Consider the following 115,343-nt stretch of genomic DNA (forward strand, 5'->3'; position numbering starts at 1 on the left):
ACCTGCTGCCAGAGCCGCCGAAAACCTTTGAAGAGATCGCCGGCATCGACGATAAACTCAAAAAAGATGGTAAGCGTGCCATCATGTGGGCCTATAACACCCCGTACTTCAGCTATCCGCTGGTGGCTGCCAATGGTGGCTACGCCTTCAAGAAAACCGCTACCGGTTATGACGTCAAAGATACTGGCGTGAACAATGCGGGTGCCAAGATGGGCGTGGGCTACATCTCCGAGATGATCAAGTCCGGTCACCTGGAAAAAGGCATCGACTACGGTGTGATGGACGCCAAGTTCAACAAGGGCGAAGTGGCCATGATGATCAACGGTCCCTGGGCCTGGAGCAACCTGGACAAGAGCGGCATCAAGTACGGCGTTGCGCCGCTGCCGACCCTGAACGGCAAGCCGGCCAAAGCCTTCGTTGGCGTACTGGGTGCCACCATCAACGCCGCCAGCCCGAACAAGGATCTGGCCATCGAGTTCCTGGAAAACTACCTGCTGACTGATGCCGGTCTGTCATCAGTTAACGCCGACAAACCGCTGGGTGCCGTTGCCCTGAAATCCTTCCAGAAGACGCTGGAATCCGATTCGCGCATCAAAGCGACCATGCTGAGTGTTCAAGCTGGTGAAGTCATGCCCTCTGTACCGGAAATGACCCGTTTCTGGGGTGGATTCGAATCAGCACTGACCAATATTACCTCCGGTCGTCAGAGTGTTGATGATGCTCTTGCTGCTGCCGCCAAGCGTGTTGCTCAGTAACTGAGTATGACCTCCGGGAGGCCAATCTGGCCTCCCTCTCTCAAATCTCTCTTGGCGTTATAAAGGTTAATTGGCATGGAAGTAGTACCTTCTATTGAGTCATATGCCGGTCCGAAGGATAAGCACAGCTGGCTTAAGTGGACCATAGCGGCCTTGGTTGCCATCCTCAACGGCTACGCAGCCGTGATGATGTACGCCAGTGGCGAGTGGGTATTCGCGCTGCTGGATCTGATGGTGGTTTCCGTCGGTCTGTATGTCTTCATGAACAAGAAGACCTATGCCCATCGCTACATCTTTCCGGGTGTTGCGGGCATGGTTGTGTTTATCATCTTCCCTCTTGCCTACACCATTGGCATCGCTTTCACCAACTATTCGGGGTCAAACCTTCTCTCCGTGGAGCAGGCGCGGGACTACCATCTGAAGAAAACCTACAAGGTGGCGGGCGGTGAATTCGATTTTACCCTGCTGGGTGGCGACAATGGCCAGTTTCAGCTGCTGCTGACACAGGATGATCAATCCTTTATCAGTCAACCCGTTATTTTGTGAACAATAAGGATCGTGAGCAGGCTGTTCGCGAAGGGAAGGTTCAAACCACGTCGCAAGTGGTTGAATTGCAACCGCTGGTTGGTGATGTGGAGCGCAAGGCGGCACCAGTTAGGGCGATCGTAGAGCATCGTGTGCATTTAAGTTCGCTGGATTTGGTTATGCCGGAGGGGGACACTCATCTTACTTTGAGTGGTTTGCGCAAATTTGCCGCCCAGAAGCCGCATTACACTCGCTTGGTTGAGGGTATCAAACTTCAGTCTGGGGTGGTGATCAAAGACAGTAACCTGCTGCGTGATACCCAGAATGGCGAGCTGATGCTGCCCAACGGCGAGACCGGCTTCTATCAATACATCGACGAACAGGGTCAGTTTGTCGGCAAGGGGATTGCTCCGGGCTTTGTGGTCAGTGTCGGTTGGAAGAACTTCGTGAGGATCATGACTGATCCGGGTATCCAGGGGCCATTCCTGCAGATCTTTATCTGGACCGTTATTTTTGCTACCTGTGCCGTTGTTTTTACGTTGGCTATCGGCATGGTGCTGGCCTGTCTGGTGCAGTGGGAAGCGCTAAAGGGGCGCGGTTTCTATCGGGTCATGCTGATCCTGCCCTATGCCATCCCGGCGTTTATCTCCATCTTGGTGTTCAAGGGGTTGTTCAACCAGAACTTCGGTGAGATCAACATGTTCCTGGAAGCGGCGTTTGGCATCAAGCCGGACTGGTATACCAACCCCTTCCTGGCCAAGGTGATGATCCTGATTGTCAACACCTGGCTCGGCTACCCCTACATGATGATCCTCTGCATGGGCTTGCTCAAAGCCATTCCGGAAGATCTCTATGAAGCGTCCGCCATGGACGGTGCTGGCCCGGTGCAGAACTTCTTCAAGATCACCGTGCCGCTGCTGATGAAGCCGCTGACACCGCTGTTGATTGCCTCGTTTGCCTTCAACTTTAATAACTTCGTGCTTATCCAGATGTTGACCAACGGTGCGCCCGACATCATCGGTGCCAGCACCCCGGCCGGTACCACCGACTTGCTGGTGAGTTATACCTACCGGATTGCGTTCCAAGGTGGGGGGGGGCAAGACTTTGGCTTGGCTAGTGCCATCGCCACCGCCATCTTCCTCATCGTGGGTGCGCTGGCGCTGCTCAACCTGAAATTGTCCAAAGCCGACAAGCAGCTGTAAGGAGGCTTCAACATGGCAATCGTACAACCCAAATCAGTCAAATACCGGGTGTGGGCCACCCACCTGGTCATGTGGGGTTTCCTGGCGTTGATCATCTTCCCGTTGATCATGGTTATCGCCATCTCGTTCCGTAACGGTAACTTCGCGGTAGGGGAGATCATCCCCTCCAACCCGACCCTGGATCACTGGAAGCTGGCGCTGGGCATGTCCATCACCAACGCCGACGGCAGCATCACGCCGCCGCCGTTCCCGGTGCTGACCTGGTTGTGGAACTCCATCAAGATCGCCGGCATCACTGCCCTGATGATCGTGACGCTCTCCACCACCTGTGCTTACGCCTTTGCCCGCCTGCGTTTTCGTGGCAAGTCCACCATCCTGCAGGGTATGCTGATTTTCCAGATGTTCCCGGCAGTGCTGGCACTGGTAGCCATCTACGCGCTCTTTAACAAGATTGGTGACTACATCCCTTGGCTGGGTCTCAACACCCACGGTGGCCTGATCCTGGCGTACATGGGGGGGATCGCCCTCCACGTCTGGACCATCAAGGGCTACTTCGAGACCATCGACTCCTCCCTGGAGGAGGCGGCGGCCATCGACGGTGCGACCCCGTGGCAGGCATTCCGTCTGATCCTGTTGCCCCTGTCGGTGCCCATCCTGGCGGTAGTGTTTATTCTGGCCTTTATCGGTTCCATTACCGAGGTGCCCATGGCCTCCATCCTGCTGCAGGATGTGAACAATCTGACCCTGGCGGTCGGGGCCCAGCAGTACCTCTATCCGCAGAACTATCTGTGGGGTGATTTCGCGGCGGCCGCAGTGCTTTCCGGTTTCCCCATCACCGTGGTCTTCCTGTTGGCACAGCGCTGGTTGGTTGGCGGTCTGACTGCTGGTGGTGTGAAAGGTTAAGTTTATGGCCGGGGGATCTGACTCCCCCGCTATCACGATTTGCAAAGATTCAAGAGCGGAGCTCGTCATGGCTGAAGTAGTACTCAACAACGTTCGCAAAAATTACGATCCGGCTGTTCACAAGGACACCCTGCGCAACATCAACCTCTCCATCAAGGAAGGGGAGTTCATTGTCTTCGTCGGCCCGTCAGGCTGCGGTAAATCCACCCTGCTGCGGATGATCGCGGGTCTGGAAGACATCACCAGCGGTGAGCTGACCATCGGCGGTCGCTACATGAACGACGTGCCGCCGGTAGAGCGCAACGTCGGCATGGTGTTCCAGTCCTACGCCCTCTATCCCCACATGAACATCTACGAGAACATGGCCTTTGGTCTGAAGCTCAAGAAAATGGACAAGGAGAACATCCACAAGCGGGTGATGCGCGCCGCCGAGATCCTGGGTCTTGAGCCGCTGCTGGACAGAAAGCCCAAGGCGCTCTCCGGTGGTCAGCGTCAGCGGGTCGCCATCGGTCGCTCCATCGTGCAGCAGCCGCAGGTGTTCCTGTTTGACGAACCGCTCTCCAACCTGGATGCCGCGCTGCGGGTCAAGATGCGGATCGAGATCGCCAAGCTTCACAAAGAGCTTAACTCCACCATCATCTACGTGACCCACGATCAGGTGGAAGCGATGACTCTGGCCGACAAGATTGTTGTGCTGAGCCCGCTCAAGGCCGAAGCTGCCACCAACCTGGAACAGTTCGGTTCACCGCTGGATCTCTACCACAACCCGGACAACAAGTTCGTGGCGGGCTTTATTGGCTCTCCCAAGATGAACTTTCTGGCGGGCGAGTTGCTGGAGATTGGCGAGCAGGAGTGCCTGGTCAAGCTGACCTCTGGCGATACCGTACGGGCTCGGGTCGATGCCCGCAGTGGCGCTGTGGGTGACAAGGTTGAGCTCGGTATTCGCCCCGAGCATCTGATGCCGCTGGATCACCCCCATGCTCACAGCAAGGTGAGTGGGATCGTGCAGGTGGCCGAGCACCTGGGTGCCGAGTCCTTCGTTTATATGGATGTGGACGGTCACGACTTTACCGTCAAGGCTACCTCGGATGTGGATGTGGCGACCGGTCAAACCTACAGCGTGGGTATCCCGGCCGAAGCCTGCTACCTGTTCGATGCCAAGGAGCAGGCGTTCCCCCGTACCGCCAAATATATCCGTACCTGATTTTTTGTTGTGCCGGTTTTCCTTTCTTAATAATCAATGCCTTTTTGCCGGTCGTCAGACCGGCTTTTTATTGCCTGCGATTTGAACACGCAGATAGGCAAGGTAACCCGGTTCAAGCCTCGAGTTCGGCGGTAATATCGGGCACAAAGGTCTGGCTGGCCAGCGGCGGGCGTTCATACCCTTCGGTCTTGATGGGGGGGAGCTTGATAGGCTCGTAGTGGATCGCCTCGTAGGGTACCTTGCTCAGCAGATGTGCAATGCAGTTGAGGCGGGCACGGCGCTTGTCGTCCGCCTCTACCACGAACCAGGGGCAATCCTCGGTGTCGGTGTAGGTGAACATGTCATCCTTGGCGCGGGAGTACTCCACCCAGCGCGAGCGGGACTGCAAATCCATCGGGCTGAACTTCCAGCGCTTGATGGGGGTGTTGATCCGCTCTTTAAAGCGCTTCTCCTGCTCCTCGTCACTGACCGAGAACCAGTATTTGATCAAGGTGATGCCGGAGCGGATCAGCATCCGCTCAAACTCGGGGCAGGCGCGCAGAAACTCGCGATACTCGGCGTCGCTGCAAAATCCCATCACCCGCTCGACTCCGGCCCGGTTGTACCAGGAACGGTCAAACAGCACCATCTCGCCAGCGGCGGGCAGGTGGGCCACATAACGCTGAAAGTACCACTGGGAGCGCTCTCGATCGGAGGGGGCGGGCAGCGCCGTGACCCGGCAGACCCGGGGGTTGAGCGGTTCGGTGATCGCCTTGATGACGCCCCCTTTACCGGCGGCGTCCCGTCCCTCGAACAGTACCACTACCTTTAACCCCTCCTGCTTGACCCACTCCTGCAGCTTGACCAGCTCCTCCTGCAGATGGGCAAGGTGGTGCTCGTAGCACTTCTTGTCCAGACGCGGCCGCTTCTTGCTCTTCTCCTTCGCCATGGGTTTCTCCTTTTGGCATCCTTTCATGGGTGACTTCTTTGAGTCACTGTCAGCTTGCACCAGGGAGGCGTCACCTGCCAAGGGGGACGTGATACACTGCCCGCCCATCGCTGGCAACAGGAGATAACATGAAGCATTTTATGGAGATAGCGGGCCGCCGGATGGCCTATCTGGACGAAGGGCAAGGGCCGGTACTGCTGTTTGGCCACAGCTATCTGTGGGACAGCGCCATGTGGGCGCCGCAAATCGAGGCGCTCAAGGGCAGCTATCGCTGCATCGTCCCCGAGCTGTGGGGCCACGGTGATTCCGACCTGCTCCCCGAAGGTGGCTGCACCCTGGCGACGCTGGCGCGGGATCACCTGGCGCTGCTCGATGCCCTTGGGGTTGACGAGTTCGTGTTGGTGGGCCTATCCATCGGCGGCATGTGGGGTGTTGAGCTGGCGCGCATGGTGCCAAACCGCCTTAAGGGTCTGGTGCTGATGGACAGTTTTGTCGGCCTGGAACCGCAGATCACCTGCGAGCGCTACCTCGGCATGCTGGCGATGATCGAGCAGCTCGGCACCGTGCCGGCGCCCATCATCGAACAGGTGGCGCCGATCTTCTTTGCCAGCCAGCCTGATGAGGTGCTGATGAGTGGTTTCAAGGCGCGTCTGGCCGCTTGGCCAAACGAGAAGATTGCCGCCATGGTGGCGGTGGGCCGCAGCTTTGTGACCCGCGAAGATCGTATCGAGTGGCTGGAGGAGATCACCACTCCCGCGCTGGTGATGACCGGCTGCGAGGACAAGGCCCGTCCGGTGCTGGAGGGCTATCTGATGGCCGAGGTGCTGGGTTGCCCGTTCAGGGAGATCCCGATGGCTGGCCACATCTCGTCGCTGGAAAATCCGGCCTTCGTCAATCAGCAGCTGATCGATTTTCTGGCGGAGCTGTAAGCCTGAATTGGCAGCCTGAGCAGGCTGTACTACCAGCCTGATGATGGTCGTGAAAAAGGGAGCCAAGGGCTCCCTTTTGTTTGGTCGTGTCTCACGGTTCAAGACTCATAACCGTTACCAGATATAGCCCAGTGCAAAACCCGCATAAAGTTCGCCATCGTGCTGGACGATGGGGCTGTTTTTGATGTCCCGATCATACCATTCGTAGTTCATGGCAAACATGCCAATCCAGTTGGGGCTGAAGCGGTAACTGGTGATGAGGGCCGCCATCGGGGATAGGGTGGTACCGGTATCCCAGGCGGGCCGCTGGGCGGTTGCCTCGCTCTCGGAGATGCCGCCAAAGTAGTAGTTGGCCATCTTGTCGCTGCGCAGCATCAGCCCCATCCCCGGCATGACCAGCAGGTTGTCGCGCAGGATGGGGAAGTCGGCCCACAGCAGCAGCTCCTGTCCCTTGCTGCGGCCGGTGACATCGCTGTTGGCCCGCACGGTCAGCAGGGCATAGGGGGTGATGATGTTGCCACCGATCCCGCCTTCCAGCTGCCATTTTCGCTGCTCCATACCACTGAAAGCGGGCGAGTCCTCGGGATCCAGATTGCCAAAACGGACCCGGCCATAGCCGTACAGGGCGATCTTCTCATCCTTGTGGAAATAGTAGCGGGCCCGATCTCCCAGAAACATAAAGTCGTCGCCGAAGTAGATAAAGCCCGGGATGGCGTAGAGGGCGTTGTCCTGCGCTTCATAACGGGCCTGTCCCCCGATGAGCGCCGCACCGGCGACAAAGCCCTGTGGCACCGGACTGGTGGGACTGTCGCTGGTGAGCAGATCCATGGCGCCAAGATCGATATCGGCACGCGCTGGCATGGCGGCAGCGAGGAGCAGGGCCGTCAGCCCTGCCGCTCTAATTTGACGAAAAAAGGTCATGGACACTCCGTTGTCACGATTGCAGGGGAAGCAGGTTATTTTGCGGCACTGGGCATCTCTTCACGTTTTGGCCAGGCATTGATCACCGCCTTGACCAGGGTGGCGAGGGGAATGGCGAAGAAGACTCCCCAGAATCCCCACAAGCCGCCGAAGACCAGCACGGCGATGATGATGGCCACCGGGTGGAGGTTGACTGCCTCCGAGAAAAGCACAGGTACCAGCAAGTTGCCATCGAGAGCCTGAATGACCAGATAGGCCACCATCAGCCAGGCGAACTCGGGGGTGAGCCCCCACTGGAACAGGGCGACCATGGCGACCGGTACGGTCACCACGGCAGCGCCGATATAAGGGATCAGCACCGAGAAGCCGACCGCGACCGCCAGCAGCACCGAGTAGCGCAATCCCATCAGGGCGAAGGGGACATAGGTGGCGATGCCGACGATGAGGATCTCGATCACCTTGCCGCGGATGTAGTTGATGATCTGGTTGTTCATCTCCACCCACACCCGGTTGACCAGGGTGCGGTTGCGCGGCAGGAAGCGGCGCAGGCTGCCCATCAGTACCCGCTTGTCTTTGAGCATAAAGAAGACCATCAGCGGCACCAGAATGAGGTAGATCATGATGGCGACCACGTTGACCAGCGAGCTGAGGGAGGCGCTTACCAGATGCTCGCCGCCACTGAGGATGCGCTGGCGAATATTGTCGATGACGGTCTCCACCAGACTGACGTCGATGAGCTCGGGGTATTTGTCAGGCAGGGTGCGCACATAATCCTGAGCGTGGGTCAGCATGGCCGGCGCCTCTTTGGCCAGATTGATCCCCTGACTGACCAGCGTCGGGATAAGACCCAGCAAGGAGGCGACTGCTACCGCAATAAAGAGGATCAGAATGACGCTGGTGGCCAGGGTGCGCGACAGCCCCGCTTTTTGCAGCCGGGCGACCGGCCATTCCAGCAGATAGGCCATTACCAGCGCCACCAGCAGGGGGGCCAGCAGATCGCCAAACAGCCAGATGATGGTGAAGCAGAACACCAGCAACAGAAAAAGGGTAACGGCATCGGGATCGGAAAAACGGGTCTGATACCAGCGCTTCAATACTTCTAACATGACGGCATCCTTACATCACTGGGGCTCAAGATGGTTGTTTCGCCCCGACAACCAACTGCAAAGAGAGGGTATTGTCCGGTTGTTGCTGCATCTCGACATGGTGGCCCTGACGGTGCAGATAGGCCGGAATATCCTGCCGGGAGCCCGCATCGGCCAGCCGAATGGTGACGGTTTGACCGCTTTTGGCCCCCCTTAACCAGAGCTTGAGCCGGATCAGCGGCTCGGGGCAACGCCAGGGGGTCAGGTCGAGAATTTCCATGGGGGCTCCATCAGGCAGGTGGCCGCTATTATGGCCGTGATAAGAGCGTGAAACAACGCTTGTAGCCCTTGATGGGCAAGGGTATTCTGCCGAAGCCCTTTCTGATGGAGATAGAGATAACGTGGCACGTTTTTCCCCCCTGATGGCATCGCTTCCCCTGCTGGCTTCCCTGATGGGCGCCACGTTTCATGCCGAGGCCAACAATCAGCTTCCCGACATCGGCACGGCCGGGGTTGCTGCCCTGCCCATCGAGCAGGAAGTGCGTTACGGCAACGCTTTTATGCGCTTTGCCCGTGCGGGTCTGCCGATCATCGATGATCCGGTGCTGAGCCAGTACATTGACGATCTGGGTCAGCGATTGTTGACCAACGCCGATGGGGTACGTTTCCCGTTTACCTTCTTCCTCATCAATGATCCCAGCATCAACGCGGCCGCCTTCCTCGGCGGGCGAGTCAAGGTGCACACCGGCCTCTTCCTCTACGCCGACAGCGAGAGCGAGCTGGCCTCGGTACTGGCCCACGAAATCACCCACGTGACCCAGCGCCATATCGCCCGTTATATGGAAGCGCAGGCGAGCAGCTCGGCGGTGACCCTGGCCGGTCTGGTGGGCTCCATCGCGCTGGCGGTGATCAACCCGACTGCCGGTATCGCTGCGTTGCAGACTACGCTGGGCCTCTCCATGCAGTCGGCCATCAACTACACCCGCGACAACGAATATGAAGCGGATCGCATCGGCATGAAGACCCTCTATGATGCCGGTTTCGATCCCATGGGGATGGCCAACTTCTTCCAGAAACTGGCTGCCGAATACCGTTACGCCAGCAAGCCGCCGGAAATGCTGCTCACTCACCCGCTGCCGGAGACCCGGATCAGCGAGGCCCGCGCTCGGGCGGGCAGCTATGGCCGCCGCGACTTGCCGCCCAGCCTCGACTTCTGGCTGGCCAAGGTGCGGATTCAGGTGCGTTTTGGTACCGATACCCCGCAGGGGCTGCTGAGCTACTTCGATAGCCGGATCCAGAAGGGGGATTATCCGCTCAAGGATGCCGCCATCTATGGCAAGGCGCTGGCGCTGATCCAGCTCAAGCGCACAGACGAGGCTGATACCCTGATGCAGGAGCTGGCGGCCCGTCATCCGGAAGATCTCTTTATCGTCGATGCCCAGACCGACATCGATCTGGCCAAGGGGCGCAGTGCCCAGGCCATTGCGCGCCTCGAGAAGTTCCGCAGCCGGATGCCGGATAACGAAGTGGTGGTGGTCAACCTCGGCAACGCCTACCTCGAGAGCGGCAACTATAAGAAGTCCATCGCCATCCTCGACCCCTATGCCCGTGCCCATGAGGAGAACAATCTGGCCTGGAACCTGCTGGCCGATGCCTATCGCAAGGCGGGCAGAATGACCGAGCTGCATATGGCGCGGGCCGAAATGCTCGCACTGCGCGGGGATTATCAGGCGGCCATCGACGAGCTGATCGTGGCGCGCGGTACCACCAGCGACCGGATGACCTTGGCTCGTCTGGAGGCGCGCATCACCGAACTGGAACGCGCCAAGAAGGATCTCGACAGCCTCAAGGGCTAACGACAGCTGGCATTGGCCAATCCAACAAGGGCGCACCACGGTGCGCCCTTGTTGTTTATGGCGGTGGCGTTGATGTGGGGGACGGTGATAGCAGCGATGGGCTAGTGACTCATGCCGCTGGCGGTCGCCTTGAGCATCTCGATCTGCTGCTGGTCGAGCTCGCCGACCAGCGTCTGCTTGAGCTTGCCCTCATTATCGAGCAGGTAGCTGGTAGGCAGGCCGCTTGGGCGAGGGAAGGGGAGCCTGGCATCTTCATTGGCAATAAGGAGCGGCACCTTGATGTGGTACTGCGCGGCCAGCTTGCCCAGCTCTGCCGGGGTGGTCGGGTCGTAGTTGATGGCCACCACTGTGATCTGGCCCTCCGCTGCCAGCCGGTTGAGGTGCGGCATCTCCCGCAGGCAGGGGGCGCACCAGGGGGCGAAGTAGTTGACCAGCAGCGGCTTGCCGGCAAAGTGGCGCAGGCTGACCGACTGCCCTGTTGCATCGGTAAATTCGGGGGCGGGTGTGCAGGCGCCCAGCAGGCCCGCCACAATCAGCCAACAAATTCGTTTCAATTCCTTTCCACTGCCGCTTACCCTGACCATCACTTTCCCCTACAATAGCGCCGTTTCTAGTCCCATCTTGCGATTAATCAGGGAGTTACCATGAGCGAGACCCAAATCTACCACAATCCGCGCTGCTCCAAGAGTCGCGAAACCCTGGCCCTGCTGGAACAGCACGGGATCGCCCCTGATGTGGTGCTCTATCTGGAGCAGGCCCCGAGCGAAGATGAGATCCGCAACCTGCTCTCTCTGCTTGGTTTTAACGATCCCCGCCAGCTGATGCGCACCAAGGAGGATCTCTACAAGGAGCTGGGATTGGCCGATGTCAGCGGTGATGGCCTCATCCGCGCCATGCACCAGCATCCCAAGCTGATCGAGCGCCCCATCGTCATCAAGAATGGTCAGGCCCGTATTGGTCGCCCGCCGGAGCAGGTGCTGGAGATCCTCAGTGAGCACCCGCTTCGCACGTTGGCTGACTCTGGTCGGCTTCTTCGGCCTGCTGGGCTGGGTCATCCTCTGGCATCTGTGGCTGTCGCCCCATCCGGACCTCAACCCCTGGCTGCTGCCGGTGATCTGGACGGTGCCGCTGCTCTTCCCTCTCAAGGGAATAGTGCAGGGCAACCCCTACACCCACGCCTGGGGCAACTTCGTGTTGATGCCCTATTTCCTGCACGCCCTCACCCTGATCACCACGGATGAGGGGGAGCGGTGGCTGGCGGTGGTGGAGCTGGTCTTCACCACTCTCGCCTTTGTCGGCACCATCTATTACGCCCGACTGCGTGGTCGGGAGCTGGGCTTAAGCATTCGCAAAAAGAAAGACGAAGCCAACTGATGACAAACGCCCCGCAAGGGGCGTTTTTTATGGGGAAGCAGCTCTATCCAGAGGGGTCACAGTGCCCCTTGGGCTGTCCGATATTGGGCCAGTTGCTGCTGGCTAAAGTCCATCAGCGCGGGATAGAAGCGCAGAAATCCCGCCTCGCATGTTTGCCACTGCGACTCATCGAGGGTCAGCAGCGCCTCTCCCAGTTGTACCGGGCGGCGCAGTCGGCGACCTATGCCATTTAGCGCTTGCCCCAGCCCCTCCCTGTGGCGGTAGGAGGCGATCCAGTTCTGCTCGGCCATCCGTTTGAGGGGGAGTGGCAGTCCGTCCGGCAGGCGTGGGTGATCCGCCAATAGCTGCTCATAACTGCGTTGCAGGAAGCGGGGCAGGGGCTCGGTGCTGAACAGTCCCCAGTGCAGGCTCAGCCAGTGGTCGTAGATCATATCCACCACTATGGCGCCAAAGCGGCGCCAGGGGGCCTCGAAACAGGCGACGGCCGCCTTGTGCTCGGGGTGGCTGTCGGTGAAAGCGTCAATTTTGCGGTGCAGCCAGATCCCCTCATCGAAGTGGGCGGCAAGCCCCGTGGGCAGCGTGCCTTTGACGAAATCGCCGAGCAGATTGCCGGTGAGGGAGCTTCCGGTGTGGGCAGCCAGATGGAGATGGGCCAGAAAATTCATCGGTCGCTGTGTGTCTGTTATGGGATGGCAAGGTGCTTCGAGCCTAACGGATCCCGCCTGCCTTGACCATGATCGGGATTTTGCTACTGCCTGGCGGCTGCCTCTTGCCGGGCAAAATTCGGGCGTGCTAAGGTGATTGCCATCTTTGTCACAGGACGCGACAAACCACCATGATGCGCAAAGCCAGAGGCTTTTTTCTGGCCTTCTACTTCAAGCCTTTCTATCTCTCCGAGTGGTTCGACGAATAGATCGAACCCCTGGAGCAGTTCACTGACGCCCGCTCGGGCGTGATCTCGCTCATCCAGATTTTGCCGTTTTTGGTCATCGCATGCATTCGCCTGCGGTGCCTTGTCCGCGCTTGTGCGCTTTTTATGTAATGGAGTACACATGATGAAGATCAGACTGACCCTCTCAGCCCTGTTTGTTGCCAGCCTGCTGGCTACCCCCGCCATGGCCAAGGAGTGGAAAACCGTGCGCTTCGGGGTGGAGGGGGCCTACCCGCCCTTCTCCTGGACCGATGCGTCGGGCGAGATCAAGGGGTTTGATATCGATCTCGCCAACGCCCTGTGTCAGCAGATGGCGGTCAAGTGCGAGCTGGTGGCGCAGGATTGGGACGGCATGATCCCGGCCCTGCTGTCGCGCAAATACGACGCCATCATTGCCGCCATGTCGATCACCGACGAGCGGCGCCAGAAGGTCGATTTCACCGAGAAATATGCCCATATTCCCAATCGCTTTGTGGCGGCCAAGGGGACCGAGCTGACGCTGACCCCGGAAGGCATGGCGGGCAAGCGCATCGGGGTGCAGCGTGCCACCACCCACGACAAGTACCTGACCGACAATTTTGGCTCGAATGTCACCATAGTCCGCTACGGCAATGCCGATGAGGCCTATCTCGATCTGAAAGCGGGTCGGGTGCTGGCCCTGCTGGCAGATGCCTCTGCCATTGAGCAGGGACTGCTTGGCAAAGAGGGGGGCGACAAGTTCGACTATGTGGGGCCCGCCCTGACCGATCGCCAGTGGTTTGGTGATGGTATGGGGATCGCCGTGCGCAAGAGCGATAAGGAGCTCAAGGGCAAGCTGGACGAGGCGATCAAGGCCCTGCGTGCCAACGGCACCTATCAGCAGATCAACCAGAAGTACTTCAAGTACGATATATATGGTGGTTGACGGGGGGAGGGCGCTTGCTCCCTCTCTTTTCATTGGGCAAGCGACAATCGTGCAAGGAGGATCGCCATGTTGACCCTGATCGAGGGAGCCGAGATCTTCAGCCCCTCCCACCTTGGCCAGCAGGATCTGCTGGTGGCTGATGGTCGTATCGCCTGGATGGGCAAGGGGTTGACGGTGCCCACAAACTGGCCGCTGCATCGGGTCGATGGTCGTGGCCGCTATCTGGTACCCGGGCTGGTGGATCCGCTGGCCCATATCACCGGCGGCGGCGGGGAGGGGGGCTTTGCTTTTCGCACCCCGGAACTGGCTGCGGGCGAGGCGCTCAAGGCAGGTGTCACTACCCTGGTGGCGGCGCTTGGCACCGACAGCCTGACCCGCACTCCCGCGCAGGTGCTCGGCAAGGTGCGCGAGTTTCGCGCCGCCGGGGTGAGCGCCTTTATGTATACCGGCTCCTACCATCTGCCGGTCAAGACCCTGACCGGCACGGTGGAGTCGGACATCATCCTGATCCCCGAGGTATTGGGGGTGGGGGAGGTGGCCATCAGCGACCACAGATCCAGTGCGCCGACCCACGATGAGCTGGCCAGGCTTGCCAGCGAGGCGCGGGTGGCCGGGCTGCTTGCGGGCAAGAGCGGGGTCAGCTTCTTCCATGTCGGGGATGGCAAGGGGGCATTGGCGCCCCTGCGGGCCCTGCGCGATGAGACTGACATTCCGCTGCGCCAGCTCTATCCCACCCACTGCAACCGCAACCCCTGGCTCTTTGCCGAGGCCATCGAGTGGGGCAAGGCGGGAGGTTGGGTCGACCTCACCACCTCGAGCTTTCCCGATCTGCTGGAAGATGGCGAGCGGCTTGCCGCCGATGCACTCCTCGAGCTGCTGGCCGCCAACGTGTCTGCCGAGCGCATCACCTTCAGCTCGGATGCCAACGCCAGCCTGCCGCGCTTTGATGGCGAAGGGCGGCTAATCGAGATGCGCTGCGGCCAGATTGCCAGCCTGTGGCAGCAGTGCGCGCGCGCGACCCGGCTCGGTGTCTCGCTGGAGAGGGCATTGGCCGTGGTGACGAGCAATCCGGCGCAGGCGCTGGGGCTTGGCAGCAAAGGGCGTATCGGGGTCGGGCAGGATGCGGATCTGCTGCTGGTGCACGACCGGACGTTTGCTATCGAACGGGTGATGAGTGGCGGCTTGTGGCGCGAATAAGGCTGCGGGCAATATCGCAGCCAGTGCGAGAGCGTGGTTGTTCCAAACAGCAAAAGCCCGACAACAAGGTCGGGCTTTTTGATGCAATGTGGGAATAAGGCTTAGATAGCCAGAAACCCGAGGATCAGGATGGGGCCGAGCAGGCTCAGGATAAAGCCGGAGACAATGGCCACCGGCACCACCTGAATGCCCCCTGATTTCTGGATGACCGGCAGGGTGAAGTCCAGCGCCGTGGCGCCGCCGTAACCGATGGCCGCCGAGGGGTGGCGTCGCATCAGGACCGGGATGATCAGAATGGCGATAAGCTCACGCCCAAGATCGTTGATAAAGGCAGCAGAACCGAGCACCGGCCCCAGTTTGTCGGCCACCAGAATGCCGGAGAGCGAATACCAGCCGAAGCTCGAGCTCATCGCCAGACCATGGGTAAAGGGCATGCCCAGCAACTGGGCCGCCAGCAGGCTGCCCAGCCAGCTGCTGAGGATGACGGTGGCGGCTATCTTCATCCCCCAGGGGTTGAGCAGGATCTGGCGCAGCCGCATGCCGGAGTTGCGCATCTGCACCCCGATGAGAAACAGCAGCAGCATCAGGGCCCACTCGCTCCACTTGTCGATGGGCAGTGCGCGCAGATCCACCAGTAGACCCAGCAGCACACCGCCGAGCACCACAAAGCAGAGCTGCAGGGATTCCCACAACAGGTGCAACTTGCCCGGCATCTTGGCATCGCTCGCCTCGTGGGTCGGCGGCGTGCGCTTGTCGAGCCACCAGAGGGCCAGCAGGTTGCAGACCGTGATCGCGGTCAGCATCACCCCGGCGACCTTGAAGATCACCGCCAGATTGCTGCCCAGGTTCTCCACATAGGCAAGCCCGAGCCCCATCAGAAACAAAATGAGGTAGACCATCTTGCCCAGACTCTGGTTGACCAGCTTGATCAGCCGGGCAGAGGAGAGGGGAACCAGATAGCCGATTGCCAGTGGCAACAGGATCAGCAACACATTGAGCAGCATCGAGGCCTCGATCACAAAAACTGATAAAAACACCACCTTATCATTACTTATTGGCTCTGTGTCACATATCTCTCGCTTTCATGGCCAAAAACAGCCCTTTTGGGGGCGGATTGTTACTTTTTTGCCACAACCTCTCTGTCCAATAAGGTTCTGTGCGAGCCCGAGTGCACCAATGAAATCAAGTCGATCCGATCGGGGGGCCGATATTTCGCTCGGCGAGGGGATGCATAAAGCCATTTTGGTGCCGGTTTGGCACACATCACGCTTTTCTCTTGCCACTGATATGATTGGGGTATAAAAAGGCGTTATCGGAATAGCCATTGAAACGGCTGTTTATGCAAACAAAGTGCTGAAAAATACGCAAAGATCGAATAAAAATAGAGCGAATCCCCTGAAGACCCTCGTTCTGTATTGTTTTTTCACTATCCGGGTGATATTTTCGCTGAAGGTTGCCATCGGTTAACTTTTTGTTAAATGGACGATGGTTGAGTCACGCCCCCTGCGGCGTCTAGGGACAGACAAGGTTGTAATGGATGAGCGACGTTGCCGCACTGGAAGTACGTGATCTGCACAAATATTTTGGCACCCACGAAGTGCTCAAGGGCATCGACATGACCGCCCACAAGGGGGATGTGATCTCCCTTATCGGCTCCTCCGGCTCGGGGAAGTCGACCTTTCTTCGCTGTATCAATCTGCTCGAAACCCCCTCATCCGGCACCGTCTCGCTCCATGGCGAGTTGATCCGGATGAAAACCAGCCGCGCCGGCGAGCGGTTGCCCGAGGATATGCGTCAGGTGGAGCGGATCCGCAGCCGGCTGGCCATGGTGTTTCAAAGTTTCAATCTCTGGTCACACATGACCATCATGCAGAACATCATCGAAGTGCCGATCCAGGTGCTCAAGGTGCCTCGCGCCGAAGCACTGGCCAAGGCAGAGCAACTGCTCAACCGGGTTGGACTCTGGGAGCGGCGTGACTACTATCCCGGCCACCTCTCCGGTGGTCAGCAGCAGCGGGCCGCTATTGCCCGTGCGCTGGCGGTAGAGCCCGAGGTGATGCTGTTCGATGAACCCACCTCGGCGCTGGATCCCGAGCTGGTGGGGGAGGTGCTCGGCCTGATGCGCGAGCTGGCCGAAGAGGGGCGCACCATGCTGGTGGTGACCCACGAGATGTCGTTTGCCCGGGATGTATCGAACAAGGTGATGTTTCTGCATCAGGGGCGGGTGGAAGAGGAGGGCAACCCCAAGGAGATTTTCGCCCATCCCAAATCCGAGCGGTTCAAGCAATTCATCTCCTCCATCTACTGATGGCGGGATGCCTGGTTACCCAATCAACTGTTTTATCAAGGAGAGATACATGAACAAGCTGATGCTGGCGACAGCCGTAGTTACTGCCCTCGCGTCCGGTAGCCTGATGGCCAAGGAGTGGAAAGAGGTCCGGATCGGGGTTGAGGGTGCCTATCCCCCCTTCTCCTGGACCGAGCCCAGTGGCGAGGTGAAAGGCTTTGATATCGACATCGCCAACGCCCTGTGCGAAGAGATGAAAGTGAAGTGCACCCTGGTCAAGCAGGACTGGGACGGCATCATTCCGGCGCTGTTGTCGCGCAAGTTTGACGCCATCATCGCCACCATGGACATCACAGAAGAGCGCAAGAAGAAGGTGGACTTCACCCAGAAGTACCAGCACATTCCGGCCCGCTTCGCCGCCAAGAAGGGCACTGACGTGCAGCTCGACAAAGCCTTTATGGAAGGCAAGTCCGTCGCGGTGCAGCGTGCAACCTCCATGGATACCTATATTACCGACAACTTCCCCAATGCCACCATCAAGCGTTACGGCACCGCCGATGAAGCCTATCTCGATCTGAAATCCGGTCGTGTGGACTATGTGCTGGCCGACTCTGCCGCCATCACCGACGGTCTGCTGAAGAAAGAGGGCGGTGATGCCTTCGAATTCGTCGGCCCGAAACTGACCGATCCCAAGTGGTTTGGCGAGGGTGCCGGTATTGCGGTGCGCAAGGCTGACAAGGATCTGAAAGAGAAATTCAACGCCGCCATTCTGGCGCTGCGTGCCAACGGCAAGTACAAGGAAATCAACGACAAGTACTTCGAGTTCGACGTTTACGGAGAGTAAAACAAAGAGATGTTTACGGCGAGTAAGTCCAAAGACGTCTACGGCAAGTAACGACAGGTTGATCCCGTCAGTAGTCATCGGGCCCGTCACCTCCCTGAGGGAGTTTACGGGCCCGCATTGATTGCAATGGAGCTGCACATATTTCATTCGGACTGCTATGGAGCCTTCTGGTTAGCAGGTGCGTGAAGATTCAGTGGCGATGGAGCTGCATATGTTTGATTTGAAAGGATACGAAGCCTCGCTGCTGGAGGGCGCCTGGGTCACCCTGGAAGTGGCGCTGGCCTCCCTGCTGCTGGCGTTGCTGCTGGGGATGCTGGGGGCGCTGGCCAAACTCTCTCCCTACAAGTGGGCCCGGGCCATCGCCACCGGCTACACCACCATCATTCGCGGCATCCCCGATCTGGTGCTGATGATGCTGCTCTTCTTTGGCGGCCAGGTGCTGATCAACGGCATCTGCACCTGGGTCAACGAGACTTACAACAGCTGGTTACTGGAGAGCAATCCCAATCAGGAGTGGGTCTCCCTGCTCCCGGACTATATCGACATCAGCCCCTTTGTGGCCGGTGTCGCGACCATCGGTTTTATCTTCGGCGCCTACATGACCGAGACCTTTCGCGGCGCCATTCTTGCGGTGGACAAAGGTGAGCTGGAGGCCGCACGAGCTTTTGGCATGCGGGCAACCCAGGTGTTTGTGCGGATCCTCTTCCCCCAGATGATGCGCCACGCTCTGCCCGGGTTTGGCAACAACTGGCTGGTGCTGCTGAAAACCACCGCGCTGGTCTCCATCATCGGCCTTGATGACATGGTGCGCAAAGCCTCGCTGGCGGCGGGCTCAACCCAGCAACCCTTCACCTTCTACATGGCGGTGGCGCTGATCTTCCTGATCTTCACCGCAGTCTCCACCTCGGCGCTCAAGTGGGCCGAGCGTCACTATGCCATCAAGACGAGGTAAGCCATGGATTTCTCAATCATTCTCAAAGAGTGGCCCACCTACTGGGAGGGGCTCTATACCACCGTCTGGCTGGTGGCCCTCTCTCTGATCCTTGGGTTGATGCTGGCGGTGCCCATGGGCATCCTGCGTAATAGCCGCAACTGGCTGATCAAGGGGCCGATCTGGGCCTATATCTACTTCTTTCGCGGTACCCCGCTGCTGGTGCAGCTCTTTATCATCTACTACGGCGCCGCCCAGTGGGAGTGGCTGAAGAACAGTGCCGCCTGGTCGCTCTTCTCCGAAGCCTGGTTCTGTGCGCTGCTGGCTTTCACCCTCAATACCGCCGCCTATACCGCCGAGATCGTGCGCGGGGCGGTGCACAATATGCCGCGCGGCCAGATTGAGGCAGCCAACGCCTTTGGCATGACCCGCTGGCAGACTCTGACCCGGATCATTTTGCCCAACTCGTTTCGTCGGGCACTGCCGGCTTACAGCAACGAGGTGATCTTCATGCTGCAAGGCTCAGCGGTGGCGGGCATCATCACCATCGTCGATCTGACCGGCGCGGCGCGGATCATCAACTCTCGCTACTACAGTCCGTTCGAGGCCTTTTTGACCGCAGGGCTGCTCTATATGCTGCTCACCTTTGTCATCGTCTGGCTGTTCAAGAAGTGGGAAGCGCGCTGGCACGCCCACCTGCGCCCGCGCAATGTGTAAGGTGTGATCTGCCAAGATGAGCGAAAATGGCCCCGCCTGTTGCAGGCGGGGCCATTGTTTATCTTTATCCTCCGCCCGTCCGGTTTGCCAAATGGCGGACGAGCAGGGAGAATGCAGCACTCCCGAGCGCCGCCAGCCGTTGGCTGCGTGCCTTATCCCCCAGTTCCCGAGGTTTTATGTACCGGATATTGTTTGAGCATCCCGCTTTCCTGGTTATCGACAAGCAGCCCGGCATCGGCATGCACGACGAGAAGGGGGACGGTGAGTCGGTCAATCCGGGGCTGGTCAATCGCGTGAAGGCCGATACCGGGCTCACCCTCTATCCGGTACACCGGCTCGACAAGATGACCTCCGGTCTGGTGCTGCTGGCCCGCACCACGGAGGCGAATCGTGAGCTGAGCATGGCTTTTGCGGCCCGTGAGGTGAGCAAGCAGTATCTGGCGCTCTCCGATCGTAAACCGAAGAAGAAGCAGGGTTGGGTGAAGGGGGATATGCAAAAGGGGCGCGGTGGCAGCTGGATGCTGGCTCGCACGCTGGAAAACCCCGCCATCAGCTGGTTTGATTCGGTGTCGGTGCGCGAGGGGCTGCGGCTCTATCGCATCAAGCCCCAGACCGGCAAAACCCACCAGATCCGGGTTGCCCTCAAAAGTATCGGCGCCCCCATTCTCGGGGATGAGCGCTATGGCGGCACGCCAGCCGATCGCGGCTATCTGCACGCCTGGCGACTGAGTTTTACCCTGGCGGGCGAGCCGTTCGACTTTGTCTGTCCGCCCGATGTGGGGAGTGAATTTGTCACTCCCGAGCTCATGGCCGCCATCGCAGCCCTTGCGCCCTGATGCTGATGCGCCCAGCACCTGACACCATGATCCATTCAGCGAAAGAGCGTGATCCTGACGGACGTGCACCGCGCTGGATCCTGGCCGACTTTGACGACACCCTGGCCCCCGGCGACAGCCACGCTGGTCTGCTGCGCTATATCCTGCGCCGCCGGATCTGGCCGCTGCTGCTGTTGCCAGTGATTGCGCTGGGTGGGTTGGTCTATTTGTTACCAAGTCAGCTGCTACCCAGCCAGCGGTGGCGCGGTATCTCCCTTATCTGGTGGGCCATCACGTTGGGGCTTTCCCCTTTGGGCTGGCGCAAGCTGGTGCGCGCCTATTGCCGCACCAGGCCGGGGCTGTATCGTCAGGCTCGCGAATTGCTGCAAAGCGAGGGCGCGCGCTGCTGGGTGATCTCCGCCAGCCCCTGCGCACTGGTGCGAGCCCAGCTCTATCAGCAACTGCCCGGCCAGTTGCCCCACCGGATCATTGGCTCGCAGATGCGCTACCGTTTTGGCGGTCTGATGCCGTGCTTCTATTGCCACGGTCAGCACAAGCTGCTGCCGGAGATCTGCGCCCTCGAAGCCGAGCTGGCGCTTAGCGACAGTCTGCACGATCTGCCGCTGCTGGGGTTGGGGAAAGAGGCGTGGCTGATCAATCCGACGCCCACGCGACTGCAAAAAGCTCGGGGGCTGTTGCCTCATCTCATTCCACTGCGCTGGCAGTTGTAAGGCAAAGCTGACACCCTTGCCGTCCGCAATGAGCGTTGTGGCAAGGGGACTCACTGTTTGTCACACTTCATTTACATCTTTTGCTGCCAGTTGCGAAAAACTATCTGCAACTCGCCTCTTCTCTTCCTGCTACGCCCTGCTTCTAATGAAACAAGTTGTTAACACTTGCCGCGCCGCTGGGTGCTGCAATCCGTTTTAACCGAATCAAGAGCAAGGAGCGCCCGATGAATGCCACCTCTTCCGCCACCCATACCATCAATCCGTTAGGCACAGACGGTTTCGAGTTTGTCGAGTACACAGCCCCCGATGCCAAGGGGATTGCCGCCCTCAAGAGCCTGTTCGTTTCGCTCGGGTTTGCCGAGGTCGCCAAGCACAAACACAAGCAGTGCTGGCTCTACCGGCAGGGGGATATCAACTTTGTGGTCAATGCTGAGCCTCACTCCCAGGCGGAGCAGTTTGCCAGCCTGCACGGGCCGAGCGTTTGCGGCATGGCATTTCGGGTGAGCGATGCGGGCAAAGCCCAGCAGTACGCCATCGCCAAGGGGGCCAAGCCCTTTGTCGGCAAGATTGGCCCGATGGAGCTCAATATTCCCGCCATCTACGGTATCGGCGAGAGCACGCTCTCCTTTGTCGACCGCTACGGCGACAAAGGCTCCATCTATGACGTGGATTTTGTCTTCTACCCCGACTGGCAGGCCCGGATGGCGGAGGTGGATGCCGGTCTTATGGAGATCGATCACCTGACCCATAACGTGCATCGCGGCAATATGGATGTCTGGTCCAACTTCTATGAGCGGATCGGCAACTTCCGCGAAATTCGCTACTTCGATATCGAGGGCAAGCTGACCGGGCTGCACTCTCGCGCCATGACTGCTCCCTGCGGCAAGATCCGCATCCCCATCAACGAGTCGGCGGATGACAAGTCCCAGATCGAGGAGTACCTGCGCCAGTACAAGGGGGAGGGGATCCAGCACATCGCCATGGCCTCCAGCGATATCTACCAGACCATCCGCACCCTGCGCAGCCGCGGTACCGGTTTTATGCCGACGCCGGATACCTACTACGAGAAGGTGAACAGCCGGGTCGAGGGGCACCAGGAGGATCTGGCGGCCCTCAAAGAGCTGCGCATCCTCATCGACGGCTCCCCCACCAAGGATGGCATCCTGTTGCAGATCTTCACCGATACCGTGATAGGCCCGGTCTTCTTCGAGATCATCCAGCGCAAGGGCAACGAAGGGTTTGGCGAGGGCAATTTCAAGGCGCTGTTTGAATCGATCGAGCTGGACCAGATCCGCCGTGGCGTGCTGGATGGCGGCGAGGATGAGAAGGGGGCCCGTAAAGAGGGAGCGAGCAATGCGTAACTGGATTAACTTTCCCCACCGGGAGGGAACCCACTCCCGACAGGCCCATGCCGACCTGCCGGAACAGGCCATCTATGAGCGCGAGCTGGGGCGTAGCGGCTTTTTCGGCCCCGCCACCCACATGCACCACAAGCATGCCCCCACCGACTGGAGCAGTTGGGAGGGGCCGCTGCGGCCACGGCTGTTTGACCTCAATGCCCTGCAGGAGGAGGTGAGTTCCCTCTCCCCCTGGGTGGCCCCCGACATTCTCAGCAACCCCCACTGCCGCTATCGCATCTGGCGGCTCTCCGAGGCGATGCCGTTTCTGGTGCGCAACGCCGACGGTGACGAGCTGCTCTTTATCCACGAGGGGGGCGGTGAGTTCTTCTGCGACTACGGCCACCTGACTCTTCGCGATGGCGACTACGTGGTGATCCCCCGTGGCACCATGTGGCGCATCGAACCCAGCGCACCCATGTTCATCCTGATGATCGAGGCGACCAACGACAGCTATCAGCTGCCGGACAAGGGGCTGGTGGGCAATCACGCCATCTTCGACCCGGCGGCGCTGGATGTACCCGCCATCAACGAGCGCTTTTTGGCCCAGCAGGATGAAAATCCCTGGTCGCTGCAGGTCAAGCGTCACGATCAGGTGTCGGTTATCACTTGGCCGTTCAACCCGCTGGATGCACAAGGGTGGCACGGGGATTTGTGCGTGGTGCGCCTCAACTGGCGGGATATCCGCCCGCTGATGAGCCACCGCTACCATCTGCCGCCGTCAGCTCATTCGACCTTTGTGGCGAGCCGCTTCGTGATTTGTACCTTCGTGCCGCGCCCCATCGAGAGCGATCCCGGCGCCCTCAAGGTGCCCTTCTATCACAGCAATGACGATTATGACGAGGTGCTCTTTTACCACGCCGGGGACTTCTTCAGCCGGGACAATATCGAGCGGGGCATGGTCACCTTCCATCCCGCCGGTTTCACCCACGGCCCCCATCCCAAGGCGTTTGCGGTAGGGCAGGCCTATGCCAAGAAGTTCACCGACGAGGTGGCGGTCATGCTCGATACCCGCGATGCGCTGAACGTTGGCAGTCTGTGCGAAGGGATCGAGAACACCCGGTATGTCTCCAGCTGGCAGCGCCCGGACGCTGCTGCCGGTAAATAAGGAATCGCTTATGAAATTGGCAACATTGAACAATGGCAAGCGCGATGGCGCTTTGGTGGTGGTGAGCCGGGATCTGACCCGGGCGGTACGGGTGAGCGAGATTGCCCCGACGTTGCAGACCGCCCTCGACGAGTGGGCCGAGGTTGCCCCCAGGCTGGAGGCTGTCTATCAGCAGCTTAACGAGGGCCGTGTGGCCGAGGCGTTCCCCTTTGACGAAGCGTCTTGCCTCTCTCCGCTGCCGCGCGCCTATCAGTGGGCCGATGGCAGCGCCTACGTCAACCATGTGGAGCTGGTGCGCAAGGCACGCGGTGCCGAGATGCCGGAAAGCTTCTGGCACGATCCGCTGATGTATCAGGGAGGCTCCGACAGCTTTTTGGCTCCCCGCGGGCCGATTGTCATGGGTTCGGAAGAGTGGGGGATCGATTTCGAGTCGGAGGTCGCCATCATCACCGACGATGTGCCGATGGGGGTGAGCGCACAGGGGGCCGCCAGTCACGTCAAGCTGCTGATGCTGGTCAACGACGTGAGCCTGCGCAACCTCATTCCGGGGGAGCTGGCCAAGGGATTTGGCTTCTTCCAGTCCAAACCGTCCAGCGCCTTCTCACCGGTGGCCATCACCCCGGACGAGCTCGGCGATGACTGGCGTGATGGCAAAGTGCATCTGCCGCTTCTGACCCACCTCAACGGTGCCCTGTTTGGTGCGCCCGAAGCCGGGGTGGACATGACCTTCAACTTCTTCGAGCTGATTGCCCATGCCGCCAAGACCCGCCCCCTTGGTGCGGGCTGCATCATCGGCTCCGGCACCGTCTCCAACTACGATCGCAGCGCCGGTTCATCCTGCATCGCCGAGCGCCGCATGCTGGAAATTCTTGATTGTGATCAAGCTATAACCCCCTATTTGCAGTTTGGTGATAGAGTGTCGATCGCGATGGAAGATCGCTCTGGCCAAAACCTGTTTGGCACCATCTCTCAACAGGTGGTGCCAGCGAGCGGTCAGGGAGGTTGATGGCCAGCGCCGGTTGGCGGCAAGGATATTCGGGATATGTCCGGATCACGACGAGCCCTCAACCGGTGCCGGATACACAAGGAGGCAGGTGGCGAGCACCTGCCGGGCTTCGGGCCCAGATAAGATGCAGGGACAGATTATGTTGCAGTTGTTTGGCTATTGGCGTTCGTCGGCAAGTTTTCGGGTGCGGATCGTGTTGCAGCTCAAGGGGCTCGCCTACGAGCAGCACCCCATCAATTTGCGGCAAGGCGAGCAGAGCGAGAAGGCCTATCGCCGGATCAACCCGCAAGGGCTGGTGCCGTTTCTGGTGGATGGCGATGTGCAGATCGGTCAGTCGGTCGCCATCATGGAGTACCTTGACGAGACCTATCCAGCCTACTCCCTGATGCCCTCTTCCCCCGACGCGCGGGCCCGAGTGCGCCAGATCGTCAACATGATCGCCTGCGATATCCACCCGCTCAACAATCTGCGGGTGCTCAACTATCTGGAAGAGCACTTCAGGGCTAACAACGAGCAGGAGGCTTGCTGGTATCGCCACTGGATTGACGAGACCTTCACCGCCCTCGAACAGCTGTTGATGACCACCGCCGGTGTCTACTGCGTCGGCAACGAAGTCACCCTGGCCGACTGCATGCTGGTGCCCCAAGTCTACAACGCCCGCCGCTACGACATGACCCTGGACGATTACCCCACCATCCGTCGCATCGTCGCCAACTGCGAACAGTTGCAAGCCTTTATCAAGGCCGCCCCCGCAAACCAGCCGGACGCGCAGTGACCTACTGACTTGAATCGCGGGATGGCATCAACACGCCATCCCGCGCGTTATATCTCCTCATCTCTTTATTTCCCTTCTGTATGCGCCTTGCGTGCCTCGTGTTGACGGCTGAATGTCGCCAAGGATCCTGCACTTGTCACACTTATCAATATTTTGCATCGATTGAGTCTTTGTTGTTGGTGTTTTGGGCTGCCAGTCACACTTAAGTCAGTTGATTGGGCCTAGTATCGCCACGCCAGCGGAACAGCGGAAAGCAGAAATGCGCACAGGTCGCCTATCAGGGGGCCTTGGCTACCTCCCTGGTTTCCACGGTTTATCCGCACTGCTCTTTTTCGTGTTTACGGTTTGATGGCCCGCACTGTCCGGCCCGTGTCACCGCGCAGATCCCTTGTGACAGCGGCAGGTTGACTGGCGTGCCACCGCTTATTTGCAACCACTCTGTGCAACAAGGAGATCTCATGCATTCCTTCAAAAAGTGCGTCGTCGCACTCTCCATCAACCTTGCTCTCTTCTCGTCGGCGTTCGCCTGTACCACCTTGCTGGTCGGCAGCGAGGCCAGCGCCGATGGCTCCATGATGGTGGCCCGCAGCGCCGACAGCGATGCCCTGAAAGCCCAGCATTTCGTGATCCATCCGGCCAAGCAGGGGCAGAGCGGTATGCACAGCTCCAAGGCCCACAACGGCGCCAATGATTTCAGCTATCCCTTGCCGAAAAACTCCCTGCGCTATACCACGGTACCGAACTGGAAGACCCAGCTGCACGGCGCCACCGGGTTCAACGAGAAGGGAGTCGGGGTGAGCGGCACCGAGTCCATTTTTGCCTCACCCGAAGCGCTCGCCTTTGACCCCTATGTGGAAGATAAGGGGATCACCGAGGATGACATTCCCGATGTGTTGCTCTCCCGGTCCACGTCGGCCCGCGAGGCGATCACGTTACTTGGCAACATCATCGAGACCATAGGCGCGGGAGAGGGATTTGGCGTCGCCGTGGTGGATGATAACGAGCTCTGGTATCTGGAGACCGCCACCGGCCACCACTGGATGGCGCAGCGTCTGCCGAAAAATCACTATTTTGCCACCAGCAATCAGGGCCGCCTGCAGCAGTACGATCCGGCCAGTGCCGACATGATGGGCTCGAAAAATCTGATTGAATTTGCCACCGAGAAGGGGCTCTACCATCCGCAAAAGGATGGGGCGTTCAACTTCTCGAAAGCCTATACCCGCGATGACGAGCGGGATCGCACCTATAACGATCCGCGGGTCTGGACCATCCAGCAGATGTTCAACCCCTCGCTCAAGCAGGCGGTGGATGCCGGTCGCCAGTTCCCGGTCACCCTCTCCCCCGAGAAGAAGATGACGCTGGAGGAGGTCAAGGCGGTGCTGCGCAATCACTATGACGGCACCGAGCACGATCCCTACAGCAAGGGGTTGAACGGTCAGGAGCCGTGGCGCCCTGTCAGTGTGTTTCGCACCTACGAGTCCCACGTGATGCAGGTACGCCCCTGGATGCCGCGCGAGGTGGGGGAGGTGACCTATCTGGGCCTCGGCATGGCGGATCTGACCGCCTTCGTTCCCTACTACAGCGGTCTGGAAGCCTATCCGGCCCACTATGCCATGGGCAGTGACAAGGCCGACAGCGACTCCATCTACTGGAAATATCGCAAGCTGCAGACCCTGGTGATGACCGATTACCCCAAATTGGCACCCATAGTAAAGCAGGCTTACCAGAGCTGGGAGGCGAAGATCGCCAAAGAGCAGAAAGAGATGGAAGCCAGCTATCTGAAAACGGTCAAAACCGACAAGGCCGTCGCCAACAGCATGCTCAACGGTTTCAATCTGCGGGTGATGCAGGAGGCCGAAACGCTGACCGACGATCTGACCAACCAGATCTTCACTGTGCGCACCCAGGATATTCAGGCCGATATCTTCTTCGCCAACAAGGCGAAAAAGGACTGATTGCACCCCCATGATGTGGTGGTACGGCAGAGCATGTCGTAATCCAATTCCTCAGTATGGTGATCTTCTCACTGTCACCCCGGTTATAAGAGGACTACATAACGAAAAGCCTTCACGGAAGTGAAGGCTATTTTGCAGAGAGTGTTCAGATGGTCACGACGAAGCCTATCTGGCTAAAAACGGTACTCGATATGGAGGGTATGGCTGTCGAGCCCCGGGTTCTTGTCATACATATAGGCATTGGACATGTGCTCATACTGATAACCGATCAGCCAATTCTTGGTGATGGCGTAACCGAGACCGATACCCAGGGCGAACTGGAAGGGGCCGCCGTAATTCTTGTAGCCGTGGCCGCGAGTGCCAAATTGATACTGATCGAGCCAGACCATTTCGCCGGGGAGCCAGGTTACCCAGTTACCCCATTGGCATGCGATACGGGCGCCGCCCCCCAGTCTGGCGGTCTCTTCATCTTCTACCTGGAGCGTCCCGGCACGTAGCCCCAGTCCAAATTGACAGCCTGAGTCTCCCCAGCGCCAGAACATATGGTGGAACTTGGCATCGGCGATTTTAATGTCGAGCTTTTCCTTGCTGAAGGCCTTGCCAAGCTGCAGTACCACGACATTGTCATTTGCCATTGCAGACGGACTGGCCAGCAGTGCTGTCAGCAGGCCGATCCTTGATAGAGTGTTAGCGTCCATGCCCCCTCCTGTCTTATTGCTACCTGTTTCACTGCTGATTCAATCGAACACATATCAGGCATAGACAACGGGCAAGAGTCTTGTCAATTTGTGATAGAAAACTAAAAAAAAACATGTTGGCTAATTAATGGTCTATCACGAGCTTTCCATTCGGCTGAACTTTAGATGCTGCGCCCGCTTTGTTCGTTACTTGAACAGTCTGGTTTCGTGAGGAGATGAAGTCGGATCAATGCGTTTAATTTTATTAAACCAGTGATTTGATTACTTGATATATCTGGAAGGCATCTATAAGTGTTACTATGTTTGCAATAGAGTTTCCTTACATCATCTAGCTTCGCTTGGCAATAGGTGTAGTTCTCAAAAATAGATAAAGTCACGTAGCGATAACATATATAAGAACTCTCTAAATTGTATGTTTTCTCACCATCAATTCTTGAGTAATTCAATCCAAGCTATCACCCATGGTTTGATGATTTTAAATCAATTTAAAAACAATAAGTTACTTGATGCATCATGTAAAATGGTGTCTGGGGGCAGGATTTATTGAGTGTTGACTCAATCGTGACTGGTTGATAGTATGCGCCGAAAATAAATACAAGCATGATTTGCGTCACATAATGACGCTTAATGCACGGGTTGGATATTTACTACGCAATCAATATTGCTGTTTTTTAAACCGGCAATGTCCGCTATTGCTCCCCCGTTTTTGTTTTTCTCATTCAATTTGCCTGCTTTTTGTCCGGGAAGGTGTCATTGCCGTGCGGTAGCTATGTCTATTCACTTTAGTGGCAATTGTCGTGCGGTAGCCATGCATATTTTCATGTAAACCATGGGTTCGTTGATTGCTCTTTGCTTTTCTTCGCGCTCGTTGCCGCAAGTTAAGCCAAGCCTCCCGTACACAGGCATCGTATGCGGCAAATTCGACTTGCCAATCAGAGCGTCATCTCGGTCTAACTGAGCGAAATGCGATTGCCTCTCTTGTTTCATTTCCTCAAAAGCTCGCTTCCGCCAAGCATTTACGGAACACTATTGCGCATCTCGCAATACGAACTAATGGAAAATCTTGATACATGAACAATGTCACTCCGTTCCTGGCGGTCATCTTCGCCATTCAGCTCGGTGGCTGCGCATATCAACCTAAGCAGGTCGAGGCATCTCGTCCCTTGGTTAACCCGGTTGATATGAATGCACAGCCAGTTATGCCAAGCGCTGTACAACAGGCGCTCAATACGCTGCCTCAGGGCTCGGCGTTCACCCATCACGACACCACGTTTACGCTCGGGAAGCGTTATGTCTCGGCGCTTGGGCGTGAGTGTGTCGAGCTGATTTACAGTCAGCAGCAAGGGCACCAGCAACGCAGTGCAGCTTGCAAGAGTGCGGAGCAGTGGTACCAGGTTCCTCAATTGGATCAGGCATCTTTGGGCAATCTGTTTGCCAGGTAACAACGCGAAAGGGTTAGGTTTTGAAGATTAAAAGTAGCCGTTTGAGTTTGATGTTGTGGTTGATCACTGCATCTTTCCCCGTACTCTCTGCCAGTGCCCCCAATCTGGCCCAATCAGATGGTCAGACATTTGGCTATCAACTGGCAAACAACAAAGGGTTGCATTCTGCACAAGGTGGCCAAGCCAATACCGATTCGACCACCGGCACCTTTGCCCAACAGAACCGGCAAGGAATGTTGTTGCCAGGGGAAGCTGATGTACGCAAATTGTTGCCGCAAGCAGAAGCTGGATTGCCTCCTCCTTACGGTGCCAACCTGTTTGCCGGTGGCTATGAAACCGAGCGCAGTGATGGCTTGAATGACAATTACCTGATTGCCGCTGGCGACAAACTCAATATCTGGATTTGGGGAGCAGTCAATTTTTCCAATGTGGTGACGGTGGATAATCAGGGTAATATCTTCATCCCTGATGTGGGCCCCATCAATGTCAAGAATGTGCCGGCCAGTCAGGTTAACGGGCTGGTAACCAGCCGCATTGGTGATGTATTCACCAACAATGTCAATGTTTACGTCAATTTGCTTACCACGACCCCTGTTAGTGTTTATGTCACCGGCCCAGTCATCCGTCCTGGTCAATATGCCGGTCAATCGTCAGACAGCGTGCTCTATTTCCTCAAACGAGCTGGCGGGATTGACTCCGAGCGGGGCAGCTACCGCCAGATCAAGGTGTTGCGTCAGAATCGGGTGATCCAGCAGGTAGACCTCTATGAATTTATGCGCCAGGGCAAAATGCCCAAGCTCTCTTTTAAAGATCAGGATGTCATCCTGGTAGAGCCACAGGGCCCGATGATCAATGTGGCGGGCAAGGTTCGTAATCCATTTCGATTTGAATTGACCCAGCGCAACACCCTGGGGGCGGAACTCATCAACTATGCGTTGCCGTTGGCCAAAGTAAGTCACGTTGGTGTGATTGGCGATCGTGCCAATGGCCCCTTCTCTGTCTATCTGCCATATAAAGACTTTGCCAACATCCAGCTCAAAGATGGCGACAAGGTGCTGTTCAACGATGATATGCATGCTCAGGTTTATGATGTGCAGGTCTCTGGCAGTTACATGGGCCCCTCTTACTTCACCGTGCGCAAACAGACCAAGTTGCACGACTTGCTTGACCACATTCCGATTGATCCGCAACTTGCTGATTACCAGTCCATCTATCTGATGCGAAAAAGTGTGGCCGCGCGGCAAAAAGAGATGCTGGATGAGTCGCTCAATCGACTCGAGCGCAGCGTCTTTACTGCGCCTGCCAGCTCGGATGGGGAAGCGGCGATCCGTGCCAAAGAGGCAGAACTGGTGATGCGCTTTGTCGAAAAGGCCAGAAAAATCGAGCCACTTGGCAAGGTGGTGGTCGCAGACAAGGGGATTGTTGCGAACATTCAGTTGGAACAGGGTGACCAGATTGTCATACCGAACAGAACTGACCTGATTCAGGTCGGTGGGGAAGTCTTGATGCCACAGGCTGTGGTCTATAACGCCAATGCGACTCTCGATGACTATGTGGCCTGGGCGGGCGGATTCACCGAGCGTGCGAATGACCAGCGGATAGCCGTGGTTCATGCCAACGGATTGGTGGAGTTTAAAGATAAGGGGAGTGTCCAGCCCGGTGATCAGATCCTGGTGTTGCCCAAGGTTGACAGCAAAACCATGCAATCGGTCAAGGATATTACCCAAATCATCTATCAGATCGCCGTGGCTGCTAACGTAGCAATTAACTAAGCCGCTTCTTGCTGTAAAAAAGCAGGCTCGCCAATAGGCGAGTCTGCTATGGGTAAAGCGAACTAATGAATAAACCGATTCTTAATCAAACTCCGCGTACATCCCTGCAGGTGTTGCGAGATGTTGTCTTTGGCCTGCTTATTCGTGAGCTTAAAACCCGCTTTGGCAGATACAGGCTGGGTTATGCCTGGGCTCTGCTGGATCCGCTGCTAATGATTGTTTTTTTTAGCCTGATTTTCGGCCTGCGTGGCCATAGTGGATTTGGTGGGGCACCGGCACCGTTATTTATCGCGACTGGATATCTGCCCTTTATTGTTTTTAAAAATGTGGTGAGTAAGTTGCAAACGGCAGTCAGTGGCAACATGGGGCTATTCTGTTATCGCCAGGTAACTCCCTTCACAACGTTTATTGCCAGGTTTATGCTGGAAACTATGGTCGGTATGATGGTTGGAGCAATTTTTATACTTGGGCTGCTTTGGTCTGGTTTTGATGCTATACCCGCCGATCCGCTACAGGTGCTGTTTATCTATATATTGCTGATGATGTTTTCCTTCTCTCTGGGAATCCTTTTCTGTGTCATAGGTCATTCATTTCAAGAAGCTAATAAATTCCTGCGTTTAGTAATGATGCCTTTGATGTTTATTTCTTGTGTTATGCATCCTCTAATTGCAATTCCAAGTCAGTATCAGCATTGGTTTTTATGGAATCCGCTGGTGCATGCCCTCGAGCTTATTCGCAGTGGCTGGATCGCAGGCTATAGCAGCCCCAATGTCAGCTCGAGTTATCTGGCGGCCATCACCCTGATACTGCTCACCTTCGCCATGAGTTGTTATCGGTTAAGCCATCGCCGCTTGATTGCCAGTTAAAGTGAAACCAGATGATCGTTCTTGATTCAGTTACCAAGTATTACCCGACCAGATTTGGTCGTAATTATGTGCTGCGCGATGTCTCGCTCACCCTGCCTCGGGATCGCAATATCGGCATTCTGGGGGTCAACGGGGCGGGAAAATCGACCCTGTTACGGCTGCTCGGGGGTATGGATATGCCCAACCGAGGCAAGGTGAGCCGGCATTGCCGGGTCTCCTGGCCTCTGGCTTTGAGTGGGGGCTTTCAGGGCAGCATGACGGGTCGTGAAAATACCCGTTTTGTTTGCCGCATTCACGGGGTGCGCGAAACCCAAGCCGTAGAGGAGTGGGTCAAGGAGTTCTCGGAAATAGGGCAACATTTTGAACTGCCGATCAAAACCTATTCCAGCGGAATGAAATCAAGGTTTAATTTTTCTGTTAGCATGGCCTTTGACTTCGATATCTATCTGACCGACGAAATCACCTCGGTGGGGGATGCCCGATTTAAACAGAAGTGCATCGATGTCTTTAACCAAAAACGTGCAACGGCCAGTCTGATTATGGTGTCGCACGATATGAAAAACCTGCGTCAGCAGTGTGATATGGGGATATTATTGCGCAATGGCCAGCTGGAAGTGTTCGACAATATCGACGATGCGATCTGTATTTATCAAAATCTATAATAAGCACAATTAAACATGACACAACCTATCAGAATAGAAAAGCCATCACGCTTCGTGCGGAAGATTCGCAAGCTGGCAAAGAGCCGAAGCGTTTCTTCATTGATTCCAGCGGTTATAAGATCGTCCACAGATCTTGGCAACAGAGTCTGAAACTGGGCAGTTTTTTGTGGGTTGTAGCCTGCTTTACCATGGCATCGATCTATTTTGGCGGGATTGCTTCAGACCGTTATGTCAGCCGTAGCGAAATCATTATCAAACAGGCCGACCAGATCAAAATGCTGCCCGATGCCCTGTCTATGCTGGGGCTGGGTGGTAGCAATCATCAGGACATATTACTGGTACAAGAGTACCTGCGCTCCTGGGATCTGCTGGCCAAGCTGGATCGCGAATTGGCGCTTAAAGCGCACTACCAAAGCCATGATGCCGACTTCTTCTCCCGTCTATCGGGGGAGGCGACCCGCGAAGAGTTTCTTGAATATTACCGTGATCACCTGAACTTGCGTCTTGATGAACTCTCCGGGGTATTAACTATCGAACTGCAGGCTTTTGAGCCCATATATGGCCAGCAGGTAGTGAGCATGATGCTGAAAGAGGCGGAAGGCTTTATCAACAAGCTGGGCCATCAGGTTGCCATGGATCAGCTCGCGTTTGTCGAGCAAGAGGTTAACCGTTCCCATCAACGCTTGCAGGCAGAGAAAGCCAAGGTACTGGCGTTTCAAAATAGCCATCAGCTAATCAGCCCGGAATCGACCAGCACTGCACGCCTTGGTGTGGTCAGTGAAATTGAAGCCGAGCTGGTGCGCCAGCAGGCAGAACTGAAGCAATTGCGCAGTTATATGAAAGAGAGCGCACCAGGGGTGGTATCGGTGCAAAGTCGTGTTGATGCGTTAAGCAAGCAACTGAAACAGGAAAAGGCGAAATTGACCACCAATGATGCCGGTGCTGGCACTCAGGTGGCACCTGAGGCAATGAACGAAATCACTGCCCAATATATGGATCTGAAAACCCAGGCCACTCTGGCTGCTGATCTCTACAAGACGGGCCTTATCAGTCTGGAGCAAGCCCGCGTTGAGGCATATCGCAAGCTGAAACATCTGCTGGTCGTGACGAAGCCAACCTTGGCGGAAGAAGCCGAATACCCATGCCGCTTGTATAACCTGGTCACAATTGGTGTTCTGCTTTGCCTCTTCTATGGCCTGATTGTTATGGGGCTGGCGACCTTGCGTGAACACCAGGATTGATAAGGTGATGCAAGATAGGTCAGAACTGTATTCTTGGCAGATGAGAATATCATCTGCCAAAGAGATAACGTTGAGGAATGAGGTCTGCCTGTCAGAATATAGCCAAGCGACGACTTTATAATAACTTATTGGTTTTTGATAAAAACCAGCATGCTGTTCATATTCCACGCTATATAGAAAATAGGTGGTTATGATTTTTACTGGATTATATATGTGGATCAATCTCTTTGGGCAATAATAAACGACCATGTATTGCTTTAGTTGCCGACCAGTTTACTACATTCAGTTTGGCTCCAGACGCAGATTTAATTCAAATAACACCGATAGATTGGCAATGGAAGTTAAGATTTTACAAACCTGACTTTTTATTTGTCGAATCAGCCTGGCGTGGTTATAAGGATAGCTGGAAAGGGAAAATAGCCAGTTATGCCCATAGTTCGCCCAATAAACCAGAGCTGCGGAGGTTGCTGGAATTCTGCCACAAGCGGAAAATCACAACAATTTTCTGGAACAAAGAGGATCCGTTTCATTTCGAACGCTTTGCTGATGCGGCCGCGTTGTTTGATGTAGTCTACACCACGGATTCCGGCTCACTGGAGCGCTATCATGCGCTCCCCCATCAGCGTTTTCAGCATGTAGGTGTGCTGATGTTTGCTGCCCAGCCACGCTGGTATCAACCTGCAGAGAATGGGGGGCGGGGTCAGGAGGTCGCATTTCTGGGGGGCTATTATGGTAACGAACTGGCTGAGCGAAGCAGGGTTCAGGAGGATATTCTTCTGGCATTGCGAGATAAGAATCTGATTATTTTTGACCGGTTTTGGCAGAAGGGAAATGGCTGCAGCTATCCTGAGCAACTACAACCTTACTGTAAACCTGCGATCACTCAAAAATCAGTTGCCAAGGCATATCAGCAATATCAAGTATATTTGAACTTCAATACGATTAGTCAATCTTCAACAATGTTATCCCGTCGGGTGTTTGAATTGGCCGCTGCTGGCTGCCCTATTATCAGCACCCCTTCGATCGCCATGGATAACATTTTTGGCAAGAGCATTGTCGCAGTGCAGGATGGTGCTGCGGCGCGCGAATGGTGTGAACAATTACAAAAAAATGTTCAACTAAGAGACGAATTGGGCCAAAACGCGATGGAAATAGTGCTGGCCCAACACACCTGGCAACACAGGCTGACACAGCTCAACAGTGAACTCAGTCTTTATTAGTTAGTATCGGGAAAAATAAAACCAATTAGCTCACACGGGAGTGATAATTATGCCAATTAAGGCGCAGCGAGTATTAATTGTTTTTGGTACCAGACCGGAAGCCATCAAGATGGCCCCTATCGTCAAGGCTTTCCAGGCCAATCGCAAGGTTGACGTCAGGGTCTGCGTGACCGGGCAACACCGGGAGATGCTGGATCAGGTTCTCAACCTGTTCGAGATTGAGCCGGAATATGATCTCAACATCATGAAGCCGGGCCAGGATCTGACAGATGTCACGACCGCCATCTTGCAGGGGCTCAAACCCGTTTTTGCCGAGTTCAAACCGGACCGCATTCTGGTGCACGGTGACACGGCTACGTCGTTTGCGGCGACACTGGCTGCCTACTACCACCGTATCGCGGTTGGCCATGTTGAAGCAGGGCTACGCACCGGCAACATCTACTCTCCCTGGCCGGAAGAGGGGATGCGTCGTTTGACTGGTGGCATCGCCGATCAACACTACACCCCGACGATCAGCTCGCTGAAAAACCTCATCATGGAGAACATCGCTCCGGAGACCATCTTCGTCACCGGTAACTCGGTGATCGACGCCTTGATTGAGGTTTCCCAACGCATTGATAAAAACCTTGGCATGAAGGCTGAACTGGCCGCGCGCTTCCCTTTCCTCGACAAGAGCAAGAAGCTGATCCTGGTCACCGGCCATCGCCGCGAAAATCACGGCGATGGCTTTGAGCGGATCTGCAAGGCGCTCTCCGTGCTGGCCCAGCGGGATGATGTGCAAATCGTTTATCCGGTGCACCTCAACCCCAATGTACAAGAGCCGGTCAACCGCAACCTCAAGGGGCTCGACAATGTGCATCTGATCGAGCCGCAAGATTACCTGCCGTTCGTCTATCTGATGAAGCAGAGCTACCTGATCCTGACCGATTCGGGCGGTATTCAGGAAGAGGCGCCCACCCTGGGCAAACCTGTGCTGTGCATGCGAGATACCACAGAGCGCCCGGCTGCCGTCAAGGCAGGCACAGTTCGTCTGGTGGGGACCTGTGACGAGACGATCGTTGCAGAAACCGTTCGCCTGCTGGATGACGAGCTGGCCTACCAGGTGATGAGCCATGCCAACAACCCCTATGGGGATGGCAGAACCAGCCAACGCATCGTCGAGGCCGTCATTGGCCTGAGCGGTGCCCTCGGCCAGCAGATCGACAGCAGCCTGCAAGTGGCCTGATTTACAGATTACATACCTGTCCTTGGGGGCATATTTGCCCCCTGTTTTACTTTTGAGAGCACAAATAATGAAATTCGAAACCATCTCCGTCGTTGGTCTGGGTTATATCGGTTTGCCAACAGCAGCAGTCATCGCCAGTAACGGCATTCGGGTTATCGGTGTCGATGTCAACCAGCATGCGGTAGACACCATCAATCAGGGCAAGATCCATATTGTTGAGCCGGGCCTGGAAGATCTGGTCAAGCAGGCGGTGCAGGATGGCCACCTGAGCGCACACACCAGCCCGCAGAAGGCGGATGCCTTCCTGATTGCTGTGCCGACCCCGTTCAAGGGTGAAGATCACGAACCGGATCTGAAATATATCGAGAGTGCTTCCCGTGCCCTGGCGCCTATGCTGGAGAAAGGCAATCTGGTGGTGCTGGAGTCCACTTCTCCGGTGGGGGCCACCGAACAGATGGCCAAATGGTTGGCTGAAGAGCGCAGCGATCTGACCTTCCCGCACACGGTGGCAGAAGGCCAGACCCCTGACATCTTTGTTGCCCACTGCCCGGAGCGTGTGTTGCCCGGTCAGGTGATCCGCGAGCTGGTGGAGAACGATCGCATCATCGGTGGCATGGATAAGGCCAGTACCGAAGCCGCCACTCAGGTCTACAAGATGTTCGTCAAGAAGGGTGAATGCATCGCCACCGAAGCGCGCACCGCCGAGATGAGCAAGCTGACCGAGAACGCCTTCCGTGATGTCAATATCGCCTTTGCCAATGAATTGTCGCTGATCTGCGACCAGCAGGGCATCAATGTGTGGGAGCTGATCTCCCTTGCCAACCGTCACCCGCGCGTCAATATCCTGCAACCGGGTTGTGGCGTGGGTGGCCACTGCATCGCGGTCGACCCCTGGTTTATCGTCAACCAGAATCCTGACACTGCCAAAATCATCCACCAGGCTCGCCTGGTCAACGACTACAAGCCGCACTATGTGGTGGAGCAGGTAGAAAAGGCGGTTGCCGGTCTGAGCAACCCGAAAATTGCCTGTCTGGGTCTGGCCTTCAAACCGGATATCGACGATCTGCGTGAGAGCCCGGCGCTGGATATCACCAAGACCCTGGCCAACAACCCGGCCTATCAAATTCTGGCGGTGGAACCCAATATTGAAGCGCTGCCGGCTACGCTGGAAAATCGTAATAACGTCAAACTGCTTTCTGTTTCTGATGCAATTCAGCAAGCTGACGTAGTTGCTATTCTGGTCAAGCATAAGCAGTTTATTGGCCTGCAAGACTCTGATGCTAAATCAGGTACACTGTTGAATTTCGTTAACGCATAACTAAACTCAAATACGCATTGGCCATGGGAATTACCCATGGCCATTTTGATAACTTGACACCCTACGGTTACTCTTCTTATGAAAGAATTTCAAACAACAGAAGTAGATTCCATTCTCCATATACCCACATCACAAGAAGAGCCCGTCATTTATAAATTAAAAATAAATGATTCTCTATATCTTTCTGGTTTATACAGAGTTAACAAAGAAACAGACAAATTAGTTGTATTTTTTAATGGCGCAATAAATGGAGATCTTACGGATAGACCTAACTTTATGAGATGGAGTTGGGCTTATGAAAATAATCTTTCGTTTGTCTGCTTTGATGACCCAATTGTATCTTGCACTCAGTCAACCAACCTTGGTTGGTATATAGGTTCATCAGAATGTGACATACAAGAATATATTTATATGATTACAAATCACCTAGTGAAATCATTATGTATTGAACCAAACAGGGTCATATTCTATGGTTCATCTGGCGGAGGATTTGCAGCCTTAATGGCTGCGATCAGACTTCGAGGCTCTGTTGCTGTTGTTAACAATCCACAAACCAACATATTTAAATACTATAAGTCTGCTGCGAATAGATTAACAGATAACTTCTTTAAAAATGAGAAGATATCATCTGACTCTGATATCTATCATAGATTCTCCGTCTTGCATGCTATTAAGAAATATGATTATATCCCGGCTGTTTTATATGTTCAAAATATACAAGATAGATTTCATTTAGAACGGCATCTTATCCCATTTCAAACTTCAACACTTCAAATCTTATCTTCTGTTGGGGATTACCCAAATAAAATATACTTTCACTTTTTTAATGACAATAGAGGTCATAGCGTTTTTTCAGATAAAAAAGAATTTATTAGTGAAATTAACCAAGCTGTAACTCTTTCTAAGGCTACAAAGGTTTATCCATCTTTATTCAATTTGAAAAAATCTAATTATTTAAATGAGAATATAATTTGGTATGAATTACAAGATAATACTATAAGTGTTGATGTATCCTTTGAGTTGAACTTTGAACCATCACCAGATAACTCAAGACCTGCAATTTTCCTCGTTGATACTGACAAAATAGGCTTTCATGAGCTAAAAAAACATGGTTATAGTTATTCAAAGTCTCTGAAATGTGCATTCAAATACATTGACAATCTACATCCTGGTAAAAAAATTACCATAGAAGTTCATAAAGAGCTAGCAGCAAAGCGAATTGGTTTAAGAAAATGGAAGTGTGTTGGTGAACTACACTTCAAAAATCTAGAAGTAAAAAATAGAAATGATTAAACAATATAATAATATAACTATTGACGATATAGAATTAGTTAATCAACAGTCTTATATGGATTTCCTAAAAAATGGATTTAAACCACGTAAAGACTTACCTTACTATAATATAACTCAGCCCATTGATTGGAATATAGATCCGTTCTCTGATAGTAATTGGAAATTTCAGCTACACTCATGGAGAAATCTAGACCCTGCAATTATAGAGTATAAAAAGAATCACGATAAATCTATACTTACATTTATCTTGGATACAATGAAGTCGTGGTTTCATTTTTCAATAGAAAACAAACATTCATTTTTATGGTATGACATGGCAGTTGGATTAAGAGCTCAGAAGTTAGCGCTTTTATCCAATGAATTAATGACGCTTAGTCAAAATAGCTTCGCTGACAAAGAGTGGATATTTAAATTAATATTATCTCATTTAGATGAGTTAATAGATAGCGAGAATTTTTCATTAAATAATCACGGCATTTTCCAAGCGCACGGGTTAATGGCGTTAGCAAAGGCTTTTGATTTTTCATCAACAAGATCTAATAAAGATATTTCAGAAATAGCCTTGAAAAGAATGTCTCAACTGTGGAGTAATCAGTTTTACCCTGAAGGTATCCATAGCGAGAACTCACCTGAGTATCATATTTTTGCACATAGAAAATTTTCCAAGTTAGCGGCAACCAATTGGTATACCTCAATACGACTCGATGATGCATTACTTTCAGCCAAACGAAATTTCTTTTGGCTTTGTAGGCCTAATAGTCAAATATGGCCTATAGGTGATTCAGGTATTTCCACACTAAAAATACCTGAGGATATATCAGAGCATGAGCTATTATTTTCTCCTGAACATAATGATGCCAATTTCAAATTCTTTGAGCAAAGCGGTTACTTTATTTCAAAAAGCAGAGATAAGGCGTTTGGGCTGTTCATTTCTACCGCTAGAAAAAATAAAGTGCATATGCACAATGATGATTTAAATTTTGAATGGTATGACCACGGTCGCCCCATAATAGTTGATTCAGGAAAATATGGTTATACTGGCTGTAAATATAGAAGATATTACCTCTCCCAGTATGCACACAATATAATTTTGATCAATGGAGAATCAATCAATGGTGGCCTATATGAATCTTGTCTACGTCGTGTAGGTAAAATGACTTATGGCACTCTAGTTGAATTGTCACATAAGTCTATTGATCATAGTATTCACAATACTAGAATTATTCTAACAAAGAAAAGCCATTTTTTAATTGTTATTGACAGAATAAATTCATCATCCCAAGTAACCGTAGAACAAACGTTCCATATACATCCTAACTTCTCTTTAGAGAATGAAACTGAGAGTAATTTTGACTATAGCTTTATAGACATTAAAGATAACTTAAAAATAAATGTGCGAACACTGACAAACAATGCTGAAAACAATAAATCTATCCTTTGGGGTGATACAAAAAATGGATTCTCCTTTGTGTCCGAAAGCTACCGAGAACAGAAACCATCATATCTTATTAAAAATTCAGTTTCAGTTAAGGAAACAGTGATTGCAACACTATTCACCACAGATAGTAAATATAATATAGAAGTAGTGAATAATGTAATTTACATAAACAATGGAAGTACTTTAATTGACAGGATTGATGTGAATATATGAACGGGATTAGCATGAATAGTTTAATAAAAAAAATTAATGTTTTTGCAAAAAAAACACAAAAAAAATCTATCTTTCTCTGTAATAAAAATGAAAGCATAGCACGCATATGGATCCATTTTAATATCGGCAATGGAGTCTCTTCTGCAGTACTCTCTAGACTGTTTTTTCAGCGGTTTAAAGATATATATCCAGTGTTATCTATTGAGCAAGCAGATAACGCTGTTAAGTATTTTTTCGACCCATCATTCAATAACGTCTATGCAAACAGATTAGAAAGAATAGGGCGCTTTGATGATGCAAACGAAATCAAAAAGCAAATATCTGATCTTGAACTGGTAAAGCCACACATTAAAAATGTTGATTCAGTATTTAAAGTACTGAGTAGTAAAGGGGATAGTGAGTTAGCTGAAAAATGGGTCACGTATTTATTGAAGGAAAACTCATCACTTCAAAATGAGATTGGAAGAAAATATTTTATATACTTTAAAGATATTGATGTTCACCGCAGTCTTGTATTAAGTAAATATTACCTCCTCCAGAATCCAACTGACGAGAAATTTGCTGCCGTTTATCTTAAAAGAGCAGAGAGCATATTTTCTGAGAGTGAATATTTAAATTTGATAAATAAACTAAATAAGTTGCATTCATGTAGTTTGTATAGTGACCGACTAGAACAACTTATTATTAAAAGAAACATAGACGAACTCTTGAGAAGTACCACATCTGAAAATGCATTAACAGATGTGCTCTCCTTAGAACAAAATGAAAAAATAAGGCTGACCTTAACAAAAGCAATATTTGATAAATCATCAGACAATAAACTTAAAGAAATATGTGCTGACTATTTATTTCAAAATGAAGACAAGCTTGAAAATACTTGGATAAGAAAACTCTCAGATTACCATTTATCAAGGGGTTCAATAACAAAAGCTTTAAAACTAGTTGATGAAAAGAAAAATGAAAATTTGATGAGGAAATTCTCTTCAATTTCATCTTTCTATAAGTTGTTTACTGATGGTTATAAATACATGCCAGTGGATAACGACCCCATTCACATACCTCGTAGTAATAAAGCTTTATATCTTCTCCATAATAGACTTCCATATAACTCTGGTGGATATGCGACGCGATCTCATGGTTTACTTACATCAATAAAACAGTGGTGGGATATATCAGGCGTTTCTCGTCTTGGTTATCCACAAGATAGAAGTGGCTTTGAGGATGTTGCTTATACTGAGTTTCATGATATCGATGGAGTTCGCTATCACTGTCTCCAAGCAGATAATAACGCATTTGGGCAAATCCCTATTATTAACTATATTGATGAATATAGCGAAGCGTTATATCAACTTAGCTTGAATGAAAAACCAGCGATAATTCATGGTGCATCAAACTATATGAATGGTTTGGCTGCTAACAATGTTGCTAAACGACTTGGCATAAAAAGCGTTTACGAAGTTCGTGGTCTATGGGAAATTACTAGAATATCTAGAGACCCAGATTGGAAAGATACTGAATACTACAATATGATGTCGCAGCTTGAAGCTCAAGCCGCTAATGATGCTGATGCTGTATTTACTCTTACCAATGCACTTAAGAATGAGTTAATAAATCGTGGAGTAGCAGCAGAAAAAATTCACCTTTTACCAAATGGTGTTGATTCATCCCGCTTTATACCAAAAATAAGAAACAATAAACTTGCACGAAATCTCGGTATTGAAGATAAAGTAGTAATTGGTTTCCTGGGTTCAGTAGTTCAATATGAAGGTGTTGAGTATATTATCCAAGCTGCATCAATTCTAAAAAAACAAGGCCTAAATAATTTTGTGGTTCTTATTGTCGGTGATGGGGCCGTATTGGATAACGTTAAAGCAATCACATCTGAATTACACATGGACGAGCATGTGAAGTTTACAGGTAGGGTACCACATGACGAAATTGAAGATTACTATTCTATCGTAGATATCTGTCCACTGCCTCGAAAGGGTCTACCTGTTTGTGAGATGGTTTCACCACTCAAACCCTTTGAAGCCATGGCAATGGGTAAGGTTGTTGTCTCCTCAGATGTCGCAGCATTGGCAGAGATTATCGATGATGGAGTTACTGGGTTACTTCATAAGAAAGATGATCCAGAGGACCTGGCTAATAAAATCAGACTCTTAATTGAGGATCATAATCTTCGTGATCGTTTAGGAAAATCTGCTCGAGAGTGGGTTGTCGCTGAGCGCGATTGGAAAGTTATCGCAAAGCGCGTAGATACAGTTTATCGCAACTTACTTGGCCAATGATTGTGTCGCTGATTCGAAAAAAAGCAGGGCTGCTCATCAGATGGGCAGCCAAAAAAAATATTCCGGGTACTACTGCACTACTCATTAAGCTATATCCCCAGCATATTTATCATTTATCATACTATTTTCTGACTAAAAAAAATGACGTTTTCAAAGCATATAATGCCGTAACAAAATGGGTCCCCAAAACAGATAAGGAAACAAACTACAAAGAACGAATACAAGAAATAGCATTCATCATTTCATCAAATAGCTCCTCTTTATGTAATATTGCAAGCACTAATACTGACAGTAAATTGCATACGTTTAATCATAAAGTTATGTTCTGCTTGCATAATTCAGCACCTTACGATCAAGCTGGCTACTGGCATCGAACATCTGCTATTTTTTCATCACTCACACCTGCTGGTGTGGAACTGTCCGCTGTGACACGACCAGGGTACCCATGGGATCTGATTAAGCATCGACAGGAGCCACGGATTTTGCACGATGAGCAAGGTGGAGTGACCCTATACCGGTTAAATGATGATGAACACCAATATCGTCAAGTAAGTGATAGCCGCTATGTTCAGCACTACGCCGCGCAGGTTGCAGAACTTGTAAGAAGATTAGATATAAATGTTATTCATGGACATTCCAACTACTTAAATGGATTGGCAGCTACGCAAGCGGCCAAAATTCTTGGAGTTAAAAGTGTCTATGAGGCTAGAGGTTTATGGCATTATACACGACTGTCTAAAGAGCCGGGTTATCAGCATACCGACATGTTTAAATATGATGATACGATGGAAAGAATGGCCATGCATCAGGCTGATGCTGTTGTCACGCTTTCTTCTGCTATGAAATCACTGATCGTATCCTGGGGTATCCCTGATAGCAAAGTATGGATTATCCCCAACGCTGTTGACACAGAGTCATTCCATCCATTACCAAGAGAATACTCTCGCCGTAGAAAATTCGTATCTGACAAGACTTTTTTAATTGGTTTTATTGGCTCAATAACTGTCTATGAGGGACTCGAAGACCTTATTCATGCCTGCGTACAGTTAAATGAGAATGGCTTGGATATTCATCTCGTTATTATAGGCTCTGGTCCATATGAGCATGAAATACGAACATTGGCTGCTCAGCACTCTTGCATCAGCTATCATGACCGTGTGCCACATAGCGAGGTCAAAGATTGGTATTCTACGTTTGACATGTGTGCATACCCAAGAAAATCTGATATTGTCTGTCAATATGTTCCTCCTATGAAAGTGCTAGAGGCCATGGCAATGGGTATACCTGTACTGGTCTCTAGTTTAGAACCGCTTATTGAACTCGTAGATAATGGGAAAATAGGTACCATCTGTAAAGCAAGTGACCTATCATCCCTTACCAAGAAAATTGAATATATGTATTACAATCAGGATAATATTCAGATGTTGGCCAAAAAAGGGATTGATTGGATTAAAGAAAATAGGACATGGCATCGAAATGCCGATTTATATAAAAAAATGTATCAAAGCTTATATGAAACCAATACAATCTGATGGCTCATATCTCCACTATCATTCCTTATTCGACAAGGTCGCGTGACCTGGATTCAAGACTAATAGAAAATTCTGCTATTTCTGGTATGTGCTTATTGGGAGAGGTCATTATTAGTGATCAGAGTGCCCATAGTGTAGTCAAATCAATGGGAATGCCATCCAATACGCACTGTATATATACACCACTTCATTTAGATAAACCATTTGCTCCTGGTATAGCACGCAATTATGCCATTTCAGCAGCAAATTTTGATTTCATTTTTTTTCTTGACCTCGATCTTCTCTGCTCTCCAACCTTATTCGCCGATTTACCTCAGCGGGTAACCAGACTATTTGAAACTGGTGATAATGCCTTTGAAATGTACCCCTGCCTTTATCTGACCAAGGAGGAGACTAAGCGCTTTGATGGGGATTTTCAGGGCTGCCTGGAGTCTTTTTTGCGGGGAGAAAATCACAGGGTGGAGGGAATCGCCCTGGCCAGCAGTTGTTTGCTGATGAATCGCGAGTGGTTTTTGCAGTTGGGGGGCTTTGACGAGCAGTTTGTCGGCCATGGCGGCGAAGATCTCGAACTGATTGACCGGCTCACCCGTCATTACCCCATCGGGCCGAGACCGGATGACTATGCCCTCAATATCAAGGCACAGCATCCGGGGGATTATCAGGGGTTTCGCCGCTATTTCAGCTATTATGCGCTGCCCCATCTGTTTGCCGGTCGGTTTCTGGTTCACCAGTGGCATCCGCGCCCCCTGACTCACCCTTACCACAAACGTCGGGCTAACAATGATCAGCTGCTTGAGCAGATGCTGGCTCGCAGTGAAGCAGAGCGAGGCCCGTTGAAAGGGCCCGTGGTGCCCTGTAACGACCTTGGCGGGGAGCTGCCGGATTTTCGCGAGTGGATGATCCGTTTGCAGGAGGAGGCGGGCTATCCGGTGAGCGAATATCCGGGGCTGTTGCGCTGGCAAGAGGGGGTGCAGCGCAAGCGGCCACTGTGGCGCAAGCTGCGCAAGCTCTACCTCAACCCTCGGGCCTTTTTCAGAGATATGTTTAAGCCCACATCTCGCTGAACTTTTTATCTGAGCAATTTGCATGACTCTATGGACACAATCCAGCGGCATACTGGCCCGCAGCACTCAAATCAGCGCCTGTCTGGGACAACCCTTGGCGCGCTTTGCTTCCCCTGATGCCGTACAGCCGGGGGATGTGCTGGTCGGCTGGGGCCAGAAGGCTAATACCCACCAGATCAAGGAGCAGGCCAAGACCCTGAGTTTGCCCTATTGGCAGCTGGAAGACGGCTTTATCGGTTATATCGGCCATCCCGCCAGGGGGGGCAAGGCGGTCTCGCTGATCGCCGATCCGGTGGGGATCTATTACGATGCCCGCCAGCCCAGCCAGCTTGAGCAATTGATTGCCACCCCGTGCGAGCCACAGATGTTGGCACGGGCCGAACGATTGATCGGTGAGCTGGTACGCCTCGGGGTCACCAAATACAACTGTTATGCCACTGCCCCCGGTCAGTCGATTGCCAGCGGCAGCGTGACCGCCCTCTCTGCTGTCGGGGACTATGGCGGCTTGCCATCAGGGCTTGCCACACGTCTGCAGCAGAGCGCCAAACCCAGGGTCCTACTGGTCGATCAGGTGACGGGGGATCTCTCCATTCCGGGGGCGCTGGCCAGTGAAGCTGATTTTGTGGCGATGGTGGAGGCGGCGCGCCGCAATCATCCCGATGCGCGCCTGCTGCTGCGCACCCATCCCGATACTCGCCTTGGCAAGAAGCGCGGGGTGTTGGCCCGTCTGAAACTGGATGATGTGGAGATTGTGGCCGATCACTGCCATCCCCATGCGCTGCTCAATGTGGTGGATGCGGTCTATACGGTGTCATCCCAGCTTGGTTTTGAGGGCCTTTTGCTTGGCAAGCCGGTCTATTGCTTCGGTATGCCGTTTTATGCGGGTTGGGGGCTGACCCATGACAGCAAGCAGTGTGAACGGCGCAACGTAAAAGTGTCGCTCGCCCAGCTGGTCGCGGCAGCCTTGATCCGCTATCCCCGCTATCTCGACCCTGTGCTGGGCCAGCGTTGCGAGGTCGAGGAGGTGATCGCCATTATTGCGAATCAGCGCCGCCCCGCGCCGCGCTGGCGCAGGCTTTATCTGGTCGGTTTCTCGCTGTGGAAGCGGGCATTTATGCAGGCGTTTTGCCAGCATTTGGCCGATGAGTTGCGCTTTGTGCGCAAGCCACCCAAGCGGTTGACCGGTGACGAGCAGATATTGGTGTGGGGTAGCCGCCACCCCGATCTCGCCTCTGCAATCCGGGTCGAGGATGGTTTTATTCGCTCGAGGGGGCTGGGCTCCAATCTCTGTCGTCCCTCCTCCTTGTCACTGGACCCGGTCGGGATCTATTTCGACAGTCGCACTCCCAGCGGGCTGGAACAGTTGCTCAACTATCAGGAGTTGACAGAGGCGGAGGTCAAGCGCGGGGATGCGCTGCTCGCCTTGCTACGGGAACACAGGGTCAGCAAATACAATGTGGGCGAGCCGCAGCACTACACCAGGCCCGATGATGGCCGTGAGCTGGTGCTGGTGGTGGGTCAGGTGGATGGCGATGCCTCCATCCTGACCGGGAGCCCCCATATTCGCAGCAACGAGCAGTTGCTGTGGGCGGTGCGAGCGGCCAAACCCGACGCTCATATTCTCTACAAACCACACCCTGATGTGGTGGCGGGCAATCGTGGTGGGGCGATTTCTGCGGCCTGTCTGGCGGAGTGTGTCGATAGCCAGGTGCTGGATATTGGGCTCACCAGCCTCTATCCCCATGTGGATGAGCTGCATACCATGACCTCGCTCAGTGGCTTCGAGGCGCTGGTGCAGGGGGTCAAGGTGACGACCTGGGGCCAACCCTTCTACAGTGGCTGGGGGTTGACCACGGATGCCAATCCGCCTGCTCGTCGTCAACGTAGTCTGCCGCTGGCGGCGCTGGTCTATCTGACGCTGGTTGCCTATCCGCTCTATCTCGATTGGCAGACCGGGCTCTGGATAAGTCCGGAGCAGTTGATCCACCAACTGGCGAAGCAGGGACACTCATCGGCCCAAAAAGCGAGCCGCTGGCAACGCTGGCAGCTCAAGCTCGGTTACTTGTTCCAGACGCTCATGCAGCGCCCCTCTCTCTCCCCGTTTTTGAGATAAGTCGTCAATGAAGATTTTGTTACTGCAAGGCCCGCTTGGCCCTTTCTTTCAGACCCTGAGTCGCCAGTTGACCGAGGCGGGACATCAGGTGGTGAAGATCCATTTCAATGGCGGGGATGAGTGCTGGCCCTGTGCCGGAAAAAATCTGCGTTTTCGCGGGAAACCGGAGAGCTGGAACGCCTTTTTCCGCCGGGTGCTCAAGCAGCAGGGTATCGATACGGTGATCTGTTACGGGGACTGCCGTTATTACCATCTGGAGGCTGGCCGTATCTGCAAGTTGAAGCGAGTGCCATTCTGGGCGATGGAGGAGGGCTATCTCAGACCCGATTTCGTCACGCTGGAGCAGGGTGGGGTCAATGCCTTCAGCCCCTGGTATGAGCGGCGCGATCAACTTGCCCAACTGGATTGGCCTGTGCCTTATGACAGCTCGCTCAAGGTGGGCAAGACCTTTGCGGTACGCGCCTGGTATGCCAGTCGCTACCACATCAACAAGTCGCTGTTCCGTTGGCGTTATCCCCACTTTGTGAATCACCGTCCCTGGAGTCTGGTGCAGGAGGCGATGGGGTGGGTCTGTGGCGCCATGGTGAAATACGGCAACTTGCGCCAGGATCGCGCCCTGCTCAAGGCGTTGCCGCAGCACGCCGGGCGGATCTTCTTTGTGCCACTGCAAGTGACCGAGGATTTTCAGATCCGGGAGCACTCTGACCTGAGCGGGGTGGAGGAGATGGTTGCGCAGGTGATCAACTCCTTTGCGGAGCATGCCAAACCCGAAGATGTGTTGCTGTTCAAGCACCACCCCATGGATCGGGGCTATGTCAGTTATCGTGCCCAGATAAACAGACTCATTGCGGTGCTTGGCCTTGAGGGGAGGGTCTTTTACGGTTATGAACTGCCGCTGCCAACCCTGTATCCCTTGCTCAAAGGGGTGATCACCATCAACAGCACGGTCGGTCTCTCTGCTCTGCTCCATGATGTACCCACCTTCTGCATGGGGCGGGCACTCTATGATATTGACGGTCTGACCACCAAAGGTTCGCTGGCCTCCTTCTGGCACTCGCAGAGCCCGGTATGTGCCGAGACATTCAAACGGGTGCGCCACTCCTTGCTCCATCTGACCCAGCTCAATGCCAGTTTTTACCGTCATCTGAAAATGAGTGCGCTGGCGGTCATGGAAAAAATGAAGCTTTCAGCGCCGAATATGCGTGATGAGCTTGTATCGCCGGAACGCCGTATGAGGGTGAATAATACCATGTGCCTTACATTACCCTGGCTGGCCACTCTCGATGGTATTAGCGACCCGTTTACATCTATCGGTTCAACCGCTCTGATGTTACTCGTTTGATGTCTGCCTATTTTTGATTTAGTGTGTTAGTGAGAGGTAAATAAAACCAGGAAGGTTAACATGAACATTCACGGTTGCTTGTTATCCATTGGACTCTTGGGGCTGCCGACTTTTTCCATGGCAGCTGAACATGATCTTTCACTTATTATTCACGGGGCATCAATACACAGTGATTGTTCGCAGGGAACAGGAAAAAAAAGCAAAACCTGTGACTTTAATGGTTTTAACCCGGGGCTGGGATTGGCGTGGGTGTTCTTGGGTGACAACGACACGGGAAAACTTGCGCTGCGCGGCGGGTTTTATCGAGATTCTCTAGAAAATACAGCTGGTTATGCGGGTTTCTCTTATCGGAAAGAGTGGTATCTCACCGAACATGTTTTTGCTGGGGTAGGGGCGCAGGCTGGTTATCTCAACGGTTCGGGTATTGATGGTTTTGCCGCTTTGCCGATAGTGATACTGGGTTACAAGTCAGTTGCATTGGAAGTCGGTTATGCACCCAAGGTTGATTGGGTACCTGGGGGAGACCATGTCGCGGTCACCACCTTCTCATTGCGATGGACGCTGTAATATTAGCGAAATATGATCGCCATTACGCATTGTACTTTGTCATTTTGCCACGTTTTTTTAATACACATTTGTGGTGGATATAATCTGGCAAGCTGTGTGAAATATATTTCAGGCCAGATTTTGACTTGTGAGTAATAAAATGGTGCCCCATTTTATCTGAGCAACAATTATTGTGGATTTATTTCAAGATGAGCTAAGTGGCATATTCATTTATCAATATTGATTGCATCTGGAACATTTAAAAATAAAAAGCCCTTCACCATGGTGAAGGGCTTTTTGCTATCTGGCGTTAGCCGATGGGGTTGCCCCGCTCTGGCTTAGTAGCCCTGCTGGTGCACGTCCATCACGGCGCGGCCTGACGGGTCGGCCATCTCCTTGAACTTGGCATCCCACTCCAGCGCGGTGGGGGTGGAGCAGGCGACCGACTTGCCGTAGGGCACGGTGCGGGCGGCGGCTTCTAGGGGGAAGTGCTCGTCGAAGATGGCGCGGTAGAAGTAGGCCTCCTTGGTGAGCGGGGTGTTGATGGGGAAGCGGAATGCAGCCGCCTCGAACATCTGATCCGTCACTTCCTGTTCCACCATGGCTTTCAGGCTGTCGATCCACGAATAACCCACTCCGTCGGAGAACTGCTCCTTCTGACGCCATGCCACTTCGTGGGGCAGCAGATCCTCGAACGCTTCGCGCAGGATGTGCTTCTCGATCTTGCCCTTGCCACACATCTTGTCGGCGGGCTGCAGGCGCATCGCCACGTCCATGAACTCCTTGTCGAGGAAGGGCACGCGACCCTCCACACCCCAGGCTGCCATCGACTTGTTGGCGCGCAGGCAGTCATAGAGGTGCAAAGAGGCGAGCTTGCGCACGTTCTCTTCGTGGAACTCGCGGGCGTTGGGCGCCTTGTGGAAGTAGAGGTAGCCACCGAACAGCTCGTCGGAGCCTTCGCCGGAGAGCACCATCTTGATCCCCATCGCCTTGATGTAGCGGGCCATCAGATACATCGGCGTGGAGGCGCGAATGGTGGTGACGTCATAGGTCTCGAGGTGATAGATGACATCGCGCAGGGCATCCAGACCCTCCTGCACGGTGAAGTGGATCTGGTGATGGATGGTGCCGAGGTGATCAGCCACCTTGCGGGCGGCGGCGAGATCCGGCGACCCTTCCAGACCGACGGCGAAGGAGTGCAGTTGCGGCCACCAGGCTTCGCTCTTGCCATCGTCCTCGATGCGGCGCGCCGCATAGAGCTTTGTGATAGCGGAGATGACGGAGGAGTCCAGTCCGCCGGAGAGCAGCACGCCATAAGGCACGTCGCACATCAGCTGGCGTTTGACCGCCGCTTCCAGCGCGGCTTTCAGCTCGGCCTTGTCGCTGACATTGTGCTCGACCGCGCTGTATTCCATCCAGTCTCGCTTGTACCACTGTTTGAGCTCGCCATCCTTGCTCCACAGGTAGTGTCCCGGCGGGAAGGTTTCGACGCTCTTGCAGACCGGCACCAGTGCTTTCATCTCGGAGGCGACATAGAAGTTGCCGTGCTCGTCGCGGCCTGTATAGAGGGGGATGATCCCCATGTGGTCGCGACCAATCAGGTAGGCATCCTGTTCGGCGTCATAAAGGATGAAGGCAAAGATGCCGTTGAGATCGTCGAGAAATGCCGGGCCCTTCTCCTTGTAGAGAGCCAGCAGCACTTCACAGTCGGATTTGGTCTGGAACTGGAAGTCGACCTTGAGGGTTTTCTCCAGCTCTTTGTGGTTGTAAATTTCGCCGTTGACCGCCAGCACATGGGTGCGTTCGGGGTTGTAGAGCGGCTGGGCGCCATTACCCGGGTCGACGATGGCCAGACGCTCGTGCACCAGAATGGCTTTGTCGGAGCTGTAGACGCCGGACCAGTCAGGCCCGCGGTGACGAAGTCGCTTGGACATCTCCAGCGCCGATTTGCGCAGGGCGACTGCATCGGACTTGATATCCAGAATGCCGAAAATTGAACACATTGGCGGTAATCCTCTTGATTTTTATATGAGCCCCCCACGTTTGGGCTCGAAATTCCATTTACATTCCTCGTCAGACACAATGCCTAGCGGAAAAACCTTTTGCAAGCGGGAAAACCGCAGAAAATCATGCCGTAAGCGTCAAGCGGATTAACAGAATAATGGCTGCGGCAACGGGGCAGTGTGACGTGAACGTCAAGCCGAGGCGGGTTCGAAGATCACATAGACCTTGCGACAGGGGGTAAGGGTCTCCCACTCGCCGACAAAGCCGGCCGGAATCACGAATTGATCGCCGGGTTTGAGGGCCAGCTGGCCACCCTGACTGTCGTGGATCACCACATCCCCCTCCAGCAGTTGGCAATACTCGTGCTCGGTGTAGTGAATGGTCCAGCGGCCCGGCTCGCAGCTCCAGAAGCCCACGTGAAACTGCTGGCTTGGGTCGGAGTAGTGGTTCCACACCGTTTGCGCCGGGTTGCCCGCTTTAATGCGCTCGGGGGCTGGCATCAGCGGGGTTGGGGCCGCCTCGTGGCGGTCCGGCAAAATCCAGTCTTTGAGGGTCTTCATGGTGCCTCCTTGGCTTCGGCAGATAGGAACGCGGGGCCATCCCGGCCCCGCGTTTGTTCGTTTTATTAAACGAGGTTGTGCATAACTTAAACGATGCGCATTCCCTTGCCAAGGGCTGCTGGCCGACGACTCAAAGCGGCTGCAAGCGGCGGATCACATGGCGGGCAAAGCCACTGCCCGCTTCGTTGTAGACGTTGAACACCGCATCCACCCCTTGCTCCTGCAGGGAGGCTATATCATCCTCGAAGCGGACGATGGCGGCGATCTTGCCGTTGAATCCGTGGCTGCGCAGCTTCTCGATGGCGTAGAGATTCCCCGAATGGTGGGGCATCGCCAGCAGCACCAGATTGACCTGATTGGAGAGCAGCACCTTGTCCCAGAAGTCGGTATCGGTGGCATCCCCCTCGATGACGTTCATCCCCTGGGCGCGCAGGGTGGGCAGCTTCTCGCTGTCGTTCTCCACCCCGAGGATGACGTTGCCGTACTTGTTCTCCAGTTCGAAATAGGCCCCCTGACCGATCCGCCCCATACCGAGGATGATCACCTCCGCATCGCCAAGCTCAATGGGCCTGTCTTCCGGATGAAGGTTGCTCGCCTGCAATCCCCGCAGCCAGTGACCGATGCGATGGTAGATCCGCTCGCTCTGGGCATTGAGCGGGGCGGAGATCATAAAGCTTGCCGCCAGCGCCAGCGAAACCGCCACCAGCCACTCGTGGGAGAGCCAGCCCGCCTTGGCGGCGATGGCGGCGACGATCAGCCCAAACTCCGAGAAGTTGGTGAGCGCCAGGGTGGAGAGCAGGGCGGTACGCACCCGCAGGTGGGCACCGCTGTAAACCAGATAGTAGAGGGCGCTTTTCAGTGGCAGAGCCAGCACCAGCGCCAGTGCCAGCAACATGGTGTCGTGGGTCGGCAGACCGTTGAGGCCGATGGTGAGGAAGAAGCAGATAAGAAACAGGTCTTTGAGGTTGAAGAGCGCCTTGGCAAGGCCTGCTGCGGCAGGATGAGAGGCGAGCATCATGCCGATGATGAGGGCGCCCAGATCCGGTTTAAGGCCGACCACTTCAAACCCGGCTGCTCCCACCACCAGCGCCAGAAAGACTCCGAACAGCACCTGCAGCTCGCCGTGACCAGCCCGCTCCAGCAGCTTGAACAGCAGCGGGCGCAGCAGCGGCAGTCCCAGCACCCAGAGCGCCCAGATGCTGGGCCACTTGCCGCTGGAAAAGGCCAGAAATGCCACGGCGAACACATCCTGCATCACCAGCACCCCGATGGCGATGCGGGCGTAGAGGGCATTCATGTCGCTGCGATCTTCCAGCACCTTGACCGCAAAGACAGTGCTGGAGAAGGAGAGGGCAAAACCCAGCAGCAGCGCCAGTTTCCAGTCCAGCGAGAGGGCAAGTTCAAGCCCCAGCCCCTTGCAGACCAGCAGCACCACGGTAAATAGCAGGGTGGAGAGCAGCAGATGCAGGCTGGTGGTGCCCCACACATCGCGCCGCATCAGGGTCTTGATATTGAGCTTGAGACCGATGGTGAACAGCAGCAGGGTTACGCCGAGATCGGCCACCTCGCTCAGGGCGGGAGTATTTTCATATCCCATGCCGTTGAGGATAAAACCGGCGGCCAGAAAGCCGAGCAGGGGGGGCAGGCCAATCAGATTGACTACCATGCCGCAACCAAAAGCCACGGCGATCAGAATGGGTTCCATAACAGATCCTGCAAGGGCAGGAGAGACCTGCCCTGTTTAACGCTTGGGTGGTGATTAGACGATATCGATGTCGACCACGGAGTCGAAGATGTGATTCGGCCGAAACGGCATGCGGTCGATATCGGCGACCTTGCTCACCCCGGAGAGCACCAGCACCGTCTCGAGACCGGCCTGAAAGCCCGCCAGAATGTCGGTGCGCAGGTTGTCGCCGATGATGATGGTGTCGTCGGAGTGGGCCTCCATCCGGTTGAGCGCCGCACGGATGATCCAGGCGCTCGGCTTGCCGACATAGAACGGCTTCTTGCCGGTCATCCGCTCGATGGGGGCGCACAGGGCGCCGCAGGCCGGGTGCATCATGGGGCCGTGGGTGTCGGGGTTGGTGGCGATAAAGCGGGCCCCTTGATCGACGAACTTGGCGCCCTGTTGCATCATGGTCCAGTTGTAGTTGCGGGTCTCCCCCACCACCACGAAGTCGGGGTCTATGTCGGTGATGGTGAAACCGGCCTTGTAGAGCTCGTGGGTCAGCGCCCCTTCACCGATCACATACGCCTTTTTGCCATCCTGACGCTTGAGGAAGTCGGCGGTGCCCATGGCGGAGGTATAGAAGCACTCCTCGGGCACCTCGATCCCGGCGGAGCGGAAGCGGTTTTGCAGATCTTTCTGGGTCTGGGCCGGGTAGTTGGTGAGGAACAAGAGCTTGCTGCCTTGCTCCAGCAGGCGATGGACGAAACGGTCGGCACCGGGGATGAGATCGTTGTTGTGCAGGATGACACCGTCGATATCGCAGATGACGTTCTTCTTCATGAAAACTCCTTGTCAGGGCGCAGGCGAGCCGCCAATCGTTAAGATGTTCAATCATTTATGATTTTTGTGACGCCATTATAAGTCTGTTTGATGACAAGTCTCCCCTGTCTCGCCACTTCGGTGCACAATAAAGCTGCCGTCGGGTCAGTCTGGTGGAGGGGCTGACGCCGGATCACTTTGCTGATGGAGCCGTCGCCATGGACACCCCGATTTCCAAGCCAGTTACACCCGAACACCTCACCGCCGCGCAATTTATCGCCGGACTGCCGAAACTGGAGCTGCACCTGCATATCGAGGGCAGCCTCGAACCCGAGCTGATGTTTGAGCTGGGCCGCCGCAATAATGTGCCACTGCCCTGGCCCGATGTGGCCTGCGTGCGCGCCGCCTATGACTTTGACTGCCTGCAATCCTTTCTCGACCTCTACTACCTCGGTGCCAGCGTACTGATGACCGAGCAGGACTTCTTCGACCTCACCTGGGCTTATCTTGAGCGTTGCGCCGCCGACAAGGTGGTGCATGTGGAGATCTTCTTCGACCCGCAGACCCACACCGCTCGCGGCATCCCCTTTGCTACCGTGCTGGGCGGTATCGAGCGGGCACTGCAGAGCGGAGAGAAGGAGTTTGGCATCAGCTGGCGCCTTATCATGAGCTTTTTGCGCCACCTGAGCGAGGAGGATGCCTTTGCGACGTTGGAAGAGGCTATGCCCTTCCTGTCACGCATTCACGGCATCGGCCTCGACTCCGGGGAGAAGGGCAATCCGCCGACCAAGTTTGCCCGGGTCTTTGCCAAATGCCGCGAGCTGGGGCTGCCGGTGGTGGCCCACGCAGGTGAAGAGGGCCCTGCCGACTACATCTGGCAGGCGATCAACGAGCTGAAGGTATGCCGCATCGATCACGGGGTGCGCTCGGCAGACGATCCCGAGCTGCTGCGCTATCTGGCCGATACCCGGCTGCCGCTCACCGTCTGTCCCCTCTCCAACACCCGGCTCAAGGTGTTCGGCAATATGGCCCAGCACAATGTGTTGCGGCTGCTGGAGCAGGGGCTCTGCGTCACCATCAACTCGGACGATCCCGCCTACTTTGGCGGCTATATGAATGCCAACTTTGTGGCGCTGGCCGATGGCCTCGGCGCGACCATGAGTCAGCTCTGTCGCTTGTCGCTCAATGCCGTTGAGGCGAGCTGGCTCTCTCTGGCCGACAAGGCGCGGCTGACCCGGGAGATCCGCAGTTATGCCGCAACTCACGGGGTGATCCTGTATTGAGTCAGGCGCCAATGAAGTCGAGATGACATGCACTATATAAAGAGAGGCCCGCCATCACTGGCGGGCCTCTTTCGTTTCAATGGTCGGTGTGGTTATCAGGGAAGGTCAGCGTTATGCCACTCGCACCAGAAACTTCTCACCCTGTCCTTCGCGCTTGAAGCGCTCAAGCAAAGTAGGCAGTGCCTCAAAGTCGCCCACCACCAGCGGCGGTAGGGTCAGCTCGCCGCTCGCCATCTGCGCCATCATGGCGACACCAGCGGCCACCAGTCGGCTCCACTGCTTGTCGGTGCCAAAGGCGTGCTGGGCGCCCAGCGCAATCTCGTGCAATGAGTGGCAATGGCTAAAGGCAGGTAGCGGATTGTGCGGGATGCGCCCGAGCACAGTCACCATATGGCCGTAGTAGCCAAGGGCGGGCAGCAAGCTCTCTGCCTGTTGGCTGGAGACCAGATCGATGATCCCCTCGAACGGTTCGTTGCCGTTGGCAGTCTGCAAGGTGGCCAGCCAGTCTGGTGCCCGGTAATCGGCCACCCCCTGCACACCTATCTGTTTGAGCCAGTGATGGTGGCGTGGGCTGGCACTGGCAAAGACTCGCGCTCCTTGCTGGAGGGCGAGCTGCACCGCAAAGCGGCCGACACTGCTGCCGGCACCGGTGATGAGCAGCGCTTCCCCGTGCAGGCGCGGCAGCTTGGCCAGCGCCTGCCAGGCGGTGAGGCCGGGACAGGGCAGGGCGGCGGCGGCCTCGTCACTCAGGGCATCGGGCACCGGCAGCAGGGCGCGGGCTGGTACCCGGGTGTGGCGGGCAAAGCTGCCGTGGTGGCGCAGGTCGGTGTGATAGGCGACCCGGGCACCGAGGCGCAGATGGCTGACGTTGGCACCGGGGGCCACGATAGTGCCCATGCCATCGACGCCGGGCACCTGACCATCCTGCCAGTTGGAGTGGCCATATTCGATCAGCTTCCAGTCCACCGGATTGAAAGCGATGACCCGGTTGGCTACCAGTACCTCGTCAGGGGCGAGCGGTGCCAGGGGCAGATTTGCGAGGGTAAGCTGGGTCGGTTCACCGGGGGCATGCCAGCACCAGGCTTGGGTGTGATTCATGATGACTCCTTGTGAAAGCGAGGGGAGAGAGCAACGAGATCATTGCAACAGCAAGACAGTGAAACTGCCACTGCTGCGAATGGGCAACAATGCGGCAGGCCCCAACCTGTGGGGCCTGCGTTACGTGGCCGGTTGGCCATCGGCAATCAGCGGCTGGTCGCTGCGTCGTCGGCCTGATAGACGGGGTAGTCGGTCAGCCCTTTCTCGCTGCCGCCAAACAGGGTGGCCGGATCGTGGGGGGCCAGCGGATAGCCGTGGCGCAGCCGGTTCGGCAGATCCGGGTTGGCGACGAAGGGGCGGCCAAAGCCAATCATGTCGGCCCAGCCCGCCTTGAGGGCGGCGCGTGCGCGATCACCATCATATTTACCGGCATAGATCAGGGTGTTGGGGAAGGCATCCCGCAGACCCTGCTTGAAGTTGTCCGGCATCAGGGGGGCATCGTCCCAGTCCGCTTCGGCAATGTGCAGGTAGACCACGTTGAGCTGGCCCAGCAGACGGGCAGCCGCCAGATAGGTCTCCTGCGGATTGGCATCGACTGTGCCGTTGAGGGTGGTGAGTGGCGCAAGACGCACCCCGACCCGGTCGGCGCCGATTTCGCTGCAGACCGCCTCGGTCACCTCTTTGAGAAAGCGCAGCCGGTTTTCCAGCGATCCGCCGTAGCCGTCGGTGCGGGCATTGGACTCGGAGTCGAGGAACTGGTTGATGAGGTATCCGTTGGCGGCGTGCAGCTCGATGCCGTCAAAACCGGCGCTGATGGCGTTGCGAGCCGCCTGACGGAACTGGCCCACCACCGCATCGATATCGGCTTGGGTCATGGCGCGCGGGGTGACGGTCTCGACAAAGCCCGGCGCATCGCTGCCGTTATCGACGAACACCTTGACGCCCACTGCGGGCAGGGCTGAAGCGGAGATGGGCTGGGCGCCGCCGATGTTGTCCGGATGGGTGACCCGGCCCACGTGCCAGAGCTGGGCGAAGATGGTGCCCCCCTTGGCGTGCACAGCATCGGTCACCAGCTTCCAGCCAGCGATCTGCTCGGCGCTGTAGATGCCCGGTGTCCAGGCATAGCCCTTGCCCATGGGGTCGATTTGGGTGCCTTCGCTGATGATCAGGCCCGCCTCGGCGCGCTGGGCGTAGTAGCTCGCCATCATGGCGTTGGCCACATCACCAGGCTGACTGGCACGAGAGCGGGTCATGGGGGGCATGACGATGCGGTTGGCAAGGTGCAGTTGGCCGAGGCGCAGCGGGCAGAACAGGTGATCGTGGCTCATCTTGAGTTCCTCATGGTGGAAGTGAGGCCACTTTATGCCGCCATCTTGTTGTGAAAAAGGGGGGTAATTGCACAAGAGAATTGTGCTTGATGCAGCAATCAGTGCAAACCGTCGGGAAAGAGGTGTTGAGGCATAAAGTTGAAGCATAAAAAAGAGGGCCGTATGGCCCTCTTCTGTATTCTGCTGGTGGCAGGCTCAAGCCGTGGTGGGCATCACTTTCACCCGCTCGATGCGCCGCTCGCTCACCTCGATCACCTCGAAGTTGAGTTGCTGCAGTTGCAACTGCTGACCCGGAGTGGGCAGGGTGCCGAAGTGGGAGAGCAGCATGCCCGCCAGGGTCACGTACTCGTCGCTCTCGCTCACCAGCCCCTCGTGCTCCAGCACCTGCTCCACATGGTGGATGTTGGTGCTGCCATTGATGAGCCACCCTTCACCATCGCGGATCATGTCGGGGGTCTCATCCTCATCCGGCAGTTCGCCGACAATCGCCTCCAGCAGGTCGTGGGTGGTGACCAGACCCTGGATCACGCCGAACTCGTCGGCCACCAGAATGAGGCTCCCCTTCGCCTTGCGCAGCTCCGCCAGCAGCTTAATCACGTTGATGGTCTGCGGCACGATAATGGGGTCGTTCTGCTTGGCCAGCGCGCTTAAGGATTGCCCTTCGTTCAAGGCAAATAGCAGGTCGCGCGCCTTGACCACGCCGATCACCTCGTCCAGATCCCCGTCACAGACCGGGAACAGGCTGTGGGGCTCGCGCTGCAGCAGGGCGCGGATCTCGTCGCTGGAGTCGTTGATATCAATCCAGGCCATCTCCGAGCGCGGGGTCATGATGGTGCGAATGGAGCGCTCGGCCAGCGACAGCACGCCGGTCACCATGTAGCGCTCCTCCTCGCCAAAGCTCACCGGCGCTACGGCAGGGGTATCCAGATCGTCATCCGGCTGATCCTGATAGGCCTTGCTCCCCATCAGCTTGAAGATGGCGGCGGTGGTGCGCTCACGCAGGGGCTGTTTGGATTCGTGACGCATGGCGCTGCGCTGGGCCAGTTGGTTGAAAAACTCGATCAGCACCGAGAAGCCGATGGCCGCATAGAGGTAGCCCTTCGGAATATGGAAACCGAACCCTTCCGCCACCAGGCTGAAGCCGATCATCAGCAGGAAGCTCAGACAGAGCACCACCACGGTGGGGTGGGCGTTGACGAAACGGGTCAGCGGTTTGGAGGCGAGCACCATCACCACCATGGCGATGGTCACGGCGGCCATCATCACGCCCAGGTGTTCCACCATGCCGACGGCAGTGATGATGGAGTCGAGCGAGAAGACCGCATCGAGCACCAGAATTTGGGCGATCACCACGCCGAAGCTGGCGTAGGCGCCGACCGGGCCATCATCCTGGGGTTTGGCTTCCAGCCGCTCGTGCAGCTCGGAGGTGGCCTTGAACAGCAGGAACAGGCCGCCCCCCATCAGGATCAGGTCCCGACCGGAGAAGGGGTGATCCCACAGGTGCAAAATCGGGGTGGTCAGGGTGACCAGCCATGACATGACGCTCAGAAGTCCTAGTCGCATCAGCAGGGCCAGCGACAGGCCGATAATGCGCGCCTTGTCCCGTTGGGTGGGGGGCAGTTTTTTCACCAGGATGGCGATAAAGACCAGGTTGTCGATCCCCAGCACGATTTCCAGAATGATCAGGGTAAACAGACCAATCCAGATATGGGGATCCAGCAGCAATTCCATTGTATGACCTCAATAAAAACAGACAGAGCAGAGAGTGATCACGGCGCGCGATGGCCGCAGTAACAGCAAGGCAAAGGTGTTATTCAGAGGCGCTGATTAAGCAGAAAAAGATAGGCTTTGACAGAGAGAGACGAAGGGCAACTTCGGGGATTGTCCATGATGGGCAATAAAACCTCGGGTGAAAAATGAGCCCTGATAATAGCGGCTGGCGCCAATTTGGCAAGCGCAGCGTCAGCGCGGCGTGATGGGGTTGTGATGCGACAGGGGGAGGCGGCCGTGCCGCGCTCCCCCGTGCGGTCGTTACAACCAGCGCTTTTCGCGGGTGAAACAGACCGACAGCCAGGCATCCCCAAGGGTATCGCCAAGGCGAGACCAGAGCTCCTGACGCAGGGCATCCTGACGTTCGACGGGCCACTCCTGACCCGGCGCCACCAGAATGTTCAATTCCAGATCGAAGCGGCGACCGCTTTTGGCCAGATGGCTGTAGCACTCGATGCCGTGGCGCTGGCGCAGCGCCTCGATCTCCTGCTCGACTTGCCGTGGCACATCCCCCTTGGGGGCAATTTTCAGCACTTCCCGCAGGTTGCGACCGAGCACCTTGATGGGAATGAGGGTGGCGCAGAGGGCCAGCAGCGAGACCAGCACCGGGTCTATGTAGCGGTTGTATTGGCCGTAGCCGATGGCATCGAGGCCAATGGCGACCACAAAGCCAATCAGCAGAGTGGCGCTGAGCAGGGTATCCACCAGCCACTCCTTGGAGTCGACCCGCACCAGTTCGGAGTCAACCTGTTCGGCAACCTGGGCTTCGATGCGATAGATGATGGCGCAGAAGAAGGTGGAGACGGCGGCATAGATGAGGGCGTGGCCGAGATCGATCTCCCGTCCGCCATCCAGCAGGGTGGTGATGCCGCTATAGAGAGCGCCAAGGCAGAGCAGCAGAATAATGGCGCCATTGATGACGTTGGTGATGGGCTCGAAGTGGGCGTAGCCATACTGGAAGCGCGCATCGGAAGGGCGGGTAACGAGATAGGCGGTAACAAGACCGAGGCCTGTCATACCCATGCTGAACAGGGTGAAGATACCATCGAGCATGATGGCGTTGGAACCGACGAAGAGGCCGTAGCCGATGCCGAAGATGGCAAAGGTGATACAACCGAACAGCGACAGGGTAAGCGCCTGTTTTTCGGTGGTGACCAGCGTACTGATAACATGGCTGTGGTGAGCCATAAAAGTCCTCCTTTCAAATGGTGAATATTGCCAAGCGCAAGCGGTTTTCTAGCTGATATACTGCCCGCTCACATGTGAGCGGACTGGCCTGACTGCCATTGACAGGCGGCTGGCCAGTCGTTGTCGCCGGCGTGCCGGCATCAAGCAAAGGATGGGAACAAGGATTCATGATCCCGAGACTCGATTACCAGGACAGTTTGTCACCCGCAACCCTGCAGTTTCTTGAGTTGCTAGAGCGCAGCGCATTTCGTGGTGATATCGAAAAGTCTTATGCAAGCCGGTTGGCGATGGCGACGGATAACAGCGTCTATCAGGTAGTACCTCAGGCGGTTCTCTATCCGCGCAGTGCGGACGACATAGCAGCAATGCTCAAGCTGGCCGCAGAGCCGGCGTTCGCCTCCTTGAGTTTTTTTCCTCGCGGTGGCGGTACCGGCACCAATGGCCAGTCATTGGGCGGCGGCATTATCGTCGATCTCTCCCGTTATATGAACCAGATCATGGAAATTAATCTGGAGGAGGGGTGGGTGCGCGCCCAGGCCGGGGTGGTGAAAGACCAGCTCAACGCCTATCTCAAGCCCCATGGCTACTTCTTCTCGCCGGATCTCTCCACCTCCAACCGCGCCACCTTAGGGGGCATGATCAACACCGACGCCTCGGGGCAGGGGTCTCTGGTCTACGGCAAAACCTCGGATCACGTGCTGGGGCTCAAAGCGGTGCTGGAGAATGGCGACATCATGGCCACCGAGCCGCTGACCGGTGAGCGACTGGCCGACAAGCTGGCGCTGGAGAGTCGCGAAGGGGAGATCTATCGCACCCTCTATCGTATCGGCAAGGAGCGCCGCGCCGACATCGAGGCGACCTTCCCCAAGCTCAACCGCTTTCTGACCGGCTACGATCTCAAGCACCTATATCAACCGGATACCGACACGCTGGATGTGAGTCGGGTGTTGTGCGGCTCGGAAGGGTCTCTCGGCTTTATCACCGAAGCCAAACTCAATATCACCCCCATCCCGCGTTATCGCACTCTGGTCAACGTCAAGTACGACAGCTTCCCCTCCGCCCTGCGCAATGCCCCCTTTATGGTGCAGGCCCAGGCGCTGTCGGTGGAGACGGTGGACTCCCGGGTGCTCGGGCTGGCCCGCGCCGACATCATCTGGCATTCGGTGAAAGAACTTATTCAGGATGTGCCCGGCAAGGATCTGCAAGGGCTCAACATTGTCGAGTTTGCCGACACCGACGAGGCGGAACACAAGGCCAAGGTGGCGGAGCTCTGCCGCCGTATCGACGCGCTGCTGGCCAAGGGCGAGGCGGGGATCATCGGCTATCAGGTGTGTGACCACCTGCCGAGCATCGAAACCATCTACACCATGCGCAAAAAGTCGGTGGGGCTGCTTGGCAACACCGAAGGGCGCAAGAAGCCGGTGGCGTTCACTGAAGACACCGCCGTGCCGCCCGAATCCCTGGCCGATTTCATCATGGAGTTTCGCGCCCTGCTGGACGCCCACGGCCTCGACTACGGCATGTTCGGCCACGTCGATGCCGGTGTGCTGCACGTGCGCCCGGCGCTGGATTTGTGCGATCCCGAGCAGGAGGTGCTGCTGCGCCGCATCTCCGATCAGGTGGTGGCCCTCACCGCCAAATATGGCGGCTTGATGTGGGGGGAGCACGGCAAGGGCTTTCGCTCCGAGTACAGCCCTGCCTTCTTTGGCGAGCTGTGGGAAGAGTTGCAGCTGGTCAAGGGGGCGTTCGACCCGGCCAACCGCATCAACCCGGGCAAGATCTGTATCCCCTACGGTAGCGGCGCCGAGCTGGTGTCGGTGGATGGCCCCAAGCGCGGCAAGTATGACCGCCAGATCCCGCTCGCGGTGCGCACCAGCTACACCCGCGCCATGGATTGCAACGGCAACGGTCTGTGCTTCACCTTCGAGACCGACTCCCCCATGTGCCCCTCGGTCAAGATCAGCCGTGATCGCCGCCAATCCCCCAAGGGGCGGGCGGGTCTGATGCGCGAATGGCTGCGTCAGTTGGCGGAGCAGGGCTTCGACCCGTTGGCGGAAGAGGTGGCGCTGCAATCCGGTGGCGTACGCTTCAAACAGCTGGTGGACAAGGTGCGCAACAGCTGGGCCAAACAGCGCGGCGAGTATGATTTCTCCCACGAGGTGATGGAGGCGATGTCGGGCTGTCTGGCCTGCAAGGCATGTACCAGCCAGTGCCCGATCAAGGTGGATGTACCCGATTTTCGCGCCCGCTTTATGCAGCTCTATCACGGCCGCTACCTGCGTGCGCCGAAGGATTATTTTGTCGGCACGGTGGAGAGCTATGCACCGCTGCTTGCCAAGGCGCCGAAGCTGGTCAACTTCTTCCTCGAAAAAGAGTGGGCCCAGAAGGCGACCGAGAAGAGCATCGGCATGGTCGATGTGCCGCTGCTCTCTGTGCCGACCCTGGCTGAGAGCCTGCACGATAACCGCGCCCGCTATTTTGATCTGCCGGGACTGGAGCGGATGAGTGCCGAGCAGCGCAAGCAGGTGGTGCTGATAGTGCAGGATCCCTTCACCAGTTATTACGATGCCCCTGTGGTGCGCGACTTGGTGAAACTCGCCAGCAAGCTCGGTTTCCAGCCCTACTTGCTGCCCTTTAAACCGAACGGTAAACCCCAGCATATCAAGGGGTTCCTGCGCGCCTTTGCCCGCACTGCTGCCAACAGCGCCCAGTTCCTCAATAAGGTAGCGGCGCTTGGCATTCCCATGGTGGGGGTGGATCCGGCAATGGTGCTTTGCTATCGCGACGAGTATGCCAAGGCGCTGGGGTCGGCTCGCGGCGATTTTCAGGTGTTGTTGCCGCAGGAGTGGCTGCTCTCGCTGCCGGTAGATCAGTTGCCTGCTCGAACCGACAAGACCAAGAGCGAGGAGGGGAGCGAGCCCTGGTATCTCTTTGCCCACTGCACCGAGAAGACCGCCAAGCCCTCCACTCACGGTGACTGGAGCACCCTGTTTGGCCGTTTCGGGGCCAGCTTGCAGCCGGTCTCTGTGGGGTGTTGCGGTATGGCGGGCACCTATGGTCACGATGTCAAACAGGTGGAGAACTCCAAGGGCATCTATGGGTTGAGCTGGGCCGACCCGCTAGCCCGTCTACCCAAAGCGCGCTGTCTGGCGACTGGCTATTCGTGTCGCAGTCAGGTCAAGCGGATGGAGGGGGAAAAGCTCAAACATCCATTGCAAGCCCTGCTGGAGCTGCTCTGATGTTGACGTTTCCCAAGCGGTTTCGGGTGCCGAAGGCCTATCGGCACCCGCGTTTCTTGCTGTTACCCGCCACTCCTGCTCAGGCGGTGGTGGAGTTTGTTGCCATGTTGCGCGAGCGCGAGCAGCTCCATCAGCTGTTTCGCCCGAACGATATCTGGCCCTCGGCCAACTTCAGCTTGAGCCAGCACGAAGGAGATCTGGAGTGGCAGCAGTCGGAGTTTCTGGCCAAGCGCTCTTTTGCCTATGGCCTCTGGAGCCCGGATCGGGAGCCGCAATTTTGGGGCGGGGTTTATCTCTACCCCTCGGTGCTGCCAGAGGTAGAGGTGGAGCTCTTCTTCTGGAAGGTGGCCGAGGCGCCCATCACGGATGAGGAGCTGGAGACGCAGCTGCGCGACTGGCTCGCCAGGGTGTGGCAGTGGCCAGAACTCCGTCTGCCGGGGCGAGAAGTGCCCTGGTCCGAGTGGCCCGGCGTTACCTACCCTTGGTGACATCCAGCTTAAGGGCATGATTGTGTAACACGCAGCGCCGGGTCGGGGCTGCGTTGTTACCACGTCACCCGGTAACCAACAACTCACATAACCGAACCATTTTACCGATGGAGGGCGTTTCACCCATATCGGTACGCATTCATCGCTTACATAAGGAGTCTGATCGCAATGAGTCACGATATTGCGCCCATCTGGCGTAAACCCATGAGCCTGGAGGGGCTCAACGCCACCTCTCGCAACACACTGATGGCCCATCTCGACATCGTCTACACCGCTTTTGGCACCGACTGGCTGGAGGCGACCATGCCGGTGGATCACCGTACGCACCAGCCCCTTGGCATGCTGCATGGCGGTGCATCCGTGGTGCTGGCGGAAACCTTGGGATCGATTGCCGCCAATATGGCGGTCGGGCCAGATAGCTACTGTGTGGGGTTGGAGGTGAATGCCAACCATCTGCGAGCCAAGCGGGAAGGGGTGGTGACCGGGCGTTGCACGCCGCTTCATCTGGGAGCAACAACCCAGGTGTGGCAGATTGAAATTCGGGACGAACGGATGCGTTTATTGTGCACCAGCCGACTGACCATGGCGGTGCTCAAACACAAGCGGGGCAAGGACTCCAGCGAGGAGTGATCTGCAATAACGCACTATGAGTGCAAAATAAGCAAGCCATACTCGTCAGATCCCTCTATAATTGCCAACGTCTTGAGAGGCTTATCACATTTTTCAAGACAGCAGAACAAAGTGGCGCTATAATCGCCGCCTTTTTGCTATTCCGCGGTGTTAGCCGCCTGCCTTAATCTGGAAGAATCTATGTCTGATACCGAACAACTGCCCCTTTTTAGTGAGCTTGGACTGGCCGCGCCTGTATTGAAAGCGCTGCAGGACGTGGGCTATGAGCGCCCGTCACCGATCCAGGCCGCAGCAATTCCCCACCTGATGGCGGGACACGATCTGCTGGGGCAGGCGCAAACCGGTACAGGGAAGACCGCTGCTTTTGCCTTGCCTCTGTTGTCTCGTCTGGAAGCTGGTAACCGCAACACCCAGATCCTGGTGCTGGCGCCGACCCGCGAACTGGCGCTGCAAGTGGCTGAAGCGTGCCAACGCTACGCTCACCACATGCCTGATTTCCACGTACTGCCCATCTACGGCGGTGCCTCCTACGAAACCCAGACCCGCGCCCTGCGTCGCGGTGCTCAGGTTGTCGTCGGTACTCCGGGCCGCGTGATGGACCTGATCCGTCGCAAGAACCTGGACCTCTCCGGCCTGAAAGCTCTGGTACTGGACGAAGCTGATGAAATGCTGCGTATGGGCTTCATCGACGACGTTGACTGGATCATGGAGCAGTGCCCGAGCACTCGTCAGGTTGCCCTGTTCTCTGCCACCATGCCGGAGCAGATCCGTCGCGTGGCCCAGAAGCACCTGAAGCAGCCCAAAGAGATCAAGATCGCCTCCAAGACTGCTACCGCTACCACTATTCGCCAGCGTTACTGGCAGGTAACCGGTCTGCACAAGCTGGACGCCATGACCCGTCTGCTGGAAGTGGAATCCTACGAAGCCCTGCTGGTATTCGTACGTACCAAGAACGCTGCCGAAGAGCTGGCTGGCAAGCTGGCCGCCCGTGGTCACGCCTGTGAAGCGCTGCACGGCGACATCCCGCAGAAACTGCGTGAGCGTACCGTTGACAAACTGCGTCAAGGCCAGCTGGATATCCTGATCGCCACCGACGTTGTCGCCCGTGGTCTGGACGTTGAGCGCATCACTCACGTAGTGAACTACGACATTCCGTACGACACCGAATCTTACGTTCACCGTATCGGTCGTACCGGTCGTGCTGGTCGTAAAGGCGAAGCCATCCTGTTCGTCGCTCCCCGCGAGCGTCGTATGCTGCGCGCTATCGAGCACGCAACTCGCCAGGCCATCGAGCCGATGAAGATGCCGAGTACCGAGGACATCAACCAGCATCGTCTGGCCAAGTTCAAAGAGCGCATCCGCGAAACCATGATGGGTGAAGAGCTCGAGATCTACCACAACCTGGTCAACGAGCTGATCGAAGAGGATTCTGCCGATCCGCTGGAGCTGGCTGCTGCACTGGCCAAGCTGGTACAGGGTGACCAACCGCTGCTGCTGGATGACTCCATTCCGGATCCGCTGTTCAACAACAGCAACGATCGTGGTGGCTTCGAGCGCCGTGACTTCAACGACCGTGGCGGTCGTGATTTCGGTGACCGTGGTGATCGTCCTGCCCGTCGCATGCCGTCCCTGGAGCCGCGTCCGCTGAAAGACAACCCGGACGTGGAGATGGAGCGCTATCGCGTAGACGTGGGTGCGCATCACGGCGTCAAGCCGGGCCAGATCGTAGGCGCCATCGCCAACGAAGCGAACATCGAGAGCCGCTTCATCGGCAACATCGACATCGCTGATGACTTCTCCACCGTCGATCTGCCGAAAGGCATGACCGCAGATGTACTGGAAGTGATCAAGAAAGCCCGTGTTTGCCAGCGTCCGCTGCAAATCACCCGCTACACCGAAGTGCCGGCCGGTGGCAACACCAGCAGCCGCCCGCCCCGTGGCGATCGTCCGTTCCGTGGCGACCGTCCTTTCAACAAGGATCGCCGTCCCCAGGGTGACCGTCCGTTCAACAAGAGCGGGGAGCGCCGTGAAGGTGGCTTCAACAAAGATCGCAAATTCGGTGGCAAGCGTCGCGAAAGCTGATTGCTGATCCCGTTATGAAGAAGGCCGCTCCTTGAGCGGCCTTTTTTTCTGCCTGCGGTTTACCCTGTGTGCTTACTAAACACCAGATCGGCATAAGCCGTTACATGGGTGAGCGAATGAAGGCCACTATTTGATAACTGGATGTCGGGGAAAGAGAGAATACCGTTTCTACTCGACAGGCGGTTGTGACGTGGTTGGGTATCATCCGCCATTCTGCCATAGGTCTGGGCTGGCAGCCGTTTCTTTGTATTGGCAAGCGTTGGGACGTGTGCACTTGGGCGGATAGTTGGATGGGGAGTGACAGCATTGCGCCCGCTGACTCCGGCGGTCGCAAGGGGTGGCGACTAGTTGGCCGCTCAGAGGCTTTGTCTGGCTGGCAGCCATTATTCATATCGAGCGGGGTAGGTTGGCATCAATGAAGAAGGCGACCATCAGGTCGCCTTCTTGTTGTGCATTGTGACGTGCAGAGTTCGCAGCCTGAAGGGCTATCAGAGCACCATGGCGGCAATCCAGCCGAAGATCACCAGCGGGATGTTGTAGTGAATGAAGGTGGGCACCACGCTGTCCCAGATATGGTCGTGCTGGCCGTCGGCATTAAGGCCTGAGGTAGGGCCCAGCGTCGAGTCGGAGGCCGGTGAACCCGCATCCCCCAGCGCGCCTGCAGTACCGACCAGGGCGATGATCGCCATCGGTGAGAAGCCGAGCTGCAGACAGAGCGGCACATAGATGGTGGCGATGATGGGCACGGTGGAGAAAGAGGAGCCGATCCCCATGGTGATGAGCAGACCCACCAGCAGCATCAGGAAGGCGGCGATCCCCTTGTGCTGACCGATGCCTGAGGCAACCACCTGAACCAGAGAGTCGACACCGTGAGTTGCTTTCATCACCGCGGCAAAACCGGCGGCGGAGATCATGATGAAGCCGATCAGCGACATCATCCGCACCCCCTGAGTGAAGGCATCCTGGCTTTCGCGAAACTTGATGACGCCGCCGCAGGTGAAGATGACAAAACCGGCCAGCGCACCCAGTACGATGCTGTTGGTCATCAGTTGCAGCCCCAGCGCTACGCCAATGGCCAGCAGAGCCACCCAGATGTGGGTGAGGTTGAGCTCGACCGCTTCGGGCTCGGCATCCAGGATCTTGGCCAGATCGTACTGGCGCGGTTTACGATAGCTAATGAATACCGCAATCAGCAGGCCCAGTACCATACCGGCAACCGGAATGGCCATCGCCAGCGGGATCTGGCTGGTGGTGATGGGCACGCCGTTATCAATCAGGTTCTTGGCCAGAATATTGTTCAGGAAGATGCCACCAAAGCCGACCGGCAGCACCATATAGGTAGCTGTCAGACCAAAGGTGATGACACAGGCCACCTGACGACGGTCTATCTGCATCTGCGCCATCACATGCAGCAGCGGCGGGATCAGGATGGGAATAAAAGCGATATGAACCGGGATCAGGTTCTGGGAGGAGATCGCCACAGCCAGCACGGAAGAGAGCAGCAGGGTTTTGACCCACATGATACGGGTCGAGCTGGCATCCTTGCCCAACTGGCTGATCACCTTGCGGGCCAGCAGGTCGGTGATCCCGGAGCGGGAGATGGCAACCGCAAAGGCGCCCAGCATGGCGTAGGATAGAGCAATCTCGGCGCCACCACCCAGACCACCGCTGAAGGTGGTGAGGGTATCAGTCAACGACAGCCCACCGACCAGGCCGCCAGCAATGGCCCCCAGCGCCAGCGAGACCACCACATTGATCCGCAGCAGACTGAGCACCAGCATCAGCCCGACTGCGATAACAACTGGATTCATTTGATTTCCTTATAGTTTGTTATTGCTGTCTGTCATGTGAAGGGGAGTTAGTTTGCGAAAAATGTGACAAATGTCGAGAAAAAAATCAGTCAAACCCCTCATATCGCAGCAGCATGTGGCACAAGGTTGCTCAACATGAGGGTTTGTGACCTGTTTGTCTCCGTTCATCCCGTGCGCAGCGGTGGATAGTGATCTTGATAGCGATTTCCGGTGCGCTGTGCAATCAATCACTTCCCAAAAAGCGAAGGCTGCCAGTGGCAGCCTTCATCCGTTTATTCTTGCCCCTCATCGTCGGCAGGAGCATCGGTTGTGTCATCATCCGGATGCGCTGGCGGCCAACCCCCCATGCTCTTCCAGCGGTTAACGATATGACAGAACAGCTCTGTGGTGCGTTCGGTGTCATAGAGGGCCGAGTGCGCCTCTTTATTGTCAAACGGGATGCGGGCGCTCTGGCACGCTTTGGCCAGAACGGTCTGCCCCAGCGCCAATCCGGAGAGAGCAGCGGTGTCGAAGGTCGCAAACGGGTGGAACGGATTGCGCTTGAGGCCTGCGCGCTCGGCGGCAGCCATCACGAAGCCATGATCAAAGGTGGCGTTGTGGGCCACTATGATGGCGCGGCCGCAATCCTGCTCCTTCATCCCCTTGCGGATCCCCTTGAAGATCTCGGTCAGCGCCTCTTTTTCCGAGACAGCGCCACGCAACGGGTTGTAGGGGTCGATGCCGGTGAACTCCAGCGCGGCCTTTTCCAGGTTGGCCCCTTCGAAGGGCTCGACATGAAAGTGGAATACCTGATCGGGAACGAGCCAGCCCTGCTCATCCATTTTCAGGGTGTAAGCCGCGATTTCGAGCAGGGCATCGGTCTTGGCGTTGAACCCGGCTGTTTCAACATCGATGACGACGGGGTAAAAACCACGGAAACGGCCCTTGAGGGTATGAACTGCGTCGGTCATGGGATCTCGGTCGGGATAAAATGAGGCGGCATTATGGCAAAAAAGCACAGGCTTGTCCCCCCATCCCACGCAGGATGCCGCGGCAAGATGGCGCAGGATTCAATATCTGTGCAGCCACCAGCGGACGGCAATCAGCGCCGTGAGCGTGCCCAACAGGGCGCTGGCCAGCACATCCACCGGCCAATGCATTCCCATTACCATGCGTGACAGACCAATCCCCAGCGCCCACAGTGGCAGCAGCCAGACGCCCGTGGGGGCGCGGGCCAGCCAGATCAGGCCAAAGAACTGGGCCAGGCTGATAGCGGCGATGCTGTGGCCAGAGGGGAAGGCGTAGTTCACCTCGGCCTGCCAGTGGTGGCCGAGCCACTCAGGCAGGGCCAACAACTGGCTGGCGGCGTGAACCTGTTCACTCCGCACATCGACGCTACTGGCGTAGAAGTGCTTGATGGCCGGGATCAGCGCCTGACTCTCAAGCCAGAGCAGATAGGGTCTGGGCTCTTCGGTCAGGTGTTTGATCAGGCTCTTGAGCCCCCAGTCGCTGGCGAGCAGGGCCGCCAGCGCACACCCCAGCGCAATGAAGGGGGTCAGCTCCAGTTTGAGTTTGTAGCGAGTCAGCATCAGCAAGAGGGCGCCACTGACCCCGATCCCGGGAATATCGACCATGCGGGTGAGGGCGTATGACCACCATAACCAGCCTGATTGCAGGGAGCCGGTCAGAAAAGGCTGCCAGGGCAGGGTGGCGAGCAGTAACAGGGGCAGGATCAACAGGGCAGTGAAGACAAGCACCTGGCTGCGGGTGAGTGAGGTGGTTGACGTTGGGAGCGACGAAGCGTGTGGCGGCATGGTAGGTATGGGCGATCGCGAAAAAAGAGGGGCATTGTGCCACCGTGATATGCCCGGACAAAGCCGAGCAGCACGTTTGTTACCTCTGCTTACACATTTGTGGCGACATCCTCTGTTTGAGCGGGCGGGTGGGGTGGCTGCCGCACAATGTGGTCCCCTTTCGCGCCGGATTGCATCACAGGCTGAAATCTCGGGCGGCTTTGCGCTAGAATGGCGCCCCCGTGGCGGTTGTGACCAAAGAGAGCCCGATGAAGATAGTCGTTGATGAGAATATGCCCCATGCCGTGGAGCTGTTTGCCGAATTTGGCGAGGTGATCCCCTTGCCCGGACGGCAGATGCAGGCCCGCGATCTGCTGGATGCCGATGTGCTGCTGGTGCGTTCGGTCACCCGCGTCAACGGCGATTTGCTGGCGACCAGCCCCAAACTCGGGTTTGTCGGCACCGCCACCATAGGCACAGACCATGTGGACAAGGCCCTGCTGGCAAGCCGCAATATTCCCTTCTTCAGCGCCCCTGGTTGCAACAAGTATTCGGTGGGGGATTATGTGCTCTCAGCCCTGCTGGTGCTGGCGGAGCGCTATGAACTCGAGCTCTCGGCTATGACTTTGGCGGTGATTGGCGCGGGCAATACTGGCGAGTGCGTGGCTGGCAAGGCCCAAGCGCTCGGCATGCGGGTACTGCGCTGCGATCCACCCAAGGCGCGGGATAATCCTGATGCGGGCTTTGTCGATTATCAGACCGCCTTTGGTGCCGATATCGTCAGTTTCCATGTGCCCATTACCCGCGAAGGGCTGGATGCCACCTACCATCTGCTCGATGCCGAGCAGATTGCCGCCCGTCCTGCCGGGCAGATCCTGATCAACGCATCCCGTGGTGAGGTGTGGGATAACCGGGCGCTGCTGGCGCGCCAGCTGGGCGATGCGCCATTGCGACTGGTGATGGATGTGTGGGAGAACGAGCCCGAGCCACTGGCTGCGCTGGTGCCCCATACCGAGATTGCCACCCCCCATATCGCCGGTTACAGCCTGGAGGGGAAGGCCCGTGGTACCTGGATGCTCTATCAGGCGCTCTGCCAGCAGCTGGGACGCCAGCATCGTCAGGATTTGAGTCAGCTGTTGCCTGCCCCCGATGTGCAGGCGGTGGTGCCGGGCCGCACACCGGATCAGGCGCTGATCAAGCAGCTGGTGCATCTGGTCTATGACGTGCGCCGCGATGATGCCCGTTTCCGGGCCCGACTCGGTCTGCCCGGCAGCTTTGACGAGCAGCGCAAACACTATCCCGAGCGCCGTGAACTATCCTCCCTGCAGGTTGAGGGGGCGTTTGCCGACCAGGCGCTGGGCGAGCTGGGATTTACGCTGTCACGCCCCTGAATCGGGGACTAGGAGTTGGAAGATAACCGGAAGGGGTGAGCCGTACTGGCTACCTCGACCCCATTTTTTACTGAGCTGGCGCAGATGCTACTGCGCCGGCTCAGCCATATCAGGCAGCGTCATCTCGCCGTGCGGGAGACTGCCGACCATGGCGCCAGTCGGCGCCATTGCAGCATTATCAGAGGAGAACAGAATGAGCCAGCAGTTTAACGTAGCGGTATTGGGTGCCAGCGGCGCCGTGGGTCAGGCGATGATCGAGATCCTGGAAGAGCGCGAATTTCCGGTAGCGACCCTTTATCCGCTGGCTTCCAGCCGCAGCGCCGGTGATACCGTGCGCTTTGGCGGCAAGAACCTCGAGATCCTCGATGTGGAGGAGTTTGACTGGAGCCAGGTACAGATCGCACTCTTCTCCGCCGGTGCCGAGGTCTCGGCCAAGTGGGCGCCGATTGCTGCCGAACACGGCTGCATCGTCATCGACAACACCTCCTGCTTCCGTTACGACGAAGATATCCCGCTGGTGATCCCGGAAGTGAACCCGGATGCGCTGGCCGATTTTCGCAATCGCAACATCATCGCCAATCCCAACTGCTCCACCATCCAGATGCTGGTGGCCCTGAAGCCGTTGCACGACGAAGTGGGCATTGCCCGCATCAACGTGGCCACCTATCAATCCGTGTCAGGCTCCGGCAAAGAGGGGGTCAGCGAGTTGGCGGGTCAGACCGCTCATCTGCTCAACGGTCGTCCGGTGGAACCGACCCTCTATCCGCAGCAGATCGCCTTTAACTTGATCCCGCAGATCGACAGCTTCACTGACAACGGCTACACCCGTGAAGAGATGAAGATGGTATGGGAAACCCAGAAGATCCTCGGCGATGCCAGCATTGCCGTGAACCCCACCTGCGTGCGGGTGCCGGTCTTCTACGGCCACGCCGAGGCGGTACACGTCGAGCTGCACCAGCCGCTCGATGCCGAACAGGTCAAGGATCTGCTGCGCAATGCACCGGGTGTGACCCTGTTTGATGACGAAGGGGACTATCCGACCCCGGTGCGTGACGCAACCGGCAAGGATGAGGTGCTGGTGGGTCGGGTGCGCCAGGATATTTCTCATCCAAGTGGTATCAATATGTGGATCGTGGCCGATAACGTTCGTAAGGGCGCGGCAACCAACAGTGTACAGATTGCCGAGCTGCTGGTTCGCGACTATCTGTAAGGCTGGTTAGATGCCACAGATGCGCAGCAGGGAGTGCTGCGCATCCGGCCTGTGATCAAACCGGGGTGTGACCCATGCCGCACTCCGTCACTTCAAGATTCTGTTGCGATATCAACTGATTAAGTTTTTTCCTACACTCAGGGTCAAGTTGGGTGCTAAATGTGTCGGACTGCTGGCTTGCCAGGCGAGCCTGATTTATATTGAACCGACTGTTTTGGGGTAACTATCCAGATTTTTCAATGTGATAGGGCCGTCATACGAAGGAACGAATATGGGACATTCCCGCATAACATTGGCAACGCTACTCGCATTGGGTCTGCTGGGCACCGTCCAGGCTGAAGACTCGGCGCGGGAGCCTTTTTTTGTCGAGCTAAAAGGCCCTGACGAACCCGCACCTCCCGCCGTCAATTCCCAGCCGCTGGCGCAGCCGGTCGCCAGACCCGCCGCACAACCGGTGCGTACAACCGCCCAGCCGGTGGTGCGTCAGGTCACTGCCAATGCCGGTAGCTATGGCCCTGTTCGTCCGACCGATACCCTATGGAGCCTGGCGAGCAAATATCGCCCCTCCAATCGGGTCAGCGTCTACCAGACCATGGTGGCGATTTACGAGAAAAACCCCCGCAGTTTTGCCGATGGCAATATCAACCACATTCTGGTGGGGTCCCGCATTCTGCTGCCGACCGCTGCCGAGGCGAGCGTCATCACTGATGCACAGGCCCGCGCCAAGTTCCGTAGCGACAACGCCAGCTGGAAGGGGTTAAGCCCCAAATATCTGGCTGACAAGCAGGCCCATACCGCCAAGCCGGCTGCCGCCAAACCCGCGAAGGTTGAAGCCGCCAAGACCGAGCTGGTGAAGGCTGCGCCTGCGCCGCTGCCAGTGGCGAAAGCCGCCCCCATTCCCGCCCCGGTGGTGGCACCGCAACCGGCGGCTGAAACCAAAGAAGTGGCCAAGGTGAGCGAGCCAGCGCCGAAAGAGGCGGTAGCACCTGCTCCTAGCGCAGCAGAAGGCACCACACCGGCGCCTCTGCCTTCCGATCTGGATAAACCAGTGGGCAAACCGGCCACTGAGATGGCGCTGGCACTGGAAGATGCCAATGCCCAGCTCGGCCAGGTGACCGAGATGAACCACAGGCTCAAGCTGCGTCTGCAATCCCTGACCGAAGAGGTGGAGACCCTCAAGGCCCAGCTGCAGGATCAGACCGCGCTGCAAAAAGAGATTGCCGAGCTCAAGGCCCAACCGGTCCCGCCGGCGGCAGCCGAGCCTGAGCCTGAGAAAAACTGGTTGATGGATCTGCTCTCCTCACCGCTCAACCTCGCCATGATCATTCTGCTGCCGGTGCTGCTGGTATTGGCGCTGGTGACCCTGTGGCTGCGTGCCCGTGCCCGCCGCGAACTGGAAGAGCAGGAGAAGAGCCTCTCCGAATCCACCGCCATGATGATGGATCAGGAGCAGAGCGAGTTTGATGACCTGCTGAGCGTCGATGTGACCGACAACGAGCCGGTGCGCCCTGTGCCGGATCTCAACACCCCGGATGGCTTTATGCCGATGGAGCCTGACGAGCCGGCCGCCAAGCCGGATGTCGATCTGGTGTTCAGCGACGAGGGCGAGATGGAGCTGCAGGGCTTCGAGCCCGAGCGGATGGCGGCCCAGCCAGCCAGTCGTGACCCGGATCTGGTGCCGGATCTCGATCTCTCGCTGGATGAGCCCATCGCGCTGGCCAACGAGCCCGCCATGGATCTGGCCAGCGAGTTCAACCCCAAGCCCAAGGCCGCTGACGAGATCATGAGCGAAGAGGAGCTGCAGGCAGCCCTGTTTGCCGAGCTGGATGCGGATCTCTCAGCCGACCTCGAGCCCGATTTGAGCTCCATCGACGAAGTCGGCGCTGCTGACGACGATCTGGCGAGCTTCGATCTCGGTGATTTCGACAGTGCCCTCGACGAGCCCGCCACAGGGAAAGATGACAACGCCATTGATCTCAGTGCCGCAGAGGACACCGACGAGAGTGCCGATGCCATGCTGGCCGAGCTCGGTCTTGAGCCTGTCAAGGCGAAGGAAGCGGAACTGGATCTGGAGTGGGATCCCAACGAGCTGGCGCTCTCCGATTTCGAAGATGCGTTTGCCGAGGTGGAATCACATCCGGCAGATCTCCAGCCCCGTGAGCAGGCACAGGAGAGTGGCTACGTCGAGATCGACAAGCTGCTGGCTGAAGCGGATGCCACTGCGCCGGAGCAGGAGCCGTATCAGGGCTTCTCGCTGGATGTGGGGCTGGATGGCTTCCCCGAGGTGCTGCCGGAATCCACCGGATTTGACGTGGATGCCGACGACGGCGGTGTGGGTGCCAAGTTGGATCTGGCCCGTGCATACCTCGAGATTGACGACAAGGATAGTGCCCGCGAGCTGCTGCAAGAGGCGGCGGAGCAGGGTAGTGATCACCAGCGCGCCGAAGCCGAGAAGTTGCTCAAGCGGTTGGGCTAAAGGATTTCCCATTACGGGATCAGCAAAACGGGGGCAGCCAGCAGGCTGCCCCTCATATTTTGGCGATTTGCGATGGGGGATCATGGCCGTGCAGGCTCGCTATCCAGGCCAATTGCGCGTGTGGTGGGACTTTTCAGGCTGAGCGCGTATAATCCGCCCCGTTTCTTTCACTGCGTTTTCACAACAAGACAAGTTTATCCATGCGAATTGCCCTAGGTATTGAATATGACGGCAGCCGGTATTTCGGCTGGCAGCGTCAGCGTGAAGTGATCAGCGTGCAGGCTGAACTGGAGACGGCGCTGAGCCGGATTGCCAACCACCCTGTCTCCATCCAGTGTGCCGGACGCACCGATGCCGGTGTCCATGCGACCGGTCAGGTGATCCACTTCGATACCGAGGCGAACCGTGCCGAAGGGGCCTGGACCCTGGGGCTCAATTCCAACCTGCCGCCGGATATCGCCGTGCGCTGGGTCAAGCAGGTGGACGAGAGCTTCCATGCCCGCTTCAGCGCCACCGCCCGTCGCTACCGCTATGTCATCTACAACCACAACTACCGGCCGGCGATCCTCGGCAGTGGCGTCAGCCACTACCACGAGACCATCGATGCCGAGTTGATGCACCAGGCGGGCCAGAGCCTGCTGGGGGAGCACGACTTTAGCACCTTCCGTGCCGTCGCCTGCCAATCCAACACCCCGTGGCGCAATGTGACCCATCTGTGTGTCTGCCGTCAGGGGCCCTATATCGTGCTGGATATTCGCGCCAACGCCTTCCTGCACCATATGGTGCGCAATATTACCGGCTCCCTGCTGCTGGTGGGGCAGGGGCTCAAACCGGTGGAGTGGATTGCCGAGGTGCTGGCTGCCAAGGATCGCAATCTGGCCGGGCCGACTGCCAAGGCCGGTGGTCTCTATCTGGTCGACGTGGATTACCCGGCCGAGTTTGCTCTGCCGCAGTTGCCGCTCGGCCCGCTGTGGCTGCCGGACTCGGCACCGGGTACGACCAGTTTTTAGTAACTGCGCCCGAAAAATTGTGGTTTAATGACCCGTCATTTGTTGCCATCGAGCTATTAAGTCATTGAACAATCTAGGCTCGATGCGTTTTGTCAGGCACAAAAGCATTAAGGAATTCCATGAGCTGGCTTGAGAAGATTCTTCCCAAGAGCAAGATCACTGCGCCCCGTCGTCACAACATTCCGGAAGGGGTGTGGACCAAGTGCAGTGCTTGTGAACAGGTGCTCTACCGGGCAGAGTTGGAGCGCAACCTCGAAGTGTGCCCCAAGTGTGATCATCATATGCGCATCAGCGCCCGCGCCCGTCTCGAGAGCTTCCTCGATGAGCAGGGTCGTACCGAGATCGGTGCCGAGCTGGAGCCGCAGGATGTACTGAAATTCAAGGATTCCAAGCGCTACAAGGATCGTTTGTCTGCCGCTCAGAAAGAGACGGCGGAGAAAGATGCGCTGGTGGTGATGAAAGGGACCCTCAAAGGGGTACCGGTTGTCGCCTGTTCGTTCGAATTCTCCTTCATGGGTGGCTCCATGGCCTCCGTGGTCGGTGCCCGCTTTGTACGCGCCGTCGAGGAGTGCATCAAGGAAGGCCGTGGCCTGGTCTGCTTCTCCGCCTCTGGTGGTGCTCGGATGCAGGAAGCGCTGTTCTCCCTGATGCAGATGGCCAAGACCAGTGCAGCGCTGGACAGACTCACCAAGGCGGGCCTGCCCTATATCTCCGTGCTGACCGACCCCACCATGGGTGGCGTCTCTGCCAGTCTGGCGATGCTGGGTGACATCAACGTGGGCGAGCCCAAGGCGCTGATCGGCTTTGCCGGCCCGCGCGTTATCGAGCAGACCGTGCGCGAGAAACTGCCGGAAGGCTTCCAGCGCTCCGAGTTCCTGCTGGAAAAGGGTGCCATCGATATCATCATCGATCGCCGTGAAATGCGTAACCGTCTGGCCAGCCTGCTCGCCAAAATGCTGAATACTCACGTCATCGAAGAGTGAAGATGAGTTCAAACATGCAACAATCCCAAAGCCGGTCGCTTGTCGACTGGCTTTCTTATTTGGAGCAGATCCATCCGGTCAATATCGACATGGGGCTGGATCGGGTCGGTGCTGTCGCCCGGCGTATGGGGCTTACCCAGCTGCCGTTCAAGGTGATCACGGTGGCGGGTACCAACGGCAAGGGCTCCAGCTGTGCCATGGCGGCCAGCATTCTGATGGCCGCAGGCTATAAGGTCGGCGTCTACTCCTCGCCCCATCTGCTGCGCTTTACCGAGCGGGTACGGGTCAACGGGCAAGAGCTGCCCGACAGCGATCACTGCGCCGCCTTTGCCGAGGTGGAAGCCGCCCGCGGCGAGATTGCCCTTACTTTCTTCGAGTTCGCCACCCTGGCCGGTTTGTGGCTCTTCTGCCGAGCCGCCCCCGATGTGCTGCTGCTGGAAGTGGGGCTGGGTGGTCGGCTCGACGCCACCAACGTGGTGGAGTCCGATGTGGCGATGATCACCTCCATTGCCCTCGATCACTGCGACTGGCTGGGTGATACCCGCGAAGCGGTGGCGGTGGAGAAGGCTGGGGTCTATCGCGCCGGTAAACCCGCCATCAGTGGCGAGCCCAATCCGCCTGCGACTATCGCGAGCGAAGCACAGCGTCTTGGCGCCAACCTGCGTCAGGTCGGTATCGATTTTCGTGGCGATGAGCACGAGAGCGGTTGGGATTATCACGGCCTAAACCAGTGGCGGGATCTGCCCAAACCGGCGCTACCGCTGATGAACGCGGTGACCGTGCTGGCGGCGCTGGAGTCCCTCGGCTTGCCGCTGCCGGAGTCCGCCATTCGTGACGGGCTTGCCAATGCCCGGCTGGCTGGCCGGATGCAGCAGTTGCAAAGTGCGCCGCTGGTGATCGTCGATGTGGCCCATAACCCCCATTCGGCGGCCTATCTGGCCGCGCAATTGCACAAGATGCCCTGCTCGGGTGTGCGCCGCGCCGTGGTCGGCATGCTCAAAGACAAGGACATGGCGGGTTCCCTTGCCGAACTCGATGGTCTGATTGGCGAGTGGTATCTGGCCAGCCTCACCGGCCCGCGCGCCGCCACTGCTGCGCAGCTGGCTGCAGCGCTGGGGGAGGGCAAGGAGCCTGCCAGGGAGTTTGATGATGTCAGCGCCGCTTATCAGGCAGCGTTGGCCGCATCGAGTCCGGACGATATGGTCATTGTGTTTGGTTCGTTTTACACTGTCGCCGACATTCTGGCGGGTGTCGCCGTCTAGGCCACACCCCGGCTCCCCGGCCTTCGGGCGGGGAGCCAAATCGCATATTGAGTTACGTAAAGGTAGGATTCAACTTGGCCTCGAAGTTTCAAAACCGTCTGGTGGGCACCGTCATCCTGGTGGCCCTGGTTGTTATTTTCCTGCCGGACTTGCTGGATGGTCACAAGCTGGCACAAAAGGAGGAGGCCTTCGCCAAGATTCCGCTGCGCCCCGAGCTGGAGCCTGCCAAGCCTGCGCTGCAGGTCTCGACAGCCAGCAGCCTGCCCGCCGATCATCTGGCCAGCCAGCAACAGGCCTCTGCGGCCCAGCAGTGGCAAGTGGAAGAGGTGGCTGATCCCATGACCCTTGCCGGTCAGGGCAACGGCGCGCAGCCGGCTACAACCCCTGCCGCACCGGCGCCGGTTCAGCCGCAACAGAATGCCCAACCCAAGCCACAGCCCAAGCCGGAAGTGGTGGCCAAAAAACCGGTCGAACCGCCCAAGCCAGCACCCAAGCCGACGCCAGCCAAACCGGTTGAAGTGGCCAAGGCGCCCGTACCGGCCAAGCCGCAGGCGGGTCAGATCAAGTCCCTCGACGATCTGATTGAAAGCAAGATGACCCAGCCGACCACACCCGCGCCTGCTGCGGCACCGGCACAGGGTAGCTGGATCCTCCAGCTTGGCGCCTTCAAGAACGTCGACAGTGTCAACGCACTGGTGAGCAAGCTGCGGGCGGCGGGCTACTCTGCCCACACCTCGCCGCGCACACCGGTGCAGGGTCAGCTCAACCGGGTCTTTATCGGACCGGATGTCTCTAAGGCCAAACTGCAAGGGATGCAGGGGCGGATCTCCCAGATGACCGGCCTCAGTGGCTCGGTGGTCTCTTACAATCCGTGACGGCTTGCCGTTGGCAATGGCCCTCTGAAACAAACACCGCGCCCCGTGCGCGGTGTTTTTTATCTGGCTGTCGTGATTTTTAAGGACGGCGTCGTACAGGTCACCCCCCGGTTGGGATTTTCGGGCAGTTGGGGTAGTCTGAGCCCTTCTGCTACTCACAGGAGTTCAAGATGATCCTCTCGACGACCCCCACGCTGGAAGGCAAAACCATTCGTGAATACCGCGGCATCGTGGTTGGCGAAGCCATTCTCGGCGCCAACATTTTCAAGGATCTCTTTGCCGGGATCCGCGACATCATCGGCGGCCGCTCCGGCGCCTATGAAAAAGAGCTGGCCCGTGCCCGCGAGATCGCTTTCGATGAGCTGAAAGAGCGCGCAGCGGCCCTTGATGCCAACGCAGTGGTCGGCATCGATATCGACTACGAGGTGGTGGGGCAAAATGGCAGCATGCTGATGGTCAGCATCAGTGGCACCGCCGTGGTGGTCTGATCGGGCACCAGCCTCTGCATGGGCAATGAGCTGATAACTGGGTTATCGGCTCATTGCCTGTCTGATACGTGGCGGCTGGCAGGGTTATCACTCAAATCATTGATTTTAAATATTTATATTTATTAATAATTCCACTAACCGGTTTTATTTTTTTTAACTGGGGAGCCCGAGAGGGTCAAGCTAGAGTGCCGCCATCAGGAACGACACCGCTCACGGACGAGGTTCTCTTCTCTTGAAGGCGTATCAAAATGAATCAAAAACCTGCTCTGCTGCCCCTTGTCATGTTGGCCATGATCGCCCATGCCGGCAGTGCCCTCGCGGCGCTGCCCAACTTCAGCGCCACTTGTCCCACCGATATTCGGGTCAAGTCGCAAGGGGGCAACGTCTTTATCAATGGCAAGAAGGCGCCCCTGAAAACGCTGGCGCCCGCCGCCTATTCGGCCACGAGCGGCAAAGTGGTCATCGGGATCACCTTCGATCTGCCCGCCAGCGAACCCACCCTGGATTACGTCATCAAACATGATCGCCGGGCCCACGGCTTTTGCACCGTGCACGCCTGGTCGGCGGGCAAGGCCGCCGCACTGCCGATGGCCAAAGGGGACTCGCCCTATCAGGGCAAGTGGGTAGCCAAAAACCGCGAGACAGGTGCCACGGTGGCCAATATTCAGGTCGATGGCAAGGAGCAGGTGTGGGTCAACGGAGTCAAGGTGAAGGCGAAACGGGCCGATGGCGCGCTGCAGTTTCGTCAGGGCACCATCCTCTACACCCTGCAGGGGGATCCGCGCATTCGCGATGAGAGCGACTGGAATGACAGCGATGTTCAGAATACCGGCCCCATCACTCTGGAGTAACAGACGCGCCGTGCCACGGCTTGGTCATTGATGCAAAAAACAGAGAGCGGCATGGCCGCTCTCTATTGGTTGATCGCCGTGCGGGGTCAGATGCCGTGGATGGCGTTGGCTTCCCCATACCAATCCAGCTTGTCGGCCAGAGTGACCACCGAGCCGATGATGATGAGGCTCGGGCTCTTCACCTGACGGGCCAGTTCGGCCAATTGCTGCAGCTCGCCGCGCACCACCCGCTGACTGAGCTGGGTGCCTTGCTCCACCAGCGCCACCGGGGTGTGGCCGGGCATGCCGTGGGTTTGCAGCGCATCCTGAATGCGGGTGGCGTGGGCCAGCCCCATGTAGAACACCAGGGTCTGGCGTGGGGCCGCCAGCGCTGACCACTCCTGGGCGATATTGCCCTCCTTGTCGTGGCCGGTGATGAACTGCACCCGCTGGGCATGGTCGCGGTGGGTGAGGGGAATGCCGCTGTAGGCGGCGCAGCCTGAGGCTGCCGTAATGCCCGGTACCACCGAGAAGGGGATGCCCGCCTCGGCCAGGGTTTCCAGCTCCTCGCCACCCCGGCCAAAGATAAAGGGATCGCCCCCCTTGAGCCGCACCACCTGTTTGCCCAGCTGCGCTTGTTCCAGCAACAGCTGGTTGATCGCCTGCTGGGGCACACAGTGGCGGCCCGCCTCCTTGCCAACAAAGATCCGCTCGGCATCCCGGCGAACAAGCGCCAATACCTCCTGCGAGACCAGTCGGTCATAGACCACCACATCCGCCTGCTGCAACTGTTGCAGACCGCTTAGGGTAAGCAGTCCCGCATCGCCGGGGCCTGCGCCCACCAGGGTCACGCTTCCCTTGCTCTGTGGTTGCTCATCGAGCAGCTCGGAGACGCTCTGTTCGGCAGCTTGCTGCTGGCCGCGCGCCAGCTGGCATGCCAGTCGCTCATGGCTAAAGAGCCGCTCCCAGAAGCGGCGGCGGGCCAGCTTGTCCGGAATGAGTTTGACCCGCTCGCGCAGCTTGCCCGCCAGCGCCGCGAGCTGGCCGAGGTGTTGCGGCAGCATGGCTTCAAGTTTTTCCCGCAGCTGGCGGCTCAGTACCGGCGCCGCGCCTGCGCTGGAGATGGCCACCATCAGCGGCGAGCGGTCGATGATCGCGGGCATGATGGCGCTGCAGTGGGCCGGAGAGTCCACCACATTGCAGAAGAGCTGGCGCAGGTTCGCCTCGTTGAAGACTTGCTGGTTGACCTCTTGCTGGTTGGTGGCGGCGATCACCAGCCACTTGCCATCGAGCAGTTCGGGATGAAAATCGGCGGCGCAGACGGTCAGGCGACCCTGCTCGGCCCAGCTCATCAGCTGGGGTTCCAGATGCGGGGCATTGATGGTGATCTTCGCCTTGGCATCGAGCAGCAGGCGCGCCTTGCGCACCGCCACCTCACCGCCGCCGACGATCAGAACCGGCTTGTTTTGCAGCTGACAGAAGAGAGGGAGAAAGTCCATAACAGGCTCCGGATGCTGGCCCGCTCGCAATGCCGCGCCGGGCGAGATAGCAGGGCGCGCCGTGACGCACCCCGGATGGTCGGGGGAAAGATCCCCCGACGGGAATAAAAAAAGGGGAAGGGTGATCTACGCCCGGGCCAACGACAGATCCCCACCGGTGTCGGCCACTTGATCACGCTTCCCCAAACGAGGTTTTTCCTATTGCACCGCTTTGACGTGCATGTTGGCGACGTACTGATCTTCGGCCCAGAAGATGCGGTCAGCGACCATGGCTTCCGGGTTGAGGGTGACGCCGCGCAGCACCCGCTCCTTGAACTTGTGATAACCGGCCCGGTCGATAAGGTGACCCATGTGCAGGTAGATGGGTTTGCCATCCAGCATCTCGGCCTCGAACTCGAACAGGTTCTTGATCACCGCATGCAGCACCTCTTCGGTGACCCAGTTGAGGAACAGCTTGCCGATACGAGGGGTCTTCTTGCTGGTGCGCCCCCCCAGCTTGACCATGTAGAGCTGCTTGGGATCCCGCTGCCAGGCCAGGGTCGGGCAGGCCAGCACGCACTCGCCACAGCCGATGCACTTGCTCTCCTCCTTGACCGCCTTGCCATGCTTGATGGCGAGGCAATCCACCGCGTGGTGGCTGCATGCCTTGACGCAGGCGCCGCAGCCGATGCAGCGCTCGGCATTGAAGTGGATCTTGGCGATGCCGAGGATGCCGAAGTCGGCCATGTTGGCCTTGGCGCAGTCGTTGGGGCAGCCGGCGATCACCATCTTGAGGTGATAGGGGTTGGGGTAGAGGTGTTTCTCCATCCGCTGGGCCAGCCCGGTGCAGTCGATATTGCCCTTCTGGCAGATGGTGTTGCCCTGACAGGCGACGATGTTGCGCCCGCCGATGGTCTGGTAACCGGCTTGGGTGTCTTCTACCTCGATGCCGCAGGTCTCCACCTCGATCTCCTTGATAAAGGGTTCGAGGGCGGCGTTGACCTTGTCCATGTCCTGATACTTGATGCCGGGCATCGCCAGCTTCTGGCGGGTGGTGAGGTGGATCAGGCCGTTGCCATACTGTTCAGCGATCTGCTGGGCTACCGCCAGCAGGTGGGCTGGCATGATCCCGCCAGGAATGCGTACGCTGATCATCGCTTCGCCGCGCACCTTGGAGAGGCGGTATTCGTTCTTGGCGCGGGCCTTGATGATGTCGATATCGAGACTCATGGTGTTCTCCCTCAGTCGATCAGATGCTGGGCCTGGTCAAAACGAAAGACCGGTCCATCCACGCAGATATAGGTGTCGCCCATCCGGCAGTGGCCGCATTTGCCCACGGCGCAGGCCATGCGGCGTTCGTAGTCGACCCAGATGCGATCCTTGGGGATGCCCCGTTCGAGGAAGGCGAGCACCACGAAGCGGATCATGATGGGGGGGCCGACCACGATCACCTGGATATCCTCCTTGTCAGCGAGATCCAGCTGGTCGATGTAGTCGGTGACCCGGCCAATGCGAAACTGCTCGCTCTCCTTGCCCTCGTCCAGGGTGACGATAAGGTTCTGCTGCTCGGCCCAGAGCGGCATCTCGTGGCGATAGAGCACCGCCTGCTCGTTCTTGAAGCCGAGGATCATGTCGAGGGATTTCACCTCTTCCGGATGTTTGCTGAAGCGGCGCAGCAGCCCCTTGACCGGCGCGACGCCGGTACCGCCCGCCACCACGATGAGGTGCTGGTTGCGGTAGGTCTCCAGCGGATAGCCGTTGCCGTGGACGCCGCGCATCCACACCTTGTCGCCCACATCGAGGGCAAACAGCGCATCGGTTACCTTGCCGACCTTGCGGATCAACAGATCCACATAGCCATCGCCATAGTCGGAGACCGAGATGGGCGCCTCGCCGACGGTGGGCAGAGAGATCTCCACAAACTGGCCGTAGTGGACATCAAAGTCGCGGGAGACCCGAAAGTTCCACTCCAGCTCGGTGTGGCGCTCGATGGCCAGAATGGTGTAGGCCTTGGGCAGCAGGCGGTTTTCGACTGCGTCCTGCTGCGGTTCTGCTGTTGCGGTTTGCTGGCACTGGCACATATCAGTTCGCCCCCTGCGCGTTGTCGGCTGCGATGGTCTGTTCGACCACATCGGTCATCTTGTTGATGATGTTGCTAAAGGAGATGTAGTGAGGGCAGCGATCGTCGCAGCGGCCACAGCCGACGCACATGTGCTCCTCCCCCTGACGGGCCTTGTAGTCGTTGACCTTGTGCAGGGCGCGATAACGCAGGCGCTCGCCATGTTTGGCGCGAAAACCGTGGCCACCGGCCATGTCGCTAAAGCCATCCACCATACAGCTGGCCCACTGGCGACGGCGCTCGCCCTGCTTGGGGTTCTCCGCATAGGTGAGGTCATGCACGCTGTAGCAGCTGCAGGTCGGGCAGGAGGTGGTACAGCGGCCGCAACCGATGCAGCGGCTGTCGTACTCGGCCCAGACCGGATGGGCGGTGAGGATCTGGCGGATCCGCTGGGGGTCGTCACAGACGCTGTCCGGGGTGCGTACCTTGACCGGGTTGCTCTGGACAAATTCCGGGGTGAAGTCGTCGGATTCACCCAGTTCGGCAAAGTAGCCGAGCAGCTCGGGATCCTTCACCTCAATACGGGCACCCTCATCGCTCAGACGAATGGCGGCGGCGTAGTCCTGGGTCTTGTTGCTGCCCATGGAGACGCAGAAGCAGTTCTCGAAGCTCTCGCGGCACTCCAGCAGCACCAGCTTGAGCTTGCTGCGCAGCCGGGCGTAGTAGACGTCGCTGTTCTGGCCATTTTTCAGGTAGACCTGATCCAGCCTGCGCAGAGCGTGGATATCACAGCTGCGCAAGAACAGCAGGGTGGGCTTGGCCTCCACCTTGGATTCGCGCAGCTCCAGATTGTCGAAGTGGAACAGGGTCTGGGTGATGGGGAGCACCACCTCTTTCGGGGAGAAGTGGGACTTCTCCTGCCACACCAGATCGGCCGGATGGCGGATGCTGTGGTAGGTGACGTTGTCGGTGTCGGAGAAGCGACCGCCCCGATATTCGGCCGCAGGGGCCATGATCCGGTAATCGGGTAGCAGCCGCTCGAACAGCTGCACCAGCGCGGGCTGGGTGAGAAGAAACGACATAAATAAACACCTTGTCTTGGGGTGACATGCCTTGACATTGCAAGGGGCGTGTCTGTCCCGGTATTGACTGGCCGGGAGAGCTGGGCTGCTCTCACCGCGGTCCGGTTTATGACTCATCTTGTTCAACTGACCCGATGGTTATTGTGTTGGCGGCGCGAGCGTCGCGGCAGGTCGGGTCATGCCTGTAAAACCCTTATCAATTGAGCAGGGCGGCCTGATAGCCTGCGCACTTGCCCATCACGTATCCCATCTCCAGCTTGTTGATATCGCGGGTAAAACGGGAAACGGGGAAGTAGTCTGCCGGGGCGATCACCTCGATCTGGCAGTCCTCCGGCGGATTGGCGATAAAATCGAGCGCCTCGTTGTAGCTGCGATCCCGCTGCTCCAGCGCCTGTGCCAGCGCGGGACGGCTCTTGAGCAGGGTGCGGATCATCCAGGGGAAGGGCATCGGCTTTAGCCGATAGCCAAGGGGCTCGGAGAGGATCACCGTCAGGTGACGGGCACCGCGGCGGTAGGCCTCGATCACCGGGATGGAGTCGGCCACCCCGCCATCTGTCATCGGTACCCCGTGTACCTCCGGGTATTCGTGGGAGGCGAGGGGAATGGCGCAGCTGGCGGGCAGCACCTCGTTCATGTTCTCCGGCTTGACCCGGATGTACTCCGCCTTGCCGGTCAGGGTATTGGTCACCACCGCATAGAAGGGGATGCCGGTCTCCCGGTAGGCGTGAATGTCGAGGGGATACTTGCGGCAGCTGGTGTTCCACAGCCAGTGGATATCCACCAGATTGCCCCCCTTGGCAAAGCGCAGGGGATCCATAAACTGCTGGCTGCACGCAAGTTTGGTCAGGATCTCGTGGCTGCGGCCATGCTGGCTGGCGAGATAAGCCAACAAGTTGGTGGCTCCCGCTGAGACGCCGATGGCGAAGTCAAAGGGGCGATAGTCATGCTCGATAAACGCATCCAGCACGCCGCTGGCAAATATGCCGCGCATGGCGCCGCCTTCTACAACCAATGCGCTGGGGGATGCGTTTTTGTTCATGACAGGCACCTCATTGATAAGTCAGAGAGAAAAAATGGGAAAGAGAACGTTCGGGCTGTCAGGCCGACCATTCTGACAACCAACCGGGGTTGGCCATCGCAATGAGGTCATTCTAGGAAGGGGATGGTGTTTAGAATATCCGTTAATAATGAATCAAGTGTTTTGTATTTCTAAACGATAGTGATAAACCCGTTGTGATCAAAGGGGTTGTGTAGGAGTCTCAACGACTCTGTGATGGCTGGATATTGGCAAGGATGAGCAATTTATGACGTTACTGGTTCCCCCGCTGCTCCGACGTGGCGATACCATCGCTTTTTTCTCCCCCTCCAGCGCGGCGACCGCCTGGGCACCCAACCGTTTTGTCCGCGCAAAAGCCTTTCTTGAGGGGCAGGGCTTTAGGCTCAAGGCGGGCAGCCTCACCGGCCAGCAGGATCACTGGCGCTCCGGTTCCATCGCCGCGCGGGCCGAGGAGCTCAACGCCCTTATTCGCGACCCAGAAGTGCGCTGCATCATGTCGGTGATTGGCGGCAGCAACTCCAACTCCCTGCTGCCCTACCTCGATTTTGATGCGCTGAGGCGCGATCCCAAGATCAATGTTGGCTACTCCGATGTGACGGCGCTGCTGCTCGGCATCCATGCCCAAACTGGCCTGGTTACCTTTTATGGCCCGGCGCTGGTGGCCTCCTTTGGCGAGTTGCCGCCGCTGGTGGATGAGACGCTGGCCAGTTTTTTACAGATTGCGTTGGCCGATGAAGCTGGCGTCCCCTGCACGTTGCCCACCCCGGCAAAGTGGAGCGATGAACGGCTGGATTGGGAGAACCAGACCCGGGCCAAGCAGTGCAAGCCCAATCGGCTGATCTCGGTGGGCTCTGGCCGGGTAGTGGGGCGACTGATTGGCGGCAACCTCAACACCATGGCGGGGATCTGGGGCTCCCCCTATATGCCCGTCATCGAGCACGGCGACATTTTGCTGCTGGAGGACAGCCTGAAATCTGCCGAGACGCTGGAGCGCTCCTTTGCCCATCTCAAGCTGTGCGGGGTGTTTGAGCGGATCGGCGCGCTTATTCTCGGCAAGCACGAGCTGTTCAACGATCAGGGTAGCGGCAAGCACCCCCTCGATATCCTGCTGGAGGTGGTGGGGGAGCCGAGCTTCCCCATTCTTGCGGAGTTTGACTGCGCCCATACCCACCCCATGCTGACGTTGCCGCTGGGTATCGAGGTGGCGCTCGATCTCGACCGCCAGCAGCTCACCTTGCTGGAGCCATGGTGGCGAGCAGAATGAGTGCGAAATGAATGTCCAACAACAAGGCCGCGGATGCGGCCTGGTCTGTTTTTGTGGGGAGGGATCAGGGCAGAGCATCGGGCCGGAAGCTGGCGCGGATCTGCGGCACCAGGCTTGAAGGGTCGAACCCTTTCTCCTCGCCCAGCACCGGATGGAGCAGGGGCTTCTCTTCGATGGGGGTGATATCCCCCGCCAGCAGCTGGCGGGTGGCCTGACCCATCTGGTAGAGCTGGCGCACCGGCGCAAACTGGGTCGCCAGATTGAGGGGGTCATCGGCGCGGGTGAAGGCCATCATGGGGATCTGGTAGGTGGCATCGCGCGCCGGCTTGTCACCGTGAATGCCCTTGCCGGCGGACATCAAAAACGGCTGGTGATCGCCAAAGGCCACCACCAGATAGCGCTTGCCCGACTGGTCGAGGGTCTTGAGCAGCCGCTCCAGCGAGGCCATGGCATCCACCACCCCTGTGTAGTAGGTGTTGAGCAGCTGGGTGTCGCTCTCGCTCTGGTTCGGGCAGGCGCCGCTGCGCTCCTGCCCCTGATAGCGGGGGCCATCGAAGGGGCCGTGCCCCTGCATGGTGACTGCATAGGCAAACAGCGGTTTGTCATCCTGCTCGCTGCGCTTGAGCAGGTGGTCGATGAGGGCATCATCGGAGATATAGAGTCCCTTGTGCTCAAGGGTGGTGAAGCGGGTATCGAACCAGCGCTCATCATACCCCAGCGCCGGGATCGCCTTGGCGCGGCCCCAGAACTTCTCTACATAGGGGTGGGCGAACAAGGCCTGGTAGCCGCTCTGTCTGGCGCTCTGGGCCAATCCCGGCACCTGCTGCGAGAGGTAGTAGTAGGGCACCACGCCCTGCTTGAGCAAGCCCACCGGCAGGCCGGTGTTCATCTCGAACTCCGCCAGCACCGTCATGCCGCCGGTGGTGGGGGAGTGGATGGTCTTTTGCCACTGCTGCACGCTGGCGGGCAGGGAGAGGGTGGGAGCCGGGGCGCAGATCCGCCCCTTCCAGTCGAGCCAGAGCGACTCATATTGCAGCACGATCACCAGATCCCAGCGCGGCGCTATGCCCTGGGGCGGATAGCTCAGCTGCGGGGCCAGCTCGTTGATCTGCAAGGGGTAGCGAAACACGCTGCCGCTTTGCAGCATCTCGTCCACCAGATTGAACAGATAGAGGCCGGGGCCGGAGCGGATGATGTCCCTGTGGTAGTTGACCGCGCGATCCACGTAGCGAATGTTGGCCCCCAGCAGCTTGTTGCCGGTCTGGGTGGCAAAGACGCACAGGGCAAAGAAGGCGACGGTGGCGGCGGCAGTGCGCAACACCCAGCGTGACAGGGCAAAGCGCCAGCAGAGCAACAGAGCCAGCAACACGGTGAAGATGGGCAGGATGGGGTGCTGGTCGAGCAGGATCCGCAGCAGCGCCAGCAGGTTGCCAAAATCGTCTCCCCCGAGCGGCACGCCGTAGATGGCGATCTTCATAAAGTTGGCCAGCAGACCTATGCCAGAAAGCGCGGTAAAGACCAGCCCCATATAGAGGTTGAAGCCCGCCAGCGCACAGAGGCTCCAGCCCAGCACCATGCTGCCCCAGGCCAGATAGTAGTGCTCCGGCCGAAAGCCTGACCAGAGCAGAAACTCCCCCAGCTTGAACACTACGAAGCCGTGCAGCAGCACGAAGGTGAGGTTGCCGAGCAGCAGGCTGCCGATGATCCGCCAGCGCAGGCTGCGGCGCAGCTTTGGCAGCACCGTTTTGAGCACGGCGGCGCTCAGGGCCAGCACCAGCGTCAGGCTCACCACCAGATAGGTGAGGTTGAAGCCTTGCTCCGGCAGGGTTTGCAGGATCTGGCTGAAGTCGCCGCTCTCGGGGCGATCTTTGAGCAGCAGACCGATGCGCAGCTGATAGCGGCTGGCCAGCGCGTCATCCGGGGCGCGCAGGGTGCTGTTGAGATCCAGTGTGCAGCGGTTATTGCGGCACACCTGACGCTTATCCACCGCTTGACTGAGCTGGTCAATCCGCTCCCCCTTGTCGTTGAGCAGCTCCACTCGCACCTTGTCCCCCGCTTGCAGTGGCCCTCGCAGCTGCCACTGGCTGCGCACCACCAGATAGAGGCCGCGGCTGTCGCTTTTATAGAGCAGGGCGTGGCGGGTGAGGGTGGCCAGCGGATTGTCGGCGGGGCCCAGCACCAGCGGCTGGGCACGGCCCAGCCAGCTACCGGGATTGATCAGCGGCAACAACAGGGTCAACAGCAGCAATCCGCCCAGCAGGGCAAGCAGTAGAGAGGGCAGACTCAGGACGCGGGGGCGGCCTGAGGAGGGGCGATTCATATAAGCTCATCCTTTGAGCGAGTGAGGGAGAGATCGTTCATCCGCATAGAGTTTGACCCGATGGTGCGGGCCTTGTTTCAGCTTGTCAATTTAATGACCACTTAATGAATATTTGGTTACAGCTCAACCTTGCAAATTGTGATCCCGGTCGAGGGATTGTTCGGAATATGTGATGAAAGCGTCATCATGGGGTTTTGCCACTGGCTTGGGAGGGATCTGCTGTTTAGTCTCTCGATAGCGACTGGAGGTACATGTATGAATCCCAAAGTGATGGCACGTCAGGCCAGATTGCTGCGCATGCTGGAGAGCAAGGAAGAGATCCGGATCGGACGCGAGCGCGACTGCCCGCTGCCGCTGGCCCAACTGGTCAAGCTGAAGGATAGCCATCCGGCTGTGGTCAAGGTCTATCGCCACGGTCTCACCGCCGAGGTGTTTCACCTCAAGGTGGAGGGGCATCACTGGTGCCTCAAGCGGCGCCGTCAGGATTCACTGGTGGCCAACCTCGATGGCAAGACTGCCTTTCTGACCGAGCTGGAGCGGCGGCGCGAAATCGAGGCGCTGCGCGAGCTGCATCCTACTGTCCTCTCCCACGTGGTCTGCACCAGCTTCGGCTCGGCGCGGGCCGGGGTGCTGGTCTCCCCCTGGTTGCGGGGTGTGCCGGTCCATCAGCTCAACGAGCGCAATCTGGCCCAGATGCTGGAGGTGCAGGGTGAGCTGGCGCGCTGGGGCTGGTTTGACTGGGACCCGAGTCCGGGCAACCTGCTCGATGACGGCGAGCAGATCTGCGTGTTCGACTTTGGCTATATGTGGACCTTCGATCCCCGCTTTGAATACAACTCCAACGGTCTGGTCGACCCGCAGTTTCATGTACCGGAGCGGTTGGAGACCCGCACCCTCTCCGGGCTTTGGCTCGATGAGGCCGATCCTCTGCCGCAATTTCGCTACTGGCGCGAGCTTTGTCTGAAATGGGTGAAACGGGAGATCCATCACCTGATCCGCGAAGGGGCCAGCGCGCCAGTGCTGGCCCGCCTGCACGCCCTGCAGGGGGAGTGGAGCGCCGCGCTGGCGAGCGACGAGGCGCTGGTCGCCAACTGGTGGCGGGACATGTATCGTAGCCACCGGCTCGATGTGGCCGATGATCTGAGCGGCCAGAGCTGCGGCCCGCTCACCCTGCGTCGCCTCGACTGGTTGATGCAGGCGGTGACGGATCACTATCCGCTGCTGGTGGACAATCTCTCGCCTCAGGAGACTGAGCTGGGCCAGACCGGGCTGCTGGCCCGCTTGCAGCAGCTGCGCCGGGAAGCAGTGGCCTGTCAGTTGCCTGCCACCAGCCTTGCCTGAGCCAACACATCTGCGAAATACAAATGAACAGGGCGCCTTGCAGGCGCCCTGTTGCATGGCCGGAATTGCCTCGGTTGAGGATCAGTCCAGCAGCTCCTGATGGAGGCGGTTGACGATATTGCCCGCCTCGCTCTCCTTGACCAGAAAGCAGAGGTTATGGGCGCTGGCGCCGTAGCAGATCATCCGGATGTTGTGCTCGCGCAGAGCGTCAAAGACCTGACTGCCCACCCCGTTCACTTCGCTCATCCGGTTGCCGATGAGCGCCACCAGTGCCAGACCGGTTTCCACCTCCACCTTGCAGAGTTGTCCCAGTTCGGCCAGTACCTTGTCGCTCAGGATCGGCTCGCCGTTGCTCTGGCTGCCGGTGTGATCCAGGGTCAATGACACGCTCACCTCCGACGTGGTGATGAGGTCGACCGAGATGCGGTGACGGGCCAGAATGCCGAACACTTCGGCCAGAAAACCGTAGGCGTGGAACATGTTGAGGCTGTGCAGGGTCACCAGCACCTGCTGGCGGCGCAGGGCGACGGCGCGAAACAGCGGGCTTGAATCTGTGCTGGCGCGGATCCAGGTACCACCGGCGGCGGGGTCCTTGGCGGAGCCGACAAACACCGGAATATTCTGGCGTACCGCCGGTTGCAAGGTGGCTGGGTGCAGCACCTTGGCGCCGAAAGTGGCCATCTCGGCCGCTTCGACAAAGCTGATTTCGGGAATGGGGCGGGCGCGGGTGACGAGGCGCGGATCCGTGGTGTAGATGCCGGGCACATCGGTCCAGATCTCGATACTGGCGGCATCGAGCGCTTCGGCGAGCAGGGCTGCGCTGTAGTCGGAGCCGCCGCGCCCCAGCGTGGTGGTGCGGCCATCGCCATCGGCGCCGATAAAGCCCTGGGTGATGATGAGGCTGTCGCCAAGCTGCGGGCCCAGCGTCTGCTGGCAGAGAGTGCGGGTGGTGGCCAGATCGACGGTGGCCTTGCCAAAGCGGCTGTCGGTGCGCATCAGCTGGCGCACATCCTGCCAGTGGGCCTTGACGCCGCGCTGGCGCAGCAGTTCGGTAAAGAGGCGGGTAGACATCAGCTCGCCGCAGGCGATGAGGCGATCGGCCAGCTCCGCATCGGTATGTTGGTGGGCTTGCTGGGCCATGAGGCGAATTTCGTCCAGCTGGCCATGAATGAGGGCGCTCACATCAACGGGGTTGCCGAGATCGGCCAGAATGGCCTGCTGGATCCCGGCCAGTTTGGCCAGCTGCTCGTCGCGGCCCGCCTCGTCCAGCTCCCCTTGTGCCAGGGCGACCAGCAGGTTGGTGACACCGGCGCTGGCGCTCAGGACCACCACCCGGGTGGCGGGATTGGCCAGCACGATATCGGCGCAGTTATTCATGGCCGGGAAGTTGGCGACACTGGTTCCGCCAAACTTGGCGACATTGATCGGGCTCATTGCTTACTCCTGTCTTATTTTAAGATTCCGGTTCCATCGGGCAAAAAAGAGAGGAGGAGGCTGAAAATGGCAGGAATGAACGAAGCTATCCCGGCCAGAAGCACTCCACCTGCAGAGCCCATCCCGTACCGCCCCTGACAGGGCGCGGTGGGGGATGATCACTACCGATGACAACCCGGGGGATTCAGCCCCCGCAGCCGACGTTGAGGTCACCAGTCTCCTCACTCGTCTCGGCGCTGCTCCCCCTGACCCAAGTTCACCGGACGCTGGCGTCCTCCCTTGGGCTGCCTGGGCAGCGCTCCTCTTCTGGCTCCACCAGGGCGGTGGAGTGCATTTAGAAATACCCTGCGTTGGATTGCACTGTCAATCGAGTTTGTGAAAAAGTTCAAATTGTCGGCTAACTCAACACAGAATCAATGGCTTAGGCAATGGTCTTTGACAAAACCTTGGAACGGCGCTGCCAGTTGTAGAGACGCTGGCGCGCCACCGGCAGATCTTCCACTTCCAGCGGATCGAAGCCCCGCTCCCGGAACCAGTGGATGGAGCGGGTGGTGAGCACGAACAGGCGACGGATCCCGAGCCGTTTGGCCCGCTCGGCCACCTTGGCCACCAGCTGATCCCCCCGGTTGGAGTTGCGATAGTCGGGGTGGATGGCGACGCAGGCCATCTCCGCCATCGCCTCTTCCATAAAGCAGTAGAGGGCCGCGCAGCCGATGATGAGGCCATCGCGCTCGATGATGGTGAACTTGTCGATCTCCATCTCCAGCTGCTCGCGGGAGCGGCGCACCAGAATGCCTTCCTCCTCCAGCGGGCGAATAAGATCCAGAATGCCGCCGATATCTTCGATGGTAGCGGCGCGGGCCTGCTCGGCACTTTCCCGCACTATCTGGGTGCCGAGACCGTCGCGGCTGAACAGCTCCTGCAGCATGGCGCCGTCATCCTGATAGCTCACCAGATGGGAGCGGGGCACCCCGCCACGGCAGGAGGCAATGGCCGCGCGCAGATAACGGGCGGTGCCGGACATCTCTTCGCCAGCCTGCTCCAGCTCTACCAGCAGCTCTTCGGCCTGTTCGGGGAAGAGCTCGGAGATGGCTTCGCCGCGTCTGTCCATTACCCCCTGGGTGCTGCTAAAGCAGATAAGCTTGTCCGCCTTGAGATCGACCGCCACCCGGCGGGCCACCTCTTCGGAGCTCAGGTTAAAGCTCTCGCCGGTGACCGAGCAGCCGATGGGGGAGATGAGCACCAGACTCTTCTGGTCGAGCTGGCGGGTGATCCCCTCCACGTCGATGCGGCGCACCCGGCCGCTGTGGCAAAAGTCGATGCCATCATCCACCCCCAGTGGCTGGGCAGTGACGAAGTTGCCGCTCACCACGCTGATCCGCGCCCCCTGCATGGGGGTGTTGGCGAGCCCCATGGAGAGCTGGGCGGTGATGTCGTATTGCAGGCCGCCACACACTTGCTTGATGATGGTAAAACTCTCGTCATCGGTGACCCGGATCCGCTTGTGATACTGGGCCTCGATACCGGCGCGGGCCAGCGCTTCATCGTTTTGCGGACGTGAACCAAACACCAGCACCAGGCGTATGCCCAGTGTCTGCAGCAGGGCGATATCGCTGACGATATTGGCGAAGTTGGGGTGGCAGATGGCTTCTCCCCCCATCATCAGCACAAAGGTGGCACCCCGATGCACATTGACATAGGGGGTGGATTGCCGGAAGGCATTGACCAGACTGGGTTCGCGTTCACGCACTTGATATTTCTTCCATAAAAAAACAGCGATTGGCTCAATATATGAAAATTAATTCACAAATCAAGACTAAATATTGATTTTGGCCGTTTCTGGTCTACGAGGGGCGGCTTGGCCGTGCGGACCGGGAAAGAGTGACGGACGGTGCAGATAGCAGCCGGAGCGAGCGGGGAGGGGCCCGCCGGTTGATCCGGCGCGATAAACTGCTATCTTCGATGCTCCTTTTCGTCAGCTGTGTGATTTCACAGGGTTTTATACAAGGACAGAATTCATGGAACAGATTATTTCACCGGCAGATGCCCTGCCGGGACGACGCGAAGCGATGGTGATTGGTCAGCAGCATGCGGTGAATGGCAACCCGACCCAGGGTCCCTGGCCCGAGAACATGGCGATCGCCTGGTTTGGCATGGGTTGCTTCTGGGGCGTGGAGCGCCTGTTCTGGCAGCAGCCGGGCGTCTACTCCACCGCGGCAGGTTATCAGGGCGGCGTGACCCAGAATCCCACCTACAAAGAGGTGTGCAGCGGCCTGACCGGCCATGCCGAGACGGTGCAGGTGGTGTTTGATCCGGCGGTGATCAGCTACGGCGATCTGCTCAGACTGTTCTGGGAACAGCACGATCCGGCGCAGGGGATGCGTCAGGGCGGGGACATTGGCACCCAGTATCGCTCGGTGATCTTCTATGGCGACGAGAGCCAGCAGATCATTGCCCAGCAGAGCATGGCGGCCTACCAGCAGGCGATGGCTGCAAGCGGCGACAGTCGTGCCATTACCACCCGCATTCTGCCGCTGGCCCCCTTCTACTACGCCGAGGATTACCATCAGCAATATCTGGAGAAAAATCCGGATGGCTACTGCGGATTGGGTGGTATTGGAGTCTGTTTGCCACCCAGCCTGAACCGCTGAACAGGTTTGTAGTCGATTTCTTAATAAAAGTGAAAATAAATGGTCGGAGGAGGGAACTTATTGCGACCAGTCGGGACTAACTAGGTAGCGTCCAGGGATCGGATGCAAAGTCCAGACACATTTCTTGCCTTGATAACCGCCTGATGAATGAACGCACTGGCGGGTTGAAAATGATAGCAAGCAGGGCTGCCCACCAAGGCGGCCCTTTTCCTTATCTGCTGTTCTGAAATCTTGCGTTGGGCGGGAAAACCGGACGGCAGATCAGCCGATGGCGCTGTCGAACAGGTTCTTGATGAGATCGATAAACTCGATGAGGAAGGTTTTCTGTTCCGGGGTCGGGGCGCGCAGCCAGACGGCGGAGAGCACCTCCTCCAGATCGGCGACCACGGCGTCGGCCTCCTGCATGATGGCGAAACGCACCTTGGGATCGAGCTGGGGGTTTTGCTCGCAAATGGCCATCAGGTTGCTGGCAACACGACCACTGACCAGATCTTCGATGGTCTCTTCACCATCGTTCTGCTGCTGGGATTCAAACAATCCCAAACTCTCCACCAGATACTCGATCAGCGAGATATAGCCTTCACTTTCTACCACCATGGTTGCTGCCTCAATACAGTAACAATACGAAAATTAAGCGTATTTTAGTGGCTTGCCCTAGCTTGGCAAGCAGCAGTGCAGGCGATGGCGAGTAAAACTGACTCCGCCCCGCTCCACGCACTCCAGCCCGGTCAACGTAAAGCCATGTCGTAAAAATAGCTCATAACTGAAGGCGCTGGCCTCGGTGGTGATGAGGGTCATACCGAGCCCTCGGGCCCCCGCGAGCGCCGTGGTGAGCAGCAAATTGCCCAGTCCCTGGCGCTGATGGTCGGCGCTGACATAGAGCAGACTGAGGTGGCCATCGGGGCTCAGAGTCACAAACCCGAGGGGCACATTTGCCAGCTCCGCCACCCAGCCGTGGTGCTCGCGCAGCTGGCTGACAAAGCCCGGATGTTGTGAACCGAGGGCCCACTGCTCCACCTGTTTGGCGCTGTAGTGCTCGGGGCCGCTGTGTCGCACCGCCTGCTCAAACAGGGTTACGAGAGCGGGGATATGTGCCTCGCCAAGGGGGACAATGCAAAGTGCTGGACTAAGTGCTGGGGTCATAAGGTTGGGTCGTCAGTGGGGGAGAGGGGGAGCGGCGCCTGTGGCCGTTTGGCTTTGGGCAGACCCGCGACAACCCGCTCATAGGAGTGGTGCACCCAGCCCTGCCAGAGATCATCGGGCAAGGTGCTGTTCAGGGTCACTGTGTTCCAGTGTTGCTTGTTCATATGCCAGCCCGGTTTGACCTCGGGGTGGATCTCGCGCAGCAGCAACGCCAGCTCGGGCTCGCATTTGAGGTTGATGGTAAGCGGCTCGGCCTGCCAATCCACCAGCGCGAACATCTTGCCCGCGATGCGGTAGACCAGGATCTCCGGGCCAAACGGGGTATCTTCGGTGGCGCCCGGCAGGGTCAGCAGAAAGTGGCGCAAACGCGTCAAATCCATGGAAAGTTCTCGCGCAAGGGGTGATCCGGGTCATGTCAGGCGCATATCTATCGGCGGGCCTGTTCTGTTAATATGCGCGCAGCCGAGTATACCCCCCATCACCAAGGGAGCCTATTGGATGTTGTATCACAAGACTTTCGAACTGGGTCCCGAGCGGGATTGGGTGGTGTTTGTCCACGGCGCCGGTGGCAGCTCCTCCATCTGGTTCAAGCAGCTGCGCGCCTATCGCGAGCACTTCAACGTGCTGCTGCTGGACTTGCGCGGCCACGGCCAGTCCCACCAGCTGCAACAGGTGGTCAAGGGCCACTACAGCTTTCGGGAAGTGACCGAAGATATCGTTCGGCTGCTCGATCATCTCGATATCCGCCGCGCCCACTTTGTCGGCATCTCCCTTGGCACCATCCTTATTCGCCATCTGGCCGAGCTCTGCCCGGAGCGGGTGAAAAGCATGGTACTGGGCGGCGCCATCCTGCGGCTCGATATCCGCTCGCGGGTGCTGGTGCAGCTGGGCCGACTCGGCCAGCACTTCCTGCCCTATATGTGGCTCTACCGGCTGTTTGCCTTCATCATCATGCCGCGCCAGCACCATCAGGAGTCACGCAACCTCTTTGTGCGCGAGGCCCGCAAGCTCTGTCAGAAAGAGTTCAAGCGCTGGTTCCGCCTCGCCACCGAGGTTAACCCGCTGATGCGTTACTTCCGCGAACGCTCCCTGCCTATTCCCACTCTTTATGTGATGGGGGAAGAGGATCATATGTTTCTGGCGCCGGTGCGCGAACAGGTGGCCCGCGATGCCAGCTCCTCGCTGGCGGTGATCCAGCAGTGCGGCCATGTCTGCAATGTGGAGCAGCCGGAGCAGTTTAATCGCCGTACGCTGGCATTTATTCAATCGCTGGGTGGCGGTAGGAAGTAATTATTTCGCCTCATATTATCTGAGGAATTGATATATTTCAGATTTCGAAATCAGCCAAATCAATATTCCTTGTTACGGTATCTGGTAGCTCAGGGGGTAAAAATAAATCTCGGCTGAAAAAGCAGTCGAGATTATGAATTTATCGTTGATGACTATTATCTACAGATAGTTTATATTGCACATTTTACCTATACAGTAGTGTCGATATAGACAGTCTTATTCAATGCTTTTTAATAAATTATAATTTTAGCGGATGTTGAGAAACTTCCTATATGAGAGATGCACAGCCCAAATAAGAGTATTGTCTTTATTTTCCATGGTTTTGAATAGGTCTGGATTGTCACAATAATGCGTAAATGTTTTTTGATCTTCCTGTTTGTGTGAAATTAAACCCAACTTGTATAAAAACGCACCAAAATCTTCGGGGGAATTATATTTGATGCCATCAACAGCTGGAATCGCATCAATGCCTCTACCACGAATAAAGTGAGTTTCAATTACATCATTTAATTCATTGTAGGTATATTCTTTATTTCTAGCTCGAAAACAATCAATAAGAGCATCTAGCTCAGAAAATTGATGGATATGTTCTTTTATTAAATCATTTTTACGATTTTTGCCGAAGTTTTCTAGAATTTCATCAATGTGACGTAATTGAATCTTTTTATTTCTAGAGTTAGAGCGCTTAGCTTGTAAAGCAGCCATTCTACATAATTGCCCCATCCATCTCGGACGCTTATTTGAGAATGCAGCGATAGCTTCCCAAATTGAGGCATCTTTATTGCCTTTCCACTCTATAGGTGTGTCAAATACTATTTGAAAGAGACGAGCATATTGGCTTGAATAAGATAGTTTAGCCTCATCAGAATCTGGGTTATTTCTTTTAATATATGACAATATTTTGTTAGCTAACATGTCTCTCATATGGCGATTAGTCCACGTTATCTCAATGATATATTGTTCCCATTTATCAAGATCTTCTAAGTGGCGTAAATTAAGCCATACATCTGACCGCACCGTTGAACGAATATTAAGATTTTGTGTATTAAAAGCCAATGAGCGTATAGCACTAAAAAATGATCCAACTCTTGCCTGGTATTCTTCGGTGTCAATATATTTTGAGTCTATATCATCAATTAAAATCCAAACCTTTGATCTTTCATGTTTTTCTTGGTAGTTAGAAAGAAGGGTCGTGAGGTTTTCAGGTATGCTATCTTTTACCTCTATATTTATCAGGGGGATTTTACCTTTGATTCTTGCTAACAATCCACCTATAAAATTCTTGCTTTTTAAACCATCTAATTCTGCACTTTCGACCATCGCGATTTGGTCACTAGAGAGTGCGAAACCGATTCGACTACCAATTTCAACAATTACCTTTTTACATATAATTCTCTTCCAATAGTTTTCTAAATATGCTTGATCTTTTGAAGAGAAATCACCTAGACCAAGTAGTTCATTCCCTGTGACTCTTATTACAATGGGTTCTCCGTAAGTAGCATCATTTCTTAATTTGTATTCTAATCTAGACAATAAAGCTGATTTTCCCATTCCTTTTCTTGCACTGACAACGCTTAGTCGATTATCTGGGTCAAAAAAGTCATAGAATTCATCATTGTCGATATAATACGAGTTAAGCGTTTCTAGCTCTTCATCTTCTCCAGCTTCGTTTCCGAATAATTTAGTATCTCTTAGGTTGACAAATATCATTATATCTCTCTTTACACCGTAATTTTGTGATTAAAGAATGAAAGTAGCTGGATTTATTTTATCATTCAGTAGTAATTGGGGCGGTTTTAGCATTTAATTGTCTTAAAATGGCCTTGATGAGGGCTGGCCTAGTTTAAGTTAAAAACTGAAATAGATGCTATTTATTGATAATTCTTCTGATTTTCTCTAGCTTTTTTTGACTGTCCTTCAGGCTCTCGTAAAGATGCCAAACAAGCGCATCTAATTCCTCTTGTATTTCTTTTCGCTCTGATGATTTTCGAGACTCAACCATTTTATTTAAACGATTTGTAATCATTCGCTTTACACCGAGAGCGCTTCTCTCTCCGCCATCGTAGGCGGCCATATAAATATCCCAATACTCATACTCAGGGAAATTCTCTTCCATTACTTTTGATATTTGCTTGCCTTCACGAACAAGCTTTTGAATTTCTAACGCATGTTTCTTTTCCATGACCTATCCTTAATTTAACGACTTGCTATGTAGACGCTTGATATATGAGATTAAATGTTTGTTTCCTATATATAAGTTAATGCGCTTGATGTATTAAAGTTTCAGAGGGTATTTAAATCCCTTAGACAAAGCTACCGCACGGGGTTACAGCTCCTCGAGTGCTGTTTTTAACCAGATTGAAAATGGGTAAATCATGAGCTGACCTCGGCTGCTTTTGGAGCTATGAGGGCCGGATGAGTAAGGTATCAAACACTGCCCAAAAAAAGTGAGTAAAAAGTTAGTTATCGCTCGGATTTTGAAAGGATTTTTGACAGGGATCAGACTTGAGCCAAGTTGGCTGCGGGTTGAGTGGGTAAGGGGAGTTCAATAAATAGACAGATAAGGCATCCTTGGCTACTGGCGCCAACTGACAGAAATGGCTGGGCAATATCACTGTGATGCCCTGTTATAAGGGCGATTTGTTTTTAGGTCATCGATCAGACCGGCCACGTTTGTCGAGGGGGTTCAGTAGCCGGTCATCTCCAGATAGCCAACCCCCTTGGCATCCCCCGAGACAGAGACAGCTCCCTCCCAGTAGTCAAAGCGACCTGTCATGGCCTGATTGGGCTGACGAGCTTTGATGGTGAGGCTCATTCCGGCGGCGTTTAGCTGCCACTCGACGGGGTAGGCTTGCCCCTTGGGGCCGCGCCAGGTGTTGCCCGGGGTGAGGCGAATCGCGTCGGGGGCGAGCACCCGGCTGCTGCCATCCTGTTCAATCAAGATGCCGTAGCGGTTTTCTGGCTCGGTGCGTCCCGATTTGGTGCGCAGGCGAAACAGCATTAGCTCGCGGCCATCGGCCAGTTGCAGCGAAAACCAGTCCCAGCCCGATTGCCACTCCGCCAATACCGAGCTGCTCCACTCGTGATCAAACCACCCTTGTCCGGTGACGGTGCGGGTCTCGCCATCGCGAGTCAGGGTGCCGCGAAGAGTAAGGCGCGGGTAGGAGTAGTAAAAGGAGGCGTTGCCCGGGCTCTTCTCGCTGTAACCGGCCTTGCCTTGCAGCACCAGCGGCTTGGCGGCAGTGACGGTGAGGTTCAGCTCGCCAATCTTGCTCTGCACCTTGAGGGTGGCGGGGAACAGCGCCGCCCCTTGCGAGGCAAGTCGCCACTCCCTGAGCCAATATTGGCCGCCGCTGGCCCCCGCCAGTCCCGGCCCCTGCCGACTGGCCCGTTCATCTTGCTGGTGGCTGCCACGGTCGAGATCCGTGATGGCAAACTGGGCCAGCCAGAGCTGGGGGGTGAGCCAGGGGTTGCCGGTGCGAAGTGCTTGCTCGATACCCTGCCTAAACAGGGTCCACTGCATGCCATATTCGCGCCCCTGTTCATCCTTGAGGTTGCCGGTGAGATACCACCACTCGGAGCGGTAATCGGGGTGGGCGGCGTGATCCTCCGGCAATTGGATGGTTTGCCCCGGCAGCACCTTTTTAAAGCTGTCGCTGCCACCCCCGAGCAGGGCGCCCAGATCGCTGGCAGCGATAGCCCCGCTATAGAGCGTCCAGAGCATACCCAGCGCCAGCGGCCACCCTTTTATCTGTTTCATACCACTCTCCTTGCCGCATACCAGGATGCCAATGCGCCACGTATCAGGTGTGAGAGCCAGCATGCTGGCGTATCTCGCGGTTGTTGGCTCATACCACTCTCCTTGCTGCATACCAGGAGGCCAATGCGCCACAGACAGGTGCCAGCAACAGGGCGGTGACCGCATGAAGGGGGGCGGCCTCGAAGGCGAGGCGCCAGCCAAAGGCGCGAGGGTTGACCACCTCGATCAGCACCCAGGCAAGGCCATAGCCCACCGGCAGGGCCAGCAGGGCGGTAAGCAGCCCCAATCCCGCTCCTTGCCACACCAGCAGCTGGCGGCAGTGGCGGGGGCTCAAACCCAGACTCTGCAAGGTCTGCAGCTCGCCACGGCGTGCCAGCCCCAGCACCATAAAGGCCGAGCCAATGCCGACAAAGGCGATGCCGAGGATCAGCAGTTTCAATAGCTCGGTCACCACAAAGGTCTGGTCAAACACCTTGAGCGCCGCGCTGTGAATGGCGGGGGCGGAGAGCAGATTGAGCTGCTCGCCAAAGCGCTCGCGCAGACGGTCGGCCAGCTGCTCGGGGTCGTTGCTAAAGAGGGCGAGGGATTGCACCGCTCCCGCCTCGAAGGCGTGCAGAATTTGCCCCTTGTCGCTGCCGTAATCCTGATAGACGCCGGTGACGGTGAACTGCCTTGGCCCCTGCTCGCCGCTGATCGCCAACTGCTGGCCCACCTTGACCCCGAGGCGCACCGTCAGCGGTTCGCTCGCCAGCACTTCGTCGGGACGGGTCGGCCAGCGCCCGGCCAGCAGCGGATAGGCCGCTTTAAGCTGGGGGATAAAATCCATCTGCGCCCACTCGATGGGTTGCCCCTGCCAGCGGGCAGAGTGAACCGAGCGGCGCGAGGCGGCGCTCACCAGCGGGTTCGCGAGCAGGGTCTTAAGGGTTGTATCGCTCAAGGTGCCCTTGTTGCCCGCCACCCCCTTGGGGGCGGTGACATAGAGATCGGCGGCCAGACGCTGGCCGAGCCAGATCTCCACGCTGGAGCGAAAACTCGACACCATGACCCCGATGCCGATGGCCGCCGCGATGGCCAGCTGCAACGCCATCACCGCGATGGCGGTGCGATCGAGGTGATAGAGGGTCTCGGCCACCCCGAGCCGGGCGGTGAGGGGGCCGCCCGCGCGCCGTCGCAACCAGCCAAGCAGGCCGCGCAGGGCATCGGGCAGCCAGAGCGCCATGGCCAGCAGCCAGCCGCCGGCGATAAAGAGGGCGCCACTCAGACCCGTTTGCGGCAGCCACAGGCAGAGGGCGCACAGCAGCAAGATGGCGATGGCCAGCACGCGCCGTCGCCACGGATGAGCGGGGGGGCGGCTGCTCCCGGCACGCAGTTCGAGAGGGGATTGGCGCAGCAGTTGCCACCAGCCGGGCAGGTTGGCGGCCAGCGTGCCGAACAGCCCGATCAACAGCGCCTTGAGCAGGCTCACAGGGGAGAGGCGCAACAGATCGATGGGGTTGGGCCCATAGAGATCGGCCAGCGCCTGGGTGAGCTGCCCCATCAGGGCCAGCGCCAACAGGCTGCCGAGCAGCACCCCTAGCAGGGTGCCGATGGTGGCAAGAATAAGCAGCTCCAGAATGAGCCAACGCAGCACCCGGCTCGGCCCCATCCCCAGAATGATCAACTGGGCCAGCTGTGGGCGGCGCACGCTCTGGACAAATCGCTGGGCGTTGAACACCAGAAACAGTCCCACCGCCATGGCGAGCAATGAGAGCGCCGTCAGGTTGAGGGCCAGTGCATCGCCAAGCTGGCTGGCATCGAGCGCCGGGCTGATGGGCTCAAGCCACAAGGGCTGGTTCGGGTAATCGGTTTGCAGGGTGGCCTGCAGTGTGCGAGCCTCGTCTTCATTTAGCTTGAAGACGAGGCGATCGAGCCGACCCGCTTTGCCCAGCAGCGGCTGGGCGAGGCCGATGTCGGTTATCAGCAGCCGCTCCATGGGCACGGCGCCCGGTTCAAAGGTACCCGCCAGCGTCAGGGTCAGGGGGCGGGCGCTGACGTCATCGCTGCCGCCCAATACAAAGCGGCGGCTCTGGCCCGCTTGCCAGCCAAGTCGCGCCGCTTCGGGGGCCGCCAGCCAGATGCTGTCGGCACGGTTGAGGGAAAATGCGGGTTCGCTCGAGGGTTGGGCGCCAAATAGCTGGCGCAGGGGGCCGGGGTTGAAGAGATCCATCCCCAACAGCTGAAAGCTGCGCCCCTCTTCATCCTTGAGCCAGCCATAGAGCTGGGGCATGGCATCGAGGGCGGGTTGGCTGGTCACCAGCTGCACGTAAAGCTGCTCATCCAGCCCGCCAGCGGGGGCCAGCCGGTAGTTGGCTTCTCCTGCCAGCTGGCTGCGGGCGGCGACAAAATTGGTGCGGGCACTGTGATTGAGCAGCTCGATGGCCACCACCAGCGACACTCCCAATACCAGCCCGGCCAGACTCATCAGCAGCAACCAGGGGTGACTGCGATAGAGGCGCAGCAGCGCTTTGAGTGGCAGCATCAGCGTGCTCCCGGCAGACGCAGTTGCCGCTTAGTCATGACGGGGCCCCTTGAGCTCGATAAGTTGCCCCCCTTCAAGGCGCAGCACCCTGTCTGCCAGTGCTGCATAGGCCGGGTTGTGGCTCACCAGCAGCAAGCCTGCGCCGGTATCGCGCACTGCCGCCACCATCAGGGCCATCACCTGTTCGGCATTGTGTTCATCGAGGCTGCCGGTGGGTTCGTCGGCGAGCAGCCACTGGGGCTGATGGATAAGGGCACGGGCCAGCGCTACCCGCTGACGCTGACCGCCGGAGAGCTGCTCCGGCCAGGCATGGCGCTTGTGGCTCATATCGAGCCGCTGCAGCAACTGGTCAATCTTTGTCTCATCCGGTGGCAGCCCGTTGATGGCGAGCGGCAGGGCCAGATTCTCGGCCACGTTCAGGGTCGGCAGCAGGTTGAAATCCTGATAGACGATACCGAAATGGCGGCCCCGCAGGCGCGCCCGTTCGTCGGGGGATCGGTTGTCGATCCGGGTCTCCCCCAGCCAGATCTCCCCCTCGTCCGGTGCAATCAGCCCGGCGATCAGATTGAGCAGGGTCGACTTGCCGCAGCCGCTTTGACCCAGCAGCAGGGTGATCTCGCCAGCGGGGAGGGCGAGATCGAGATGGTGGAACAGCGGCAGTCGCTCACTGCCGTTATCGAAGCTCTTGCAGAGGTTGCGCAGGGTCAGCATGGGATAACCGTTTGATGGTCAATGGCTTTCATCATGCTTGGTACGCTAGCACGGCCAGCAATGATCAACACCCCTTACGGTTGATCAAGAGTGCCAGTTAGTGATCAAGGCGGCAAAAGAGCAGTGGATCCTCGCTGGATCCCGCTTGCCCGAGGTGGTTAGAATAGGGGCTTCCATGGGTCACAGGATGAGCAAGGATGTTACACAAGCAAGTCAGTTTTATCATCGATAGCAAGGGCAACAAGCAGGCTGCCGTCGTCCCCATCGAGATCTACAACGAGCTGATGACCCTGCAAAAGGCACTCTCCGACAACCGGCCGGGGGAGCGCGAGCTCTACCACTTCAACGGCAAGGGGGCCGAGGCCCACGGTTATCCGGTGGGCAAGCGGCAAAATCCGGGTTTTATGGTGCTGGCCGGTTCCACCGCCAATGGCGAGGATGCCGCCTCTTTGCGTGAAGCGGTGATCGAGCTGCGTCACGAGCTGCTGGAAAAGGGGGTCATAGTGCCCCGCAGTCAGGGTGGCTTTGTCTTTACCGCCGATCAGCTGTTCAACAGTCCGAGTCTGGCCGCCAGTCTGGTGGCGGGCAATAACCGCAGCGGTCTGGATGCCTGGCAAAACAGCGCAGGCTATACCCTCAAGCAGTCGGGTTTCGGCAAGAAATAATCCCGCGTTTCGACAGCAAACCAATTAAGCGTTAATTGACCTGGATGAATTTTTCTTTTCATCCAGGTGCTAGCATGATTGCCAGATGGTTCTAAAAGGAAGAGACCATGTCTGCGCTCACCCCTGTTATTTTGCTGCTGTCCCTGTTTATCCCTCCCGCCCATGCCAGTAGTGGCCCAGTTCTGTTGACATCCTCCTCAATCGGACTTTTTTGTGTCGGATTGTTTGTGTTGGCCTACGCCCTGGTGATGGCTGAAGAGTATCTGCAACTGCGCAAGTCCAAACCCGTGCTGGTGGCCGCCGGGGTGATCTGGATCCTGATCGGTATCGCCTATGCACAGCAGGGGATGAGCCCTGTCGCCGAACAGGCCTTCCGCCATACCTTGCTGGAATATGCCGAGCTGATGCTGTTCCTGCTGGTGGCGATGACCTATATCAACGCCATGGAGGATCGGCGGCTGTTCGATGCCCTGCGTGCCTGGCTGGTGCGATCCGGCTTTCACTTGCGCACCCTGTTCTGGTTGACCGGCGGGCTTGCTTTTTGTATTTCGCCGGTGGCAGATAACCTGACCACAGCGCTCTTGATGTGCGCCGTAGTATTGAAGGTGGCCAACGGTGATCGGCGTTTTGTCAATCTTGCCTGCATCAACATAGTGATCGCCGCCAACGCGGGAGGGGCGTTCAGTCCCTTTGGCGATATCACCACCCTGATGGTGTGGCAGGCGGGCAAGGTGCAATTTGGCCAGTTCTTCACCCTGCTGATCCCCTCTCTGCTCAATTTTCTGGTCCCGGCCATCCTGATGAGCCTGATGGTGCCGCGTCATGTGCCGGAGGCTGATAACGAGGTGGTCGATCTCAAGCGGGGGGCCCGCCGCATCGTCGCGCTGTTCTTGCTGACCATCATCACGGCGGTGCTATGCCACAGTTTCCTCCACCTGCCACCCGTACTGGGCATGATGCTGGGGCTCGGTTATCTGCAGTTTTTCGGCTTCTATTTGCGCAAGTCGCTGCCGCGATCCCTTGCCCGCAAGCGTGCGCTCTATGAACGCAATGGTGATGAGGTACGGTTGCGCAGTCTGGGTTCTGTGGTGCCTTTTGACGTGTTCAACAAGGTGGCCAAGGCGGAGTGGGATACCCTGCTCTTCTTCTACGGGGTGGTGATGTGTGTCGGTGGGCTGGGCTTTATGGGGTATCTGGAGCTGGTATCACACTGGTTGTATGACGCTGGGGATCCCACCATGGCCAACATCTTCATTGGGGTCTTGTCCTCCGTCATCGACAACATTCCCGTGATGTTTGCCGTGCTGTCGATGAACCCGGATATGGCGCTGGGACAGTGGCTGCTGGTGACCCTGACCGCCGGAGTGGGCGGCAGCCTGCTCTCCATCGGCTCTGCGGCCGGGGTGGCCCTGATGGGACAGGCCCACGGCATGTATACCTTTTTTGGCCACCTGAAGTGGCTGCCTGCCATCTTGCTCGGTTATCTGGTGAGCATAGGGGCGCACCTCTGGCTCAACAGTGCCCAGTTCTGAACGTCTGGGCGCCACTATGAAAAGAGGCTTCCGTTGACGGAAGCCTCTTTCGTTTTCCTGACAGGGGGGAGGGGGATCAATCGCCTCGCTTGCCGGTCAGCAGCCAGTAACTCAGGGTGGAGCCCACGCCGCAGCAGGCGATGGCAATGGCCATGGGCAGTGGCGAGTGGGGCGGATTGAGGTTGACCAGAATGCCCACCAGGGCGCCGATACCAAAGCGCAGGGTGCCCGCCAGTGCCGAGGCGGTGCCCGCAGATTGCGGGAAGTGTCCCATCAGGCCGGTCATGGCGTTGGCCCCTACCAGACTGATATGGCCGACAAACAGTACCACCGGAATGACGATGCCCCACAGACCGCCGGTCTGGCTCCAGGCGTTGTAGACCAGCAGGGCGCCCGCGCAGGGCAGCACCAGCAGGCCGTATTGCAGCATCCGCTCGGCGCCCACCCCTTTCACCAGTCGGCTGTTGACGAAGGTGACCACCATCATCAGCAGAATATTGAGGCCAAACAGCCAGCCGTAGTGCTCGGTCGGCACCTTGAAATACTCGATATAGACGTAAGGGGAGCCGCTCAGGAAAGCGAACATGCCGGAGCTGGAGAGGGAGCCGCACAGCACGTAACCCATGGCGCCGCGATGGGAGAGCACCCCCCAGTAGTTCTTGAGGATCTGGCCCAGATTAAGGGGCTGACGGTGCTCCGGTTTCAGGGTCTCCTGAATTTTCCATTGCATCACCAGACAGATCAGCAGACTGATCCCCACCAGCAGCCAGAAGATCACCCGCCAGTCGGCGTGGGCGCTGATATAGCCGCCCACCACAGGCGCTACCAGCGGCGCCAAGGTCATCACCAGAATGACGAACGACATGGCGCGAGAAAATGCATCCTTCTCGAACAGATCGCGCAGCAGGGCATTGACCACCACAGAGCCCGCCGCACCGCCCGCTGCCTGCAACATCCGATAGGCCAGCAATTCGGGCAGGGAGTCCGCCATGGCACAACCCACCGAGGCGATGGCAAACATCACCAGCCCCGCCAGGATCACCGGCTTGCGGCCATAGCTGTCGGCCAGCGGGCCGTAGAAGAGCTGACCGATGGCAAAGCCGCCCAGAAAGGCGCTGATGGTGAGCTGGGCGCCGTCGATGCTGGTGGCCAGATCCCGGGCAATGGCCGGAATGGCGGGCAGATACATATCCACCGCCAGCGGAGTCAGACCCGCCAGAGCGCCGAGCAGGATAAACAGGAAACGGGGGGAGAGGGCGGCAGCCTGAGCTGTTGGCGATTGGGGCATAGGGTGTCCAGTTGATGCGAAACGTCGGGTTGAAAAGCGCGAAAAAGCAGTCTATCAGTTTTGTCGCGGCTATGGATCCGGTATGGCGAGCCAGAGTCCAGGCTCGGCGGCAAAGCGCGGGGCAAACCAGTGCTGGAGCACCGCGGTGGGCATTTCGTTCGCGGCGATGGGGCGGCGACTTAGGCGGCAGGCTCCCTGAGAGAGCGCCAGCGCCGCATCCCCCTTGTACCAGCCATCGGTCACCGGCAGTGCCGTGGTTTCCCGTAGTAGCCGCACGCCCCACTGGGTCACCAGCGCCGGGCAGCTTTTCTCTGCGAGCCTTGCTGCCTGTACCATTGCGGGTGGACGGGGCAGGATGAAGGTCACGCCGAGCAGCAGCAATCCGGCCACCGCGACCAGCCACTCGCCACGGCGTGGCAGCCAACCTGCCAGCAGCACAATACCGAGCAGGGTGATGGGGGCCAGATGTCGGGGATTGTCGGGATTCTGGCCAAACAGGGTCCAGAGCAGCAGGGCAAACCAGTAGAGCGTCCAGAGCGGGGGGAGGGCGGCAGGGTGGTTTTTTGATCTTTGCCAAAGCGGCAGCACCAGCAGCGCCCCAACAGCGAAGGGCCAGAGCGGGGTGAGCTGATCGTCGAAGGTACGCGCCCAGCTGAGCAGCCGATCGCCATGGGCCGCTGCCGTGTTGCCCCACAGGGTAAAGTGGCCGTCGGTAAAGCGCCGCCCCTCGCTGAAGTAGGCCCAGCCATCGGCCTGCCAGACAAACAGCAGGCAGGATAACCCCACCAGAACAATCGGGAGCACAAACCTGATGCGCGTTTCCTTCTGCGCCAGCCCGAGCCACAGGGGCAGCAGCGCCAGCACAAAATAGGAGGGGCGCAGCGCCAGTAATAGACCCAGCAGCAGACCCGCCAGTGCAATTCTGCGCTGCTGCAAGGCCAGCAGCGTTCCGAGCCAGGTGGCGAGCGCCGGCCCGTCCGAGAGGCCGGAGAGGGCCAGCGTCGGGGTGAGCGGCAGTGCCAGCACCAGCAACCAGACGGGGGCGAGCAGGCTTGGCCGTTGCCACAATCTCATCGCCAGCAAGGCAGCGAGCGGCGCCAGCAAACTGCTACCCAAGAGGCTTGCCCACTGCACCGCGCGGGCCGGGTCGTCCACCGCTAGATTGATCAGCCGTGCCAGCCAGATAAAGGCGGGGTAGCCGGGAAAGTGGGGGGAGAACTCCAGCACGCTAAAGTGCGTCACCCCGTGGGCAAAATTGAGGGCATCGTCGGAATCGAGCGCCACCGGGAAGGCCAGCAGCCAGCCAAGCCAGGCCAGTTGCAGCAGGATCAGCAAGTTGGGTCGATTAGCGAAGCGTAATCGGCCGTGAAGACGCCCCCCTTCTCCCCTTGCGGGAGAAGGGTTGGGGATGAGGGGGGCTGTCATCATCGATGAGAGGCTATCACAGCGGCGCCAGCACGGCCATCAGCGCTTTTTCTGCATCGCTAAAGGCTGCGGCATCGGCGGGCTTGGCGCCTACCCCGAATACCCCCGGGTTACCGATGGCATCGAGCACCTTGGCCAGCGCCTGTTCGGCTGCCTTGCGATCCCCCTCGCTGAGGGAGGGGAGGATCAAATCGAGGAAGCGCTTGCTCTTGACCACCAGCACCTTGGCGGTCTGGTAGTCGCCAAGATTCTGGCTGGCCCCTTCGAGGCGGCGCTCGATCTCCGCCTTGTAGGCGCGGTTGAGCAGGGCGGCGGTGGCGGCAGCGTCTTTGGCCTTGATGGCGGCGGCCAGCGGCCCTTGCAGTTCCACCTTGTGGTGCTGTTCCAGATAGGTCAGCTCGTCGGCAATCTCGCTCAAGGTGGCGCTGGCATCCTTGCCGTCAGTGGCGGCGCCCAGCAGCGCTTCGCGGGCGTCGATCAGTGGCTCCTTGCCGGCGGCGGCGTAGGAGTAAGCCTGCGCCTGCCCGCTCAGGGTCAGCAGCAGGGTGAGGGCGAGTAAACCCGGGCGGATGGTCATCCTGTTCTCCTTACTTATGCCAATGGCGCGGCACTCAGGCCACGCTCTGGGTTTCAATGACGGTATTTTCGTTGCGATGGTTAAAGATGGCGTGGCGTCTGTCCACCCCGTCGATCACCATGTCGGCAGCCATCATCCCCATCTCCATGGCGGTGTCGGTGAAGATGTAGCGGAATGTCCCCTGACGGCCGGTCATGATGAGGTTACTGATCGGCATCAGCGCCTTGATCGCTTCGTTGCGACGGGCCTGATAGCCGAGATCCATCAGTGGATAGGCGTATTCGCTGCGGGCTTCGAAGGTCTCATCACCAAGCTTGGCTGTATCGACACCGAGGCTCGCGAGATCGGCGGTAACCCGACCGCGCAGATCAGAGAGCTGTGCCTGCCAGGTGGCATCCCCCGGATTGCAGGGGATCTCCAGCATCACCGAGGTCTGGCCCTGGGGCGCCATAAAGGGGCTGCGGCGGCGCGGTTCCTGCAGACGGGTCGCCAGAATATGGGGATCGGAGAGGTACTGCCAGGTGTTGTCCGACAGGTTCTCCTGCTTGAGCGGCATATTGACGAAGCGAAGCGACCGGTATTGGAGATCGCACGGCAAGCCCAGATGCTGGCAGGTGAGCGGTAGCGGCAGGGTAGAGATCACCTGATCAAAGCGCTCGCTCTGCTCAACGTCATCTTGTTTCCAATACACCCGTTCAATGCGGCCATCAGCCTGCTCAAGGCGGGTGATGGTAGCGCCAGTTTTCAGCTCAACGCCCTCTGCTACCAGCCGCTCCCCCAGAGTGGTGAAGATCTGGCCGAAGCCATATTTGGGGTAGCGGTATTTGCGGGCATAGGTGCGCACCGAGATACTCCCGTTGCGTCTTGGCAGCAGGCGACGCGCCACGTCTTTGAGATCGATCAGGCTGATGCGTTGGCCGGCCCAGTCGGCGGAGAGCTTGTCCGGATTGATGCCCCACAGCTTGCCGGTGTAGCCCTCGAAGAACTGGCGATAGAGGGTGCGGCCAAAGTGGCTCTGGATCCACTCGGCAAAGCTCGCCTTGGCAAAATCGGTGGGCTTCTTGCTAAAGGGCAACAGCAGCAAGTCTTTCACCGCACCGGCCATCAGGGCGAGCGGCGCCGTCTTGAGCAGGTTGGGCAGGTTCAATGGGTAGTCATAGGTGCGCCCGCCAAAGCGGATGACGCTCTTGCGCTCGGCGTGGAGCAGATCGTCCCCCATCAGCTCGTCGATAAAGGCGAGCAGCTCGGGGTTTTTGGTGATAAAGCGGTGACCGCCGTAGTCGAAGCGATACTCTCCATCGCGCCCCTTGAAGGTCTGGGTGGCGCACATGCCGCCGACCACTGGCTCCTGCTCGAACAGGGTGACGGCAAAACCGGCGCGGCGCAGGCGCCAGGCCGCCATCAAACCGGCGGGGCCAGCACCCAGCACCGCAATGCTTTTCTTGTTGTTATCGCTCATGACCTATTCCGAAACTGCTTGATAGATAAGGGAACCGCGCCAAGGCGCGGCTCCCGAATAGTGTTGTTACCCCGTGGCCTTGTTGCCACAGGGCGTGCGGGCTCAGCCCTTGCTGGATGCGGCGCTCACCTGCGGGCGATAGCTGCGCTGCCAGAGGGTAACGAAGATCGCCAGATAGAGGGCCCAGGTCAGCAGCTGCAAGCCAGCGGGTGAGGCATTGTAGCCAAACAGGGCGCGCAGGAAGGTACCAAATACCCCCTGATCGTCGAGAATGTGGCTGATGTCGAATACCGGCGTGGTCCAGAAGGTGATGATCTCTGCAGCCTGCAACATGTTGACGGCGGACGACAGCAGACCTGCGGCGATGATGATGATAAGCAGGCCGGTCCAGCGGAAGAAGGGGGCCAGCGCCACCTTGCGGGTGGAGCGCAGCAGCCCCCACACCAGCGCGATGGAGACCAGCAGACCCGCCAGCGCGCCCATCAGGCCGGATTGCAGATCCACCCCTTGCCCGGAGTAGAGCAGGGCGGAGAAGAAGAGCACGGTTTCAAACCCTTCGCGCATCACCGCTAGGAAGGCGAGCAGCACCAGACCAAACAGGTTGCCGCCATCGATGGCTGCATCGATGCGCGCCGTCATGGCCCCCACCTGGGATTTGGCCTGTTTTTGCATCCAGATCGCCATATATGTGAGCACCAACGTGGCGAAGATGAGGATCCCCGCCATCAAGAGGTGGTTGTAGCGCTCGCTCTCGAACTGGCTCACCACCACCTGGAACAGGAAGGCGACGACAAGGGAGGCGATAAGGCCGAGCCCCACCCCCAGATAGATGAACTTGTTGTAGCGGTTCGCCCCCAGCTTGGCGAGGTAGGAGAGGCAGATGCCGACCAGCAGGAAGGCTTCCAGCCCCTCGCGCAGGGTAATGAGAAAACTTGCAAACATCAGGATTGAGGCTCCGTAGCGGGCGTGACGGGGAGAGGCTGCAGGGTAAGTTGCAACCGATTTAGCTGCACTATGGGGGGCTCCGGCAAGCTTGGCTCGGCGGTGCGCACCGCATCATTGACCCACTTGGGGTAGGTGCGGAAATTGAGTTTGATATCGGCCTTGAAGGGCCCTTGGGCTTCTGCGGGCAGCGGCCAGGCTTCATCGCGCCAGCCATCGGCCGGAATGCGGGTATCTTCCAGCAGTTTGGCGTAGCGCCAGAACTTGAGCCCCACCGGCTTGCCCTCGGCATCGCCGAACACTTTTCTGAACAGCCGCGCATCTTCTGGGACGGCGCCATCCACCGGCTGGCCGCTGGCAAGCACCACCTTGCCACTGGCGTCAGTGATGGTCAGTTCCAGCCAGAGTTCACGAAAATCGGCCACCCCGGTGGGCAGGGCATGGCCCGCGCCGGTATTGGCGACCCGCACCACCAACTGCTGACTATCGGCCGCCTGTTCGATACGGGCGGAGAGGGTAGCGCTGGAGCGCAAGAGCGCCAGGCTCTCCTGTTCAAGGTCGGGGTTGCGCAGCCCCACCAGCTGGTGCTGGGCACCGGTAAAGTTGTGGCGATAGAGCCGCGCTTTCATGGTGCCGTTTTCGGTGGACTGGCCCGCCACCGGTGTGCCGCCGTTACCCGGCTCCGGGTTCATGTGGCAGTCGATGCAGGTGCGCCGTTTGGCGGGATCCTTCGCGTTCGCGAAGCTGGATTTTTCCCACTCGTCCCAGGTGTTGACGATATTGGCGCCGGTGCCGGGGGCGAACTCGTTGTGGCACGACTTGCACAGGGCCGCGTCCCGGTAGAAATCCTTCTGGTAGGAGGCTTTGTGGGCCGCCGGGCGGGCGTTGATCTGCCGCTCTGCCAGCCAGTGCTGGAGGCTGCCCCCCGGGGCATCCTCGAACACATAGCTCTCGCGGTCTTTCAAATTCACGGTAAAGGCGCTGTTGCCGCCCGCGTCTTCTACCTTGGTGATGCGATGGCAGAGCACACAGCCGGTCCCTTCCTCCACCACAGGTTCGCCCGCCTTGTGGGCGGCAATCAGCGAGGCGCCCCCCTGCTCGAACATGTGGGAGCCCTTGGGCAGATCCAGCTGGCCGGTCATCACCTGCTGGGGCATATGGCAGCCCTGACACCACTGACCGAACGCTTCTCCTTCGGTTTCGCGTGCCAGCGCCTGCACCACCTTGTAGTAGGGGTGGGAGTTGCCCATCAGCCGATGGTTGCTCTCGCTCCAGTCCTTGAACGCCTGTTGGTGGCAGTTCTGGCAGGAGGCGGAGTTGAGCCACTCTTTCGGGTGGGTAGTCGGCGCCCTGGCGGGATCGGTGCGCGGGGCATCGAGTCGCAGCCAGTTGGCGAGATAGGGGAGGTTGCCATCGGCGGTGACGAAGGCGTGCAGATCTTCCATCATCACCTTCACCTCGGGCTGAGGCTGGGAGGGGTCAACCACCTCGGCCCCATCGCGGATGTCATGGCCCATGCCGCCCTGGGTCTGCTGGGTCATGCGCAGGTATTCGCCGACAAAATCCCCTGCCACCATGTTGGTGAGAT

At 57.4% G+C, this 115,343-nt stretch carries 96 protein-coding genes, 2 pseudogenes and 1 riboswitch (2 of these 99 only partly in view); of the genes and pseudogenes, 57 read left to right on the forward strand and 41 right to left on the reverse strand.

Features of this window, described 5'->3' with window-relative positions; genetic code table 11:
* The 4 genes and pseudogenes from malE to ACTG19_RS21465 all read left to right on the forward strand — a co-directional run.
* Nucleotides 1–755, forward strand: partial view of a maltose/maltodextrin ABC transporter substrate-binding protein MalE gene (gene malE / locus ACTG19_RS21450; protein WP_439989545.1) — the 3' portion only. It extends 427 nt beyond the left edge of the window; 755 of the gene's 1,182 nt are visible here — the last part of the coding sequence; its start codon lies off the left edge, out of view; it ends in the stop codon at nucleotides 753–755.
* Nucleotides 756–830: 75 nt separating this feature from the next.
* A pseudogene (gene malF / locus ACTG19_RS21455) lies at nucleotides 831–2,482 on the forward strand (maltose ABC transporter permease MalF).
* Nucleotides 2,483–2,494: 12 nt separating this feature from the next.
* Entirely contained in the window at nucleotides 2,495–3,385 is an 891-nt protein-coding gene (gene malG, locus ACTG19_RS21460) for a maltose ABC transporter permease MalG (protein WP_005333868.1), read from the forward strand.
* Between the two features lie 67 nt (nucleotides 3,386–3,452).
* Complete coding sequence (locus ACTG19_RS21465) at nucleotides 3,453–4,589, forward strand: ABC transporter ATP-binding protein (protein ID WP_005333867.1); 1,137 nt, start codon at nucleotides 3,453–3,455, stop codon at nucleotides 4,587–4,589.
* 112 nt (nucleotides 4,590–4,701) lie between these two features.
* Here the strand turns inward: ACTG19_RS21465 and ppk2 are convergent, their stop codons facing one another.
* Nucleotides 4,702–5,517, reverse strand: a complete 816-nt coding sequence (ppk2, locus tag ACTG19_RS21470; RefSeq protein ID WP_005361444.1) for a polyphosphate kinase 2 — start codon at nucleotides 5,515–5,517, stop codon at nucleotides 4,702–4,704.
* A 128-nt stretch (nucleotides 5,518–5,645) separates the two neighbouring features.
* Between ppk2 and ACTG19_RS21475 the strand changes: the two genes are divergently transcribed.
* Nucleotides 5,646–6,446: an alpha/beta fold hydrolase gene (locus tag ACTG19_RS21475; protein ID WP_439989546.1), complete on the forward strand. Its 801-nt coding sequence runs from the start codon at nucleotides 5,646–5,648 to the stop codon at nucleotides 6,444–6,446.
* A gap of 114 nt (nucleotides 6,447–6,560) precedes the next feature.
* Here the strand turns inward: ACTG19_RS21475 and ACTG19_RS21480 are convergent, their stop codons facing one another.
* From ACTG19_RS21480 to ACTG19_RS21490, 3 genes are read right to left on the reverse strand one after another with little or no spacing between them, the layout of a single operon-like run.
* Nucleotides 6,561–7,367 carry a MipA/OmpV family protein gene (locus ACTG19_RS21480; RefSeq protein WP_439989547.1) on the reverse strand — a complete coding sequence of 269 codons (807 nt, stop codon included), beginning with the start codon at nucleotides 7,365–7,367 and terminating at the stop codon, nucleotides 6,561–6,563.
* A 35-nt stretch (nucleotides 7,368–7,402) separates the two neighbouring features.
* Nucleotides 7,403–8,473 (reverse strand): AI-2E family transporter, encoded by a 1,071-nt coding sequence (locus ACTG19_RS21485; protein ID WP_005352935.1) that lies wholly within the window; start codon nucleotides 8,471–8,473, stop codon nucleotides 7,403–7,405.
* Nucleotides 8,474–8,498: 25 nt separating this feature from the next.
* On the reverse strand, nucleotides 8,499–8,732 hold the full coding sequence (locus tag ACTG19_RS21490) for a sulfurtransferase TusA family protein (RefSeq protein ID WP_005361432.1): 234 nt from the start codon (nucleotides 8,730–8,732) through the stop codon (nucleotides 8,499–8,501).
* 121 nt (nucleotides 8,733–8,853) lie between these two features.
* Between ACTG19_RS21490 and ACTG19_RS21495 the strand changes: the two genes are divergently transcribed.
* Nucleotides 8,854–10,308 carry a beta-barrel assembly-enhancing protease gene (locus tag ACTG19_RS21495; RefSeq protein WP_005333848.1) on the forward strand — a complete coding sequence of 485 codons (1,455 nt, stop codon included), beginning with the start codon at nucleotides 8,854–8,856 and terminating at the stop codon, nucleotides 10,306–10,308.
* A gap of 101 nt (nucleotides 10,309–10,409) precedes the next feature.
* Here the strand turns inward: ACTG19_RS21495 and ACTG19_RS21500 are convergent, their stop codons facing one another.
* On the reverse strand, nucleotides 10,410–10,892 hold the full coding sequence (locus ACTG19_RS21500) for a TlpA family protein disulfide reductase (protein WP_439989548.1): 483 nt from the start codon (nucleotides 10,890–10,892) through the stop codon (nucleotides 10,410–10,412).
* 60 nt (nucleotides 10,893–10,952) lie between these two features.
* On the opposite strand from ACTG19_RS21500, the pseudogene arsC reads away from it, so the two are divergent.
* A pseudogene (arsC, locus tag ACTG19_RS21505) lies at nucleotides 10,953–11,297 on the forward strand (arsenate reductase (glutaredoxin)); the annotation flags it as partial.
* A 1-nt stretch (nucleotide 11,298) separates the two neighbouring features.
* Entirely contained in the window at nucleotides 11,299–11,682 is a 384-nt protein-coding gene (locus ACTG19_RS21510) for a DUF2069 domain-containing protein (protein WP_005333836.1), read from the forward strand.
* A gap of 56 nt (nucleotides 11,683–11,738) precedes the next feature.
* On the opposite strand, the gene ACTG19_RS21515 is transcribed toward ACTG19_RS21510, so the two are convergent.
* Nucleotides 11,739–12,347 carry an ACP phosphodiesterase gene (locus ACTG19_RS21515; protein WP_439989549.1) on the reverse strand — a complete coding sequence of 203 codons (609 nt, stop codon included), beginning with the start codon at nucleotides 12,345–12,347 and terminating at the stop codon, nucleotides 11,739–11,741.
* 387 nt (nucleotides 12,348–12,734) lie between these two features.
* Between ACTG19_RS21515 and ACTG19_RS21520 the strand changes: the two genes are divergently transcribed.
* Both ACTG19_RS21520 and iadA read left to right on the forward strand, forming a co-directional pair.
* The gene (locus ACTG19_RS21520) at nucleotides 12,735–13,517 is read left to right on the forward strand and encodes an ABC transporter substrate-binding protein (protein ID WP_019445361.1); all 783 of its coding nucleotides are present in this window, start codon (nucleotides 12,735–12,737) and stop codon (nucleotides 13,515–13,517) included.
* 66 nt (nucleotides 13,518–13,583) lie between these two features.
* Nucleotides 13,584–14,714 carry a beta-aspartyl-peptidase gene (iadA, locus tag ACTG19_RS21525; protein ID WP_194494541.1) on the forward strand — a complete coding sequence of 377 codons (1,131 nt, stop codon included), beginning with the start codon at nucleotides 13,584–13,586 and terminating at the stop codon, nucleotides 14,712–14,714.
* Between the two features lie 101 nt (nucleotides 14,715–14,815).
* Here iadA and ACTG19_RS21530 read toward each other — a convergent pair whose 3' ends face one another.
* Nucleotides 14,816–15,718: a lysine exporter LysO family protein gene (locus ACTG19_RS21530; RefSeq protein WP_194494563.1), complete on the reverse strand. Its 903-nt coding sequence runs from the start codon at nucleotides 15,716–15,718 to the stop codon at nucleotides 14,816–14,818.
* A 533-nt stretch (nucleotides 15,719–16,251) separates the two neighbouring features.
* Here ACTG19_RS21530 and ACTG19_RS21535 point away from each other — a divergent pair.
* The 11 genes from ACTG19_RS21535 to ACTG19_RS21585 all read left to right on the forward strand — a co-directional run bounded on the left by ACTG19_RS21535 (nucleotide 16,252) and on the right by ACTG19_RS21585 (nucleotide 27,280).
* Nucleotides 16,252–17,022 (forward strand): ABC transporter ATP-binding protein, encoded by a 771-nt coding sequence (locus tag ACTG19_RS21535; protein WP_005337310.1) that lies wholly within the window; start codon nucleotides 16,252–16,254, stop codon nucleotides 17,020–17,022.
* Nucleotides 17,023–17,071: 49 nt separating this feature from the next.
* Nucleotides 17,072–17,845, forward strand: a complete 774-nt coding sequence (locus ACTG19_RS21540) for an ABC transporter substrate-binding protein (protein WP_204382999.1) — start codon at nucleotides 17,072–17,074, stop codon at nucleotides 17,843–17,845.
* Nucleotides 17,846–18,056: 211 nt separating this feature from the next.
* Nucleotides 18,057–18,797, forward strand: coding sequence for an ABC transporter permease (locus ACTG19_RS21545; protein ID WP_005352911.1), 741 nt, complete (start codon nucleotides 18,057–18,059; stop codon nucleotides 18,795–18,797).
* 3 nt (nucleotides 18,798–18,800) lie between these two features.
* Nucleotides 18,801–19,493 carry an ABC transporter permease gene (locus tag ACTG19_RS21550; protein WP_005337302.1) on the forward strand — a complete coding sequence of 231 codons (693 nt, stop codon included), beginning with the start codon at nucleotides 18,801–18,803 and terminating at the stop codon, nucleotides 19,491–19,493.
* Between the two features lie 176 nt (nucleotides 19,494–19,669).
* On the forward strand, nucleotides 19,670–20,329 hold the full coding sequence (locus tag ACTG19_RS21555) for a TIGR01621 family pseudouridine synthase (protein WP_439989550.1): 660 nt from the start codon (nucleotides 19,670–19,672) through the stop codon (nucleotides 20,327–20,329).
* Nucleotides 20,330–20,355: 26 nt separating this feature from the next.
* On the forward strand, nucleotides 20,356–21,039 hold the full coding sequence (locus ACTG19_RS21560) for an HAD family hydrolase (RefSeq protein ID WP_439989551.1): 684 nt from the start codon (nucleotides 20,356–20,358) through the stop codon (nucleotides 21,037–21,039).
* 224 nt (nucleotides 21,040–21,263) lie between these two features.
* The gene (hppD, locus tag ACTG19_RS21565) at nucleotides 21,264–22,400 is read left to right on the forward strand and encodes a 4-hydroxyphenylpyruvate dioxygenase (protein ID WP_421221660.1); all 1,137 of its coding nucleotides are present in this window, start codon (nucleotides 21,264–21,266) and stop codon (nucleotides 22,398–22,400) included.
* Nucleotides 22,393–23,544, forward strand: a complete 1,152-nt coding sequence (locus tag ACTG19_RS21570) for a homogentisate 1,2-dioxygenase (RefSeq protein ID WP_439989552.1) — start codon at nucleotides 22,393–22,395, stop codon at nucleotides 23,542–23,544. Before hppD ends, ACTG19_RS21570 begins: the two co-directional genes overlap by 8 nt.
* A gap of 10 nt (nucleotides 23,545–23,554) precedes the next feature.
* A complete protein-coding gene (locus ACTG19_RS21575; protein ID WP_439989553.1) occupies nucleotides 23,555–24,550 on the forward strand; it encodes a fumarylacetoacetate hydrolase family protein in 996 nt (331 codons plus the stop codon).
* 139 nt (nucleotides 24,551–24,689) lie between these two features.
* On the forward strand, nucleotides 24,690–25,325 hold the full coding sequence (gene maiA, locus ACTG19_RS21580; protein ID WP_180343339.1) for a maleylacetoacetate isomerase: 636 nt from the start codon (nucleotides 24,690–24,692) through the stop codon (nucleotides 25,323–25,325).
* 458 nt (nucleotides 25,326–25,783) lie between these two features.
* Complete coding sequence (locus ACTG19_RS21585; protein WP_439989554.1) at nucleotides 25,784–27,280, forward strand: C69 family dipeptidase; 1,497 nt, start codon at nucleotides 25,784–25,786, stop codon at nucleotides 27,278–27,280.
* A 173-nt stretch (nucleotides 27,281–27,453) separates the two neighbouring features.
* On the opposite strand, the gene ACTG19_RS21590 is transcribed toward ACTG19_RS21585, so the two are convergent.
* The gene (locus ACTG19_RS21590) at nucleotides 27,454–27,978 is read right to left on the reverse strand and encodes an acyloxyacyl hydrolase (protein WP_323968588.1); all 525 of its coding nucleotides are present in this window, start codon (nucleotides 27,976–27,978) and stop codon (nucleotides 27,454–27,456) included.
* Nucleotides 27,979–29,048: 1,070 nt separating this feature from the next.
* Between ACTG19_RS21590 and ACTG19_RS21595 the strand changes: the two genes are divergently transcribed.
* The 16 genes from ACTG19_RS21595 to ACTG19_RS21670 all read left to right on the forward strand — a co-directional run bounded on the left by ACTG19_RS21595 (nucleotide 29,049) and on the right by ACTG19_RS21670 (nucleotide 49,574).
* Nucleotides 29,049–29,420 (forward strand): hypothetical protein, encoded by a 372-nt coding sequence (locus ACTG19_RS21595; protein WP_139473517.1) that lies wholly within the window; start codon nucleotides 29,049–29,051, stop codon nucleotides 29,418–29,420.
* A gap of 20 nt (nucleotides 29,421–29,440) precedes the next feature.
* Nucleotides 29,441–31,192, forward strand: coding sequence for a polysaccharide biosynthesis/export family protein (locus tag ACTG19_RS21600; RefSeq protein ID WP_439989555.1), 1,752 nt, complete (start codon nucleotides 29,441–29,443; stop codon nucleotides 31,190–31,192).
* Nucleotides 31,193–31,257: 65 nt separating this feature from the next.
* Nucleotides 31,258–32,058, forward strand: coding sequence for an ABC transporter permease (locus ACTG19_RS21605; RefSeq protein ID WP_439989556.1), 801 nt, complete (start codon nucleotides 31,258–31,260; stop codon nucleotides 32,056–32,058).
* An 11-nt stretch (nucleotides 32,059–32,069) separates the two neighbouring features.
* Nucleotides 32,070–32,720, forward strand: coding sequence for an ABC transporter ATP-binding protein (locus tag ACTG19_RS21610; protein ID WP_227342482.1), 651 nt, complete (start codon nucleotides 32,070–32,072; stop codon nucleotides 32,718–32,720).
* Nucleotides 32,721–32,884: 164 nt separating this feature from the next.
* Entirely contained in the window at nucleotides 32,885–33,961 is a 1,077-nt protein-coding gene (locus tag ACTG19_RS21615) for a sugar transporter (protein WP_439989557.1), read from the forward strand.
* A 227-nt stretch (nucleotides 33,962–34,188) separates the two neighbouring features.
* Nucleotides 34,189–35,181: a CgeB family protein gene (locus tag ACTG19_RS21620; RefSeq protein ID WP_439989558.1), complete on the forward strand. Its 993-nt coding sequence runs from the start codon at nucleotides 34,189–34,191 to the stop codon at nucleotides 35,179–35,181.
* A 49-nt stretch (nucleotides 35,182–35,230) separates the two neighbouring features.
* Entirely contained in the window at nucleotides 35,231–36,406 is a 1,176-nt protein-coding gene (wecB, locus tag ACTG19_RS21625; protein WP_227342487.1) for a non-hydrolyzing UDP-N-acetylglucosamine 2-epimerase, read from the forward strand.
* Between the two features lie 67 nt (nucleotides 36,407–36,473).
* A complete protein-coding gene (gene wecC, locus ACTG19_RS21630; RefSeq protein ID WP_439989559.1) occupies nucleotides 36,474–37,724 on the forward strand; it encodes a UDP-N-acetyl-D-mannosamine dehydrogenase in 1,251 nt (416 codons plus the stop codon).
* Between the two features lie 78 nt (nucleotides 37,725–37,802).
* The gene (locus tag ACTG19_RS21635) at nucleotides 37,803–39,017 is read left to right on the forward strand and encodes an alpha/beta hydrolase family protein (RefSeq protein ID WP_439989560.1); all 1,215 of its coding nucleotides are present in this window, start codon (nucleotides 37,803–37,805) and stop codon (nucleotides 39,015–39,017) included.
* On the forward strand, nucleotides 39,010–40,668 hold the full coding sequence (locus ACTG19_RS21640) for a heparinase II/III domain-containing protein (protein WP_439989561.1): 1,659 nt from the start codon (nucleotides 39,010–39,012) through the stop codon (nucleotides 40,666–40,668). The genes ACTG19_RS21635 and ACTG19_RS21640 overlap by 8 nt, the downstream gene beginning before the upstream one ends.
* Entirely contained in the window at nucleotides 40,665–42,956 is a 2,292-nt protein-coding gene (locus tag ACTG19_RS21645) for a glycosyltransferase family 4 protein (protein WP_439989562.1), read from the forward strand. The genes ACTG19_RS21640 and ACTG19_RS21645 overlap by 4 nt, the downstream gene beginning before the upstream one ends.
* The gene (locus tag ACTG19_RS21650) at nucleotides 42,899–44,488 is read left to right on the forward strand and encodes a glycosyltransferase (protein ID WP_439989563.1); all 1,590 of its coding nucleotides are present in this window, start codon (nucleotides 42,899–42,901) and stop codon (nucleotides 44,486–44,488) included. The genes ACTG19_RS21645 and ACTG19_RS21650 overlap by 58 nt, the downstream gene beginning before the upstream one ends.
* Nucleotides 44,488–45,552, forward strand: coding sequence for a galactosyltransferase-related protein (locus tag ACTG19_RS21655; RefSeq protein ID WP_439989564.1), 1,065 nt, complete (start codon nucleotides 44,488–44,490; stop codon nucleotides 45,550–45,552). The genes ACTG19_RS21650 and ACTG19_RS21655 overlap by 1 nt, the downstream gene beginning before the upstream one ends.
* A 22-nt stretch (nucleotides 45,553–45,574) precedes the next feature.
* Nucleotides 45,575–47,665, forward strand: a complete 2,091-nt coding sequence (locus ACTG19_RS21660; RefSeq protein WP_421297215.1) for a capsular polysaccharide biosynthesis protein — start codon at nucleotides 45,575–45,577, stop codon at nucleotides 47,663–47,665.
* A gap of 7 nt (nucleotides 47,666–47,672) precedes the next feature.
* Entirely contained in the window at nucleotides 47,673–49,007 is a 1,335-nt protein-coding gene (locus ACTG19_RS21665; RefSeq protein WP_216953368.1) for a capsule biosynthesis protein, read from the forward strand.
* 60 nt (nucleotides 49,008–49,067) lie between these two features.
* Nucleotides 49,068–49,574: a hypothetical protein gene (locus tag ACTG19_RS21670; protein ID WP_216953369.1), complete on the forward strand. Its 507-nt coding sequence runs from the start codon at nucleotides 49,068–49,070 to the stop codon at nucleotides 49,572–49,574.
* A gap of 317 nt (nucleotides 49,575–49,891) precedes the next feature.
* Here the strand turns inward: ACTG19_RS21670 and asnB are convergent, their stop codons facing one another.
* The 4 genes from asnB to ACTG19_RS21690 form a co-directional block, all read right to left on the reverse strand.
* The gene (gene asnB / locus ACTG19_RS21675; RefSeq protein ID WP_005361356.1) at nucleotides 49,892–51,556 is read right to left on the reverse strand and encodes an asparagine synthase B; all 1,665 of its coding nucleotides are present in this window, start codon (nucleotides 51,554–51,556) and stop codon (nucleotides 49,892–49,894) included.
* Between the two features lie 192 nt (nucleotides 51,557–51,748).
* Entirely contained in the window at nucleotides 51,749–52,117 is a 369-nt protein-coding gene (locus ACTG19_RS21680; protein WP_439989565.1) for a cupin domain-containing protein, read from the reverse strand.
* A 130-nt stretch (nucleotides 52,118–52,247) separates the two neighbouring features.
* Nucleotides 52,248–53,822, reverse strand: coding sequence for a cation:proton antiporter family protein (locus ACTG19_RS21685; RefSeq protein WP_159158691.1), 1,575 nt, complete (start codon nucleotides 53,820–53,822; stop codon nucleotides 52,248–52,250).
* Nucleotides 53,823–53,876: 54 nt separating this feature from the next.
* The gene (locus ACTG19_RS21690; RefSeq protein WP_005337281.1) at nucleotides 53,877–54,626 is read right to left on the reverse strand and encodes an HAD-IIA family hydrolase; all 750 of its coding nucleotides are present in this window, start codon (nucleotides 54,624–54,626) and stop codon (nucleotides 53,877–53,879) included.
* Between the two features lie 197 nt (nucleotides 54,627–54,823).
* Between ACTG19_RS21690 and ACTG19_RS21695 the strand changes: the two genes are divergently transcribed.
* Nucleotides 54,824–55,888 carry an adenosine deaminase gene (locus ACTG19_RS21695; RefSeq protein WP_219594107.1) on the forward strand — a complete coding sequence of 355 codons (1,065 nt, stop codon included), beginning with the start codon at nucleotides 54,824–54,826 and terminating at the stop codon, nucleotides 55,886–55,888.
* Between the two features lie 111 nt (nucleotides 55,889–55,999).
* Here the strand turns inward: ACTG19_RS21695 and ACTG19_RS21700 are convergent, their stop codons facing one another.
* The 4 genes from ACTG19_RS21700 to ACTG19_RS21715 all read right to left on the reverse strand — a co-directional run bounded on the left by ACTG19_RS21700 (nucleotide 56,000) and on the right by ACTG19_RS21715 (nucleotide 61,212).
* The gene (locus ACTG19_RS21700) at nucleotides 56,000–56,986 is read right to left on the reverse strand and encodes a zinc-binding dehydrogenase (protein ID WP_429151085.1); all 987 of its coding nucleotides are present in this window, start codon (nucleotides 56,984–56,986) and stop codon (nucleotides 56,000–56,002) included.
* Nucleotides 56,987–57,132: 146 nt separating this feature from the next.
* Nucleotides 57,133–58,254, reverse strand: a complete 1,122-nt coding sequence (locus tag ACTG19_RS21705; RefSeq protein WP_429151084.1) for an alkene reductase — start codon at nucleotides 58,252–58,254, stop codon at nucleotides 57,133–57,135.
* Nucleotides 58,255–58,449: 195 nt separating this feature from the next.
* Nucleotides 58,450–59,985: a TerC family protein gene (locus ACTG19_RS21710; protein WP_439989566.1), complete on the reverse strand. Its 1,536-nt coding sequence runs from the start codon at nucleotides 59,983–59,985 to the stop codon at nucleotides 58,450–58,452.
* Nucleotides 59,986–60,285: 300 nt separating this feature from the next.
* Nucleotides 60,286–61,212 (reverse strand): cation diffusion facilitator family transporter, encoded by a 927-nt coding sequence (locus ACTG19_RS21715; RefSeq protein ID WP_005352774.1) that lies wholly within the window; start codon nucleotides 61,210–61,212, stop codon nucleotides 60,286–60,288.
* A gap of 167 nt (nucleotides 61,213–61,379) precedes the next feature.
* Between ACTG19_RS21715 and ydiJ the strand changes: the two genes are divergently transcribed.
* The 4 genes from ydiJ to ACTG19_RS21735 all read left to right on the forward strand — a co-directional run bounded on the left by ydiJ (nucleotide 61,380) and on the right by ACTG19_RS21735 (nucleotide 67,651).
* Nucleotides 61,380–64,451 (forward strand): D-2-hydroxyglutarate dehydrogenase YdiJ, encoded by a 3,072-nt coding sequence (gene ydiJ, locus ACTG19_RS21720; RefSeq protein ID WP_439989567.1) that lies wholly within the window; start codon nucleotides 61,380–61,382, stop codon nucleotides 64,449–64,451.
* On the forward strand, nucleotides 64,451–64,939 hold the full coding sequence (locus tag ACTG19_RS21725; protein ID WP_439989568.1) for a hypothetical protein: 489 nt from the start codon (nucleotides 64,451–64,453) through the stop codon (nucleotides 64,937–64,939). Before ydiJ ends, ACTG19_RS21725 begins: the two co-directional genes overlap by 1 nt.
* Before the next feature lie 168 nt (nucleotides 64,940–65,107).
* Nucleotides 65,108–65,569 carry a hotdog fold thioesterase gene (locus ACTG19_RS21730; protein WP_213388770.1) on the forward strand — a complete coding sequence of 154 codons (462 nt, stop codon included), beginning with the start codon at nucleotides 65,108–65,110 and terminating at the stop codon, nucleotides 65,567–65,569.
* Nucleotides 65,570–65,749: 180 nt separating this feature from the next.
* Nucleotides 65,750–67,651 (forward strand): DEAD/DEAH box helicase, encoded by a 1,902-nt coding sequence (locus tag ACTG19_RS21735; RefSeq protein ID WP_047438936.1) that lies wholly within the window; start codon nucleotides 65,750–65,752, stop codon nucleotides 67,649–67,651.
* 488 nt (nucleotides 67,652–68,139) lie between these two features.
* Here the strand turns inward: ACTG19_RS21735 and ACTG19_RS21740 are convergent, their stop codons facing one another.
* The 3 genes from ACTG19_RS21740 to ACTG19_RS21750 all read right to left on the reverse strand — a co-directional run bounded on the left by ACTG19_RS21740 (nucleotide 68,140) and on the right by ACTG19_RS21750 (nucleotide 71,255).
* Complete coding sequence (locus tag ACTG19_RS21740; protein ID WP_005344933.1) at nucleotides 68,140–69,462, reverse strand: Na+/H+ antiporter family protein; 1,323 nt, start codon at nucleotides 69,460–69,462, stop codon at nucleotides 68,140–68,142.
* Between the two features lie 272 nt (nucleotides 69,463–69,734).
* Complete coding sequence (gene rnt, locus ACTG19_RS21745; protein ID WP_005333780.1) at nucleotides 69,735–70,412, reverse strand: ribonuclease T; 678 nt, start codon at nucleotides 70,410–70,412, stop codon at nucleotides 69,735–69,737.
* Nucleotides 70,413–70,511: 99 nt separating this feature from the next.
* Nucleotides 70,512–71,255, reverse strand: a complete 744-nt coding sequence (locus tag ACTG19_RS21750; RefSeq protein ID WP_439989569.1) for a phosphatase PAP2 family protein — start codon at nucleotides 71,253–71,255, stop codon at nucleotides 70,512–70,514.
* A gap of 248 nt (nucleotides 71,256–71,503) precedes the next feature.
* Here ACTG19_RS21750 and ACTG19_RS21755 point away from each other — a divergent pair, with 248 nt between their 5' ends.
* The 9 genes from ACTG19_RS21755 (at nucleotide 71,504) to ACTG19_RS21795 (ending at nucleotide 81,780) form a co-directional block, all read left to right on the forward strand.
* Nucleotides 71,504–72,625 (forward strand): 4-phosphoerythronate dehydrogenase, encoded by a 1,122-nt coding sequence (locus ACTG19_RS21755; RefSeq protein WP_439989570.1) that lies wholly within the window; start codon nucleotides 71,504–71,506, stop codon nucleotides 72,623–72,625.
* Nucleotides 72,626–72,818: 193 nt separating this feature from the next.
* Nucleotides 72,819–73,835, forward strand: a complete 1,017-nt coding sequence (locus ACTG19_RS21760) for an aspartate-semialdehyde dehydrogenase (protein ID WP_005344937.1) — start codon at nucleotides 72,819–72,821, stop codon at nucleotides 73,833–73,835.
* 271 nt (nucleotides 73,836–74,106) lie between these two features.
* Nucleotides 74,107–76,311 carry a FimV/HubP family polar landmark protein gene (locus tag ACTG19_RS21765; protein WP_439989571.1) on the forward strand — a complete coding sequence of 735 codons (2,205 nt, stop codon included), beginning with the start codon at nucleotides 74,107–74,109 and terminating at the stop codon, nucleotides 76,309–76,311.
* 200 nt (nucleotides 76,312–76,511) lie between these two features.
* The gene (gene truA, locus ACTG19_RS21770; protein WP_368175823.1) at nucleotides 76,512–77,321 is read left to right on the forward strand and encodes a tRNA pseudouridine(38-40) synthase TruA; all 810 of its coding nucleotides are present in this window, start codon (nucleotides 76,512–76,514) and stop codon (nucleotides 77,319–77,321) included.
* Between the two features lie 119 nt (nucleotides 77,322–77,440).
* On the forward strand, nucleotides 77,441–78,304 hold the full coding sequence (gene accD / locus ACTG19_RS21775; RefSeq protein WP_005333765.1) for an acetyl-CoA carboxylase, carboxyltransferase subunit beta: 864 nt from the start codon (nucleotides 77,441–77,443) through the stop codon (nucleotides 78,302–78,304).
* 2 nt (nucleotides 78,305–78,306) lie between these two features.
* Entirely contained in the window at nucleotides 78,307–79,566 is a 1,260-nt protein-coding gene (gene folC, locus ACTG19_RS21780) for a bifunctional tetrahydrofolate synthase/dihydrofolate synthase (RefSeq protein ID WP_439989572.1), read from the forward strand.
* A 74-nt stretch (nucleotides 79,567–79,640) separates the two neighbouring features.
* A complete protein-coding gene (dedD, locus tag ACTG19_RS21785; RefSeq protein ID WP_439989573.1) occupies nucleotides 79,641–80,441 on the forward strand; it encodes a cell division protein DedD in 801 nt (266 codons plus the stop codon).
* 170 nt (nucleotides 80,442–80,611) lie between these two features.
* A complete protein-coding gene (locus tag ACTG19_RS21790; protein ID WP_439989574.1) occupies nucleotides 80,612–80,929 on the forward strand; it encodes a heavy metal-binding domain-containing protein in 318 nt (105 codons plus the stop codon).
* A 248-nt stretch (nucleotides 80,930–81,177) separates the two neighbouring features.
* On the forward strand, nucleotides 81,178–81,780 hold the full coding sequence (locus ACTG19_RS21795) for a hypothetical protein (RefSeq protein WP_439989575.1): 603 nt from the start codon (nucleotides 81,178–81,180) through the stop codon (nucleotides 81,778–81,780).
* Nucleotides 81,781–81,866: 86 nt separating this feature from the next.
* On the opposite strand, the gene cysG is transcribed toward ACTG19_RS21795, so the two are convergent.
* The 5 genes from cysG to ACTG19_RS21820 form a co-directional block, all read right to left on the reverse strand.
* Nucleotides 81,867–83,258 carry a siroheme synthase CysG gene (gene cysG / locus ACTG19_RS21800; protein WP_439989576.1) on the reverse strand — a complete coding sequence of 464 codons (1,392 nt, stop codon included), beginning with the start codon at nucleotides 83,256–83,258 and terminating at the stop codon, nucleotides 81,867–81,869.
* Nucleotides 83,259–83,456: 198 nt separating this feature from the next.
* Entirely contained in the window at nucleotides 83,457–84,467 is a 1,011-nt protein-coding gene (gene asrC, locus ACTG19_RS21805) for a sulfite reductase subunit C (RefSeq protein ID WP_113739323.1), read from the reverse strand.
* An 11-nt stretch (nucleotides 84,468–84,478) separates the two neighbouring features.
* Nucleotides 84,479–85,318 (reverse strand): anaerobic sulfite reductase subunit AsrB, encoded by an 840-nt coding sequence (gene asrB / locus ACTG19_RS21810; RefSeq protein WP_201989254.1) that lies wholly within the window; start codon nucleotides 85,316–85,318, stop codon nucleotides 84,479–84,481.
* Between the two features lies 1 nt (nucleotide 85,319).
* Nucleotides 85,320–86,378: an anaerobic sulfite reductase subunit AsrA gene (gene asrA / locus ACTG19_RS21815; protein ID WP_439989577.1), complete on the reverse strand. Its 1,059-nt coding sequence runs from the start codon at nucleotides 86,376–86,378 to the stop codon at nucleotides 85,320–85,322.
* A gap of 196 nt (nucleotides 86,379–86,574) precedes the next feature.
* Nucleotides 86,575–87,417, reverse strand: coding sequence for a patatin-like phospholipase family protein (locus tag ACTG19_RS21820; protein WP_439989578.1), 843 nt, complete (start codon nucleotides 87,415–87,417; stop codon nucleotides 86,575–86,577).
* 265 nt (nucleotides 87,418–87,682) lie between these two features.
* On the opposite strand from ACTG19_RS21820, the gene ACTG19_RS21825 reads away from it, so the two are divergent.
* Nucleotides 87,683–88,699, forward strand: coding sequence for a S66 family peptidase (locus tag ACTG19_RS21825; protein WP_429150232.1), 1,017 nt, complete (start codon nucleotides 87,683–87,685; stop codon nucleotides 88,697–88,699).
* 64 nt (nucleotides 88,700–88,763) lie between these two features.
* Here ACTG19_RS21825 and ACTG19_RS21830 read toward each other — a convergent pair whose 3' ends face one another.
* Nucleotides 88,764–91,019: an LTA synthase family protein gene (locus ACTG19_RS21830; RefSeq protein WP_429150234.1), complete on the reverse strand. Its 2,256-nt coding sequence runs from the start codon at nucleotides 91,017–91,019 to the stop codon at nucleotides 88,764–88,766.
* A gap of 255 nt (nucleotides 91,020–91,274) precedes the next feature.
* Here ACTG19_RS21830 and ACTG19_RS21835 point away from each other — a divergent pair, with 255 nt between their 5' ends.
* Entirely contained in the window at nucleotides 91,275–92,360 is a 1,086-nt protein-coding gene (locus tag ACTG19_RS21835; protein ID WP_005333743.1) for a hypothetical protein, read from the forward strand.
* A gap of 81 nt (nucleotides 92,361–92,441) precedes the next feature.
* Here ACTG19_RS21835 and lysC read toward each other — a convergent pair whose 3' ends face one another.
* Together lysC and argA are read right to left on the reverse strand one after the other, a co-directional pair.
* Nucleotides 92,442–93,794, reverse strand: coding sequence for a lysine-sensitive aspartokinase 3 (gene lysC, locus ACTG19_RS21840; protein ID WP_120414479.1), 1,353 nt, complete (start codon nucleotides 93,792–93,794; stop codon nucleotides 92,442–92,444).
* A 90-nt stretch (nucleotides 93,795–93,884) separates the two neighbouring features.
* Nucleotides 93,885–94,108, reverse strand: a riboswitch (Lysine riboswitch).
* 107 nt (nucleotides 94,109–94,215) lie between these two features.
* The gene (argA, locus tag ACTG19_RS21845) at nucleotides 94,216–95,544 is read right to left on the reverse strand and encodes an amino-acid N-acetyltransferase (RefSeq protein ID WP_005345063.1); all 1,329 of its coding nucleotides are present in this window, start codon (nucleotides 95,542–95,544) and stop codon (nucleotides 94,216–94,218) included.
* A gap of 268 nt (nucleotides 95,545–95,812) precedes the next feature.
* Between argA and msrA the strand changes: the two genes are divergently transcribed.
* On the forward strand, nucleotides 95,813–96,445 hold the full coding sequence (msrA, locus tag ACTG19_RS21850; RefSeq protein ID WP_005333739.1) for a peptide-methionine (S)-S-oxide reductase MsrA: 633 nt from the start codon (nucleotides 95,813–95,815) through the stop codon (nucleotides 96,443–96,445).
* Nucleotides 96,446–96,706: 261 nt separating this feature from the next.
* On the opposite strand, the gene ACTG19_RS21855 is transcribed toward msrA, so the two are convergent.
* The 3 genes from ACTG19_RS21855 to ACTG19_RS21865 are packed head-to-tail and all read right to left on the reverse strand — an operon-like array spanning nucleotide 96,707 to nucleotide 97,968.
* Nucleotides 96,707–97,042, reverse strand: coding sequence for a DUF3802 family protein (locus tag ACTG19_RS21855; RefSeq protein ID WP_005333735.1), 336 nt, complete (start codon nucleotides 97,040–97,042; stop codon nucleotides 96,707–96,709).
* A gap of 57 nt (nucleotides 97,043–97,099) precedes the next feature.
* Nucleotides 97,100–97,588, reverse strand: a complete 489-nt coding sequence (locus ACTG19_RS21860; protein ID WP_429150236.1) for a GNAT family N-acetyltransferase — start codon at nucleotides 97,586–97,588, stop codon at nucleotides 97,100–97,102.
* The gene (locus tag ACTG19_RS21865; protein WP_429150238.1) at nucleotides 97,585–97,968 is read right to left on the reverse strand and encodes an MmcQ/YjbR family DNA-binding protein; all 384 of its coding nucleotides are present in this window, start codon (nucleotides 97,966–97,968) and stop codon (nucleotides 97,585–97,587) included. The genes ACTG19_RS21860 and ACTG19_RS21865 overlap by 4 nt, the downstream gene beginning before the upstream one ends.
* Nucleotides 97,969–98,086: 118 nt before the next feature.
* Here ACTG19_RS21865 and ACTG19_RS21870 point away from each other — a divergent pair, with 118 nt between their 5' ends.
* Nucleotides 98,087–98,878 carry an alpha/beta fold hydrolase gene (locus ACTG19_RS21870; protein WP_201989266.1) on the forward strand — a complete coding sequence of 264 codons (792 nt, stop codon included), beginning with the start codon at nucleotides 98,087–98,089 and terminating at the stop codon, nucleotides 98,876–98,878.
* A gap of 246 nt (nucleotides 98,879–99,124) precedes the next feature.
* On the opposite strand, the gene ACTG19_RS21875 is transcribed toward ACTG19_RS21870, so the two are convergent.
* The 5 genes from ACTG19_RS21875 to ACTG19_RS21895 all read right to left on the reverse strand — a co-directional run bounded on the left by ACTG19_RS21875 (nucleotide 99,125) and on the right by ACTG19_RS21895 (nucleotide 105,867).
* Entirely contained in the window at nucleotides 99,125–100,588 is a 1,464-nt protein-coding gene (locus ACTG19_RS21875) for a P-loop ATPase, Sll1717 family (protein ID WP_429150240.1), read from the reverse strand.
* Nucleotides 100,589–100,745: 157 nt separating this feature from the next.
* Entirely contained in the window at nucleotides 100,746–101,060 is a 315-nt protein-coding gene (locus ACTG19_RS21880) for a hypothetical protein (protein ID WP_429150242.1), read from the reverse strand.
* Between the two features lie 504 nt (nucleotides 101,061–101,564).
* A complete protein-coding gene (locus ACTG19_RS21885; RefSeq protein WP_429150244.1) occupies nucleotides 101,565–102,638 on the reverse strand; it encodes a lipocalin-like domain-containing protein in 1,074 nt (357 codons plus the stop codon).
* Between the two features lie 88 nt (nucleotides 102,639–102,726).
* The gene (locus ACTG19_RS21890) at nucleotides 102,727–105,156 is read right to left on the reverse strand and encodes an FtsX-like permease family protein (RefSeq protein ID WP_429150246.1); all 2,430 of its coding nucleotides are present in this window, start codon (nucleotides 105,154–105,156) and stop codon (nucleotides 102,727–102,729) included.
* Between the two features lie 30 nt (nucleotides 105,157–105,186).
* Nucleotides 105,187–105,867, reverse strand: a complete 681-nt coding sequence (locus ACTG19_RS21895; RefSeq protein WP_128815352.1) for an ABC transporter ATP-binding protein — start codon at nucleotides 105,865–105,867, stop codon at nucleotides 105,187–105,189.
* A gap of 197 nt (nucleotides 105,868–106,064) precedes the next feature.
* On the opposite strand from ACTG19_RS21895, the gene ACTG19_RS21900 reads away from it, so the two are divergent.
* The gene (locus ACTG19_RS21900) at nucleotides 106,065–106,532 is read left to right on the forward strand and encodes a DUF4357 domain-containing protein (RefSeq protein ID WP_005333716.1); all 468 of its coding nucleotides are present in this window, start codon (nucleotides 106,065–106,067) and stop codon (nucleotides 106,530–106,532) included.
* A 107-nt stretch (nucleotides 106,533–106,639) separates the two neighbouring features.
* Entirely contained in the window at nucleotides 106,640–108,064 is a 1,425-nt protein-coding gene (gene nhaD / locus ACTG19_RS21905; RefSeq protein ID WP_058060016.1) for a sodium:proton antiporter NhaD, read from the forward strand.
* Nucleotides 108,065–108,140: 76 nt separating this feature from the next.
* On the opposite strand, the gene ACTG19_RS21910 is transcribed toward nhaD, so the two are convergent.
* From ACTG19_RS21910 to ACTG19_RS21935, 6 genes are all read right to left on the reverse strand, one after another.
* Nucleotides 108,141–109,352, reverse strand: a complete 1,212-nt coding sequence (locus ACTG19_RS21910) for a Bcr/CflA family multidrug efflux MFS transporter (RefSeq protein ID WP_042055658.1) — start codon at nucleotides 109,350–109,352, stop codon at nucleotides 108,141–108,143.
* A 69-nt stretch (nucleotides 109,353–109,421) separates the two neighbouring features.
* A complete protein-coding gene (locus ACTG19_RS21915; RefSeq protein WP_429150249.1) occupies nucleotides 109,422–110,687 on the reverse strand; it encodes a hypothetical protein in 1,266 nt (421 codons plus the stop codon).
* 106 nt (nucleotides 110,688–110,793) lie between these two features.
* Entirely contained in the window at nucleotides 110,794–111,354 is a 561-nt protein-coding gene (locus tag ACTG19_RS21920; protein WP_160880340.1) for a hypothetical protein, read from the reverse strand.
* 34 nt (nucleotides 111,355–111,388) lie between these two features.
* The gene (locus ACTG19_RS21925) at nucleotides 111,389–112,813 is read right to left on the reverse strand and encodes an NAD(P)/FAD-dependent oxidoreductase (RefSeq protein ID WP_439989579.1); all 1,425 of its coding nucleotides are present in this window, start codon (nucleotides 112,811–112,813) and stop codon (nucleotides 111,389–111,391) included.
* Between the two features lie 102 nt (nucleotides 112,814–112,915).
* Nucleotides 112,916–113,755 carry an FTR1 family iron permease gene (locus tag ACTG19_RS21930; protein ID WP_439989580.1) on the reverse strand — a complete coding sequence of 280 codons (840 nt, stop codon included), beginning with the start codon at nucleotides 113,753–113,755 and terminating at the stop codon, nucleotides 112,916–112,918.
* On the reverse strand, nucleotides 113,755–115,343 hold the 3' portion of the coding sequence (locus tag ACTG19_RS21935) for a YncE family protein (RefSeq protein ID WP_439989581.1). It continues 1,402 nt past the right edge of the window; only the last 1,589 of its 2,991 coding nucleotides appear in the window; its start codon lies beyond the right edge, outside the window; its stop codon occupies nucleotides 113,755–113,757. The genes ACTG19_RS21930 and ACTG19_RS21935 overlap by 1 nt, the downstream gene beginning before the upstream one ends.

The organism is Aeromonas sp. 3P, assembly GCF_051919745.1.
In the GTDB taxonomy this organism is placed as follows: Bacteria; Pseudomonadota; Gammaproteobacteria; order Enterobacterales; family Aeromonadaceae; genus Aeromonas; species Aeromonas veronii.

Excerpts from the sequence above, each read along its gene's own strand:
- ACTG19_RS21585 (WP_439989554.1), top strand. The coding sequence starts at position 25,784 with ATGCATTCCTTCAAAAAGTGCGTCGTCGCACTCTCCATCAACCTTGCT.
- ACTG19_RS21480 (WP_439989547.1), bottom strand. The coding sequence starts at position 7,367 with ATGACCTTTTTTCGTCAAATTAGAGCGGCAGGGCTGACGGCCCTGCTC.
- ACTG19_RS21500 (WP_439989548.1), bottom strand. The coding sequence starts at position 10,892 with ATGGTCAGGGTAAGCGGCAGTGGAAAGGAATTGAAACGAATTTGTTGG.
- asrC (WP_113739323.1), bottom strand. The coding sequence starts at position 84,467 with ATGAGTCTCGATATCGACATCATCAAGGCCCGCGCCAAGAACGAATAC.
- ACTG19_RS21870 (WP_201989266.1), top strand. The coding sequence starts at position 98,087 with ATGTTGTATCACAAGACTTTCGAACTGGGTCCCGAGCGGGATTGGGTG.
- wecC (WP_439989559.1), top strand. The coding sequence starts at position 36,474 with ATGAAATTCGAAACCATCTCCGTCGTTGGTCTGGGTTATATCGGTTTG.
- asnB (WP_005361356.1), bottom strand. The coding sequence starts at position 51,556 with ATGTGTTCAATTTTCGGCATTCTGGATATCAAGTCCGATGCAGTCGCC.
- ACTG19_RS21795 (WP_439989575.1), top strand. The coding sequence starts at position 81,178 with ATGAATCAAAAACCTGCTCTGCTGCCCCTTGTCATGTTGGCCATGATC.
- ACTG19_RS21560 (WP_439989551.1), top strand. The coding sequence starts at position 20,356 with ATGATCCATTCAGCGAAAGAGCGTGATCCTGACGGACGTGCACCGCGC.
- asrA (WP_439989577.1), bottom strand. The coding sequence starts at position 86,378 with ATGTCGTTTCTTCTCACCCAGCCCGCGCTGGTGCAGCTGTTCGAGCGG.
- malG (WP_005333868.1), top strand. The coding sequence starts at position 2,495 with ATGGCAATCGTACAACCCAAATCAGTCAAATACCGGGTGTGGGCCACC.
- ACTG19_RS21890 (WP_429150246.1), bottom strand. The coding sequence starts at position 105,156 with ATGCTGCCACTCAAAGCGCTGCTGCGCCTCTATCGCAGTCACCCCTGG.
- ACTG19_RS21485 (WP_005352935.1), bottom strand. The coding sequence starts at position 8,473 with ATGTTAGAAGTATTGAAGCGCTGGTATCAGACCCGTTTTTCCGATCCC.
- ppk2 (WP_005361444.1), bottom strand. The coding sequence starts at position 5,517 with ATGGCGAAGGAGAAGAGCAAGAAGCGGCCGCGTCTGGACAAGAAGTGC.
- ACTG19_RS21865 (WP_429150238.1), bottom strand. The coding sequence starts at position 97,968 with ATGGATTTGACGCGTTTGCGCCACTTTCTGCTGACCCTGCCGGGCGCC.
- cysG (WP_439989576.1), bottom strand. The coding sequence starts at position 83,258 with ATGGACTTTCTCCCTCTCTTCTGTCAGCTGCAAAACAAGCCGGTTCTG.
- ACTG19_RS21715 (WP_005352774.1), bottom strand. The coding sequence starts at position 61,212 with ATGGCTCACCACAGCCATGTTATCAGTACGCTGGTCACCACCGAAAAA.
- ACTG19_RS21740 (WP_005344933.1), bottom strand. The coding sequence starts at position 69,462 with ATGAATCCAGTTGTTATCGCAGTCGGGCTGATGCTGGTGCTCAGTCTG.
- ACTG19_RS21695 (WP_219594107.1), top strand. The coding sequence starts at position 54,824 with ATGGACACCCCGATTTCCAAGCCAGTTACACCCGAACACCTCACCGCC.
- ACTG19_RS21610 (WP_227342482.1), top strand. The coding sequence starts at position 32,070 with ATGATCGTTCTTGATTCAGTTACCAAGTATTACCCGACCAGATTTGGT.
- ACTG19_RS21765 (WP_439989571.1), top strand. The coding sequence starts at position 74,107 with ATGGGACATTCCCGCATAACATTGGCAACGCTACTCGCATTGGGTCTG.
- ACTG19_RS21710 (WP_439989566.1), bottom strand. The coding sequence starts at position 59,985 with ATGGAATTGCTGCTGGATCCCCATATCTGGATTGGTCTGTTTACCCTG.
- ACTG19_RS21885 (WP_429150244.1), bottom strand. The coding sequence starts at position 102,638 with ATGAAACAGATAAAAGGGTGGCCGCTGGCGCTGGGTATGCTCTGGACG.
- ACTG19_RS21685 (WP_159158691.1), bottom strand. The coding sequence starts at position 53,822 with ATGGAACCCATTCTGATCGCCGTGGCTTTTGGTTGCGGCATGGTAGTC.
- ACTG19_RS21680 (WP_439989565.1), bottom strand. The coding sequence starts at position 52,117 with ATGAAGACCCTCAAAGACTGGATTTTGCCGGACCGCCACGAGGCGGCC.
- ACTG19_RS21640 (WP_439989561.1), top strand. The coding sequence starts at position 39,010 with ATGATTAAACAATATAATAATATAACTATTGACGATATAGAATTAGTT.
- ACTG19_RS21880 (WP_429150242.1), bottom strand. The coding sequence starts at position 101,060 with ATGGAAAAGAAACATGCGTTAGAAATTCAAAAGCTTGTTCGTGAAGGC.
- ACTG19_RS21605 (WP_439989556.1), top strand. The coding sequence starts at position 31,258 with ATGAATAAACCGATTCTTAATCAAACTCCGCGTACATCCCTGCAGGTG.
- ACTG19_RS21730 (WP_213388770.1), top strand. The coding sequence starts at position 65,108 with ATGAGTCACGATATTGCGCCCATCTGGCGTAAACCCATGAGCCTGGAG.
- ACTG19_RS21725 (WP_439989568.1), top strand. The coding sequence starts at position 64,451 with ATGTTGACGTTTCCCAAGCGGTTTCGGGTGCCGAAGGCCTATCGGCAC.
- ACTG19_RS21660 (WP_421297215.1), top strand. The coding sequence starts at position 45,575 with ATGACTCTATGGACACAATCCAGCGGCATACTGGCCCGCAGCACTCAA.
- truA (WP_368175823.1), top strand. The coding sequence starts at position 76,512 with ATGCGAATTGCCCTAGGTATTGAATATGACGGCAGCCGGTATTTCGGC.
- iadA (WP_194494541.1), top strand. The coding sequence starts at position 13,584 with ATGTTGACCCTGATCGAGGGAGCCGAGATCTTCAGCCCCTCCCACCTT.
- ACTG19_RS21570 (WP_439989552.1), top strand. The coding sequence starts at position 22,393 with ATGCGTAACTGGATTAACTTTCCCCACCGGGAGGGAACCCACTCCCGA.
- ACTG19_RS21555 (WP_439989550.1), top strand. The coding sequence starts at position 19,670 with ATGTACCGGATATTGTTTGAGCATCCCGCTTTCCTGGTTATCGACAAG.
- ACTG19_RS21895 (WP_128815352.1), bottom strand. The coding sequence starts at position 105,867 with ATGCTGACCCTGCGCAACCTCTGCAAGAGCTTCGATAACGGCAGTGAG.
- ACTG19_RS21760 (WP_005344937.1), top strand. The coding sequence starts at position 72,819 with ATGAGCCAGCAGTTTAACGTAGCGGTATTGGGTGCCAGCGGCGCCGTG.
- ACTG19_RS21635 (WP_439989560.1), top strand. The coding sequence starts at position 37,803 with ATGAAAGAATTTCAAACAACAGAAGTAGATTCCATTCTCCATATACCC.
- ACTG19_RS21830 (WP_429150234.1), bottom strand. The coding sequence starts at position 91,019 with ATGAATCGCCCCTCCTCAGGCCGCCCCCGCGTCCTGAGTCTGCCCTCT.
- ACTG19_RS21900 (WP_005333716.1), top strand. The coding sequence starts at position 106,065 with ATGTTACACAAGCAAGTCAGTTTTATCATCGATAGCAAGGGCAACAAG.
- ACTG19_RS21475 (WP_439989546.1), top strand. The coding sequence starts at position 5,646 with ATGAAGCATTTTATGGAGATAGCGGGCCGCCGGATGGCCTATCTGGAC.
- ACTG19_RS21520 (WP_019445361.1), top strand. The coding sequence starts at position 12,735 with ATGATGAAGATCAGACTGACCCTCTCAGCCCTGTTTGTTGCCAGCCTG.
- nhaD (WP_058060016.1), top strand. The coding sequence starts at position 106,640 with ATGTCTGCGCTCACCCCTGTTATTTTGCTGCTGTCCCTGTTTATCCCT.
- ACTG19_RS21655 (WP_439989564.1), top strand. The coding sequence starts at position 44,488 with ATGGCTCATATCTCCACTATCATTCCTTATTCGACAAGGTCGCGTGAC.
- ACTG19_RS21790 (WP_439989574.1), top strand. The coding sequence starts at position 80,612 with ATGATCCTCTCGACGACCCCCACGCTGGAAGGCAAAACCATTCGTGAA.
- lysC (WP_120414479.1), bottom strand. The coding sequence starts at position 93,794 with ATGAGCCCGATCAATGTCGCCAAGTTTGGCGGAACCAGTGTCGCCAAC.
- ACTG19_RS21575 (WP_439989553.1), top strand. The coding sequence starts at position 23,555 with ATGAAATTGGCAACATTGAACAATGGCAAGCGCGATGGCGCTTTGGTG.
- ydiJ (WP_439989567.1), top strand. The coding sequence starts at position 61,380 with ATGATCCCGAGACTCGATTACCAGGACAGTTTGTCACCCGCAACCCTG.
- ACTG19_RS21755 (WP_439989570.1), top strand. The coding sequence starts at position 71,504 with ATGAAGATAGTCGTTGATGAGAATATGCCCCATGCCGTGGAGCTGTTT.
- ACTG19_RS21920 (WP_160880340.1), bottom strand. The coding sequence starts at position 111,354 with ATGACCATCCGCCCGGGTTTACTCGCCCTCACCCTGCTGCTGACCCTG.
- ACTG19_RS21515 (WP_439989549.1), bottom strand. The coding sequence starts at position 12,347 with ATGAATTTTCTGGCCCATCTCCATCTGGCTGCCCACACCGGAAGCTCC.
- ACTG19_RS21645 (WP_439989562.1), top strand. The coding sequence starts at position 40,665 with ATGAACGGGATTAGCATGAATAGTTTAATAAAAAAAATTAATGTTTTT.
- ACTG19_RS21465 (WP_005333867.1), top strand. The coding sequence starts at position 3,453 with ATGGCTGAAGTAGTACTCAACAACGTTCGCAAAAATTACGATCCGGCT.
- ACTG19_RS21825 (WP_429150232.1), top strand. The coding sequence starts at position 87,683 with ATGACGTTACTGGTTCCCCCGCTGCTCCGACGTGGCGATACCATCGCT.
- ACTG19_RS21705 (WP_429151084.1), bottom strand. The coding sequence starts at position 58,254 with ATGAGCCACGATCACCTGTTCTGCCCGCTGCGCCTCGGCCAACTGCAC.
- hppD (WP_421221660.1), top strand. The coding sequence starts at position 21,264 with ATGAATGCCACCTCTTCCGCCACCCATACCATCAATCCGTTAGGCACA.
- ACTG19_RS21820 (WP_439989578.1), bottom strand. The coding sequence starts at position 87,417 with ATGAACAAAAACGCATCCCCCAGCGCATTGGTTGTAGAAGGCGGCGCC.
- ACTG19_RS21700 (WP_429151085.1), bottom strand. The coding sequence starts at position 56,986 with ATGAATCACACCCAAGCCTGGTGCTGGCATGCCCCCGGTGAACCGACC.
- accD (WP_005333765.1), top strand. The coding sequence starts at position 77,441 with ATGAGCTGGCTTGAGAAGATTCTTCCCAAGAGCAAGATCACTGCGCCC.
- ACTG19_RS21750 (WP_439989569.1), bottom strand. The coding sequence starts at position 71,255 with ATGCCGCCACACGCTTCGTCGCTCCCAACGTCAACCACCTCACTCACC.
- ACTG19_RS21910 (WP_042055658.1), bottom strand. The coding sequence starts at position 109,352 with ATGCCCCAATCGCCAACAGCTCAGGCTGCCGCCCTCTCCCCCCGTTTC.
- ACTG19_RS21490 (WP_005361432.1), bottom strand. The coding sequence starts at position 8,732 with ATGGAAATTCTCGACCTGACCCCCTGGCGTTGCCCCGAGCCGCTGATC.
- maiA (WP_180343339.1), top strand. The coding sequence starts at position 24,690 with ATGTTGCAGTTGTTTGGCTATTGGCGTTCGTCGGCAAGTTTTCGGGTG.
- folC (WP_439989572.1), top strand. The coding sequence starts at position 78,307 with ATGAGTTCAAACATGCAACAATCCCAAAGCCGGTCGCTTGTCGACTGG.
- ACTG19_RS21535 (WP_005337310.1), top strand. The coding sequence starts at position 16,252 with ATGAGCGACGTTGCCGCACTGGAAGTACGTGATCTGCACAAATATTTT.
- ACTG19_RS21540 (WP_204382999.1), top strand. The coding sequence starts at position 17,072 with ATGAACAAGCTGATGCTGGCGACAGCCGTAGTTACTGCCCTCGCGTCC.
- ACTG19_RS21925 (WP_439989579.1), bottom strand. The coding sequence starts at position 112,813 with ATGAGCGATAACAACAAGAAAAGCATTGCGGTGCTGGGTGCTGGCCCC.
- rnt (WP_005333780.1), bottom strand. The coding sequence starts at position 70,412 with ATGACCGACGCAGTTCATACCCTCAAGGGCCGTTTCCGTGGTTTTTAC.
- wecB (WP_227342487.1), top strand. The coding sequence starts at position 35,231 with ATGCCAATTAAGGCGCAGCGAGTATTAATTGTTTTTGGTACCAGACCG.
- ACTG19_RS21875 (WP_429150240.1), bottom strand. The coding sequence starts at position 100,588 with ATGATATTTGTCAACCTAAGAGATACTAAATTATTCGGAAACGAAGCT.
- ACTG19_RS21665 (WP_216953368.1), top strand. The coding sequence starts at position 47,673 with ATGAAGATTTTGTTACTGCAAGGCCCGCTTGGCCCTTTCTTTCAGACC.
- ACTG19_RS21735 (WP_047438936.1), top strand. The coding sequence starts at position 65,750 with ATGTCTGATACCGAACAACTGCCCCTTTTTAGTGAGCTTGGACTGGCC.
- ACTG19_RS21855 (WP_005333735.1), bottom strand. The coding sequence starts at position 97,042 with ATGGTGGTAGAAAGTGAAGGCTATATCTCGCTGATCGAGTATCTGGTG.
- ACTG19_RS21690 (WP_005337281.1), bottom strand. The coding sequence starts at position 54,626 with ATGAAGAAGAACGTCATCTGCGATATCGACGGTGTCATCCTGCACAAC.
- ACTG19_RS21670 (WP_216953369.1), top strand. The coding sequence starts at position 49,068 with ATGAACATTCACGGTTGCTTGTTATCCATTGGACTCTTGGGGCTGCCG.
- ACTG19_RS21595 (WP_139473517.1), top strand. The coding sequence starts at position 29,049 with ATGAACAATGTCACTCCGTTCCTGGCGGTCATCTTCGCCATTCAGCTC.
- ACTG19_RS21545 (WP_005352911.1), top strand. The coding sequence starts at position 18,057 with ATGTTTGATTTGAAAGGATACGAAGCCTCGCTGCTGGAGGGCGCCTGG.
- asrB (WP_201989254.1), bottom strand. The coding sequence starts at position 85,318 with ATGTGCCAGTGCCAGCAAACCGCAACAGCAGAACCGCAGCAGGACGCA.
- msrA (WP_005333739.1), top strand. The coding sequence starts at position 95,813 with ATGGAACAGATTATTTCACCGGCAGATGCCCTGCCGGGACGACGCGAA.
- ACTG19_RS21530 (WP_194494563.1), bottom strand. The coding sequence starts at position 15,718 with ATGCTGCTCAATGTGTTGCTGATCCTGTTGCCACTGGCAATCGGCTAT.
- ACTG19_RS21550 (WP_005337302.1), top strand. The coding sequence starts at position 18,801 with ATGGATTTCTCAATCATTCTCAAAGAGTGGCCCACCTACTGGGAGGGG.
- ACTG19_RS21860 (WP_429150236.1), bottom strand. The coding sequence starts at position 97,588 with ATGACCCCAGCACTTAGTCCAGCACTTTGCATTGTCCCCCTTGGCGAG.
- ACTG19_RS21590 (WP_323968588.1), bottom strand. The coding sequence starts at position 27,978 with ATGGACGCTAACACTCTATCAAGGATCGGCCTGCTGACAGCACTGCTG.
- ACTG19_RS21930 (WP_439989580.1), bottom strand. The coding sequence starts at position 113,755 with ATGTTTGCAAGTTTTCTCATTACCCTGCGCGAGGGGCTGGAAGCCTTC.
- ACTG19_RS21835 (WP_005333743.1), top strand. The coding sequence starts at position 91,275 with ATGAATCCCAAAGTGATGGCACGTCAGGCCAGATTGCTGCGCATGCTG.